Source organism: Flavobacterium sp. CS20 (assembly GCF_018080005.1).
Taxonomy (GTDB): domain Bacteria; phylum Bacteroidota; class Bacteroidia; order Flavobacteriales; family Flavobacteriaceae; genus Psychroflexus.
In genome coordinates, this window is the sequence record NZ_CP073015.1 from 2,416,199 (window position 1) to 2,531,541 (window position 115,343).

Here is a 115,343-nt window from a genome sequence, read left to right on the forward strand (position 1 = left end):
CCAGCGTGAAAATGGTTAGACCGCAACTCACCAAAGGTACCTGATAAAACTAAAGGAATATCTATAGGTTTTTGAAAATAATCTTGTGGCAACTCATTTTGAGCCCAAAATATTTGAGTAAATAAAATCAACAGCCCAAAATAAATTTTCATACCTCTTCTTTTAAAATAAAATTAAAACAATTTCTAAGATTTCAAAGCTAATCAATCAAAAGCTTTAGCATACGCTCATTGCCTCTAAAATCTTTACGAAACTCAATTTTATTAATGTCGTAAGGCTGTATCAATTTTTTCAAATCCTCTTTTAAATATTGATTAATTTCAAAATAAACAGTTTTACATTTCGAAGAAGTTATGGCTAACTCAATGATTTTTCTATAAAACACTAAAGCATCATTATTTTTGACAAACAAGGCTTGATGCGGTTCAAATTTTAAGACATTATCGCACATCTGTTCTTTTTCAAGAACTCTGACATAAGGTGGATTTGAAACCATAATATCAACATCCTCTGGAAGTGAGTCAAGCTTTAAAATGTCTTGTTGTACAAAGTTGATTTTTACCTCATTTTGTTTTGCGTTTTCTGAAGCCATTTGAAGAGCAGTTTCTGAAATATCAAAGGCTGAAATTTCACATTTTGGCAATTCTTTTTTTAAAGCAATGGCAATGCGACCACTTCCTGTGCCAATATCTAATAAGTGTTTTTTCGGTTGATGTTTTAAATCAGAAACTATCCAGTTAACTAAATCTTCAGTTTCAGGTCGTGGAATCAAAACATTAGGATTAACCTGAAAGTGCATTCCGTAAAATTCAGTATGTCCTAAGATATATTGAATCGGTTCATTTTGTTGTAAACGATTCATTTGACTTTTAATCGTTTTTAAATCCTTTTCATTGATTTCAAAATCAGGATTTAAACTCACATCAATACGTTTGAGTTGTAAAACATCTTCAACTATCCAATAAAAAAACGTGTCGATTTCAGATTTAGGATAAATTTCTGAAAGGGTTTTATGGAACTTTTTTTGGGTTTCTTTTAGATTCATATTTACAATTCTTTCAACATCCAAACCGTACAAGCGTGATGACCGGTTTGTCCCAATTTGTAATCAATATACTCAAACCCATTTCTAAGATAACGTTTTTGTGCAGCTTTCATACTCGGCAAAGTTTCTATATAACAAGATTTATAGCCTTGATTTTTTGCAAATCTCAAACACTGTTCTATCATTTGCTGTCCAAGTCCTCTACCACGGGCTTTGGGATGAAAATACATTTTTTGTAATTCGCAGATACTGTCATCATCATCCAAAGCCTGAATGCCAGCACCGCCAATGATTTCATCATTTTCAGTCAAAATATAGTAAACCGCACGTTCGTCTTTGTAAGTTTCATACAAATCATCAAGTGCTTTGTCTTCATAAGCCGTGCCTGTTTTTGGAGCGTTTTGCTCGATGAGAACATAACGAATCATCTCTGCAGTGGCTTGATTATCTTTTTTTTGAATCGGTCGAATTGCAATGCTTTGACTCATACGAAAAACCTTATTTTTGCGATGTGAATATACACGAAAAATATATGAAACGCTGTTTAGATTTGGCTAAAAATGGTTTAGGTCAAACCTATCCAAACCCAATGGTGGGTCGCGTAATTGTGCATAAAGACAAAATCATTGCCGAAGGTTGGCATCAACGCGCTGGTCAAGCCCACGCCGAAGTCAATGCCATCAACCAAATTAAAGACCAAAGCCTTATCAAGCACGCCACATTATACGTCAGTTTAGAGCCTTGCAGTCACTACGGTAAAACACCGCCTTGTGCAGATTTAATCATAGACAAAGGTTTTAAAAAAATAGTCATCGGCAGTATTGATCCCTTTGCAAAAGTGAAAGGCAAAGGCATTCAAAAATTAATGGCTAAGGGTTGCGAAGTTGTTCTCGGCGTTTTGGAAGATGAATGTTTAGACCTCAACAAACGCTTTATCATGTTTCACACACACAAACGCCCTTATATTATTCTCAAGTGGGTAGAGTCTCAAGATGGGTTTTTAAGTCCATTTGAGTTTTGCAGAGACCAAAATCAAGCCCCAGTTTGGTTAACCAACACCTATTCAAAACAGCGGGTTCATCAATGGCGTAGCCAAGAGCAAGCTATTTTAGTAGGTACGCATACCGCTTTGATGGACAACCCAGCCTTGACCACAAGACTGTGGAAAGGTCAAAATCCACTCCGAATTGTCATTGATAAAAATTTAAAAATTCCTAAAACTTCCAAAATATTTTCTAACGAAGCCCAAACATTAGTGTTTACAAGTCGTCAAGAATCAGACTTTAAGACCACAACATTTTGTCAGATAGATTTTAAACAACCGATATTACCTCAACTCTTAAACGAACTTCACAAAAGAAACATCCAGTCTCTGCTCGTAGAAGGCGGACGAGTTACGCTACAGGAATTTATAAACGCCGATTTATGGGACGAAGCTCGTGTTTTCAAAAGTCCAAAACAACTCAAACTCGGCACAAAATCACCGATTTTTAAAGGTCAACTGATCAAATCTGAACGAATAGTTGAAGATGAATTGAAATTTTTCAAGCCTATAAAATAAAAAATAGTTGTTTTGCCAGTTTCACTCTATCTTATCAATCTTAACCCAATTTTGTCAACCTAGACCAAAACTTGTCAATCTGAACCCAAACTTGTCAATCTGAACCCAAACTTGTCAATCTGAACCCAAACTTGTCAATCTGAACCCAAACTTGTCAATCTGAACCCAAACTTGTCAATCTGAACTTGTTTCAGATTCTATAGCTTTAACGCAATGGTTTTTGAGTTTGTCGTCTTTAATTTTATAATCAATTATTTGACCTCTAAAATCCCTTAAAATTAAATGAATGCTATCGGTGGTTTTGATAGGGTTTGTTTGTAAAAAAGCTAAATTATTTTGAGAATTGATACAGCACATGGGCTCGCTAAAAGGCATAAAACTAAGGGTAAAAGTCTCAAGGTCTTAAAATTGTCTTTTGATTGGTCCAATTTTTTCTTCAATATCTTCTTTTAAAGATTGTCCTTCTTTTTCAAGAGATTTGGCTTGCTGTTTGACTTCATTTTTTAAGTCAACTCCCGTATCTTTGACTTTATAAGATTCTTTTGTAATTTCATATTTTATATCATCAGTAGCCTCGCGTATTGATTTTATGGTTTTGCCTAAAGTTCTTGCAATTTCAGGAACTTTGTCAGCACCAAATATCAACAACACAATAAAAAAAACCACGGCAATCTCACTACCGCTAATAAAAAATACAATATTAGTCATAGCACAAATATAGAAAATTTTACAAGTTCAAACCCTATAAATCAAAACTCTATCAACAATAAATCTTAAAAAATTAGTTATTAATAACATATTTAAAAAGATATTCAGCAAATTGAATAACAAAACCATAATCAGCGATAAATCTTTACCTTTGCAACAGATTATAATCTATGCTTGAACCCAAAAAAACCGAATACGAAACAGCAGTTCTTATTGGTATCATCAACCAATACCAAGACGAAGACAAGTCAGACGAATATCTCGACGAACTCGAGTTTTTAACCTACACCGCAGGTGGCGAAGTCCTTAAACGCTTTCAGCAAAAGTTAGACAAACCCAATCCCAAAACCTTTATCGGTTCTGGAAAAATGGAAGAAGTCCGTGAATTTGTCAATGCCAACAACATTGGAGCCGCTATTTTTGACGACGAGCTTTCACCTGCTCAACAAAAAAACATCGAGAAAATACTCAAATGCAAAGTCGTTGACCGAACTTATCTCATCCTTGATATCTTCGCACAACGTGCCCAAACCAGCTATGCCAGAACACAAGTTGAACTGGCTCAATATGAATATTTGTTGCCAAGATTATCAGGTCTGTGGACACACCTTGAACGCCAACGCGGTGGTATCGGTATGCGTGGTCCTGGAGAAACCGAAATCGAAACCGACCGCCGTATCGTAAGAGACAAAATATCTTTACTCAAGAAAAAGCTCAAAACCATCGACAAACAAATGGCCGTTCAACGTGGCAATCGTGGTAGCCTTGTCCGTGTAGCACTTGTAGGTTACACCAACGTAGGCAAATCTACCTTGATGAATATCATCAGTAAAAGCGATATCTTTGCCGAAAACAAACTCTTTGCCACGCTCGACACCACGGTAAGAAAAGTCGTTATCCGCAACCTGCCTTTTTTGTTGTCAGACACTGTGGGTTTCATTCGCAAACTGCCAACTCAACTTGTAGAATCGTTCAAATCCACGCTTGACGAAGTGCGTGAAGCCGATTTATTGCTTCACGTGGTTGACATTTCGCACCCACAATTTCAAGACCACATCGAGTCTGTCAACCAAACACTTAGCGAAATTGACGCCAAGGACAAACCTTGCCTTATGGTTTTCAACAAAATAGACCAATACCAAGCCGAAAGCTTCGACGAAGATGACCTCATCAACGAAAAAACCGAAAAACACTTTAGCCTTAAAGATTGGAAAAATACTTGGATGAACAAAGTTGGCGACGATGCCATTTTCATCTCAGCCATCAAAAAACAAAACATTACATCCTTTAGACGAAAGGTATATAAAAAAGTGCGTTCCATTCACGTAACGCGATTTCCCTACAACAATTTTCTCTATCCCGAACTTAAAGATTTAGAAAACGAATCCTAGAATAAGGAGCAGAAACCTGCTTTCCGCTATATTTTTTGGGTTGAGCTCAAGCATCTGTTTGGCTTGGCAGGATTACCGCTTGTGGCGACACTCTGTTTAGCCAACATCTGCTAAGGCTCAGCCCAAAAAGATGCCACTCCAATCAGGGCTATTCACCCAATCGGTGTTTTAAAACCCTAACAACAAACCAATTCTTTTAAATAATCAACTCCAAATACGCAGTTTGAGTGACCTTTGTCATTTTAAACCAAAAACCTTATTCATAATTTTGACTACTTTTAAAACCAAACCTATGCAATATCTTATCCCTTTTGTAGATTGGACTAGTGGCGCTATTTTGATGACTGTTGTTTTTGGACTTGTTATCATCGGTCTAGTTGGTTTTGTGATTTATTTCATAAATTCTTCAGCAAAAAAAGAACGCGAAAAAAAGAATGCAAAGGATTAATTGAAGTTTCTTCTTTTAAATAATCAACTCCAAATACGCAGTTTGAGTGACCAAGGGTTTTTATCGTGCCTTTTGTATTTTTTTATTATAAAATTATTACGACTTAAATTTTGAAAGTAGATTTTTAAGGGCTTTAGGGTTTTTGCTATTATTCCAAAACAACAGTAAATCAATCTGCTTTTTGTCTTTTCTATAAACATAAAATAAGCTCGTTTGTTTTGAAATCATTAATTTATAAATCCCTGTTTTTACTGATAATCTTCCTTGTAAAACGTTATTTGACAATAATGAAAGTTGATGTTCAACCATATGCATAAACTTTTCAACTTCCTTAAGGTTCCATTTGTATTTTATGAAGTCTAATTCGTTTACGTATGATTGCTTAGCGATACTTGTCCAAAATATAGAATACCTGTCATTTGACATTATACTTTGCTCTTATTTCCTTTACAACTTCACTGTGAGGTGACGTCTGATGATCATCTGATTGTTTTTTACTTATTAAAAGTAAATTTTGAATGTCATCAGGAAGATTATCAAAAAAATCACTCGGCTTATGGTTCCTATAACTTTCATATATTTCATCTATTAGAATCAAAAAATCTTCATCAACTTCAGAAATTGACTTTTGCCATTTAGCTCTTAATTTTGTGTTATCCATAACTCATCATTTTCTATTTCAAATATAAAGAATTTTAAAATAAGTATCTTATAAGTACTAAAGCCTTATCACTCTGTTAATAAGACTGATATTTTTAAAAATTAATGTTATTTTTAAAAATTATGAATAGAATTATAACACATAAAGCACTGAATTTACTTTATTTGATAAGCATTTTGAGCTTGTTTTGGAGTTGTAAAACCAATCAAATTGCCAAAGCAGAAGCTAAGGCTAATGATTTAAAGATTTTGGATTCATTATATGCTAAAAAAGATTATCATATAAAAATAAATGTGGCTTATCCTTTTGCTTCAGTAGCAACCACAAAAGTAGCTAATGAATTGTTGAGAAACACAGGCAATTCTGCTAACAGAATAGATGTTAGTGGCGATGGCAATTTTATAAAAATACAAAACGATACCGTTTCAGGCTATTTGCCTTTTTTTGGAGAAAGTCGAACAAGTTCTGGCTCTTATGGTGGAACAGATCTCGCTATTCAATTTGAAGAACCTCTTAAGGATTTAAAAAAACAAATCAATACGGAAAAGCCTAAATTGAAATTAGAGTTTACAACAGAACAAAAAAGAAATAATAACGAAAAATATGACGTGTCAATAGATATTTACCCCAACAAAAATGTAAGGGTCAACATCAGACCTGTTCATAAAACTGTTATGCAGTATGATGGGCGATTGGATGAGTTTAGTAAAGATTAGTCTTTTTTTGAACGGTGTTTAAATGCAGAATGGTTATTTTACCGCAAGGGTCGCTATGATTTCGCAATGTTCGCAAGGGGTTTTTTGATTTGCAATTCAAGACTTACCAAAGGAATATGATTCCTTGAATTTTTTCATTCTCCAATGGGTTTAAACCCATTGAAGTGCATAAAATCTAGTCTGTCAACTCAAACCACCTCTCCGTTTTTTTATCAATATTTGTTTCTATCTCTTGAAGCTTAATGCTATTTTCTTTAATATCTTCTGCCGATAAGTCTTCTAGAAAAGCTTGTTGTAGTTTTTCTTTTTCCTTTTCTAAATTTTTGATTTGGGTTTCCAATTGTTTGAGTTCTTTTTGCTCGAGATAACTGAGTTTGTTTTCGGGTTTTTCTTTTTCTTGAGGTTTTGAAGTTGTTGGTTTGGGTTCGAGTTTCTCAGCTGGCTTTTGGGCTTCATATTGTCTATAATCTGAATAATTGCCAGGAAAATCTCTGATGTTTCCATTTTCAAATACAAACAAATGATCAACGATTTTATCCATAAAATAACGGTCGTGAGAGACAACAATCAAGCGACCTGGAAAATCCATCAAAAAATTCTCAAGCACATTAATCGTCACCACATCCAAATCGTTGGTGGGTTCATCGAGAATTAAAAAATTAGGATTTTGTATTAAAACCGTACATAAATACAAGCGTTTCAATTCGCCGCCACTCAATTTTTCAACATAGTCGTATTGCTTTTTACGGTCAAACAAAAAACGTTCTAATAATTGCGAAGCTGATATTTTTCGGCCTTTAGCCAGTGGAATGTATTCGCCAAAATCTTTGATGACTTCAATGAGTTTTTTGCCGGGTTTCACCTCTAAACCACCTTGACGGTAATAACCAAACTTTAAAGTTTCGCCTAAAACTACTTTGCCAGTATCGGGTTTAAGGTTTTCAGTTAAGATATTAAGGAATGTAGATTTTCCGCTTCCGTTTTTACCGATGATTCCAACGCGTTCGCCACGTTTAAAATTATAATCAAAATTTTCAAACAAAGTATTGTTGTCAAAAGATTTAGACACATTATGAAATTCAACAATCTTGGTACCGAGGCGTTCCATATTGATTTCAAGCTCTATTTCGTGGTCTTTTCGGCGTTGTTGAGCCCGTTTTTTAATGTCTTCAAAATCATCTATACGCGATTTTGATTTGCTGGTTCGGGCTTTGGGTTGACGACGCATCCAGCCCAGTTCTTTTTTGAAAAGCTGTTTGGCTTTTTCAGTTGAGGTTTCTTGCTGTTGTAGTCGTTCTTCTCGCTTTTCAAGATAATAGCTGTAATTGCCTTTATAAGTATAAAGTTCGCCTTGGTCGAGCTCCATAATTTGGTTGCACACCCGTTCTAAAAAATACCTATCGTGAGTCACCATAAAAAAACTCATTTTGGCTTGAGTAAAATAACCTTCAAGCCATTCAATCATATCAAGGTCTAAATGGTTTGTCGGTTCGTCAAGAATAAGTAAGTCAGGCGAATCTAATAACAAAATAGCTAAAGCCAGTCGCTTTTTCTGTCCGCCAGAAAGGCTTTTTACAGGTTTTTGTAAATCTTGTAGTTTTAATTTAGAAAGCACTTGCTGGTATTGGCTTTCAAAATCCCAAGCTTGATGAGCTTCCATAGCTTCAAAAGCCTTTTGATAGGCATCTGCATCACTGGGATTTTGAAGTGCTTTTTCGTATTGACTAATGACCTTGAGCATTTCGTTGTCTGATGCTAAAATGCTTTGTTCTACATTTAGATTGGGGTTGAGGTCAGGTTCTTGAGATAAGAAACCGATTTTTATGTCATTTCTAAAATTGATTTCGCCTCGATCGGGTACATCTTTTTGGGCTAAAATTTTGAGCAAACTGGTCTTTCCACTACCATTTTGAGCCACTAAACCAATTTTTTGACCGTGGTTAATGCCAAAAGATAAATCTTCAAAAAGCCTTAGCGTGCCATAAGATTTGGCGATGTGTTCAACAGAAATGAGGTTCATAGTTAAGAGGTCTTATCTTTTTTTGGGAAAGCTTTTTTGTGAAATACCAACAGAATTCCAAAACCTGTGCTTATAGCCGTATCAGCAATGTTGAAAACAGGTTCAAAAAACACAAAGCGTTCGCCACCCCAAATGGGAATCCAGCTCGGTAAAATATCATCGTAAATTGGAAAATAAAGCATGTCAACAACTTTGCCCTTGAGTATAGGTGCGTAACCACCACCTTCTGGAAACATAGTAGCTACTTGATCTAAACTGTCACTAAAAATAGTCCCATAAAACACAGAATCGATAATATTGCCCATCGCACCAGCAAATATCAAGCTGATGGCAATTAACAAGATTTTTGGTGCTTTTTTTCGAGTCGAATCCCATAACCACCAACCAATGCCAACAATAGCAAATAGGCGAAATACAGTGAGTATGATTTTGCCATAATCACCCGGAATTTTTGCTCCCCAAGCCATTCCTTCATTTTCTATAAAAAGAATCTGAAACCAGGAAAACACTTCAACGCTTTCATACAGTTTGAAATGGGTTTTGATATAAATTTTAGAAATCTGGTCTATAATTAAAATCACGATTATAAACCAGATTGATTTTTTTAAGTTCATCTATATAAAAGATTTGAAAGGCAAAAATAGGGTTTTTATTCCATTTGCCTAACAATGATATTGCCGTTTACGCTCTTGAGGTTGATTTGATTTTTTTTTTGAATAAAACGAATCATTGTTGTCCGATAAAAATCTAAATTACTAAAAAAATCTTTTGTATCGCCTAATTTCACTGTGTAGCTTTAGTATTTTAAAAATAGAACCTCCTTATGGGTCAAAAAGGCTTAATTGACCTATATTTTTTGTTGTAATATCTTCCCATTTTGCTTCTGGATTTTTAAGGAATTTGAACAAATCAATATAGGTCATTAAATGATATCGTATCACGGACATCATATTAGAATATGCCCATTTTCTTTCTGCTTTTCTCTGAATGACAAGCATTATTAGTTGTATGATTAAGCTGACCCATATCTGTATCTCGATGGCATTTTGATTATCTCCAAGAAAATACTTTAGCGGGAAGTTTTGTTTAAGGCGTTTGAACATAGTCTCGATTTGCCACCTGTTCTTGTAGATCTCGGCAATTTTATCTGCCTGAAGTTCATAATTGTTGGTAATGAACTCATAAACTTTTTGGTGTTTATCGTACCAAAAAGCTATTCTTCTAAGGTAAAATGGCTTACCGTCATTGTCTTTGAGTTCTATTTTTTCGTCCTTTAGGACAGCATCATCTACCGTGTCGGGAATATCAAACTCTTCAAGGCTTGTATAACGGGCATTGTCTTTTTGTCTGGTCACAAAGTAAATATTCTCTAAGGTCCATTTTTGGTATTGTTTATAATCCACATAACCTTTATCAAAGACGACATAAGAACCTTTCTTGAGTTCAAGATCCTTTAAAAAGGTATGGTCATGGGTTGCGGCATTTGAGAACTTTATCAGACAGGGCACATCTTCCATAGCATTTATCATAGTGTGCATCTTGATACCACCTTTCTTTTTGCCGTTGAGTGAGTTTCTACCTACACCTTTAAGAATGTCACTAAAGAGTGTTATAGTTGATGAATCAACAATTTTAAGGTCTTTTACAGCTGGTTCATAAGTTCTGCTGTCCGACAAAAATCGGTGGTAACGTTTATAGAGTAAATGGTAAATATCAGCAAATACTGATGAGCTTCTTCTCCTGTTGGCGTCAGATAATGTGCTTCGCTTTGGGAAATCTTTTAGCCCCAAATGGTTGATTTTTCCTTCACAAGCAAGCATAATACTCGATACTTCACGAAGCGAGCTACAACCACTAATGACAGTGAAAATCATAGTAACTAAATGCTCATAAGTAGTGAACTTTTTAGTGTATCTGTCGCTGTTATGCTTTTCGGCTGTCCGATAAACATCGTTGGGTAAAATAAAATTTAAAACCTGTTTGATAATGGGTTGACCGCTGAAATTTTTACTTTTGTTCATATCTCTTTTTTTTTGCGAAAGATGAAGATATAAAAAAGTGGGAAATCCTGTATTGGAAATCCCACTTTAAAATATTTTATCGGACACTAATGAAAACGAATCAATTTTTATCATTCCATTTTACGAAAACGCCTTGATATCAGCTCTTTTGGTGTTTATTTTTATATTCCCGTTAAACGTATTGATATCTGCATGACCAACAAAAGCTTTGAGGTTACAATGTCCAGATTTTGTATTGAGTTGAAAATATTCAAATTCACCCTGACCTTCAACTGAAGCTAAATCTGACTCTATGATAAGTTGAGACTGTTGAGGAAGATCAAATGTAACGCTTACGGAAAAACTCTGCATTGAAGTCATTTTATTATCGCCAAATTCTAAAGCTTTAGGATAAATACTTTTTATAATCAAACTGTCATTTTGAATGCGATAGTCAAAATACAACTCGGTTTTATAAGTGCTTTCTGCTGATGAATTGAATTTAAAATAAGCTGATTTATGCGTCTTGATTTCAATTTTTGAAACTTGATTGGCTTGAAACCACACGACTTTGATGCCATTGTTGTTGATTTCAAAAGCGGTTTTGAATTGCGGATAAGCTTTTTGAATGCTTAAAAATACTAATAGTAAAAACAAAAAGATTTGTTTGAAAATCATTTATGTAATTTAGATTGTAATTAAATACTTAGTACCAGGTCAGAAACTGGTATATCTGGAATTTAAAAATTGATCTTATCTATTGAAATCCTCAATTATACGGGCGTATTAGTCCGCTGAGACTTATATGAAGTCTTTAAAATTTAGAAGATAATAACCGATTCATGGTTTTCTATAAAAAGTTTTATGGTTGGACAGATCCAGGATTTTTTCCGCTTTTCCTGTGGTGATATACTTTTTCACATTCCTTATTCCCATCTTACTTGAATGCAACAGCACTCCTTCAACCATTGCTGAATTGTGCGGAGATCCCAGGACGTTTGGTAATTCTAAAAACGGAAAATTCAATTCAAATTTATTTACAAAAAAAGGTTCTATCCACCAGGCATCTATAGCCGCCTTGAAAGTAGGGGTCGCTTTAAGCTTTTGGAATAAAGGTTCTTCCTCAATGATTTGTCCCCGAGCCAGATTGACCAGGATAGCGTTATCTTTCATTTTACTGAGTTCTGCGTGACTAATAAGATTATTAGTCTTTTCTGTTAGCGGGATTGTAATGACCACAAAATCTGAATTAGAGAGCAGGAAATCCAATTCATCCAGTGTTCCAACCCAGTCGGTTTTTTCTTTACTCTTACCACTGGTATTTATGGCGAATATTTTACAATCAAAAGCAGACTTCATTATTTGTCCAATACGCTTTCCAATACCTCCAAAACCAATTATTCCACAAACTTTTTGATCAATCAACATTGATTTACTCTCAAATTGATTGAATTCTCCATGTTTCATTTCTTCATGCCTTAGTCTTAGATTTTTGACCAATGATAAAATCATACCCACTCCATGCTCTGCCATTGGCTTTGCATAGGCACCCATATTACCAGCTACAATGGTGTCCTGAGGAAACCTGCTAAAATCCAGATGGTCATAACCAGCCGAAAGGAGTTGGATAAACCGAATTCCTTTAAAGGCTCGATCCTCCACTTCGGGTAGTTCAACGGTGGGATTTCGAGCAATTAAAATGTCCGAGTCTTTGAGTTTTTTATTCTGAATTTCTGCTGATAAGCCATTAAGAAAATGAACTTCTGCTATTCCATCAAGTTCCTTTTTATAGTATTCAAACTCCTCATCACTTACTTTATTGCTGACTGAAATAATATGCCTTGAGTTTTTCATATCCTAAATTGGGAATTTAGACTCTCCACCATCAACAGTCCATATTGATCCAGTGACAAAGGAAGTCGCTGGAGAAAGCAAAAAAGTTGCTACTCTACCAATCTCTTCCGGTGTCGCAAAACGACCTAAAGGAATGTTTGCCGCCATTTGTTTTTCTGTCTCTTCTATGTTTTGACTTTTTTCATTTGCCACCATCTCTACGTATTTAGCCACAACTTCGGTATTGGTATATCCCGGGGCAATACCATTTACCCGAATACCCTTAGGCGCCAATTCTTCTGAAAAAGTTTTGACCATACCAGCCACAGCTAGTCGTAGATTGGAAGCCAGTGTGTAATCTACGGACGGTTGCCGTATATAACTTGAAGTATTGAGCACAATACTCCCTTTATCACTAAGAATTTTCAAGGCATGGTAACAGAGATGCCTCACAGATGCTATAATGGTCGTGTAACCATTTTCCCAATCTTCGGAAGAAAGGGAAGATAGATTTCCCGCAGAAGGGGCTCCTGAATTTGTGAAAAGCAAATCCAGTTTTCCTTGTTGTTCATGTATTATATCAAAAGCTTTAATTATGTCGCTTTCGTTAGTAACGTCGCATACTAAAGGAATGACTTTGTTTCCAGTTTGCCCTTGAATATTTTTTGTTTTTTCTTGAATACTTTCTTTTGTGCGTGCACATGCATAAACTATTGCTCCTTCCCTGGATAGCTCTTCAGCTACAGTCGCTCCCATACCCTGGCTGGCTCCAGCCACAAAGGCTATTTTATTCTTAAGTTGTAAATCCATTTTATATTAATTGGCTGTTATTAATCCTCCATCTACATGTATATTCTGTCCCGTTATGTACTGGTTTTCTTCCGATAGTAGATAAGCAATCAACCCAGCCACATCTTCTGGTTTTCCAAACATTTTCAACGGAATTTCTTTGATTGTTCTTTGATCGACCTCTTCTTTGCTGATGTTCTCTTGATCTGCGTAACGCTGATTAAAATCCAGGATCTGTTGAGTAGCGATGTAACCTGGAGCTACTGTATTGATTAATATCCCGTCACTGCCTAATTCCATAGCTACGGTCTTTAATGCGTTAACCAAGGTCGCCCTCAAACTATTAGATAAGACAATCCCAGCACGTGGGCTTTTAACCGTAAAAGAACTTATTGTCGCCACCCTACATTTCTGCTGTTTCTGCATGATGGGTGTCAATTCGCGCAAAAGCCTAAGCGGCCCATGCAACATGATTTTGGTATAAGTTTCCCATTCTGCATGTGATACTTCTAAAAAAGACTTAACAGGAGGTCCTCCATGGTTGAGGAGCAGAGCATCTATCTGACCTCTTTCTTCTACCTTAGCTATTAAAGCTGTGATTGTGGCATCATCGCCCAAACTTCCATCCACTCCCTCTACTATTGTGCCATATTCCTTGAGTTTTTTCACCGCATTAGATGTATTCCTGCTGTTAATGATCAATTCATATCCTTTTTTTGCCAATATTTGTGCAGTGGCATATCCAATGCCTTTAGAAGCTCCTGTAAGTAATGCAATTTTTCTTTCCATCATTTAAACATCTTTTAATTTTTGGATAAAATCTTCTCTCACAGGGGTGAAGATGTCAAGAAGAATAGTGTCTTCTGCGACTTCTAATTCGTGCTCTTCATTAGAAGGGAAGTGTATAATTCCGCCTTGAGATAAAATAAATTCTTCTCCTTTCATTCTTACTTTCACTCTACCTTTGACCACATAAGTCATTTGTTCATGAGGATGAGAATGTTTGGCGCCTATACTTCCTTTTGGTAGTTCTGCCTTCACTGTCATTAGCTTATCCCCGGCAAAAGGAAAAAGCTTTAACTTCTCCACCTGGAGATGGGGAAGTTCATTCATTTGTACATATTTACTTTTATTCATAAAATCATATTATTTTTAAAAAATTGAATATAACTAATTTTTAAATCCAAAGGTCTATTTAGGCCAAATTTTTGTGAATGTGAAATTCACAAAAGGTGCCTGAGACCATCTATTTTCAGTTGTCACATCAAATGTCGCTGTTAATCGAAACATAAAAGTTTTATATTGTTTAAAAAATGCTGGACTGACGGCAAATGCCATTTCTTTTGAATCTGGTATTGAGTTTCCCCCTATTTCATGGTCTGACAATTGCTGTAAAAAATAGCCTGCTACCCCGACTCTAAATTCTTTCCCCAAATTGTAAGAGGCCGCATAATTCACATAAAAAGCTTGACCTGGTTTGGTTTCTTCAACGCCAAGACCAACAAATGGATCTTTGTTCTTTGAATTCCACATATAGCGGAACCGCATTGAAGTTTCCCATGTATTGCTTTCGTCCCAATATATTGTAAAGGCATAATATGGCATAATGCTCCATACATTAGATCCCACATTCACTAAGTTTTCTTCATCATAAGTCCCCGTGGGCAGGATGGCATTCAATAAAAAACGGTGAAAGAATGTTTTGCCGAATAGTTTTTTATTTGGCCATTGAATACCTGCTCCTATAATAACATCGCCAAGTCCAAATTCGCTTTCATCTAAAGCAGGAGGCACCTCAATTCCTACATTAACTAGGGGAATTAAGATTTCAGCCACTGGAAAACCATTCAGCATTGGCTTCTTTGAGACTATAGCCAAATGATTGATAAAAAGAAAATTGTTCAAACTATTGTCCCCAGGAATTTCATCACCATTTGCATCGGTCAGCTTAGTTGAATTTTGGCTACCCAGGAAAGCCTCGTAAAGGATTCCTGGACCAGCAACTCCGTCATTAATACTTGTTAACCCTACATCATTTGGAGGTAAATTCACTTGCGCTTGAAGAAAGAGAGGCAGGCAAGAAAACAGAATTAACAATAATGACTTTCGTATTTCTCGAAGAATTTTACTTAAACGTTTCATTGCGTCGTGCTTTTATTTATCGGGGCCAATAGAGTTTGCTAAAAAATCAGGAGACAACTCTGGTCCCCACCAAATGATGCCCTCAGCCAATTCATTTTCTTTCCAAAGAACAGGTTTCCAGTCGGGATCATAAATATGGTAACCACCACTAAACAGTTCCAGCCGGTGTCCACTTCCCGGATCAATTGCATAAATGAACCCTGCTTGGGAGATGCCATGTTTTCCAGGAGCTAAACTAAGCTCTATGCCATTTTCCTTGAAAATATCTGCGGCTCTTGCCACGTCTTGGAAATTATCAAGATAAAAGACCGTATGGTGATATCTGTTTTTACGTCCAGCTTCGTCAAACATTATAGCCAAATCATGTACTAAAGTGGTTACAGATGTCCAAAAAGCCAATCCAAATCCATTGTCTAATTGGACGTATTCACGATTTTTAAATCCAAAAAGTTTTTCATGTAATTCCATAGATTCCTCGGGATTGCCAACATTGAAATTAACATGATCTATGCACCGAGGAGATATTCCATGGTCAAAAGATTTAAATACTTGATTTTTAAGTCTGGATCTTTTGCCTTCAGGAGCCAATGGTCTTTCCATATCATAATAGATTTCATAAGTCTGTCCCGTCGGTAAATTAAAACGAAACGCCTTTCCAAGACCAGCCTCTTTACCTTCAGGAACCCAAGAGGGATTTAAGCCAGCATTTTTTACCTTGTCATAAAAATAATCTACATCATCAGGCTCCTGGGTTTTCCAAGCAATATGATCTAACATAGCTACCTTTCCTTCAATTAAAATCAAAGAATGATGTTCAAAATCTGCCCATGCACGATAATAGATTTTATTTCCTTCGCGCTTTTGTTCATTTAATCCCACTATATCATGAAAAAACCAGTGTGATTTTTCAAGATTTGGAGTAACAAGGGCTACATGCCCCAACTTTGCAAGTCTTTTTTCCATAATTAAATTTGTTTTTATTAATAATTCTTTTCGAAAAATTCTTTCAATAAAAAATGAAAAGATTCTTTATATTCAATTTGGGTCCAATGGCTACAGTGACCAAAAATGTGCATCTGAGCATTTGGAAGATGTTTGATGAGATAATGGCTGGTTTCTACATTGACTAATAGATCCTCCTGACCATGAATGATCAAAATGGGATGATTCATGTTTCTCAAAGAACCATTGGGGATTATCAATTCATCAAGATGTTGTTGTCTAGGGGCTGGGAACATAGCCTCAAATGATCTACGGATATTTGGATCTGAAGAAGCCTCATGTCTCATTTTAGCAATTTCTCCCAATTGATCTCCTATAAAGCTATTATCGTATGAAAACCAGGAAATTATATTTGCCATAAGTTCAGGTGAAGGATCGTCATAATATCCCCATGTTCTATCTAATTCTGAAGTAATAGTGGTTGGTGCTCCGGCAGGACCCATGAGTACAACCCGATTAAACCGGTCGGGGAAATCCATTAAAAGCTGAAGACTGATAGCTCCTCCCATTGAGTTTCCGACCATATGCACCTTTTCTAGCTTTAGTTCGTCTAATAGAGAAATAATTTGATCAATCCATAGCCGCATCCAGTTACGCATTCCTTTAGGTGGGTTTTCTGGATGGTTGCTTTTTCCAAAACCAATTAAATCTGGTGCAATACAATGGAATTTTTCACCAAATTCGGGCATAATATATTGCCAGTTTGACCATGCACTAGCTCCTGGACCAGAACCGTGCAAAAACAAAATCGCTTCTTTATGACTTGCTCCACATTCATTAATATATGTATTATTCGCACTTTTTACGATACGGTTATTAACTTCTTCCATAAGTTTTAAGTTTTAATATTATTAAAGATTAACTAAACGTTTCGTCAAAGTTAAAAATATAAATTCTTACGATTTATACATTATATTGTCTTAAAAGTGCACAATTCGAATATTGTCTTTCGTCCTGGATGGGTAGTGATTTCGGAAATGGGAAGTTTGTTTATCTTTTACGATAGCTATTCCTGAAGTCTTTAGGTGTTTTACCTATATATTTCTTGAACATCCTAAAGAAATAGGTGGGATGATTAAAGTTTAGCTGATATGCAATTTCAGATATTGTTTTGTCCGAATAAATAAGTAATCTCTCTGCCTCATGGAGAATTCTCTCTCTTATAACTTTTCCAGCTGGATGCCCCGTTTCGTTTTTTACTACATGGTTAAGATATCCTTCTGAAAGGTTCAAATTACGTGCATATTCGGCCACACTCTTTTTGCTTACGAAATGTTCTTCAACAGCTTGAAAAAATTTATTCACAATCACTTGAGATGACGTGTAATGGGTGCTACTATCATGTAAATTATAATACTCAAAGAGTTTTAATAATGTAAGATGTAAATAGGATCTAATAATCTCATCCTTCAAAAATGACCCACTAACATAAGTGCTATTCATATATTGAATTAGACCATTCACTTCTTTTGAAGTGGAGCTATTCATCTTCACGATTAAGAACTTTTTTGAAATATTGTGCTTGATAATTCCTGCCAAGTGACTTTTATTTTCAGAATGGATTTCAAAAAAATCTGAGCTGAAATGCATGGAATATCCCTGTACTGTTTTAGTAAAATTTGTTGCGTGAATGGTGTTTGGATACAGGAGCAGAAAATGATTGTTTTGTATTTCATGTTCTTCTTCATCTATTGTGACAATATATTTACCATCCGATATCCAAACCAGCTGAAAAAGATGGCTATGGCGGTGGGGTTCTAGTATCCTTACTGTCTAAGCCAGACTTTCTATGGTATTTATTGAAAAATAATCTGATAGATGTTTTGGCGAATTTTCACCGTATTCTAAATAATTTGGGATAAATTTCATTCAGTAAGGAATATTTGATTTTTTAAGAATTATTTCTTAAATAAATTGTAACTAATCAATCCGCAAATTAGCAAAAATATTTAGTGTAGATAAAACTGGTTGCTGATTTTTTAAACAAGAACCTGTTACAGATCTAAGTTTGGCAAAGTTATCACAGCCTTGTTCTGATCTAAATTGTCCAGAGATTTTCTGTTTTACTTTTATATTTCTTATAGCTCTTTCAGAGGCGTTGTTATCTGGAGGGACATCCAGATGATAGAGGAATGTAAAGATATAGTTCCTGTATTTTATAAGTCTTTTTTTAAAGGTTATTAATTCTCTATGTTCTTTTGGCGGATCATGATTTAAGATGATATCCATTCTTTTTTCTATACTTTTCTTTATTGGACAATTCTCATTAAAGGCTATTTCTTTTATTTTTTTCTTAAAGCTGATGGCAATTAACAAGATTTTTGGTGCTTTTTTTCGAGTCGAATCCCATAACCACCAACCAATGCCAACAATAGCAAATAGGCGAAATACAGTGAGTATGATTTTGCCATAATCACCCGGAATTTTTGCTCCCCAAGCCATACCTTCATTTTCTATAAAAAGAATCTGAAACCAGGAAAACACTTCAATGCTTTCATACAGTTTGAAATGGGTTTTGATATAAATTTTAGAAATCTGATCTATAATTAAAATCACGATTATAAACCAGATTGATTTTTTTAAGTTCATCTATATAAAAGATGTGAAAGGCAAAAATAGGGTTTTTATTCCATTTGCCTAACAATGATATTGCCGTTTACGCTCTTGAGGTTGATTTGATTTTTTTTTGAATAAAACGAATCAATTTTTATCATTCCATTTTGTGAAAACGCCTTGATATCAGCTCTTTTGGTGTTTATTTTTATATTCCCGTTAAACGTATTGATATCTGCATGACCAACAAAAGCTTTGAGGTTACAATGTCCAGATTTTGTATTGAGTTGAAAATATTCAAATTCACCCTGACCTTCAACTGAAGCTAAATCTGACTCTATGATAAGTTGAGACTGTTGAGGAAGATCAAATGTAACGCTTACGGAAAAACTCTGCATTGAAGTCATTTTATTATCGCCAAATTCTAAAGCTTTAGGATAAATACTTTTTATAATCAAACTGTCATTTTGAATGCGATAGTAAAAATACAACTCGGTTTTATAAGTGCTTTCTGCTGATGAATTGAATTTAAAATAAGCTGATTTATGCGTCTTGATTTTAATTTTTGAAACTTGATTGGCTTGAAACCACACGACTTTGATGTCATTGTTGTTGATTTCAAAAGAGGTTTTGAATTGCGGATAAGCTTTTTGAATGCTTAAAAATACTAATAGTAAAAACAAAAAGATTTGTTTGAAAATCATTTATGTAATTTAGATTGTAATTAAATATTTATAACCCAAACCTATAACAATAGCTATGAGAAAGCTCAATAAAGTTCCGATTAAAATGTATTCTGTGAGTTTTCTGTCTTTTGCTCTTGAAAGATCACCAAACCTAAATACAGATTTTGCAGTGATTAAAAACCCAATTGCACTCCAATGACCTAATACAATAAATAAAAAGATAAACAAGCGTTCTAAAATACCAATAAAAGCACCAGCATTTTTTAAAGCACTTTTAGGTTGGTCTTCATCTAATTGCCATTTACTCATCAGCGTTTTTATAACAACTGAAGTTACTGATGTTAGCATCAAAATGGAGAGAAGTGTCAGTAAAAAATTACCTGAAAAGATGTTATCAAAACCAATTGAAAATGGAAAATTAAGATCAACCACAAGACCAATTACTGATAAATGTAGCCCTTGGTCTATAAAAAACAAACGTCTTTCATTTTTAGAATTTTGTAAATAGAGTTTTGCCAAATCAATAACAAAATGGCTTAATAAAATCATCAAAATATAAGGCCAAAGGCTAAAATCTAATTTTAAAAGAAGCAACAGTGCTATGGTATGCACCAAAATATGATAATATAAATATTTGGATTTATGTTTTTTGCGTTTTTTTTCGCTTATCCAAGTATTGGGTTGTAAGACAAAATCACCAATGATATGAGCAATCAATAATTTTAAAGTAAAAGCTAACATAATTCAGCAATTTGATTTTTATAATAATTATTCATCATCATCATTTCGTCAAATCCACCACGTTTTAAGGCTTCGCTGATACTGCTTTGAGATTTGTTGAGCTTGTCGGCGAGTTCTTTTTGTTTGAGATTTGGATTTTCAATCGAAAGTTTAATGATTTTAGCCACCGTTGGACTCCAACGATCTGCTGTCAGTAAAGATAAAGATAGCATTAGATTTATGGTATCGTCAAACTTTTTGTTTTCAGATTTTAAAATCATATTTTGTTTTTTTAACGCATCAAAACTTTCTCCCGACCTTATAAAAGCTGAACCATTAGATTCGGTGATATGAATTGATTCATAATTTTGTTTTCCCAAACCTATACCGATTCGCACATCCAAATCTTCAAATTGTTTAATGGCAGATTTAAGATGTATTGACGCTAATATCGCTTTTTCATTTGAAATAGCTAATTGAAAACTATCACCCCTAAAAACTTCCCAATCCTTTGGTGCTTTGCCATAAAATTCTAATGTCGATTTAAGCACTTGAAGCCATACTTCAGCATTTTCGCTTTTAGAATTTACAACATCTCCTGTTAATACCGCTATCATTTTTATTTGATATTTTTTACAAATATATCGGTTTTAGAACAGATATCCAAATAAATCGGCTATAAAGCCGATAATTAAGAATATCGGGTTTAAAGCCGATAATTGTTTAGAGGTTTTAATTTAAAAATTCTCTTTTGATTTTATCTACAATGGTTTGAGCCAATTTAGCCTTACTTTCAATGGTCCAACCAGCGATATGTGGAGATAAAATCACATTATCGAGTTGTATTAAAGTTTTAAAAGCTTCGGGCATTTGAGATTGATTTGTAAACAAATTTTCAAATGAATTTTTTTCATATTCTAAAACATCTAAACCTGCACCTTTCACTTTTTTATTTTCTATAGCTTTTACCAAATCATCAGTTTTTATAACCAGACCACGAGCGGTGTTGATTAACCAAATAGGGTGAGAAAATTGAGATAGAAATTTTTCATCAACGATATGTCGAGTTTTTTCAGTTAAAGGCAAATGAAGACTTAAAATTTGAGTTTCTTCAAAAAAGGTTTTTAAATCGACTTGTTTTGCAAATTTATCGCCAACCTTAGTTTTGATGTCATAGCAAATCACTTTGCAACCAAAACCTTGGAGGCGTTTTGCAAAAGCTTTTCCCATATAACCATAGCCTAAAATACCCATGGTTTTACCCATAATTTCTTCACCGCGATTCTCTTCTCGTTTCCAAACGCCATTTCTAACTTCTTGATGTGCGATGAATAACCGATTGGTCAAATTCAGCAAAAGTCCTAAGGCGTGTTCGGCAACGGCATCACGATTGCCTTCAGGTGCATTAAACAATTTTATGCCTTGTTGCTCTGCAAAGTCAACATCAATGTTTTCTAAACCAGCACCAACACGACCGATAAATTTTAAGTTTTTAGCTTTTTGTAAAAATGATTTATCAATAGGAAATCGGCTACGAATGATAATGCCATCATAGTTTTCAATATGCTTTTCAATTTTAGATTTTGATGATGAATAATCTTCTTCATTGGTCATACCAATAGCTTCAAGCTGATTGATGAGTAAAGGATGGTTTTGATCAAGATGAAGAATTTTCATAAGTTTTCAAAATAGGGTTTCAAAATATCTGAAGTAAGTCGAGTAGGTTTTAAGGTTTTTAAACTTATAAAACACCATTGTGCTTCAGAATCAAAGATAAGTTGTTTGGTTTTGGTGTTTGTAATGGTGGTTTTTCTCACAGAAGTTGCTGTTGAAAAATCATCTATCCAAGTTTTGATGATTAACTCATCGTTGAGTTTAGCTTGTTTTTTGTAATGAACCTCGTGTTTTAAAATCATCCAACCAAATTGATTTCTCACGCTTTCTAAGCTAAAACTTGTCCAATGTTTTTTTGAAATATCTAAAACCCATTGGATATACGCTAAATTATTGACGTGATTAAAATGGTCTATCACATCGTTTTCAACTTTAATTTTTTTTTCGAAAGGAATAGGGATTAGCATAGCAAATTATTTCAGAAACCTAACATATATTTAGCGATGGTAAAAAATATCAGCAAGCCAAAAATATCGTTGCTTGTCGTGATAAAAGGACCTGTTGCTAATGCTGGGTCTATCTTGTAGCGGTCTAACATAATTGGGACAAAAGTTCCGATGAGTGAAGCGATAATAATCACTGATATTAATGCAATAGATACCGTGAAAGCCACTAGATAATCACGTCCTAGGATAAAATGTGACCCAATAAAAAGAATGAGTGATAAAACAATGCCGTTTAAAACATTAAGCCCAACTTCTTTAGCGAGACGTTTCCAAATGGAGCCTGTCAGTGTGCCTTTGGCTATGCTCTGAACAATAATGGCAGAAGATTGAACCCCAACATTACCAGCCATAGCGACAATGAGTGGCATAAAGAAAAACAGAAATCCATAATTGACCATAGCACTTTCAAATTGACCAGCAACGGTAACAGCTATAAACCCGCCAAAAAGTGCTAAAATTAACCAAGGTAAACGAGCACGTGTAAGTTCCCAAATGCTATCATCGGCATCGACATCTTCAGAAATACCAGCGACCATTTGGTAATCTTTGTCGGCTTCATCTCTAATAAAATCGATAATATCATCAACGGTAATTCTACCGACCAATCGTCCGATTTCATCAACTACGGGTATGGCTTCAAGGTCGTATTTTTGCATTATACGAGCCACTTCTTCAGCAGAGGTATGTACATCGACATAATCTACATTTTCGATATAAACATCAGCGATATTGGCATTACTTGGAGCGGTAATTAAATCTTTAAGCGATAATCGTCCTTTTAATTTTCCTTTGTTATCAACAACGTAAATTGAATGCACTCTTGTGACATTTTCAGCTTGAGCACGCATTTCTTCCATACAGCCTGTAACACTCCAGTTTTCATTGACCTTAATGAGTTCTTTAGCCATCAAACCTCCTGCAGAATCTTCGTCATAACGCATAAGCTCAACTATATGTTGGGCGTGGTCGCGGTCTTTAAGGTTTTTAAATACTTCATCTTTGAGTTCTACAGATAAGTTTGAAATGATGTCGGTTGCATCATCGGTATCCATTTCTTCAATCTCGTCTGCTATTTCTTTTGGCGTCAGATTTTCGAGGAGTTTATCTCGATCATCTTCGTCGATTTCCATCAAAATTTCAGCCGTTTTTTCACTGTCTAAAAGTTTGATGATATAGGTGGCTTCATCAAGTGTGAGTTCGTCTAAAATTTCAGCTATATCTGCATGATGCATATCATCGAGATGCGACATAAGCTCCTGATTATTTTTTTCTTCAATCAGGTATTTTATTTTTTCAATAAATGCTTTTGAAATTTCAAACTGCATCTTTAGCTATTTTTTGGGTTAAATCAACAAAATCTTGATAACTTAATCTTTCGGGTCGTTGAGCAAAGATAAGGTCAGATTTTAAATTATCGCTCAAATTGAATGTTTTTAAACTGTTACGAAGGGTTTTTCGGCGTTGTTGAAAAGCGGTTTTAACCACTTTAAAAAATAATTTTTCGTCGCAATCTAATTTGTAGTTTTCTCTACGGGTCAATTTGATTACACCACTATCTACTTTTGGCGGTGGATTAAACACCTGAGGCTTTACAGTAAATAAATATTTAGTTTCGTAAAACGCTTGAGTTAGTACAGATAGAATACCATATGTTTTATTACCGCTTTCTGCACAAATGCGTTTGGCGACTTCTTTTTGAAACATACCCGCAAATTCAGGTACAACATTTCTTAATTCTATGGTTTTAAATAAAATTTGACTGGAAATATTGTAAGGAAAATTACCTATGATTCCAAAGCTATCGTCATCTAAAATAGTTTCTAAATCTGCTTTTAAAAAATCTTGGTCAATGATTTTAAAACGAGATTGGTTTTCAAGTGGGTTTAAAATATGTTCGTTGAGAAATGCTATAGAGTCTTTATCGATTTCAAAGGCAAAAAGTTCAACAGGTTTTTTGAGTAAAAATTTGGTAAGCATTCCTGTGCCAGGACCTATTTCTATGAGTTTATCAAAAGCTTCATAATTTAATGCATCAGCTATTTTTTGGGCAATGGTTTCATCTTTCAGAAAATGTTGTCCAAAAAACTTTTTTGGGCGAACAAGTTGAGATAATTTCTGAAAATGATTTTTGGTGTTCGCCATTGTAGAGGAGTTTAAATCTTAAAAATCGATATTGTAATCTGGTTGAGATGTTGCATTATTACCGTCTTTAGTTTCGTTATCACATTCCACTTGAATACTTAGGTTTTCAGGCTTTTCAAATTCTTCTGCAGAGACTTCAAATTCTTCATCTTGATAAAGATTTTTCATATACATTCCCCAAATGGGCAAAGCCATAGTTGCTCCTTGACCATATGTGAGGTTGGTAAATCTAATCGAACGGTCTTCGCCACCAACCCAAACGCCAGTAGCCAAATCAGGCACCATACCAATAAACCAACCATCGCTTTGATTTTGAGTGGTTCCGGTTTTTCCTGCAATAGGGTTTTTAAAATCATAGGGATAACCTGTTACAGCTTTTTTGTAGTGTGGTAAATTTTTAGCCCAAGTTCCTCTCAAGCGTTGACCTGAACCGTATTGGGTTACACCTTCTAAAAGTTTGACGGTAACATAAGCCGTTTCATAGCTTAAAACATCTTGCGTTTTGGACTTGTGTTGATACAAAACCGTTCCGTTTTTATCTTCAATTCTGCTGACGTAGTAAGGTTCAACATAAACGCCTTTGTTAGCAAATGTGCTGTAGGCTGAAACCATTTCATAAACACTCAAATCTGGTGTTCCTAAAGCTATTGAAGGATAAGGTTCAATGTTTTTGGTATCAATTCCTAATTTTTGAACCAGTTGCAATACGGGTTGAGGACCAGTTTTGTCGATTACTCTTGCGGTAATGGTATTGATAGATTCAGCAAGAGCTTGTTTTAAGGTTTTAATTTCTCCGTAATCATCACTAGAATTTACAGGTGTCCAGTCTTTAATTAAACCAAATTTTCCTTTAGGTATGGTAAACTTTGTATTAGGCAGTTTATAGCAAGGCGAAAGATGAAGCTGATCGATAGCGGTTGCATAAACAAAAGGTTTGAAAGTAGAGCCAACCTGTCGTTTAGCTTGTTGAACGTGTTCGTATTTAAAGTATTCAAAATCAATGCCACCAACCCAAGCTTTTATAGCACCAGTTTGTGGACGCATAGACATCATCCCAGCGTTTAAAAATGATTTATGGTAATAAATAGAATCTCTTGGAGTCATGATGGTGTCTTTTTTGCCTTCCCAGCTAAAGACTTTCATTTGGATTGGTTTATCAAACGAAGCCAGAATAGAATCTTCGGATACACCAGCCTTTTTCATTTGTTTATATCTCGAAGAGTTTTTGATAGATCTATCGATTATTCTGTCGATTTCTTTTTGGGAAAGACTTCTAAAAGGAGCTGTTTTATTGTTTTTATTTTTTTCAAAAAACACTTTTTGAAGATTTTTCATGTGGGCTTCAACAGCATTTTCTGCATAAGTTTGAGCTTTAGCATCAAGTGTTGTATAAATTTTTAGACCATCACTGTATAAGTTGTAGAGTTCGCCATCTTCTTTATGATTTTCTGCAATCCAATTATTCATAAATTTTTTTAATTCAGCTCTAAAATAAGTGGCTTGACCGTCATTTTGATATTCTGGCGTATAATTCAACTCAAGAGGTAATGCCTTTAGTGAATCTTTTTCTTCTTCTGTGATAAACTCGTTTCTTGCCATTTGCACTAACACTTGATTGCGTCTTTGAAGTGCGTTGTCTTTAAAAATATCGCGATAAGGATTGCACAGTACAGGGTTTTTGAACATCGCAACCAAAGTTGCAGATTCTTCAATATTTAAGTCCTGTGGTTCTTTTCCAAAATAAATACGTGTCGCTGAGCGTATGCCAACAGCTCCACGTGTAAAGTCAAAAATATTGAAATACATGGCAATGATTTCGTCTTTGGTATATTGCTTTTCCAGACGTGTGGCAATAACCCATTCTTTGATTTTTTGAGTTAATCTATTGGCTAAACCCGTTTGATTCATGTCTGTAAAAAGCTGTTTAGCGAGTTGCTGTGTGATGGTACTTGCACCACCTTTACTGCCGAGATAGGCAATAGCTCTTAAAGTACCTTTGGCGTCAATACCTGAATGCGAATAGTATCGTTCATCTTCGGTAGCGACTAAGGCATTGACCAAATGTTTAGGAAGTTGATCGTAATCAACCGGTGTTCGGTTTTGTTTAAAATATTTACCGAGGGTTTTTCCATCTTGTGAAATAATTTCTGTTGCCAGATCAGTTTGTGGATTTTCTAATTGTTCAAAGCTTGGCATTTTTCCGAAAACACCTACACTTGCCAGTAGAAATATTGATATTACAAATAGAAACAGCAATACATAAAGCATCCAAAATTTTTTGATGTATTTGCTCTGGTCTGTTTTTTTCTTTTTTGCCGTCATGATTTTTCAGGATTTGCTAATTCAAAACTAAAGCCAACTTCTTCAATACCTTTGAGTTTGGCCAATGTATTGGTTTCATTGGCTTTACGCATAGCCTGTTTTATTTTTAATTGATATTGTCCTTGCTCATTAAATTTAAGGTTTTCTTTATACCAAAGTTTATTGTGTTTTAAACTTCCAAAACCTTGTCCCATAAGTCTTCCATCTTTAAACGCCATTTTGTATTCTAAAGTATCTACAATAATCTTACCATGTGGAAATTGCATAGCTGTTATAAGAAACAAATTGCTGTATTGATAATCTGCTGTGTTTTTAATATGGATAAAAAAATTATAATTTTTGGTAGTATCAGGTGCTTTAAATTCAAATTTAGCTATACTATCTTTATGCCAAAATCCATCAAAAGACTTAGATTCATAATAAAAAGGCTTGTTTTGGCAAGCTCCAAAACAGAAGAGCAATAAACTTATGGCTAAAATTTGTTTAAGCATTTTAATTTGAATTCTTTTTATGTTGGTTTTGTCTTGGTTTTCTTTTTTTACGGCGTTTTTTGCGTTTGGGTTTGTCAAAACGTGTCAAACTATCTTGACCAACAACATTAGAATAATCTATGGTTTGAGTTGGTGTGTCGTCAACAAAATCTTCTAAGCAATCCACAGGTTTGTTTTGTTTTTCGGCTTGAATAATATCATTAACATCATCAACGTCTAATTCGTGCCAAGGATTGGGTTCATCAAAGTAAGCATACCATAGTTTTCGTTTAAAGATATCCATTTTTTGTAAACTGGCTTTTCCTTTTTTGGTGATTAGTTTATAATCTGATTTTGGAAAATCTTTAAGTGCTTCAACATACATATCCAATTCGTAATTGAGACAACATTTGAGTTTTCCGCACTGACCAGCCAATTTCAATGGATTTAAAGACAACTGTTGGTATCGTCTTGCAGAGGTTTTGACAGATCTAAAATCGGTAAGCCATGTTGAACAACAAAGTTCTCTGCCACATGAACCGATGCCACCAAGGCGAGATGCTTCTTGACGTAAGCCGATTTGTTTCATTTCAATACGGACTTTAAAAACATAAGCGTATTCTTTGATTAAGTCTCTAAAGTCAACACGTTGTTCAGCTGTGTAGTAAAATATAGCTTTAGAGCCATCGCCTTGAAACTCGACATCGCTGATTTTCATTTTCAGCTTTAGTCTAATAGCGATTTGTCTAGCTTTGATTTTTACCTCTTCTTCTTTTTGACGGTATTTTTGCCAAACATCAATATCTTTTTGGTTAGCTTTACGATAAATTTTCGGGAAATCATCTCCTTCAGGTTTGGCTTTTTTCTTCTTCATTTGAACTTTGACCAATTCACCAGTTAAGCTTACAATACCAATATCATGACCAGATTGTGCTTCTGTAGCCACAACATCGCCCATATAAATTTGTATGTTTTCTGGATTTCTAAAAAATTCTTTTCTTCCGTTTTTAAATCGGACTTCTACCATATCAAAGGCATCTTGACCTTTGGGCAATTGCATATTAGACAACCAATCAAAAACACTGAGTTTATTGCGCCTGTCTGTTCCACATGTACCGTTATTTTTACAGCCTTTTGGCGTGCCATCTTTTTGAGTCGAGCAACTTCCACATCCCATATTTCTATATATTGAAACTAAATACGATTATTTAGTTGATGAATAAATTAAAACGTAAAGATATTAAAAATTAAAGGTTAAGCGTGAAAATTGTTGGTTTGAAGTTTTAAATCAGTAGATATTAAACTTTAGATCGCCTTTGCCTAAGAGCTTCAAAAGTCAAAACAGCAGTAGAAACTGAAAGATTCATCGAGTCGATTTGGCCTAACATCGGAATATTTATGGCTTGGATGTCAGGTTGATTTCTCCAAAACTCTGTTAAACCATAGGCTTCTGAACCCATCACAAAAGCTGTGTTGTTTTTATAATCTTCATTTAAATAAGAATTTGAATTTTGCAAAGTTGCTGAATACATATAAAATGAATGTTCTTTTAAAAACGCATAAACTTCTTTTGAAGATCCAAGGGCAATTTGGTTTGAAAACACCGCACCCAAACTCGCCCTAATCGTATTGGGATTATACAAGTCTGTTTTGGGGTTGGCAATGATGATTGCATCGACCTGAGTCGCGTCTGCGGTGCGAAGAATAGCTCCGATATTTCCTGGTTTTTCTGGCGATTCTAAAACTAAAACTAAAGGATTTGAGGCTTTAAATTTCAAATGTTTTAAATTATGTTTAGGACTTTTGCACAAGGCCACAACACCTTCTGTGCTAGATCGATAAGCCAAATGTTGATAAACATCAGTTGAAATAGAAATCACTTCAGTTTTATCAGAAAAATTCAAATCAGATTGATAGAGATTTTCAGCAAAAAAAACTTTTTCGATTTGATAATTATAGGTCAACGCCATTTCAATTTCTCTAACGCCTTCAACGACAAAACGGGCATCGCCAACTCTAAGTTTTGATTTGGATTGGAGTTGTTTTAAATATTTAATTTGAGAGTTTTTGGTGCTACTGATTTTCATTTTATAGAATGATTACGTTAAAAATATATTAATTTCTGACACCTTAACCTCATTAAACATTTGTTTTTCAGTGATTTAATTTTTTAAGATTTATAATTTTAAATTTATGGCATCGAAATTGTTTAAATTAAATCATAACTTATCAAAATATTAACGAAACCTCATATTTCAAAACTAACTTTAATTTGTTATTTTACATCAAAAAGTTATGAAAACATTTCTATCATTTATTCTTATATTCAGCTTATATAGTTGTCAATCTTCAGCTCAAGACGAAAAAAGCAAAAAAAATAATTATGAAGTAACTAAAACGGATGCTGAATGGAAAGCCGAGCTCAGCGATATAGAATATCAAGTTTTACGTGAAGCAGGAACTGAAAGAGCATTTACAAGTGAATTACTTGAGGTAAAACAACCTGGTACATTTGTCTGTGCAGCCTGCGGTAACCCTTTATATAAAACCAAACACAAATTTGATAGCGGAACAAGTTGGCCGAGTTTTGACCGTGCTATTGAAGGAAGTGTAGTTTTATCTTCTGATAAAAAAATTGGATATAAAAGAACCGAATTGCTTTGTGCAAAATGCGGTAGCCATCTCGGTCATATGTTCAACGATGGTCCAAGTGAAACCACAGGCAAAAGACACTGCATTAATGGTGTGGCATTAAACTTTGTTTCAAAAAAAATAAAAAAAATAAAAGAATGAAAAATCTAAAAGATACCGATTGGAAATCAAAACTTTCTCCTGAAGCATATGAAGTTTTAAGAAAAAAAGCCACCGAGCCACCACATTCAGGAAAGTATAATATGCATTTTGAAAATGGCACTTATGTATGCAAAGGTTGCGGTGCTGAATTATTTGATAGTGACACCAAATTTGATAGTGGATGCGGTTGGCCAAGTTTTGATAAAGCCAAAGAAGGAGCTGTTCGCTACGAACCCGATCACTCTCTTGGAATGAAACGTGTAGAAATATTATGTAACAATTGCGACGGTCATCTCGGTCATGTTTTTGATGATGGTCCAACCGAAACAGGACAACGCTACTGTGTTAACTCCTTAAGTTTGAATTTTAATCCTAAAAATAAATAATGATGAAAAAATTAATTGTACTGCTTTTCAGTTTAGCTCTAATCAGTTGCGAAGGCGATACCGGATATCCAGGACCTCCAGGATTAGATGGTGTGAATATTTTGGGTAACGTTTTTGACGTTACTGTTGACTTTACACCCAATAATGCTTATGCAAATTTAATTGCTTTTCCTAACAATATTGAAGTTTTTGAAAGCGATGTAGTAATGGTTTATCTGCTTGAAGAACAAGTCAGTGACCCAACCGGTCCAATTGACGTGTGGACGCCCTTGCCCCAGTCTTTCTTTTTAGACGATGGTTCTCAAGTGGTTTATACCTTTAATCATACTTTTCTTGATGTTAACCTATTTTTAGATGGCAATGTCAACCTGGACAGTTTAGGACCAGCATTTACTAATAATCAAACATTTAGAATTGCGATTTTGCCTGCAGATTTTGCAGAAAACTTTGATGTTAATTTAGAAAGTTACAATGAAGTTATGCAAGTTTTAAAATCACAAGATGCGAATTTTAAGGTAAAATCTCTGAATTAGTATCAACAATAGGAGTTTTTTATAAGCTAAAATATTCTTGTTTTATATGAAAGTGATAAAATAATAATGTTTGAGATATCTTTTGAATAGATACATATAAACTTTAGAATACCCACATGCTAAATTTACAGATAAGCTTATAGAATTTTTATTAAAACTTATTGTTCGAAAGTTTTAATATAGAAAAAATTACTTTTGTAATACATTAAGTTTAATATGAAAGACTTTTTTTACAATTATATCTTAAATCTTCAAAACAGAATTACTTCTACTCTTGAAGAAATTGACAGCAAAGCCAAATTTCACGAAGACCAATGGCAAAGAAAAGAAGGTGGTGGCGGAAAAACACGAGTCATTCAAAATGGTGATGTTTTTGAAAAAGGCGGCGTCAATATCTCCGCAGTCCACGGTCCATTAGCACAATCTGTGCAAAAGTATTTTAATGTTGAAGATTGTGATTTTTATGCTTGTGGTTTGAGTTTGGTGCTTCATCCTAAAAATCCTTTTGTCCCAACAGTACACGCCAATTGGCGGTATTTTGAGATGTTTGATAAATCGGGGAAAATGATAGATCAATGGTTTGGTGGTGGATTGGATTTAACGCCGTATTATCTGTTTGAAGAAGACGCTAAACATTTTCATCAGGTTTGTAAAACGGCTTGTGATAAGCACAATTCACAATTTTATCACAAATATAAAAAACAATGTGATGACTATTTTTGGAATCATCATCGCCAAGAAGGTCGAGGTATTGGTGGTTTGTTTTTTGATTACCTAAAACCCACTGCTGACAGAGATATTGACCAATGGCATGATTTTGTTACCGAAGTTGGCGATAGTTTCCTTGAAGCTTATATTCCTATTGTAGAAAAACGAAAAGATATACCTTATGAGAAGCATCATAGAGACTGGCAAGAAATACGACGTGGTCGCTATGTTGAGTTTAATTTAGTGCATGATAAAGGCACTTTATTTGGTCTTAAAACCAACGGTCGCATAGAAAGTATTTTGATGAGTTTGCCACCACATGTGCAATGGCGATATGATTATCAACCTGAGAAAAACTCAAAAGAAGAACAATTAATTCAAGTTTTACAACATCCAAAAGATTGGATAAATTCATAAAATTATGTATCCATACCAACGCCCAAGACGATTAAGAAAAAGCCAAGCCATCAGAGATTTGGTTCAAGAAAACCGTTTGCATCCTGATGATTTTATTGTGCCTTTATTTATAGTTGAAGGTCAGAATATCAAAGAAGAAATTCCATCAATGCCTAATTATTATCGGATGAGTTTAGATTTGATTAAACAAGAAGTCAGAGACTTATGGGCTATGGGCTTAAAATCGGTCTTACTTTTTGTAAAAGTGGATGACAAATTCAAAGACAATACTGGTTTATCTGCTATTGATGATAATGGTTTAATGCAACAAGCTATCAAAAGCATTAAAGATACTGTTCCTGAAATGTACGTGATGACTGATGTGGCTTTAGATCCATTTTCATCTTTAGGCCACGACGGCATTGTTAAAAACGGAAAAATCATCAATGACGAAAGTGTGCAAATTCTTGCCAAAATGGCTTTAAGTCATACTCAAGCTGGTGCCGATATGGTTGCTCCAAGCGATATGATGGATGGCCGCATTGGAGCCATCAGAGAAATATTAGAAAAAAATGGGTTTGATGATACAGGTATTTTAAGTTATTCGGCTAAATATGCATCAGCCTTTTATGGTCCGTTTCGAGATGCTTTAGACTCTGCACCCGTTGATGAAGCTGATGTACCCAAAGACAAAAGTACTTACCAAATGAATTCTGCCAATCGCAAAGAAGCCATAACCGAAACGCTTTTAGACATTGAAGAAGGTGCAGACATCGTGATGGTCAAACCTGGCTTGTGTTATTTAGATATCGTCAGAGATTTAGCCAATACGATTGAGCAACCCATAGCGGTTTATCAAGTCAGCGGCGAATATGCCATGATAAAAGCCGCTTCACAACAAGGTTGGCTTGACCACGATGCGGTGATGATAGAACAACTCACCGCCTTCAAACGTGCTGGTGCATCTTTGATTGCGAGTTATTTTGCGAGGGATGTGGTAAGACTACTAAGTTAATTTATTTAAGAATATTATTTATAAATTATTATATGCCAAGCCTCAAACATCTCGGACTTATATTGTTGTCAGGTATTTTGCTGAGCTTGTCTTGACCAACTTATGGGTTTTCCCCTTTTATATTTTTGGGTTTTGTGCCGTTGTTGATTGTGTTTTATCAATTGCGGATGGAAAAACCTAAACGACTTTTACTTAAAAGTTTTATTTCAGCTTACATTACTTTTTTTATTTTTAATATCACGACTACTTTTTGGTTGTATTATTCTACTGCATTTGGGATGTGGTTTGCTGTTTTGGTCAATTCGGCTTTGATGGCTTTGGTGTTTACAATTTATCAATTTATTGCCAAACGCACTTCAAACCGTAATGCCTTGGTGTTTCTAATCGCTTTGTGGATTGGATTTGAAAAACTACATCTACACTGGGAATTTTCCTGACTTTGGCTCAACCTTGGTAATGTGTTTTCAGACAACATCAACTGGATTCAGTGGTATGAATACACAGGTACTTTTGGTGGTACGTTATGGATTTGGATTATTAATCTCTTGCTTTTCATTGCTTATCTCAAATGGCGACAAAACCGTTTGCATAAAACTAAATTTTTAGCTTCACTTATTTTACTTTTGGGCATACCAATCGCTTTATCTTATATCATAAAAACGCAATACACCAACTTTGAAAAAACTGCAGAAGTGGTAGTTTTACAGCCCAATATTGATCCTTATTCTGAAAAATACAACACCAAAGACCCACAAGTTGCTCAAAATTTATTTGAGCTCATTGAACAACAAAAACCTTTCCATAACACTGTTATATTAGCACCAGAAACGGTATTTGCTGATGGTACAAGATTACAGCAGTTTAATGCAAGTCCAGCATATCAATTTTCTCAACAAGTCACAAATCAATTTCCTCAATCGTCTTTAATTAGTGGAATTTCGATGTATGAAATCATCCGTGATTCATCTCAAATCAAAACCCAAACCAATTTCTTGAGAAAAGGCATTTGGTTTAATGACTACAACTCAGCGTTTTTTGCAAAAGCTGATCAACCTATAGAATTTTATCACAAATCAAAATTGGTAGTTGGTGTAGAAAACTTTCCTTATCAAGGACTTCTCAAGCCACTTTTGGGTGATATTATGTTAGATTTAGGTGGAACCGTGGCGATGAAAACTACCCAAAAAAATCGTTCTGTATTTAAAGCTGATGAGCAAATTAAAGTCGCTCCAATAATTTGTTATGAATCCGTTTATGGCGAATTTGTAACTGGATATATAAACAACGGAGCAACAATTTTAGGCATCATCACCAACGATGCTTGGTGGGGCGAAACCCAAGGTCACAAACAGCATTTTTCTTATGCTAAATTACGAGCTGTAGAAACACGTCGAAGCGTGGCAAGAAGTGCTAATACAGGAATCTCTGGCTTTATCAATCCCTTAGGTGAAGTGATGTCTCAGTCGGTTTATAACACAAGAATTAGCCTAAAAGCTGAAATTCCTTTGATGACTAAAAAGACGTTTTACGTTAAGCACGGTGATTATATTGCACGGATCGCTTATTTTTTTATCATCTTTATTGGTATTTTTGCGGTAATTAAGCATAAACGAAAAGGTTTAAAGCGTTGATGCTGAAACATCCTGAAATGTTGGGACAGCATAGACAAGGTGAAAAACATATTGATGCTGAAACGAATTCAGCATGACTTTTAAGAAATAAATCATTGAATCATGAAAACCGTAGCTATAATTATGGGAAGCACAAGCGATTTGCCAGTGATGCAAGGCGCCATAGATATTTTAAAATCTTTTGAAATTCCAGTAGAGGTCGATATTGTATCGGCTCATCGCACCCCAGAAAAATTGATGGAATATGGCAAATCTGCCGTAAACAGAAATATAGGTGTAATCATCGCTGGAGCCGGTGGTGCAGCCCATTTGCCAGGAATGATTGCTTCGGTTACGGCTTTGCCTGTGATAGGTGTTCCTGTCAAGTCCTCAAATTCAATTGACGGATGGGATTCGGTGTTGTCTATTTTGCAAATGCCCAGTGGTGTTCCTGTGGCTACAGTTGCTTTAGATGGAGCCAAAAATGCAGGCATTCTCGCCGCACAAATTCTCGGTGCAACGCAAGCGGATATCCGCAAAAAAGTTGAAGATTATAAAGAACAGCTGAAACAAAAAGTGATTGAAGGAGCAAAGTCTTTAAAATAGTTGTTTTGATTTACACCCTAGCCAGTATAAATTGGAATTTATTTTAAATTGGCTATACTTTGTCGGTTTTCCTGTAAGAAATTATAATCGAGTTGTTTTTTGAGATTTTCAATATAGTTGAAATATTTTGGTTTCAAGCTTTCAGGCATTGGTTTTGCGTCTGGCAAGTCTTGTTTGTAAGGATCAACTTGGCTACCGTAAACCCAAAATCTATAACAAACATGTGGTCCAGTGGCTAAACCTGTACTGCCAACATAGCCAATTATTTCACCTTGTTTAACGCGTTGACCCACTTTGACAGCACGTTTACTCATGTGTAAATACTGTGTAGTGTATTTGTTGGTGTGTTTTATTTTAACATAATTTCCATTACCTCTTGTATAGCTTGATTTAATGACAACACCGTCGGCTGTGGACCAAATAGGTGTTCCGCGAGAAGCAGCATAATCTGTTCCTTTATGGGCTTTCCAACGTTTTTGGACGGGATGAAATCGCCTTGGACTATATCGAGACGAAATGCGTGAATATTGAACGGGTGCTTTTAAGAAAAATCGTCTTAAAGTTTTAGCACTCTCATCAAAATACTCAGTTCTGCCTGTAATTGAATCAACTTCAAATTCAAAAGCATAATATGGCTTATCATCATGCACAAAAACCGCGGCATCAACACTTTCTATTCCAGCGTAAATACTGTCATTTATGTATTTTTCTTTATAAACAATTTTAAATCGATCGCCAGGTTGAATTCTAAAAAAGTCGATTGTCCATTGATAGATGTCAGCCAAACGATTAGTCAACATATAATCTAAACCGGCTTCATCAATTGTTAGAGACAAAGAAGAATTGATAACACCTGAAGCCGTTTTAGTTTTAATAGTCACAGGTTTTTTGGATTTTTCAGCATAAATGCTATCGCTTAGAAAAACTTTGGTATAGTCTATTTTGTTGTTTTCATAAATAAAAGCATAAGGTTTTGATAGACTATCTTTTGTTTTTAAAATCGTATAGGGTTTGCCGACATTGATGCGTTTAAAATTAAAAATAGTATCGGAAATACTATGTGTGATTTTATAAACTTCATTTGGAGTTATACCATGTTTATCCATAATAGAGCCAAAAAAATCACCTTTTGCTACGGTATCGTTTACAACTTCAAAATCATTAAGCGTAAACCCAAAGGCTTTTATTTTTTTTTCTACTGGAGTTTTTGCAATTTGGGATTCTTTAATAGGGTTTATTTCTGTTGTAGAGCTGTTATCTTGACAACTAAAAACCATTATAAAAGACAAAAAAGCAAGGTAAATTTTAAACATAAAGCACAATATTGTTTATAGTTTTTGCAAAGTTAATGAATTCACGATTAATGGCGGGCTAGTTTAATTGTTAGAATTGACTTTTTGTTTAATTTCTTCTAAATCTTTAACATCTAAAACCTCATAGTCTTTTTTCTTAAAAAGATTAGTCAACAAACCATTTTTAGCATTGTATTTCCTGCATCGCTCACAATATGAAATATGTATTTTAAGTTTTAATTTTTCCCAAAAACTGGCTTCGCCGTATTGCAGTTTGTCGCTGTAATGTGCTATTTGTTGACAAGATTTAGGGATGTTTTCTTCTTTTATATATTCTTGACTCATTTATTATTTTGTTTTTTAATTTTTAAACCAATTCCTATCCAAACAGTCTGCCAAAGACTTTCTAGCTCTATGAATAATTACCCATAGATTAGATGGCGTAATATCAAAGACATTACAAATGGCTTCAGTATCGTATTCTTGAACGGTTTTCATCCTAAAGATTTGGGCTTGTTTTTCATTGATATGTTCAAGGCAATTTTCTATGGCTAAACCTAACTCACTGTTTTCAAAATCATCTTCTGCAGTCATATCAGACTGATCAGGTACGCGTTCTTCTATCCAATTACTTTCTTGATCTTCAGAAACGTAATCCATCCTGACTTCAGCTTTACCTTTTTTAGAGTTTATTTTTCGATAGTGATCAATAATTTTATGTTTCAAAATAGACACCAACCAAGTGCGTTCGGTTGAGTCGCCTTTAAAATTGTCTTTAGATTTTAAGCCAGCAAGAAAAGTTTCAGAAATTAAATCTTTAGCAATATCTGAATCATTTACACGTGTAATCGCATAATTGAATAAATAATTTGCATAATTATCTATCCATAAATTTGGTGAAAGCTTTTTATTCGGCATACTTAAGATTTAAGTTTTAAAATTAGTAGTTTTAACCTACATATTCTTTAATTAATTCTTAAAATTTACTCGCCTTGAATATATTAATTATCAGCACACAAATTCCTGAACCTCTTTCTACTGTCGCCGGTGTTAGAATGCTTCAAATTATAGATCTCTTTAGGTCTTATGGCTACAATATTAATTTTGCATATTCCAGCCCTAAAAACAATTTGTCTTTTAAACTTGAGCAGTGGTCTATAGATTGTCATTTTATTAAACTAAACGATGAAAGTTTTGAGTTAATTTTAAAAAAAATTCAACCTGATATTGTCTTGTTTGATCGGTTTTTTACAGAAGAACAGTTTGGTTGGGTTGTCGATGAACAATGTCCAAAAGCTTTAAAAATTTTAGATACAGAAGATTTACATTTTTTAAGAGATATGCGTGAGCAGAGTTTAAAAAAGCCTGTCAGAACCCAATCTGATTTAGTTTTAAACGATAAAGCCAAACGAGAATTGGTCGCAATATACAGGTGTGATTTAACATTGATGATTTCAAAAGAAGAAATTCGAATTTTAGTTGAAAATTACAATATTCCTAAGCAATTGTTATTCTATTTACCATTTGTATATCAAACAAAAGAAGAAATTCAAAAACAAAGTCCAGGTTTTAAAGATCGGCAAAATTTTGTGAGTATTGGCAATTTTAGACACAAGCCTAATTTTGATATGGTTCATTTTTTACATCAGCAACTTTGACCAGAAATCAAACGTGTTTTACCCAATGCTGAATGGCATATCTACGGAGCATATTGCCCTAAGAGTGTAGAGCAAATTCACAATGAGAACAAAGGCATAATGGTAAAAGGTCGAACCTCAGAAGCTATAACCACTTTAAAAAAATATAAAGTTATGTTAGCTCCTTTGCGTTTTGGAGCTGGATTAAAAGGCAAATGTCTTGATAGCATGCAAGCTGGCACACCATCTGTAACGACTTATATTGGAGCAGAAGGCATTTGCAGTCATAAAGATTGGCCAGGATTCGTTGAAGATAACGACGAAGCTTTTATCAAAAGTTCAGTAAATTTATATACTGATGAAAAGCTTTGGAATATAAAGCAAAAACATGGTTTTCAAATATTAAAAGAAAATTTCAATCTATCTGATTTTAAAAATGATTTTAAAATGAAAATAGATGAAAGTCTTAAAAATTTAAGGCATTTAAGGCATCACAACATTGTAGGTCAGTTGCTTAAACATCATTATCACCAAAGCACAAAATTCATGTCTTTATGGATCCGAGCTAAAAACAGCTAAAAACAAATGTATTAATGTTAACCGCTTAACTTAAAACCACGCTTGCCAAGGAATTCTTGACAAAAGAAGTAGCAGTGCAATGGTATAAAAAATAGAAATCGTTTTAAATTTTTTATTTGATGAGAGTTTCTTTTTATGTTTAGAATAACCTATAGTGACAAAAACGATGACCAAAATCATCGTTATTGGGTGTTCGATGAGATATAAACGCAAGGTTTCATTTTTCATAATGCTACTCATACCTTCATCTGAAAATGCAGAAAAATAAGGAGAAACAAAATACAATACTAAGCCAATAAGAAGTTGCAAATGCATGACAATAAGAGCAAACAATGATATCCTAAAATCGTGGGCAACAAAAGGTTGTTTAGTAGTAAGTTTAACAATAGCGTTAAAAGTGGCTAATATTACGATAAGCAATACTAAGTAAGCCCAATAAGAATGAAGAATTTGAATAGCGGTGTACATAATAGTATTTTTTAAATAGGTTTAATCAAAAAGTGCTTTAAGCTCTGTGGCGTCGTGTGGTTTCATTTTTCTAGCTAATACCAAACTGAGTTGTTTTCGCCTCAAAGCACCTTCATAACGTTCTTTTTCAAGTTCTGTTTCTGGCTCTATTTTTGGAACAGTTACGGGATTGCCCATATCATCAACGGCTACAAAGGTATAAATAGCTTCGTTGGCTTTCAATCGGCGTCCACTTTCTCTGTCTTCGGTCCATACATCCAAATAGATTTCCATAGAGGTTTTAAAAGCTCTTGATACTTTTGCTTGCACCGTAACCACGCTACCAAGAGGAATGGCTTTGTTGAATGCAACGTGGTTTACTGAAGCTGTAACAACAATTCTTCGGGAGTGTCTTCTCATGACTATACTTGCGACTCTATCCATTCTTGCGAGAAGTTCTCCACCAAATAAATTATTAATGGGATTGGTTTCGCTTGGTAAAACCAAATCCGTAAGTTCTGTTTTTGAATCCTTAGGGTGTTTAATATCCATCAACTTTTTTTTTGCAAAGATAAGGTTTAGTGCATTAAACCAATCTTAAAGTTCTTTAACATAAAGCCAAGCATAAGGATTGTTTTGGGATTTGATTTGCCTAAGTTTTTTTAAGGCTTTAAGCTTATCATCAAAGCTGGCATAAACCACTTGATGTAAACCATATTTGTTGGCACCAATATACTTAGCATCAAAACCTTGCTTTTTGAGTTGTTTAATTTTTTTATCGGCATTGGCTCTTATCCTAAAAGCACCACCAACAATATGATATTTGCCTGTTTTTTTAGACTCGACTTCTACAGACAAAGCCTTTAATGGCTTTGAGACTAAAAAACTGCTTTCTTGAATTTTTTGATCTATCAAGTGTTTTGCTTTTTCTTGCTGAACAAGATTATATGCTTTGATTTCTTTTTGATAGATTTGTGAACCTACTAAGCCAGATATACCTATAGCCACAATTCCTATAGCAAGATATTTCCAATAGTTGGATCTTCTCGACTGAACTTCGTTAAGCGTTTTTACATCAGGTGATGAAATAGGTTCAACAGGTTTAGTTTTAGCAACTTTATTTTGTGCAATGGTTATCTCGTCAACTTTAAACTTAGGCAAGCCATAAGCTTCAATGAGCCAATCTAATTTAGTGTCTGGTTCAAATACCAATTTACGATCAGCATTCAATTTAAAATGTCCTAAATCTTTGAGATAAATATCTGCTTCGTCCTCTAAAGTCTCTAAAATTTTTTGGCTAAAAACTTTAATTTTTTGTTGGGCAATTTGAAATGACACCTTTTCTTCTTTCGCGATTTGATTGGCAAGCAAAGCATCACTACTTTCTTTAAGATTTTGATTAAATGTCAGCCTTTTTCTTGGTGGTAAAAAATAACCATCTTCAATTTTAGCCGTTTGCTTTTGGGTAACAAAACCACCTAAACCACCAACAATAACGCAGTCGTGGCGATATAAGAGATTTTTGATGTGAAATTGAATATTCATACGAAACAAAATTAACTAAATAATTGTTTCTAAAAAATTAATTAGACAATTTAAATTTTACATCTTTTTAACCAAATATTTAATTTTCAGGTTCTATTTTAGCAGTTTTAAACTTTATTTTTTTTGATGGAAAGCATAACAAAATACACAGAAGTTTTTAATGCTTATTTAACCCGAAAATGTAATAATCAAGCACCTTCAAGTCTTTTTGAGCCAGTTAATTATATTTTAAATCTCGGAGGCAAACGCATCAGACCAGCTTTAGTTTTGATGACAACAGATTTGTTTGAGGGTAATGTTGAGACTGCATATAGTGCGACTATGGCAGTAGAAGTTTTTCATAATTTCTCGCTCGTTCATGATGATATTATGGACGACGCCCCGTTGAGACGCCAACGCCCCACAGTTCACGAAAAATGGGATGTCAACACGGCTATACTATCTGGCGATGCTATGCTCATTTGGGCCTATCAATGTTTTGAAGATTATGACCAACACAGTTTTTATGCCTTAGTAAAACTTTTTTCCAAAACAGCTCAAGAAGTTTGCTCAGGTCAGCAATACGATATGGATTTTGAAAACTTGCAAGAAGTCAGCATAGAAAATTATCTTGAAATGATACGTCTAAAAACCGCTGTTTTGGTAGCTTGTGCTTTTAAAATGGGTGCTATCATTGCTGGTACAAATATTGAAAATCAAGATTATATCTATAATTTTGGTCTCAATTTAGGTATAGCTTTTCAAATTCAAGACGATTTACTCGATGTTTATGGCGACCCAAAAACTTTTGGTAAACAAATTGGTGGAGACATCATTGCAAACAAAAAAACTTTTCTCTATTTAAAAGCTCTTGAAATTTCTTCTGAAGATGATCATAATCAGTTGAAACATTTATTTAGCATAAGTCCAAAAAACACTAAAGCTAAAATAGAAACTGTTAAACAAATTTATGACCAATACGATGTTAAATCACTTTCAAACCAACAGATAGAAAAACACAAACACAAGGCACTGAAGTCTTTAGATCAATTGATTTTATCTGAAAACAAAAAGCAAAAACTTATAAATTTTGCACAAGAATTAATGCAACGTGAAGTCTAAACCTTGTATGACTTATAAAAAATGAATATTTAGCATAAGTGTTCGTTAAAAAACCTTACTGCATTAGAGTTAAATTCTTAAATTTGCGGTATAAATCCTAAACATATATGGATCCATTTTCCTTTTTAAACAGTATTCATCCACAACAACTTGATGAACTTTATCAAAAATATTTAAAATACCCCGACAGCATTGAGCCAAGTTGGAAAGCATTTTTTCAAGGCTTTGATTTTGGCAAAGATACCGTAGAAGAAGTGTCTGTATCCGATGAGCAACAACAAGAAATCAGCTTTAAAGAAAATGGTCACGTCAAAGGCTCTGAAAGTATTCATAAAGAATTTCAAGTTATCAGACTTATTGATGGCTACCGAACACGTGGACACTTGTTTACCAAAACCAACCCCGTTAGAGAGCGAAGAACTTATCGTCCAAAACTTGACATTGAAAACTTTGACCTTTCTGAAAGTGATTTAGATAAAGAGTTTAACGCAGGTGAAATTATCGGTATAGGCAAAGCAAGCTTAAGAAGAATTATTGAATTTTTAGAAAACGTATTCTGTGATGCTATAGGTATTGAATACGTTTATATTAGACAGCCAGAAATTGTTTCTTGGATTCAAGATAGAATATATAAAAACGAAAATCAACCGCAGTTTAGTAGTGACGAAAAGAAACAAATTCTCAAAAAACTCAATCAAGCAGTAACCTTTGAAAGTTTTTTACATAAAAATTTTATAGGTCAAAAACGCTTTTCCCTTGAAGGTAACGAAAGCCTGATTCCAGCTCTTGACACTTTAATTGAGAAAGCCGCTGACATAGGCGTAAAAGAATTTGTTATGGGTATGGCTCACCGTGGCCGTTTAAACACTTTGGCTAATATTTTTGGTAAAGATCCTAAAGCCATTTTCAACGAATTTGAAGGCAAAGACTACGAGCAAGAAGTCTTTGATGGCGATGTAAAATATCATCTCGGTTGGACGTGTAAGCGTAAAACCGATTCTGGTCAAGAAATCAACCTCAACATTGCACCAAATCCTTCGCATCTTGAAACTGTAGGTGCTGTAGTGCAAGGAATTGCCAGAGCCAAGCAAGACGATCACCATCTTGGCGAAGAACAAAATGTTTTACCTATTGTGGTGCATGGAGATGTCGCTATTGCTGGTCAAGGAATTGCTTATGAAGTAGTTCAGATGGCAAAACTAGAAGGTTACACAACTCAAGGCACAATTCATATTGTCGTTAATAATCAAATTGGGTTTACTACCAATTATCTTGACGGACGTTCATCTACATATTGCACTGATGTTGGCAAAGTAACTCTTTCTCCTGTTTTACACGTCAATGCCGATGATGTTGAAGCTGTAGTTCATGCTATGCATTTTGCTTTGGCGTTTAGAATGAAATTTAAAAGAGACGTTTTTATCGACTTATTGGGTTATAGAAAATATGGTCATAACGAAGGCGATGAACCCAGATTTACACAACCTAAGCTTTATAAAGCTATTTCAAAACACGATAATCCTAGAGATATTTACGCTAAAAAGCTTAAAGAAGAAAAGTTTATTGATGATGATTATGTTCAAAAATTAGAAGAAGAATATAAAAATGACTTAGAAGAAAAACTTGCTGATTCTAAAAAAGAAGATACTGCCTTTGTAACACCAATTATGCAAGAAGAATGGGAAGGTGCAGAATATGCCGACCAATCTAAAATGCTCGAGCCTGTTGATACTTCGTATGATTTAAAAAAACTTGACAAAGTTGCTGAAATCATCACCAAACTTCCTGAAGAGAAAAAGTTTCTTAGAAAAACAGCCAAGATTATTGACACACGTCACCAAATGTATTTTGAAAAAAACAGTTTAGATTGGGGCATGGCAGAAGTTTTAGCTTATGCTTCGGTTATAGAAGAAGGTCACGACGTCAGAATGAGCGGACAAGATGTAGAGCGTGGCACATTTTCTCACCGCCATGCGGTTATTAAAGTGGAAGACAGTGAAGAAGAAATTGTTTTGCACAATAACATCAACGATAAGTCTAAGTTTTATATCTACAACTCTTTACTTTCTGAATATGGCGTTGTCGGTTTTGATTATGGATATGCTATGGCAAGTCCACAAACGCTTACTATTTGGGAAGCTCAGTTTGGAGATTTCAGCAATGGTGCTCAAATTATGATTGACCAATACATTTCATCGGCTGAAGACAAGTGGAAAACCCAAAACGGATTGGTTATGCTTTTACCTCACGGTTATGAAGGTCAAGGCTCTGAGCACTCTTCAGCCCGTATGGAACGTTATCTTCAGCTTTGTGCTAAAAACAATATGTATGTGGCTAATTGTACAACACCTGCCAATTTATTCCATATTTTAAGACGACAACTCAAAACTAAATTCAGAAAACCGCTTATTGTCTTTACGCCAAAAAGCTTGTTGAGACATCCTAAAGTGGTTTCAACCAAAGAAGATTTGGCAAAAGGCGAATTTAAAACACTCATTGATGATGCCGATGCAAAACCAAAAACTACAAAATCAGTTGTCTTTTGTAGTGGTAAATTTTATTATGACCTACTAAAACGAAAAGAGGAAGATAACAGAAATGACGTTGCTTTAGTTCGTATTGAACAACTTTTTCCGCTTCCTATTAAAGCGATAGAAAAAGTCTTAAAACGATACAGCTCTGCTGAAGATATAGTTTGGGCACAAGAAGAACCAAGAAATATGGGAGCTTATTCCTATCTTGTCTTGCATTACGAAAAAGCAAGAACATTTAGAGTATGTAGCCGAAGATTTTACGGTTCGCCAGCAAGAGGTAGTGCCAAACGGTTTGAAAAAAGACACCAAGAAGTTATCAATTATGTATTTGATGCTTCAAAAGATAATTTTAATTTGTAATAAATATTAATAAGTCAAAGTTGTAAATTATAATTTTAAACTTGTCACTTACAACTTTTTAACTTGAAACTATTAACTTGAAACTAAAAAAATTATGGCTTTAGAAATGAAAGTTCCTTCACCAGGAGAATCCATCAGCGAAGTTGAAATCGCAGAATGGTTAGTCAAAGACGGCGATTACGTAGAAAAAGACCAAGCTGTAGCCGAAGTCGATAGCGATAAAGCAACCCTAGAACTACCAGCCGAAGCTAGCAGCATTATTACCCTTAAAGCCGAAGAAGGCGATGTTGTAGCTGTCGGCGAAGTGGTTTGCCTTATAGATACCGATGCCAAAAAGCCTGAAGCCTCCTCTGGCTCCTCCAAAGGAGAAGAACAGGCTTCTTCTAGTCCCTCTGAGGAAAAAGAACAAGAACCTTCTAAAGAAGAGTCAGAGCATAAAAGCTCCTCTCCTTCGGAGAGGTCGGGAGAGACCACCTATGCTAGCGGTTCACCATCGCCTGCGACCAAGAAAATTTTAGACGAAAAAGAAATTCCTGCAAATGATGTTAAAGGCACTGGACGTGATGGACGCATCACAAAAGATGACGCAGTGAAAGCACAGCCCAAACCAGCTATGGGCATGCCAGGTAAGGGCAAACGCGGTGAGAGTAGAAAAAACTTTCAATGTTGAGACGCAAAGTTGCCGAACGTCTTGTGAGTGCAAAAAATGAAACGGCAATGCTTACGACTTTTAACGAAGTTGATATGCAACCTATTTTTGATCTTAGAAAACAATACAAAGAGGAATTTAAGGAAAAACACGGCGTTAGTCTAGGCTTTATGTCGTTTTTTACTCTTGCAGTTGTTAGAGCTTTAGATGAATATCCAGCAGTCAACAGTATGATTGACGGTAAAGAAATGATTACTTACGATTATAAAGATATCAGTGTTGCTGTTTCTGGACCAAAAGGTTTAATGGTTCCTGTCATCAGAAATGCTGAAAACTTGAGTTTTAGAGGTGTTGAGCAAGAGGTAAAAAACCTTGCAACGCGAGCTCGAGATGGTAAAATCACAGTTGATGAAATGACTGGTGGCACGTTTACTATTTCTAATGGAGGCGTGTTTGGTTCAATGCTTTCAACGCCAATTATCAATCCACCGCAAAGTGGTATTTTAGGCATGCACAACATCGTAGAACGTCCCGTAGCTATTGATGGTGAAGTGAAAATACGCCCAATCATGTTTGTCGCCTTATCTTATGACCACAGAATTATTGATGGTAAAGAATCTGTTGGCTTTCTTGTTGAAGTGAAAAAAGCTTTAGAAAATCCAGAAGAATTGCTGATGGGCGGTGATGTGAAAAAGGCTTTAGAGCTTTAATTGTATGACTTCAAAGAGATATATTCTTTGATAAAAAGTAAGAATTATGTCTGGATTCAGCTGTTACCATTTTATGACTTCAGTATAGAAATTTAAAATTAATATTTTTTTAATTAACATTTTAAGTCAATACTTGATTATCACTTCCTACTATTTAAGTTTTTTGTAATATTCTTAAATAAGACGTATGTTTGTTTAAAATGAAAAACTTCCAGGCAGGTAATTACGTCAATCAAGGAACTTATAAAAGTTTTCAACCTCACAAAATAAATCAAGCATTTACGGTTGAAGATATGGAAGTTATAAGCCTTTTGAGCCAAGCAGACAGACAGCTTGGAAGGTTAGATATGTATTCAGAATATATTCCAAATATTGATTTGTTTATCAGTATGCACGTCTTAAAAGAGGCAACACAATCAAGCAAAATTGAAGGAACGAAAACAAACATAGAAGATGCTTTGTTAGACAAAAAAGACGTAGATGATGAAAAAAGAGATGATTGGGAAGAGGTTCAAAACTACATAGAAGCTTTAAATTCTGCTATTAAGCGTTTAGAGAAATTACCTTTTTCTTCAAGATTAATACGAGATACTCATAAAATTCTTTTTCAAGGTGTAAGAGGAAAGCATAAATTACCTGGAGAATTTAGAAAAAGTCAAAATTGGATAGGTGGAGCAAGTATTAATGACGTCGCCTTTGTTCCACCAATTCATACAAGTGTTAATGAATATATGAGTGATTTAGAAAAGTTTGCTCACAACACCGAATCGTTTTTTCCAGATTTACTTAAAATAGCTTTAATACATTATCAATTTGAAACAATCCATCCGTTTCTTGATGGTAATGGTAGGGTTGGTCGATTAATGATCACGTTGTATTTGGTTGAAAAAAACATATTAAAAAAACCTATTCTTTATCTTTCTGATTTTTTTGAAAGAAACAGAATGCTATATTATGACAACCTAACTAGAGTTAGAGAAAAAAATGATTTAAGGCAATGGTTTAAATTTTTTTTAGTTGGTATTATAGAAACAGCAAAAATTGGAATTAATACTTTTGATGGTATTTTAAAGTTACAAAAAGAAGTTGAATTTAAAATACAAACATTAGGTAATCGAACATACAATGCACAATTAATTTTAAATCATCTTTACCAAAAACCTGTTGTAGATGCACAAAAAGCTAAAGAATTGACGGGTCTGTCTTTACCTTCTGTCTATAAACTAATTAGGGATCTTGAAAAATTAGATATATTAACTGAAATTACAGGTGCAAAAAGAGGAAAAATTTTTTTATTTAAAGAATACACAAAACTGTTTAAATAAATGACGTGAGTTCGATATAAATTCAAATAAAATACAGATATTTAATCATTTGTCATGTCGATAGAGCGAAGCATGAGCGACGAGACATCTCAGTAGGATGAGATTTCTTATCATTCTTCGTTAGAAATGACAAAATTTGTTAACAAAAAGATATAATCATCTGATTTACAGATTTCAATAAATCGAACTCACGTTAAATAGTACCGACTTTTAGTAATTGACTAAGCCGTAAATAACAGAATATTTAGTCGCCTGAAAGGATATTTTGTTTATATTATCTAAATTAGTGATTCAAAAACATAACAATGCTTTAAAAACAACATTAAAAGATTTTAATTTTATGCTTTTCAAAGGCTTAATCGACTTACTATTCCCACAAATTTGTATGTCTTGTGAGTCCGCTTTGCATACTCGTGAAGATTTATTATGCACAAAATGTAGATTTGACATTCCAACTTGTGATTGGAAAGATGCTCAAGATAATTTAATTACCGACAGACTTAAAGGTAGGGTTCATCTGGCTTATGCCGATGCTTTATTGTATTTTGAAAAAGGAAACAAGACCCAGAAACTTATCCATCAGCTAAAATATAAACAACAGAAACAAATCAGCCGTTATTTAGGTTTATGGCATGGCGAAAATCTTAAACAAAAAGCTTGGTTTCAAAACTTTGATGTTATTATTCCCGTACCCATTCATGCCAGAAGAAGACGTCAACGCGGTTATAATCAAGTTGAAGATTATGCCAAGGCACTTAGTCAAGTTTTAAACTGTGAATACAATGATAACATACTTTACCGACACCACTACTCAAGAACACAAGTCTTTAAAAATCGTATATCTCGGACAGAAGTAATTGAACATAATTTCAAACTTAAAACAAATCAAAGCTTTGATGGTAAACATTTAGTTCTTGTAGATGACCTTATCACCACTGGTGCTACTGCAGAAGCGTGCTTTATTCAATTATCAAAATTGAAAAATGTTAAACTGAGCCTTTTAACCATGGCAGTTGCCGCTTAGTTTTAACTCAGGAAGAAATTTTATTGAATATTGTTTTATAAACTCATAAAAACATTTATTTTTGTATCTAAATAGATACAATTGTTGATGTTTTTTATTGAGAAAACAGCTGAATTTGATAAATGGATTAGAAAATTAAAAGATATTCGAGCAAAATCCAAAATACTTTTTCGGATTCAAAAGCTTGAAACAGATGAACATTTTGGAGATTGTAAGCCCGTAGGCGATGGTATTAGTGAAATGCGGATTAATTATGCTAAAGCCTATCGAGTATATTTCAAACAAAAGGAAGCAAAAATTATAATTCTTTTAATTGGAGGAGATAAGTCTTCTCAACAAAAAGATATTGAAAGAGCTAAAAACATTTGGAATAGTATTAAAAACAATTGAAATGAAAACCACAAAATTTGATATAGCAGAATATTTAGATAACCAAGATATGGTTGTTGAATATCTAAACACAGCTCTTGAAGAAGGAGGCAGTTCGGATTTGATTGTGGCAATTGGACACGTTGCAAAATCGATAGGCATGTCTAAAATTGCTGAAAAAACAGGAATGAGCAGACCTAGTCTATACAAAGCCTTATCAGAAGGTTCGAAACCACAATTTGAAACCATAATGAAAGTGCTAAAAGCTATTGGTGGACAAATCAAGATGAAACCAATATCTGCATAAAGTGGCAGTTGCCGCTTAGTTTAAAATCTGTTCTAATATTTTTTCAGTAATCAAATACGTTGGTTTTACACCGCTTGTGCCTAAACCGCCAGAAGCTAAAGTGCTTCCAGTTTCTAAGGGATTATCGCTGGCATAATAGGCGTAACGCACTTTGATGTCGGGTTTAATATTGCCCCGTAATTGTGATGCGACTTGGATGGCTTTTTGGTAATGTGCACCTTCCATTTCAAGACCGATGACATCCCAAGTTGAGTTGTGAAAAAACTTAAGTAAGTCGCGGTTTTGAAGCGATGTTCCCAAAACGGAAACCATCGTTCCACTAAATACTCGTAAACCGTTACCTTTAATGTCTTCTGATTTTAATTCATTGGTAAAAGGGTAGTTGTCTGCGGTGCCTTCAAATAAATGTGCTTTTGGTATCATAATATCGCCTTTTGCACCTTCCAAAATTCCTGCTTTTCCCATTATAGAAATAGAATCTACGTTTAAGTATTGTGGTTTTTTAGAGTTTGCTTTAAAAGGTTTGAGCAACTCATCCATAGTTTCATAAGCTTGCTCACCAAAAGCATAATCCATAACAATAATAACGGAATCATTTTTATATGGCTCCATTTTTGACATATCAAAAATCTGCACATCAATGTTTGCTCCACTTTGGTCATCGATATAAGTCATTCCGTTTTTTAAAGCGTAAGCCGTGACTTTGTCCCTGAGTTCTTGGTTTTCACTGTTACTTAAAGCTTCATAAATTTCTAAATCAGATTTAGATTTACAAAAGTCTTTTAAAGCCGATTTTGCAAATAAGGTATTCATCACCGAATGCATATTAGCACTGATAATGTGTAATTCGCGTTCTAATAAGCCTTTCTCTTTTAGTGTGTTTTTGATTGTGTTTGCCCATATTTCGCCATGGATATGATGTCCTAATCGTTCTCTCAATACTGGACTAAAAGTAATGACACGCTTTTCGTTTTCTATAAATTCTTCAAGAGCGAGTTTGCCTAAATAGTATATAATTTTTAAGAACCGATGCTCATCATCTAATGTAGCAAATTGTGAATAAACTTCATTGACTTCTAAAAATGTTCGTCCTAAAATATTGGCAGTATGTGTTATGGATATTTCTTTTTCTTTTTGTGACAGTTCAGATTTCTTAACTGCGGTTTTTAATTTATCCCAATCTCTTGTCAAATTATTACCTTCATCTATAATGACGTTTTCCATAATTTTATGTGATTCAATAACCAAGAAGGTCAAATGTGTCAGCACATCATAGATATCGCTTCGACCACGTGTAATTTCAATATTCATTTGCTCATCATCAATACGATAACAATTTCGACGTCTTTTATGGGGAATTATGGCTTTAAAATGAGAATTGGCATAACCTTCATCACTGGTTAAATTGATATATCGACATTGCTCGATGCCCAAAGGCAATCTTTCCATCACATAAAGTAAACCGTTTAATTCTACTTTAGGTTCGGCGATGCTACCGTATATTTCGGGTCTCAACGTGAGTAAAGATTCTCTTAAAGTTTTTCCTGAAACGCCCATAGGTTTGTAAAATCCACGGATAAACAAATGACGCATTGTGATGTAAATCCGTTCTATAGTCGCTGTGCTTTCTTGGGCACGATTTCTATGGTTATCGATATTTTTTTTCATTAGTTAAGATTTTAAAAGTTTTGATAGTTGGTCAGCAATTTTGCGATGGTCTGACAATCGTGGTATTTTATTTTGCCCGCCTAATTTTCCTATAGATTTCATATAAGCATTAAAACTTTCCGCTGGCAAGCTTCTTATAACAATAGATCTGAGCATTTTGCCTTTTCTCAAATCTTTGTAATAATTGTTTTGTTCTATCAAAGATTGATCTATAGTTTCAGCAAATTGATTGAGGTCTTTTGGCGGTTGATCAAATTCTATCCACCATTCGTGATAGGGCAAACCTTTATCAGGATTGACTTGTGGCGCCACTGTAAATTCGTTGATGCTACATTGATGTTGTTGACAAGCGGTTTTCATCGCGTTTTCTACTTCGCTACCAATGACGTGTTCACCAAAAGCTGAAATAAAATGTTTAATTCTACCTGATACTATAATTTTAAAAGGTTTTAGACTTGTGAACTGAATGGTATCTCCAATGTTGTAGCGCCATAAACCTGCATTTGTAGAAATAATTAAAACGTAATTTTGATTTAATTCAACTTCGTCTAAACTATAAATTTTGGGATTGTCTTCAAAAAACTCTTCTGATTTTATAAATTCATAAAACATCCCTGAGTTGAGTTGTAGCAACATTCCTTTATCATCCTGTTGATCTTGAAAAGCAAAAAAGCCTTCTGAAGCTGGATACAGCTCAATACTGTTAACTTTTCTTCCAATAAGCTTTTCAAACTTTGGGCGATAAGGCTCATAATTAAGACCACCATAGATAAAAAGTTCAAGGTTTTCAAATAATTCTCCTATAGGTTTACCCGAAGCGTCTTTCAGTTTTTCAAAATAAGTTTGCACCCAAGACGGTATGCCACTTATGATTGTCATATCTTGATGAATGGTTTCTTTTACAATAGCGTTGATTTTGGTTTCCCAATCTTCTATGCAATTGACTTCCCAACTGGGTAAACGGTTTTTCTGAAGATATGAAGGCACAAAGTGGGCTACAATTCCCGACAATCGACCAGTTTTTATACCATTGGTTTCAGTGAGTTCTGGGCTTCCTTGCAGAAAAATCATTTTGCCATCGACAAATGCGGTGTTGCCTGTTTCAGCAATATAACTCAATATTGCATTTCTTGCAACTTGAATATGCGTTGGCATAGACTCTTTGGTCAATGGAATATATTTTGCTCCGCTTGTGGTGCCAGAAGTTTTTGCAAAATACAAAGGTAAACCTGGCCATAATACGTTTTCTTCAGCTTCAACCACACGGTCAATGTAAGGTTTTAGTCGCTCATAATCTCTAATCGGTACTTGATTTGCAAAATCTTTAGGGGTTTGAATATTTTTAAAGTTGTGGTCTTTACCAAAGGCGGTATCTTTGGCTTTAGCCATCAAATTTTTAAACACTTTTTGTTGTGTTTCAATAGGATTGTTAGCCCAACGACTAATTTGTCGGTGCGTCCATTTGGCATAAATTCTTGCGGCAAAAGTTTTTAAAGACATCAATTAAAATTTATAAATTCTTCGGGGTTAATCGGGTTGCCATCACTCCACAATTCAAAATGTAGATGCGTACCAGTAGAAAGTTCTCCAGTATTACCTGTGAGAGCAACAACTTCGCCAGAGGTTACAAAATCACCTTGTTGTTTGAGCAGTGAAGCATTGTGCTTATAAACCGAAATCAGCGAAAACTTGTGCTCTATAATAATCACGTAACCCGTGTCAGCTGTCCATTCAGAAAAAATCACACGACCATCAGCAACTGATTTGACCGATTGGTTTTTGTCTGTTGCAATGTCAACTGCATAGTGTTTGCTCTTGGGATTAAAACCATCAGAAACGATACCTTGTACTGGAGGAAACAATGTGAAATCACCTTCAAATACCGCTTGCTGAAAAACATTAAATTTATCTTCTTGTTCTACTTCTGCTCTAAGTAAAGAGTCCTTTTTGCTCGGCAATAATTCTGACTTATCCACAGTTGCAGGTTGAGTTTCAACAACATCTTTTTCATTAAAAACGATAGTATCAGTTTCGCCTTTTAACACCATTCTTAAACTATTGAAATAAGCATTTTTGGTTTCTACCACTTGTTGTAAAGAGTCAATTTGTATATTCAGTTTTGTGGCTTCTGTTTTAAAATCTGTGGTTGTATATCCAGGAATATAAGATTTAAGCGGCGTATAAGCAATTAGTGCAGAGGTCAGAGCTATGATGACAATAGTTGACAAAATTAGCAAAGCAATGACATACAATCTATTGATTTTAAAAGAAACTCGCTCTTCGAATGTGTCTTCATTGAGAATAACCAAACGATAACGGTGCAAGAGCTTTTTTATGATTTTGGTTTTTTTCTTTGCCATACTTATTCCTATGTCTTACAAAGATAGAATAAACTTTGATGCGAAAAATATATGAGTTTTTGAATTTTAAAAATATGAAAGACACTTCTTATTTGGAAATCAGGAGTGAAGTTGAGGTTCAGAAAAAGGCGATAGAAATATTGTGATTTTCAAAAAAAGTAATATTTTTTAATCACTTGTAATTTCAAACACCTCTTCAACCGAAGTTTCAAATACTTGAGCAATTTTTAAAGCCAAAAGCGTAGAAGGTATATATTTTCCTTTTTCAATAGCATGCACTGCTTGGCGACTACTGCCAATTTTTTTGGCTAAATCGGCTTGCGTCATATCGTTTTTAGCTCGCCAAACTTTAATGTGATTTTTTAAATTACCTTCCATCTTTCACAGTTTTCAATTTAACTTGAAATATGATGATAAAAATCAACAACAAAGTAAACATATTATAAACCATAACCGTAAAAAAATCAAACCCGAGTACCAATAAAAAGGCTAAAAGCAAAATTCCATAATTCACATAAACCGCTAAAGCCAGAGAAGACAAACGCAGTTGCATAATAAACTCATCCTCTATTTTTTCTTTAGAAAAACCAAGCATAACACCGCCAATAATGATGAATATACCACAAATATCATCAAATATATTTTGTTCTATCCATTTGAAAAATCCATTGTTTTGACTAAAAAAATCATCTGTACTATAAAGGCTTAATACTTTAAGGTCAAATATTTCTGGTTCAAATTCAAACACAGTCACAGAAATCCCGCCTATAATACCAATACAAAGTAATAGCCAAGCCCAAAGCTTTACTGAATTTGGAAATAAATATGTTTTCATAAGTCAATTATTTTATGATAAAAGTAATATATAATTTATATATGTCAAATATAATTGACTAAAATGTTAATCCAAATTAACAATTCGTTAATTTGTTAATTATAAAAAGCAATTTTTAATAATGGTATTTGCATATAACAATTTGATTCATTTTGAATTTTATGATGAGTAAAGATATTGCTATATCAATACATTGTTGTCCGATAAAAATCTAAATTACTAAAAAAATCTTTTGTATCGCCTAATTTCACTGTGTAGCTTTAGTATTTTAAAAATAGAACCTCCTTATGGGTCAAAAAGGCTTAATTGACCTATATTTTTTGTTGTAATATCTTCCCATTTCGCTTCTGGATTTTTAAGGAATTTGAACAAATCAATATAGGTCATTAAATGATATCGTATCACGGACATCATATTAGAATATGCCCATTTTCTTTCTGCTTTTCTCTGAATGACAAGCATTATTAGTTGTATGATTAAGCTGACCCATATCTGTATCTCGATGGCATTTTGATTATCTCCAAGAAAATACTTTAGCGGGAAGTTTTGTTTAAGGCGTTTGAACATAGTCTCGATTTGCCACCTGTTCTTGTAGATCTCGGCAATTTTATCTGCCTGAAGTTCATAATTGTTGGTAATGAACTCATAAACTTTTTGGTGTTTATCGTACCAAAAAGCTATTCTTCTAAGGTAAAATGGTTTACCGTCATTGTCTTTGAGTTCTATTTTTTCGTCCTTTAGGACAGCATCATCTACCGTGTCGGGAATATCAAACTCTTCAAGGCTTGTATAACGGGCATTGTCTTTTTGTCTGGTCACAAAGTAAATATTCTCTAAGGTCCATTTTTGGTATTGTTTATAATCCACATAACCTTTATCAAAGACGACATAAGAACCTTTCTTGAGTTCAAGATCCTTTAAAAAGGTATGGTCATGGGTTGCAGCATTTGAGAACTTTATCAGACAGGGCACATCTTCCATAGCATTTATCATAGTGTGCATCTTGATACCACCTTTCTTTTTGCCGTTGAGTGAGTTTCTACCTACACCTTTAAGAATGTCACTAAAGAGTGTTATAGTTGATGAATCAACAATTTTAAGGTCTTTTACAGCTGGTTCATAAGTTCTGCTGTCCGACAAAAATCGGTGGTAACGTTTATAGAGTAAATGGTAAATATCAGCAAATACTGATGAGCTTCTTCTCCTGTTGGCGTCAGATAATGTGCTTCGCTTTGGGAAATCTTTTAGCCCCAAATGGTTGATTTTTCCTTCACAAGCAAGCATAATACTCGATACTTCACGAAGCGAGCTACAACCACTAATGACAGTGAAAATCATAGTAACTAAATGCTCATAAGTAGTGAACTTTTTAGTGTATCTGTCGCTGTTATGCTTTTCGGCTGTCCGATAAACATCGTTGGGTAAAATAAAATTTAAAACCTGTTTGATAATGGGTTGACCGCTGAAATTTTTACTTTTGTTCATATCTCTTTTTTTTTGCGAAAGATGAAGATATAAAAAAGTGGGAAATCCTGTATTGGAAATCCCACTTTAAAATATTTTATCGGACACTAATGATATCAATACAAAAATCATCTTCCTTATTTTTGCTATATGATAAAATCTTTATAACTTTGCACAATATCTCAAAGGGGTGTTTTGACCCGAAGTATCGGAATCAAGACTGAGATCATACCCAAAGAACCTGGGCAAGTAATGTTGCCAAGGGATAATTAAGATAGAATTTTATCTTAAACGTATGCAACTCCTTGACGACCATAATGGTGTCAAGGTTTTTTTTACCCTGATGAAAACAAAGTTTTTTAGGGCAAAAATCCCGACAAAACTTGCTTTTCGTCGGCTCGTAGGGCAAATTATAGCTTCAGCTATAATTTGGGTTTAATCAATTAATATTAACCAGAATAATCGCCCCTTTTATTCGTAAAATTTTTACGGATGAAAACTGTATTATTTCTATTTAGCCTTTTGGTGTTTGGCTTTAACATAAACGCCCAGAACTTTAAATTGAGTGGAACCGTCACTCAAAATCAACTCCAATTAGAAAATGCTTTGGTCTATGCCAAAGGCACGAGCTATTCTACACAAACTGACCAAACGGGTTATTATGAGCTTGAACTTCCGTCGGGAAAGTATCAAATCGTCTTTGCATTTGGTAACACTAAAACCATTGAAGTTAATTTAAACGAATCTAAAACGCTTGACGTCGATTTATCAAAAGCTGTAGAAAGCTTGGAAGAAGTCTCTGTGCAAGCCGTTCGTGTAGATGCAGATTCACCGATAACGCATTCTAATTTTTCAAAAACTGAAATTGCCAAACGAAATCTCGGTCAGGATATTCCGATTTTAATGAAGTTTTTACCTTCGGTTGTTTCAACTTCAGATGCAGGAAATGGTGTGGGTTATACCTCTATTCGTGTTCGCGGAAGTGACAATTCTCGGGTCAATGTTACAATTAATGGTATTCCGTATAACGATCAAGAAAGTCAAGGCACGTTTTGGGTCAATTTACAAGACTTTGCATCTTCAACTGAAAATATTCAGTTGCAACGCGGTGTCGGCACATCTACCAACGGTTCAGGTGCTTTTGGTGCAAGCTTGAATATTTTGACCGATAAATATTCTAAAGAAGCTTATGCGGAATACAACACCAGTTACGGCTCGTTTAACACCTGGCGAAACAATGTGAAGTTTAGCACGGGCTTGCTCAACGACCACTTTGAAGTGTCTGGTCGATTGTCTAAAATTGAATCTGACGGTTATGTAGATCGTGCTACATCTGATTTGAAATCTTATTTCTTACAAGCCAACTACATAGACGAAAACACTTTAATTAAAGCCTTGGTGTTTGGCGGAACAGAAGTGACCTATCAATCTTGGTTTGGCGTTGATAGAGAAACGCTTGAAACCGACCGAACTTTTAATCCAGCGGGTCAATTCACTGACGAGAATGGCAATACCCAATTTTATGACAATGAAGTTGATGATTATGCTCAAGACCATTACCAATTGCATTGGAACCAAAGTTTTGATCAAAATTGGTCTTCTAACTTGAGTTTAAATTATACCTATGGTCGGGGATTTTTTGAACAATTTGTGGAAGACGCCGATTTGGCTTTTCACGAAATTGGCTCAGTTGAAGTTGGCAACGAAAGCATTGAAACTTCAGACTTGATCCGTCGCCTTTGGTTAGATAATGATTACTTCGTTGTGAATGCCAACGTAAACTATACAGATGACGAGTGGGATTTTACTTCTGGTGCTTTTTATAGCTATTACGACGGTGACCATTTTGGTGAAGTCATTTGGTCAAGATTTGCAGGCAATAGCCTGATTCGAGACCGTTATTACAATGGCAATGGCACTAAACAAGAATTCACCACTTTTGCCAAAGCTACTTGGCGAATTGATGACCAGTGGCAAGTTTATGGAGATTTGCAAGGTCGGTTTATCAATTACGAAACGTCTGGTTTAACTTCAGATAAGGTCAATTTGCTGGTAGATGAAAGTTATGAATTTTTTAACCCTAAAGCAGGTTTGACCTATCGCGTAAACACCAATCATCAACTCTATTTTTCCTATGGTAGATCTCATCGCGAACCACGCCGACAGGATTTTGAAAACGGCATTGATACTGCTGAACGCTTAGATGATTTTGAATTGGGTTGGCGCTTTCAAACCGCAAATTCCAATATTAATACCAATATTTATTATATGAAATTTGATGATCAGTTGGTGCTTTCTGGAGCTTTAGATGATGTGGGAAATCCCATTCGAGAAACCAGCGGAAAATCTTATCGTTTAGGACTTGAAGTTGAAGGTCAATTTAAGCTTAGCAAGCAATGGTCACTACAGCCTAATATCGCTTTAAGCACAAATAAAAACCAAGATTTTGTGGCACCATTAAATGGTGAATTGATTAACTTAGGTGATACTAACATTTCATTTTCGCCAGAAATTGTGGCTGGAAATCAATTGAGTTTTCAACCTATTCCAGAGTTTCAAATTAACTTTTTAAGCAAATATGTCGGTGAGCAGTATATGGGTAATATTGATAGTGAAGCTTCAAAATTGGATGACTTTTTTGTCAATGATTTAAATTTGGTTTACCGTTTTAAAAACATTTCAGTTTTTGATGAAATTGTCTTAACAGGTCTCATCAATAATGTGTTTGATGCTGAATACGAGTCTAATGGTTTCTTCTTTTTCTTTGAAAGCGCTGATGAAAACGGCAATCCTACAACCGTTGAAGGTGCAGGTTTTTATCCACAAGCGGGAATTAATGTGTTGTTTGGTGCGAGTTTTAGGTTTTAATCTAATTGATTAAGCCTTTTGCACACAAAATCAACTTAATTTCCAAGACCCCACAGGTTTTTGAAACCTGTGGGGTCTAAAGGTTAAAAGGTGAATGAGCGTAGCCGAAGCTATCCTTAGTTTTAAGTATTGGATTAAAAACATCAAAGTTAATTTGCTTATGTGGAAAAATTCCTTAATTTTATGGAATATTTCCTTAAACTAATATTATGAAAACTGATTTACCTCTTGAAATTCAACGTTTTAAACAAATACGTGATACGGAAGGCTTGACTCAAACTGAGTTTGCTGAGGTTTTAGGGATCAAAAACTCTACGGCAGATATTGAACGTGGGCGCACAAAACTTTCAGGCCAAGTGGTGATGCAATTGCTTAAAAATTTCAATATCAATCCACTTTGGTTATATGGCGAAAGCCGTCAAAAAGAAATTGATTTATACAAAGCTGACACAATGCCTAAAGTTGTCACTGTCAATCCTGATGGTCAAGATAACATTTCAATGGTCAATCAAAAAGTCGCAAGAGGTTACCCACATAATGTGCAAGATACTGAGTGGTACCAAAAACTGCCTGCTTTTGATATGCCACTGCCTGAATACAGACACGCTACCTATCGTGGTTTTCAAGTAGAAGGCGACAGTATGTTGCCTGATTTTAGACCAGACGATTGGGTTTTGACCAAAGCCGTTGAAAACTTGAGTTTAGCCACCAACAACAAAGTTTATATCATCGTTTTATACGATTCTGTTTTGCTGAAAAAAATTGAAAAACAAAGCGATGGTAGAACCTTAAAATTAATTTCTACTAACGAAATTTACCCGCCTTATACTATCGAAACTAAAGATATTCAAGAGTTGTGGGAAGTTACCAGTAAATTGACTTTTAGTGTCAATGAACATTCAGAAAACAGTATGCTGAAAAAACTCGAAGCCTCAATGGAAGAACTTAAAGCCCAACTAAGTCAGGTTAAAATTAATTAATGGATTTTAATAATTTATTTAATTTTTTAGAAGAGCTTCAAAACAACAATCATAAGGATTGGATGGATGCTAATCGCCAACGCTACCATAACATACGAGATGAATATTTAAAATGGTTGATGCAGTTGGACGTTGAACTTTCTGAGATTGATTCAGATTATTATCCTACGCCAAAGAAAAAAATTCTCAATCGCATCAATAACAATTTGCTTTATCACCCTAACAAACCTACTTACAAAGACCATTTTGGCGCAGGTCTGGATAAACGCCCTAACACCAGTGATTTTTATATTCATATTGGTGTCAATGAAAGCTTTTTGGCAGGTGGCTTTTATAAACCCAAATCATCAAATTTAAAAAGTATTCGAGAAGCCATAGATTATAACGGAGAAGTTCTTAAAGCTATTCTAAAAAAGACTTCTTTTAAAAACACTTTTGGCGAAATGATGAACGACGATAAATTAAAAACCTCTCCAAAAGGCTATGCAAAAGATCACGAACATATTGATTTGCTTCGCTATAAAAGTTTTGCAGTGATGCATAATTTATCTAAGAAAGAAATTTTAGATAAAGACTTTAAAATTAAAATCAAAAAAGTGTATTTAGAGATGTTAGCGTTTAGACGATACCTCAATAAAGCGGTGAGTGTTTAGTCTTTATTGTCTTCTAATTCTGACAACTTTTTTTCCTGAGCCGCTTTTATTTGACGGATTATGGTCATTGAAGTGACCAACAAAATCAAGGCCAATACCAAATAAGGATTAATCTCATTAATGATAAAATCGTAGATGGTATAAATCAGAATAACCACCCAAAAAAGCATAACTACATACAAGATGGCTTTTAATGTTTTGATGCGGGATTTAAGTGTTTTTTTGGTTTTCATCTGAAATATTTTTTGTGCAAAGCTTATAATTTTAAAAGAAACTACCAATGGTAATAATTGCACAAATAGTTAATGCTAAAACACTAAGGGTAAATAATAAATTCTTTTTGCTTTTCATTAAATAGATTTTTCCAAGGACTAAAAATACAATTTGTGCCATAAGAAACGGTATCGTTAGTAGTTCCCTAAAAACGCCAACCAAAACAAAATCAATTTGATAAACATTAACTAACCAAATCAGAATAAAATAAAATACAATTGCAAAATTTACAATGGTTAACTTTCTATGGATAGATAATTGATTCAAAATGCTATAAAATTTTATGTTATTTTGGCCTCTTTGAGTATGTTTTACATTTGCAATAAACTATCAACTTCTTTTTTAAGTCTTGGCAAATCCTTAGATAAAATACCCCATATAATAATATCATCTACACTATCATAAGCGTGAATAACCATATTTCTCAAATTTACAATTCTTCTTGCTTCTGAAATTTTAATTTGATCATCAATATTAAGTATGCGATTTGTAGCCTCGCCAATAATTTCGAGTTCACGCTCTACTGCTCTTTTAAGTAACTTGTTAGTTCTAAATTTTTCGAAATTTTTTTCTTCACCTAAATAGTCATCTATCGATGATATAGACTCTTTGATGTCATACAGATATTTTTTAATGTTATGCTACATATAGCAGTTTTTTTGTTTTTTCTATACTTTCAATAAAAAAAGGATTTGAAAGAGAATTTTCTGTAATTAAATCAACTTTTCGGTTGAACAGTTGTTCAAGATGTGCGTGTAAATCAAAGTAGTTATCAGTATATTTTTCTATAGAAATAGCCTTGAAAGAAACTAAAATATCAATATCACTGTGTTTTGAAAAGTTTTCCGTGATAGCAGAGCCGAAAATATGCATAGTTTTAACATCATACTCTAAACAAAGCTTATTGAGCTTTTCTTTTTTATTTGTAATTAAATCTTGCATTTTATTCTATAATTAATTATTCAAATTTAGCATAATATTTTTTAATGCTTTGTTCAGCTTGTTTATGTCGAATACTAAAGCGATTAGCGTGTCTTTCTGAAGCTTGTCGAGAGCAATATAACTATACTTTGTAATAAAAATACAACTGTTATTGTTTTTTGTTGAACCTTTGCAGATTAATATATTCACATTTTAAACTACTTGGTTTTTTCAACGGCTGGAAACCTTAAAACCAAAAATTTAACATTTAAAACTTGTATTTTATTAAAATTTAGTTAATATTTGATATCAAATCATTTATTATGAAACGCAACAACGCAACAACGCAACAACGCAACAACGCAACAACGCAACAACGCAACAACGCAACTTTAGATACCATAAAGTCATCTTGTTCTTTGGCTTAATGTTTTTTTTTCATTTTTATCTTATAGCCAAAATATGGACTGCATGACAGAAGCGTTTGAAAGTCCGTCAACTCTTACCACTAGTAGCTGTAGCCCTAATACAAATTATAGCTATTCAACTGACCCAAATTTTTTAGCTTCATTTCCAGAAAACCTGAATTTGATAAAAGACAATGTTATTGTAGATACTAAAACAATAATCAAAAACTAAAATTATGAAACTTAAACTTTTATTGATTAACGCATTATTTTTGTGTATTATAACTAATGCACAAGTTACCTTAATACCAGACCAAAACTTTGAACAAACTTTAATCGATCAAAATATTGATTCGGATGGCATCATCAATGGACAAGTTTTTACCAGTGATATTGATAATATAAATGACTTGAACTTTGGATTTAATTTTATTACCGATTTAACAGGTCTAGAAGATTTTGCCCAGCTTCAGAACCTTACTTTAGATAATTTGGATTTATCAAATAGTAGTAGCAATCTAACATTAGACCTTACGGCTAATACGATGTTGGAAACATTGACTATGAATGGTGGAGATGATGCTTTTACACATTTCGTAGAACAAATAGACTTAAGCGAAAATCCCAACATCAACCTAATTCAGACGCCTGGAATTTGGCTTTTAAAACAAATAGACTTAAAAACAGGCACAACCGATGTGAGTAATTTAAGCATAGATATATCTATTTCCCCTTTAGCACTAATGGAACAATCAGCTGATAGCAATAATGATGATTTGTTTTGCATAAAAGTTACAGATGCCACCGCAGCCACAGCAGGAACAGGTGTTTACAGCACATGGACTATCAGTGCCAACAACAATCCCTACTTTTTTTCTGAAACTTGCACCTTAAACACAGAAAGTTTTAAGCTTGAATCGGTAAGTATATATCCCAATCCTACTAGTGATATTATAAATATTAAAGCTAATAATATACAATTCAAATCCGTCAAAATATTTAGCCTTCAAGGTCAACTCGTCAAATTTTTTAACAACTTAGAGACTCAAAATTTGGATGTTAGTGATTTAGCAAATGGTTTGTATGTTATGAGTTTAACAAGCGATAACAGTATTATTAGGAGAAAATTTGTGAAACAGTGAATTGTATTCTGTTAGTTAATAAACCAATGCCAAGAAACCTATTTCAATATTTATATTTTTTTTAATTTTAAGTTCAAGTCAAGCACAAGTTACACCATTTGAAGACCACACTTGGCGTTTAGAAAAAATCGTAACTGCAGATTCAAATCCTGCTCAAAATCAAGTGACAATTAAGTATTTAATTGATGATCAAGATAACGCCATTATAAAACTCACTCACATAACAAATGGCTCATTTTATAATTATATCTTAGATAATTCTATAGATAGTGTAGATTTAGACCTTACAAACTTAAGCTCCGGACAATATATCGTCAATTTGATTTCAGGAGGACAAGTTTTAGATACACAAAACTTAATTAAAAATTAAAGACCATGAAAACGTTAATAAATTTTATATCACTTTTGGTAGTTTGCTGTTCTTATGCTCAAGATCCCCAGCTGTTTCAATATAATTGGCGTTTAGAATCTATAATTACAGATACAAATTCTTTTATACCTGATTCAAATCCAGACCCAAATACTGGCACATTTAATCATATTGTCTTTCATAATCAAAATGATGGTGTTCCTTATTATTTTCAATTTGGTGTTTATGGTAGTGTTTTAGGCGATAATTTAATTTTTTCTAATAACCAAAGTTTTGTGATTTCAAGTATAACTTTAACCTTAGGTGAGAGTTCTTCAGCATCAGGATTTTTAGTTGATTACTTTTTGTTTGAGGATCAATTAAATGATGTAATTTACAACCCCTTTTATTACACATTTACAACCCAAAACAACACAATTTATCTTGATATCACTAACAGTGAAGGTAGTGTTGCAACGTTTTATGATAATGTGTTAAGTCAAGAGGAGTTTTTAAGACAAAAGGTAAAAGTTTACCCTAATCCTGTTGTAGATAAACTGTTTATTGAAAGTAATCAAACAAATATTCAAGAGCTTCTTATTTATGATTTAAGCGGAAGAATTGTTTTAAAACAAGACAGTTTAGAAAATTACCAATTTGATGTAAGCAAATTAAGACAAGGGATTTATATTTTAAAAATTTATACTTCACATGGCGAGGTTCAGAAAAAATTAATCAAAAAATAAAATGTTTCCACACTAAAAAATGGGAACTATAACTGATTGTATTTCCCCAATGGATGTGATTTTTATTCAAATTTAGCATAATATTTTTTAATGCTTTGTTCAGCATGTTTATGTCGAATACTAAAGCGATTAGCGTGTCTTTCTGAAGCTTGATCGTGATTGTGAAACCATTTCCAAAGAAAACCACCCGCAAACCAAGGTTGATCCCAAACACTATCCATTAAACCTTTTAATAAAACATCTTGTGTTACTTCATTGGTTTGACCATCTATTCTGATTGAATGCCAAGGCTCTTTACCCGCGAAGTCTATACTACGATAACCATATTCTGTAAATAAAATTGGTTTATCGTGTTTTTCACTTAAAGTTTTCAGGTTTTGCGAAATGGGTTGCCAAGCCATTTTTACTGAATCTAAACTCGGAGTTTTTTCTTTGGAAATAGGAAAATACGCATCAACACCGATATAATCTAATTCAGACCAAAAAGGCACATTTTCAATTTTATCCCAATTTTCAGCATAAGTCAACTCTCCAGAATACACGTTTTTAACAGAAGAAATTAATGAGGTCCAAAATTGAGGTCGTTCAGACACAAAGTTGTTTAATTCAGTGCCAATACAAAACATTTCTACATTGCTTTCCTCAGCAACTTTGGCATATAACATAAGCATATCCAAATAATTTTGCTCAAAGGTTTTCCAATCGCTTTCTGTTTTCATTGAAATATAACCTGTAAAATCGCCACCACCAATCCATATTTGTGGCTTAAGCATCACTTTAATACCATTGCTGTGCATCAGTTTAATGTATTGTTTCACACCTGTAACACGTTCGCCATACCATTGTCTTTCATTATTGTAAAAGAGTTGTGTTGAATCTGCTTTTCTCATAAATGCAAATGGCATAATTGACACCCAATTCGCGTGAATATCTAAAATAGGATTAATGTGTTTTTGCTGAATTGTATCTCTCGAAGCAACAAAACTCAATCCGTTAATTTTTGATATTTTTTGGGTCTGTGGTTGACAATTACTAAACAAGAGAAAAATCAAGACTGTTAGGCTAAAACCTAAAAAAGCTTTGTGCATATTTTATTTTAAATGGATTTAAATAGAAAAATTAAAGTGATGAAAATAAAACATTTATGTATATTTCATTAGCTTTAAACGGTTAAAGTTTTAAAAATTAATTAAGGGTAAAGCTTTATATTCGACCTTAATTTCGCAAAGTTTTATTTATGGAGCATATCGCAATTATTGGTAATGGCATAGCTGGCGTTACTGCTGCAAGACACATTAGAAAACAAACGGATTATAAAATTACATTGATTTCTGCCGAAGCTAAACACTTCTTTTCTCGAACGGCATTAATGTATGTCTATATGGGTCATATGAAATGGCAACACATCAAACCTTACGAAGATTGGTTTTGGGATAAAAACCGTATTGAACTTAAACAAGGTTATGTAAAAACGGTGGATACAGATAACAAACAATTGCTTTTTGAAGATCAATCTCAATTGAAATACGACAAGCTTATCATTGCCTGTGGTTCCAAACCCAACAAATTCGGTTGGCCAGGTCAAGACCTTGATGGGGTTAGCGGAATGTATTCTAAACAAGATTTAGAAACCATAGAAGAATATGCGCCAAATCCTGAACAGTGCAAAAGAGGCGTAATTGTTGGCGGTGGTTTAATAGGGATCGAGTTGGCTGAAATGTCGCGTTCAAGAGATATACCGGTTACGATGTTAGTCCGCGAAAAAAGCTTTTGGAATGGCGTTTTGCCCGATGGCGAGTCGCAAATGATCAACGAACACATTTTAGAACATCATATTGATTTAAGACTTGGTGTCAACTTAGAGCGTATTAAGGCCGATGAAAACGGCAAAGCCAAATCCATTATCGTTAAGGAAACTCGTGAAGAAATTGAATGTGATTACGTCGGTTTGACCGCTGGAGTTTCACCAAATATTGACTTTTTAAAAGACAGTGGTATTGAAACTGGAAAAGGTGTAAAAGTGAATAAATATTTAGAAACCAATATTGAAGATGTTTATGCCATTGGCGATTGTGTGGAACAACAAGAGCCAACAGGGAAACGACCACCTGTAGAAGCAGTTTGGTACACAGGACGAATGATGGGCGAAGTCGTCGCACAAACGATTTGTGGGAGAAAAACCGCCTATAAGCCAGGACATTGGTTTAATTCGGCTAAATTTCTCGACATTGAATATCAAACCTATGGATGGGTTTTCCCCAAACGTCATTGCGAAGAATACGAAAAGCATTTTCATTGGCGTCACCCTGAAAATAAAGTATGTGTGACTTTATCTTATCATAAAGACACACGAAAGTTTTTGGGAATCAATACTTTTGGTATCCGTATGCGACATGAGGTTTTTGATCAATGGTTGACTGAAGAACGCGATATTGATGATGTGGTTGAGCATTTAAAAGAGGCTAATTTTGATCCTGAATTTTTTAAACGGTATGAAAAAGACATATATGAAACTTATAGAAAGCAATTTGTAGAAGTTTGATATAGAACCTAAATTCAGACCTCAAAGGTCTCAAAGACCTGTGAGGTCAAAAAAACATAAAAATATGAGTACATCACAAAATATGTCTATGACTGGACGTGCAAGAGATAGTTTAAATGCACAGCAAAAAATAGCGACTGTTATTGGTATGGTTGGTCTATTAATTTTGGGTATTTCAGCTTTTAATGTGCAATTACAACCACAAGCACTTTGGTTGACGGTGTCACTAATTATGATTGCTGGTGGAATTATTTGGTATGCCAAAGCTTCTTATGCAGGAACAGAACCAGGTATTAAAAATGATGGCGTATTTTTCAAGTCCATTTCATCACGCGGACTTTGGGCTTATCTCACAGGTATTGGTTTAACGGGTTTTTATATTTTACTTTATTTTTATCCTGAATTTTTAGGCTTAGTAAAAGATGGCGATAACACTGGTGTCATTGCTTTATTTGATCCTTTAAGCAAAGCTTTAAGCGGCAATCCGGCCAGCCAGTGGTTTGTGTATGGAACACTTTATACTTTAGTGATTTTAGCCTTTGGGATTAAATTTATTTGGAAATATAGGCATAGCAAATATCAACTCATTAGAACTATTTCTGTGATGTTTTTTCAGACGTCTTTTGCGTTTCTGATTCCAGAATTTATGGCAAGGTTAAATGGTGATAAATTGAATTTACCTTACTATGATTTAAAAAATATTTGTACTTTAAATTATTATAACTTCGACCAATACAGAGTTGACGCTATGATTAGCTCTGGCGATATTGGCATTGCTTTGTTGATTTTTGGTTTGGCTTCTATTTTTATCATCACCCCGATTTTAACTTACTTTTACGGCAAACGCTGGTATTGTTCATGGGTTTGTGGTTGTGGTGGTTTGGCTGAAACTTCTGGCGATAGTTTTAGGCAAAACAGTGATAAAACCCTTTTTGCTTGGCGTGTAGAGCGTTGGGTCATTCACAGTGTCTTGGTGTTTGTTACCTTAATGACAACGGCTGTGGTATATTCTTATCTTAAAACCGATCAATATTGGCTACATGGCGATACGTTTTTATGGGCAGTTGGAATTTTGCTCACACTTATTTTTGCGGGTGTGATGATTTTTAAACGTGAGCAATTCAAAAAAGATGCTAAAATTGGTGCTATAGCCTATATGGTAGTGATTTTAGTGCTTCTAGGCTTACATGCCTTTCAAGATGTACAATTGTTTTTATTTGATAGCTACAAGTCGCGAAGCACTTATGGATTTTTAATTGGCAGTATTTTCTCAGGAGTGATTGGCACTGGCTTTTATCCCATTTTTGGCAATCGGGTTTGGTGTAGATTTGGTTGTCCTATGGTCGCGATTTTAGGTTTTCAACAGCGGTTATTTTCAAAATTCAGAATTACAACTAACGGCGGTCAGTGTATTTCTTGTGGCAACTGTTCTACTTATTGCGAAATGGGTATTGATGTTAGAGCTTACGCTCAAAAAGGTGAAAACATTGTGCGTTCATCTTGCGTTGGTTGTGGGATTTGCTCAGCTGTTTGCCCACGTGGTGTGCTCAATCTTGAAAACGATAGCCTGAATGGACGCATTAACTCAAAAGACGTATTATTAGGAAATGATGTAGATTTGATGGATTATGTCAACAGCTCTAAAATTTAATTTTTTTAAAATAAACCTTTAATATTTCCATTAGCATCTACATCAATTTGTTCTGCTAAGAGGATGAGCAGGAAGTACTGGCATACGCATCATATTCCCTAAAATAGGAATGATAAATCCTGCACCTGATGCTATTTCTATTTCTCGTATTGAAAGGGCTAAATTTTCTGGTCTGCCAATAAGTTTGTCATCATCTGATAGTGATTTTTGGGTTTTAGCCATACAAATCGGCAACTGATTTAAACCTAGATTTTGAATGCGTTTCAAATCCAATTTAGCTTGAGCAGAATATTCGATATTTGAAGCTCCGTAAATGTTTTTTGCAATGATATTTATTTTATCTTCAACAGGTTGTTCCCATTTATACAAAGCTGAAAAATCATTTTTTGAAGTTGTTTCTAAAGTGTCTATAGTTTTTTTTGCCAATTCTAAAGCTCCATTTCCACCGTCAGCCCAAACATTGGCGAGAGCAACTTTTACGCCACACTGCTTTCCAAAATCTTTAATCATTTGAATTTCTTCTTGTGTGTCGGCTGTAAATTGATTAATTGCAATGATAGGTGTGATATTGAATTTCATCACGTTTTCTATATGCTTTTCTAAGTTTGGCAACCCTTTTTTAACAGCATCTGCATCAGGTATGCTGAGTTCTTTTAGACTTTTTCCACCGTGGTATTTTAAGGCTCTAATTGTAGCGGTCAACACAACAACTTCGGGTTTTAAATCAGCACTTTGGCATTTGATATTTAAAAATTTTTCTCCGCCTAAATCAAATCCAAAACCAGCTTCGGCGATGGTATAATCGGCTAGACTCATGCCCATTTTGGTGGCAATAACGGAATTGGTACCTTGAGCAATATTAGCAAAAGGACCACCGTGAATAAGAGCTGGATTGCTTTCAATAGTCTGGACTAAATTTGGCTTAATCGCATCTTTAAGCAATGCTGCCATTGCACCATTGGCTTTTAAGTCTTTAGCGTAAATCGGTGTTTTGTCGTAAGTGAAACCTATAAAAATACGTCCTAATCTTTGTTTTAAATCAGATAAATTGTTGCTTAAGCATAATATCGCCATAATTTCAGAAGTCGCTGTGATGTCAAATCCAGTTTCTCGTGGAACACTCATCGTTGTTCCTCCTAAGCCTACAATAATTTGGCGTAAAGCTCTGTCATTGACATCTAAAACCCGTTTCCATTTTACGGTTCGTGCGTCGATATTAAGATTGTTGGTTTTGCTTTGTATATTGTTGTCAATCATTGCAAGAAGCAAGTTGTTTGCTTTTTCTATTGCAGAAAAGTCACCTGTAAAATGAAGATTGATATCTTCCATTGGTAACACCTGCGATTTGCCACCGCCAGTAGCACCACCTTTTAACCCAAAAACCGGTCCTAATGAAGGTTCGCGTAAAACGACAATACTCGATTTATCGAGTTTTCTTAAACCTTCGTTTAAGCCAATTGAGATGGTGGTTTTGCCTTCACCTGCTGGAGTTGGCGAAATAGCACTGACCAAAATCAATTTACTTTTTGATACCTTTTCGTCATTGATTAAATCAAGCGGGAGTTTTGCCTTATGCTTTCCGTAATGCTCAAGCTGTTCAGGATTGATATCGAGCTTTTTAGCAATATCATCAATGTGTTGAAGTTGAACGGCGTTGGCGATATCTAAATCAGTCATATCTCAAATAATTTTGATTTAAAATTACGCTAAATAAAAAGTTTTGGTAATGATTTTTATCAGTTTGACCTATAAAACAATAAAAATAAAGGCATCATACTAAAATTATGATGCCTGTTAAGATTATTTGTAAGACTTCTCTTATTCTGTTGTGTTAACTGAACTCTATTTACCTTGATTTTGAAACTGTTTTTGGTTATTTTGTCCTTTTTTCATCCTTTTTTCACGTCTCTTTTTTAAGCGTTCTTGGTTTTCATTTTTCAAGGCTATGTATTGTTGATATTGCTCTTCTGATAAAATAGCTTTGACTTCTTGGTTTTGTTTTTGTTTTAAAGTTTGCACTTCTTCATAAGAGTGTTCAGATTTATCTTTTTCGCGATATGCTTCAAGTTCCTTAGCATATTTTAAGTTGATGCTTTTGAGTTGTTTTGTTTGATTATCAGATAAATCGAGACGTTTGCTTTGGTATTTTGTTTGTTTTGTAGCAATATCTTCAGGAGAAGCATTTCTTATCTTTGAGCGTTGAGCTGTTGATTGGCAAGACCAAAGTAAAATTGAAAATAAAGATAAAATTTGAAGTGTTGATTTTAATGTTTTCATGGGATTTATTTTTTTTACAAATTTCAATAAATTATTTCTTTTAACACATTATAAATCTTTCAAATATCAAAATATGTTGCTGAAACATCCATTTATGTTATTGAAGCTGTTTATGAAATTTCTGAAAATGATTTTTTTATAATTTAATAATTCAACTCACTTCATGTCCTCTTGCCGCTTCATATAACACAAACCAATCTTGATGCTTTAATGTAATATCGAGACTGCCTAAAGCCGCTTTGACCCGTTTTGGGTTTGTTGTTCCAATAACAGGATATATTTGGGCTGGATGGTGTAGCAACCAAGCCAAAACCAATTGTGATATTGAACAATTATACTGTTTTGAAAGTTTATTAAGGTTTTGCTTTAAAACAGAATTTTCTCCAAGTTTTAAACTTTCACCTAATGGTGACCACGCCATTGTTGTGATGTTGTTTTGCTGATGATAAAGCAATGTGTCATCATCAATAGGTTGTGTGTGTGTTAGCGAACATTCAATTTGATTCGCTGACACTTCTATGTTTTGACTTATATAATCGATTTGTTGTGGTGTAAAATTAGACACGCCAAAGGCTTTGATTTTGCCTTGTTTTTTGAGTTGAGTGACTGCTTCTAAAATTTCGTTGTTTTGCATCAACGGACTTGACTGATGAAGCAAAAACAAATCGAGATAATCTGTTTTTAAATTTTTAAGCGATTGTTCAGCTTGTTTTATGATGTATGAAGAATCATAATTATAATGCTTTACATAGCTGTCTCGTTCCTCATTAATGAGTTGAATGCCACATTTGCTAATCAGTTGAATTTTATTACGCTGAAGCTCACTTTGCTGAAAGGCTTGTCCAAAGGCTTTTTCTGTAGTATAGTTGCCATAAATATCAGCGTGGTCAAACGTGGTAACGCCTATATCGACATTTTCTGAAATACGCTTTGCCATCTCTGAAGTGTTGAAGTTTTTACCCCAAACACCCCAAGTCATACAACCTTGAATGATTCTTGAAAAATTTAGTTTCATGGTTTAAAAATAAAAAAACCGCCCTGAATAGGACGGCTTATTAAATATATAAATATGTTTTTTTTAGTTACCTGTAATAGTTACATCATCTATATGATAACGAGTTGTTGCATTAGGATCAGAGCTAATGTATCGGAAACCAATCCAAACATTTTCACCTGCACAGCTTATGTTTGTTGGACTGACAGGTTGAAATACTCCAAAACCATTACTAGGGCCACTTGGAATTTCAAGGTCAAGCTGTGTCCATTCAGTAGTTGTTGGATCTCCTGTATAATTGTCTGTAATAAATATTGTTAAGATTTTTCCATTATCATAGTTGGTTTGAATTTGTAGGCTCAAATCTTCTTCAACAGTAGCCGATAGGTCAATTTGTGGCGTGATTAACCAAGCTTCTGAATCAGTCTCACCTGAGTTAAATCCTGAAATTTGTGCATATGAATCACCACTAAATGAACTAATGATATAATCTAAATTACCTCCAGAAACATTTACGTTAGTCCAACCAGTTAGGTTACTGATATTACTTACTTCAAAATCTTCTTCAAAAATGGTTGTACTGCCGCCACTTGGACCATCACAGAATAATAAATCAGGATCACAACGCTCTTGATCAAAATTGATGGTTTCTGGAGTGTTTAAAACAAAAATAAACTTTTCATCAAAAAAGTCTCTAGACAACACACCTGCCATACTTCCAGCTTGAGTCGGTAACGTTAAGTATCTAAAATCTGCAAAAGTGCTTGTACTTACTATAGTTGTATTTCCTGAATCACAACTTTCAAGAACACGCTCACCGTCAAATTCATCTGCAGGCTCAGCAAGAAACGTAAGCGGTTCATCAACTAAGACACTACTTCTAGGGAATTGTACATTATTCAATTGAACATACAAATTTTCTAAATTATCTGAAAAATCAGAGATTGATACTGGTAATGGTACAATTTCAGCGGTTTCAGCGGTTCTTAAAATCACATCTTCAGATTGACTTTCCTGAATTTGTCCAACTCTGTTGCCATCTACTGTTCCTATTGCAGCTACACCATTTGTTATGCCTACCGTTAGACCTTGTAATTTGACATAAATTTTACGTCCAAAGTTGTATTTGGTAAACAAAGGATTGACATTAACTGAAATTCTTATCCCAGCTGTTGGGTTTTCTGGTTTGTCTTGAATGATAAGTTCTTCAAAAAAATTACCAGCTTCATCAGAAGATATGACATATCCTTCTACGTAAATGTTGCTTTCTATAGTAAAATTTTCACCTTGATTTTGTTGGATTGTGCCAAGGATAGATCCGATAGTGACCAATTCGCCATCTATTTCAGGATCTGTTACGGTTACATCAGGTATATCAAAATCATCATCTTCAACACATGAGGTTGTCATCAACCCAAGGGCTAAGATAAATAAAAACGTAAGTTTAAAAGAAATTGTTTTCATCGTTGTATTATTAATTTGTTCTTTATATAAAATTTAAAATCTAACATATACATTTAAATAGTAAGTTGTGCCTCTTCCAAAAAAATAGCGGTTGCCAAATAATGGTTTATCTCGATTAAGGTCTTCGGTACGGTTTTGGTAATTGGCTTTGCGCGATTGTTCAAAACCACCTGTGATGTAATTTTCGCCAAAAATATTGTTAATCACAGCAAAAAAGCCAATATAGTAATCACCAACTTTCCATGATTTTCCACCGATGGCGTTGAATAAGAAATAATCGTCAAATTTTTCTTGTTTCAAAGTTTGTCTGGCAATGTCAGGGTCAAAATTTGCAAACTCTTGATTATCTAAGTCTAATCTAAAGTTTTCTGAATCTACTAAACCACTCGGACTAACATAAGCATTTGAATAGTAGTTTGAAGTAATTCCGATGTTCCAGAAATTAGGATCGCGATATTCAAAACCAAGTTGATAGGCTTGTTGTGATTCACCTGATACTTTAAGGTCTTTCAAAGCAGTTTTACCACTTCCGAATCTGATTTTTTGAGTGCCAAAATCTTGGCTTGTTAAGTATAAATTAGGGTTGCTATCATAGGTATGTTGACCCCAAGCACCAGCAGCTTTAAGCTTTATGGTTGGTGTGACTTGAGCTTCAATTCCTAATTCAGCACCAATGTGTTGGCGATCTATACCTGTCATCACTTCTTGTACAAAAGCACTGGCGTTGTCTGAATTAAAGCCTGTAAGGTCTTCGGTAAAGTAAAAACCGACATTGGTTTCATCTTCTATTTTGGTATAATAACCTGTTAATCTTGCTTGAATTATAGGCGAGCGGTAGATGTAACTCAAATCTGCCGAGGTAGAAATTACTTCTTTAAGGTCTTCAACAACCATATTGTTTTGTCTCGGGTTGCTATAAGAGTTTCTTATCGTTGGTGCTTTTTGAATGTAAGTCGCATTAACATCTAAATAATGACCGCCTTTAACTTTAAAAACACCACCAATTTTAGTCATGAGGTTATCAAAACTAAGTTCTTCACCTTCACCAAAGGATTGTTCACCAGGATAATATCCGTTTTCATATAAACCAGTTCGTTGATAAGTGGTTTGTCCAAATTTACCAGCTACGTAAAAATCCACCCAATCATATTGAAATTGAGCTTGTGCAAAGGCGTTGTATTCTTCAACGTCTATTTCGTAATTATATTTATAACGGTCGCCTTCAACCACTAATCGGTTTGGGTTTCTTAAGTCGGATTGAGCAACATCAACAGCAGAGCCAATAGCTTGCGTGTTTTCATCAGCAAAGAAATCTATATCTAAAAATTGTTGCCCACCGAGTAAATCCGCAACTTCTGCATAGTTTTCACTGTTCAATGAACGGTAATCAACACTGGCGTTTAAAGTTATTCTATCATTAAGTTTAGCGTTCAATACAGAGTTAAACTGTATCAAATCATCGTCAACCAAATCTTCTTTTAAGATGTAGGTGGAGTTGCCACCAAGAATGGCGTTGTTTAAGTTGGCTTCGTAAACGGCATTCCAGTCAAATTGACCATCTTCTAAGAAAGCTTGTTGAGCTGTATATGCGTTTGCGAGGTCTGTTGTTGTAGGATTTGGGTCTTGCAAAAAGTAACTCGGTAGCTTTTGCCAATATACTCGTGAAGGATTTCTGGCACCACCGATGTAGGTATCTTCACCATTTGGTCCTTGAATTCTTCGGGTTCCACCATTATCAATACGGGTTGTTCCCAGAGTTCCAAATTGGTAGCCAACATTGGTGTTTAAGGAAATATTTTCATTGATATCCCAATAGTGGTTTAACATAAATACTGGTTGTTCGATGGTTCTGATTCTTACATTTCGTTTATCTCCATTTTGGTAACCCCATTCTGGGTTGTATCGACGACCTTTCAGGTCTTCAACTTCTTGGGTTATAGCATTAGATAAACCTCTTCGATTTGGAGTATAAAAGCCAGTAAAGTTTAAACTGTGTTTGTCATTGATTTGTTTTTCTACCGAAGCAGAAAATGAATTGGCATCGTAAAGCGTAGCATCTTGAAAACCTTCCTCGCCAAAACGTCTAGACATTAATACGGAGTAAGACCAGCCGTTAGACAATATGCCAGAGTTATAGCTTCCCATAACTCTGCCTTGATAAGAACGGTTTGAAGACGCAAAAGACACACGTCCGCCTTTGCGTTGACCAGAAGCTCTCATATCAATATTGGTTGTTCCAGCAAGATCACCAAATTGAAATTCATTAGCATGAGTATTCATACTTAGTGTTCGATTTCTTTGGATATCATTTAAGCCACCCCATTGCGTCCATTGTGGTCTTCCGGTTGAAAATTTATTCATTTCCATTCCATTAATCAGGACTTTACCACGGGCGTTGTCATAACCACGCGGATTAAAAAATGTCGCACTAAAATCATAGGCCACGCTGCTCTTAAAAACACATCACGTGTAGATTGGAGTAAACCAGAGACATTGAATAAAACATTGTCATCGCTAGCCAATTCGTTGTCTGATAAACTGATTATGCCTGTTTGCTCTGACTCTTCACTAATATCTACTTTTATGTATAAAGTGCCTAAGTCTAAAGTTTCGCCTTCGTTAATAATGATAGGATATCGTTTAGACACATAGCCTTCTTTATCGACTAACAGCATTTGTTCGCCAAGTGGTAATTCTGAACCTTGTAAGTTAAAAACACCTTTGTTGTTGGTTTTGACACTCAGTAATGTCCCTTCTATGCTTAATTCTACATCAGGAATAGGTTGCTCATCAACGTCTTGAACAATAATACCAGTTACACTTGTTTGCTGGCTAAAAACTAAACTAGAAAAAAGTAGAAATAAAGAGAGAAAAATTGATTTATTCATTGGTTGAAAAATTATATGAGTCTAACCTCTTTAAGAAATTATTATGTTTTGACTGCAAATGTATTTAATATTTATTTATTCCCTATTTTTGAACCATAAAAATTAAAAAATTTACAATTAAATAATATTACATGAAAACAATTTTAGATTTAAGACTGCTTACATTAGCATTGCTCATAGCCTTTAGTGCAAGATCTCAAGATAAAAAATACAGGATATTAACTGTGGCATTTTATAATCAAGAAAACTTATTTGACATAGAAGATGATCCAAATAAACTAGATGAGCGTTCACCAATTATGGAAATGGATTCGACGGCTCGACCTGATGTTTATAAAAAGAAAATTGCCAATATGGCAAAAGTTATTTCTAAAATTGGAACGGATTTTGCTGGAGTGCCACCAGCTATAATTGGGGTTTGTGAGGTTGAAAATGATGATGTGCTTCTCGACTTGGTCAATCATCCGCGATTACGTCCATTTAATTATGGTGTGATTCATTATGATCTGCCTGATGAAAGAAGTATCGATACAGGTTTACTCTACCAAAAATCACAGTTTATTCCTACAAATTCTGTGGCTCATGAAGTCAAAATATTTTATGGAATAGATAAAAGTAAGCGTAACTATACCCGCGATGTGCTTGTTGTATCTGGAAAATTAAGAGGAGAAGATTTTCATTTTATTGTCAACCACTGGCCATCTAGAAGTGGCGGGCAAAAGCGTTCTGAGCCAGGAAGACTTACTGTCGCCAAAGTTACTAAAAAAGCCATTGACTCTTTACAAGCTATAGATCCTTACGCTAAAATTATGGTCATGGGTGATTTTAATGATGGACCATATAACAAAAGTATTGCTGAAGTTATCGGTGCTAAATTTAACAAAGAAGAAGTTGGCTTTAAAGAATTTTATAATCCTTATGAAGAAATTCGTAAAAAAGGTGGTGGCACAATCGCCTATCGTGGCAGTTGGGATATTTTTGATCAAATTTTCTTTAGCGAGCCTTTGCTCAATAGTGAAGATTATTCTGAATTTAGATATTATAAATCTGGTGTTTTTGCACCAACATTTTTGCAAACTCCTAAAGGTCGATGGAAAGGTTATCCTTATAGAAGTTTTGCTGGTGGGTTTACTGGAGGCTACAGTGACCACTTTCCAGTATTTGTGTATTTGATTAGAGAGATTGAGGAAGATAAGTAATAAGCATTAATTTATTTCGCTTTCAATTTCACCCAAATACAAGCCCATCTTAATTTTCCAATACGGCATTTTTTCTTCAAAATACTCGTAATAGGGTTTGAGTGCTTCTTCTTCTAAGTTTAATTCTGTTTTGGCTTTCAAAATGCTTTCAACTTCTGTTTTGTCGATATATTGCCACAGGTCAATCGGTTTTTCTGCTTGGTGCAAACGGGTCAAATGGTTGTAAATGGTTTCTTCTTTGAGCTCTCTTTTTTTAGCAATGTCTTTTACAGAATGTTCCTTTTCAAGTAAATTAAAAGTTTCGATATGAGTTGAATTCAAACCTTTAGTCTGTTTAGATTTTGATTTTTTTTGCTTTTGGTATTTTTTGATTACTGCTAAAAACCGTTGTCCGTATTTTTTGTTTTTAGCTTCACCAACACCACTGACTTGTAAAAAATCTTTTCCGTCTTGAGGTAATTGCTTTTCCATATCTTTTAGACTGGCATCGCTAAACACCACATAAGCTGGCACTTGCTCTTCTTGGGCAATTTGTTTTCGCAACTGTCGCAATTCATCAAATAAACCTGATGAATGTTGTTGAGGTAAATCGGTAACTTCTTGTGGTTTGGGTTGAGTTTGTAATCTTGCCAGTTTCACTTTTTGACCTTCAAACAGTATTTTTTTAGCCAGAGGTGTCAATAGCAATCGTCCTTTTTCGTGAAAGCGAATTTCAAGAATTCCTTGATTTATCATTTGGATGATGTATTGTTGAAGGTCTAACCAAGGCACATCTCTGGCTACGCCATAAGTTTTGATGTTTTGATAAGCTTTGTCATAAACCTGAGCATTTCTTGAGCCTCGCAACACATCAATTAACATAGTTATGGGCTCTTTTTGTTTGAGTCGATATACTGCTGAACAAACTTTTTGAGCTAAAATAGTGCCGTCAAAAAATTGGGGTGGCGTTTTGCAATTATCACAATTTCCACAATCTTCAGAGGTATGCTCGCCAAAATAATTCAATAATGTAATTCGCCGACAATTCAAAGCCTCAGCAAATTGTCGCATGCGTTCAAGTTTTGCCAACTGAACTTCTTGATTTGCAGACTCATCAACAAATTTTCTGAGTTTTACAACGTCGGAATAACTGTAAAAAAGCAACGTATGAGCTGGCAAACCATCGCGACCACTTCGACCAATTTCTTGGTAATAACTTTCTATATTTTTGGGCATATTGTAGTGAATCACCCAACGCACATTGCTTTTATCAATGCCCATTCCAAAGGCGATGGTAGCCACGATAATCGGTGTGCGGTCGTTGACAAAATCATCCTGAATTTGACTGCGTTCATCAGAGTCTAAACCTGCGTGATAGGCTTGTGCATCATAACCGTAATTGACCAAATTATCAGCTAAACTTTCTGTGCCTTTTCGGCTTAAACAATAAATAATACCACTTTCATCAGGTTTGTTTTTTAAAAACTCTAAAATTTGTGGTAAACGTTTGGTGCCTGGTCTGACTTCTAAATACAGGTTTGCTCTATCAAAAGATGCTAAGTGTTTTTGGGCTGTTGTGATGTTCAGCTGATTTAAAATATCATCTTGTGTTGCCGTATCGGCAGTAGCCGTAAAAGCAAAGCAATTGGAATGTTTGGATATTTCTCTTTTAGCTGACTTAATTCTTGATAAGCTGGTCTAAAATCGTGACCCCAAGCCGAAATGCAATGGGCTTCGTCTATGGCGAAAAGGCTAATTTGGGTTTCCTTGAGATGTGGTATTAATAGTTTTAAACTTTCGGGTGCGACATATAATAGTTTGATTTTTTGTTGATGTAAATCATTTAACACCTGATTTTGAACCTCAATAGGTCATGAGCTGTTGTAGTAATTTGCAGAAATTCCGTTGGCTCGCAAGGCATCTACTTGGTCTTTCATCAAGGCGATAAGTGGCGAAACCACAATTGCAGTGCCATCAAGCATCAAAGCTGGCAATTGAAAACACAAAGATTTACCACCACCTGTTGGCATAATAGCAAGAACATCTTTACGCTCTATTAAATCTTGAATAATAGCTTCTTGATTGGGGCGAAAACTATCATAACCGAAATATTTTTTGAGTAAATTTAAAGATGTTGTTCTTGTTTGCATTTTGTAAAAATAAAATTTTTTTTGCAAATCTATTGTGCAATTTCCAAAGCTAAGGCAAAAATGTCGCTAACTTGTCGGTTTAAAACTGTAAGAGTTATGAGCAAATAAATGCTAATTTTGGATAAATAAAAACATCCTACAATTTATGAAAAATATAGGACAAAAAATCAAAAGCATTCGTAACCAAAAAGGACTTTCACAAGAAGAACCTGCCGACCGAGCAAAAGTTAATTTAAGAACCATTCAACGCATAGAAAATGCCGAGAGCGAACCACGCGGTAAAACCCTGCAATTAATCTGTAATGTTCTGGAGGTCAATATTGAAGATATTTTAGATTATGGGAAACAAACCAATCATAATTTCTTAGTCGTTTTTCATTTGTCTGTTTTGAGTTTTCTTGTTATTCCTATGGGGAATATTATTCTTCCTCTCATACTGTGGATGAATAAAAAAGATAAAATTATCGGACTTCACACTATAGGAGCCAATCTATTAAACTTTCAGATGGTTTGGACTGTTGTTTCTTTTTTATCAATCATAACATTTGCTCTATTCAAAATTTTGCATTACGGAAATTATGAGTATTTCTTTTACGTATTTGCAGGGCTTTATGTTTTGAACATAGTTTTACCTATAATTTTTGCAGTCAAAGCCAATAAAGGGCAAACCCAAATATATTATCCTAAATTGATAAAGTTTGTGAAGTAGATTGATTTATAATAAGTAATTGCCACGAATGCACTAATGAATTCAAAACTGATTAGTTACATGCTTCAAAAATAAATAATAGACTTTTAAACCAAAATAATAATGTAACACTAAAAAACCTCACAGGTCTCGAAGACCTGTGAGGTTTAAATTTGATTTTTCTTACTTGTTGTTTTATAAACTTTTAATACCTATAATACTCAGGCTTAAATGGTCCATCAACATCAACGCCAATATAATCGGCTAATTGGGACAATATGTTCGTTAAAAAAAGTTCTTAAGTAAGGTATTGAACCGTATTTAGTGCAAACTAACAAACAGATTTGACTAAACTAAAAACTTGAGCCCCCGAACTATTAAGTGCATAGAAAATGAAAATATCTATAAATAAGTGAGAAATGTTGGATCGCATTTTCTTAAAGTCACATGAACAAAATTCCAATATACTTAATTTAGCCACAATTTTATCTTACATTACAAAAAAGATGGTTTAATTTTAGTAATTTTAGTACAATTGGTAGAATTAAAATCATTTGATTCCAATTTAGAGATTTGTTCGGATGTTGCGTTTTCAACATGAATGAGCTTTGTTAATTTTTTTTCATTTTTATCGTAAACTTTCGATACACCATAAGGGAACATTTGTTTTGCAAAGAGAGCAGGTTGAATTTTCCAATCCAAAGTGCTATCGATAACTACAATAAAATTACCATCCTCGTGAACGTATGCACTTTCTGTAGGTTTGAGCTTGAACATATCGGGTTTTTGCATTTTTTTGAAGTTGACAGGTTCAAATTCGTAACATTCATCAGATGACACATCTTTCTTGAAATTTCCTTGTCGATAAGAGATCACGAAATTTTGATCCTCAATATTCACTGATATACCGGGATTGAGATTGGGAAAAGTATAACCATCTAAGAGAAGAACATTAGAGTTTGCTATAAAATCTCTTTGAATATTATCAAATGCAGATTTAGCGATTTTTTCTTCTAAAGAAATATCTGTTCCCAAATCATTTGTAATAATTGTCTTGTATGAAAAGAATGAAGGCACAAACTTTTTTGAATCATGCTTGGAATTTTGTAGAGAAGAATCTTGGGGAAATAAAGAAAGTTGATTAAGTAATAAAAACACAATTACTAAACCACTATTAAAATTTAATTTTTTAGTTTTCATAATATTCATCTTAAAATTATCTAACTTAAGAAAAACAGAGCCATTCTAAACGTAGAGTGGCTTTTAAAATAGCAATACTATCTTCAATTATTGATTATAGCTTGATTGATTTCTTTAACAAGAAACTGTTCAAAATCACGTTTATTATTAACATCCACATCATAGATGACCGGCAATTCATTAATTGTACCATCACTATTAGACCTCAATTCTATATCAAAATCAACCGAGCCCGAGCAAGAACCACTGAAAGTTAAATTTCCACGTACTCTAGTGACCTTATTATCAAAAATGCTATAACTAACTGTAATATCATAAGTCATAGTGCAATCACTAATAGTTACTGACCCATTTAATTTGATGTCAATAAAATATAGCATGTCTGTGGCTAATAGTTTTTCTCCAAACGAACAGTCGTTTACCACATAGCCGTCTGTACTTTCTGCAACTGAATTCAGCTCGCTAACAGCATGATTGGATGTCTATACTCCAAAAAATAATACTACAATAATTTTTGAAAAATTTTTCATGATAATTAAATTTTAAAGTTGAACATAACCAAAATTACAACTTGTATTTTTTTGTTTTGTTAAATATAAGTTAATCATTGTTGTTCGATAAACATCGTTGGGTAAAATAAGACTTAAAACCTTTTTGATAATGGGTTGACCGCTAAAATTTTTACTTTTGTTCACATGTAAGTTTTGTGGAAAAACTAAGATAAAAATAAGTGGAAAATCCTATATAGGAAATCCCGCTTTTAAAAAATGTTTATCGGACACTACTGATTATGAATATTTCTTTTTTATTTTTATAGGTCTTTATGTACTAAATATGGCTTTACCAGTAATTTTTGCAGTCAAAACAAATAAAGGCAAAACGAACTTAAATTATCCTAAGTTGATAAAGCTGGTGAAGTAAATTGAAATGATTTACAACTGAGAATGTAAAAAATCGGCAGTATTTTTTAGATTTCTTTTTCTCAATATGTCTAATACTTCATATTCATCAAGATTAGGGTTCTTTTTGTTAAAGACCATTTCTCTAAAAGCCTCGACAGATTGTTTTATATTAAGATCGATTAAATCTGTGCAAAAATCGTCTGCAGATTTAGCCTTTAAACCAAAGGATGCTAAATATGAATTCGGAAAGTGCTTTAGGTTATTTGTAACAATTACATTTGCATTAGTTTTAATGGCGTGCAGCTAAAACATGGCAATCATCTTTGTCAGGAAGTGATAAGGCATTTATCAAGCCTGAATAGTTTTTAACAAATGCATACGGAAAAGCTAAATTTGCTTTTCTAATTCTTTTATTAGCCTCTTTCTCTGAAATATTTTTTCTAAACATAACACTTTTCCATTCGTCAAAAATGTGTTTACTCCATTTGGGTGTGAACAAATCATAATAAGCGAACCAAAAAAGCAAATCTCTCACTTCTAAGGGATAAACAACATTTGTGTCTAATACGGCAATAAATTTCACACTATGAATCATACAATTCTGATTCTTCATCAGACTGCATAATATCGATGATGTGTTGTTTTTGGTTTGCTTTCATTTGTATCTTATAGTCCATTACATCTTCAAATTTTAGCCTACGATGTTTGCCGACTTTTGTATAGTTGAGTTCTCCTTTCTCTAATAGTTTCACTAAATGGGGTCTTGAACAACCCAAAACTTCCGCCGCTTTTTGTGTAGAGACTTCTGTGGCTGAAGGCACTAAAGAGAATGCTTTACCTTCGCTCATAGTCTTCAAAATGTTCCCTAATAATTTTAAAGCATTTAAGGGCAACTTAATTTTTTCTTCAGTCTCTTCTATTTCAATGATAGGATGTTCTGTTTTAATTTTATTAATAACAGAAATTAAAGTATCATAAGAAGAGAAAGCAATTTTTTGTTCGTCTTTGCTTGGTTTATTTATAGTCTTAAACAGTTCCATTTCGGATTTGATTTAAATCAAAAATAAACGAAATAAACGAAACAAGCAAAACAAAATAGGAATTTATTTTAAATTTACCACGAATGCACTAATGAATTCAAAATTGATTAGTTAGATTCTTAAAAAAATGAATAATAGACTTTTAAACTAAAATAATAATGTAACACTAAAAAACCTCACAGGTCTCGAAGACTTGTGAGGTTTAAATTTGATTTTCCTTACTTGTTGTTTTATAAACTTTTAATACCTATAATACTCAGGCTTAAATGGTCCATCAACATCAACGCCAATATAATCGGCTTGGTCTTTTTTGAGTTTTGTAAGCTCTGCACCAACACGACTTAAGTGCAATTCTGCAACTTTTTCGTCGAGATGTTTGGGAAGCATATAGACTTCATTTTTGTATTTATCTTCGTTCTCCCATAACTCTATTTGAGCCAAAGTTTGATTGGTAAACGAGTTACTCATCACAAAACTTGGATGACCTGTAGCACAACCTAAATTGACTAATCGACCTTCAGCCAATAGAATAATGTCTTTGCCATCAATAGTATATTTATCAACCTGTGGTTTGATTTCTACCTTAGGACCATCGCTATTTTGTTTTAACCAAGCCACATCAATTTCGTTATCAAAATGCCCAATGTTGCAGACGATAGCTTTGTCTTTCATGGCTTTAAAATGTTCGCCACGCACAATATCTTTGTTTCCTGTTGTGGTAATCACAATGTCAGCTTTGTGCAATACGTTTTCTAAACGCTTGACTTCAAAGCCATCCATAGCGGCTTGTAAAGCACAAATTGGGTCGATTTCAGTAATGGTTACAATTGAACCTGCACCTTTAAAAGAGGTCGCTGTGCCTTTACCAACATCGCCATAACCACAAACCACAACTTGTTTTCCAGCCAACATAAGGTCAGTTGCACGACGAATAGCATCAACTGCAGATTCACGACAACCGTATTTATTGTCAAATTTAGATTTTGTTACACTATCATTGACGTTGATGGCAGGCATTGGTAAAGTGCCATTTTTCATACGTTCGTACAAACGGTGAACGCCTGTGGTAGTTTCTTCAGAAAGACCTTTGATGCCTTCGGCTAGTTCGGGAAATTGATCTAAAACCATATTGGTTAAATCGCCACCATCGTCTAAAATTAGATTTAACGGTTGGCGCTCTTCGCCAAAAAATAAAGTTTGTTCGATACACCAGTTAAATTCTTCTTCGGTCATACCTTTCCAGGCATAAACTGCTATTCCAGCATCGGCAATGGCTGCTGCAGCGTGATCTTGTGTAGAGAAAATATTACAAGAGCTCCAAGTGACTTCAGCACCGAGTTCCACTAATGTTTCAATCAATACTGCCGTTTGAATGGTCATATGAAGACAACCAGCAATTCTTGCACCTTTCAAAGGTTTTTTAGCACCGCACTCTTCTCTTAGTGACATTAAGCCTGGCATTTCTGCTTCGGCTAATTCAATTTCTCGGCGACCCCATTCGGCCAGTGAAATATCTTTTACTTTATAAGGAATGTAATTCGTTGTTTTTGAACTCATCTTGTATATTTGTTTAAAATTTTGGCAAAATTAAACATAATCTTTATAAAACTATGCCCGTTTACAAAACAATAACAATAGATGAAACTTCAAAACTTCAAATCTGGAAAGTTGAAGAAACTTTAGAAGAACTCTCAAAAGGTATTGAACTTTCAGCCTATTGTCAGCGACGTTTTGATGCCATGAAATCTGATATACACAGACGGGCATTTATTAGCATCAGGCATTTGCTCAAAAATTTTGGATATACTGATTTTGATCTGGACTATGACGACAATGGCAAACCTCATCTCAAAGATGGCAAACATATTTCAATTTCTCATTCATACCAATTTACGACGGTCATCGTGAGTGATAGGAAAGTTGGCGTTGATATAGAAAAGCAACGCGAAAAAATAAAACGTATAGCTCCAAAATTCACACCAATAGAAGAATACCGTTCATTAGGTCAGCGAGATTTAATAAAAAAACTAACCATAGTTTGGGGTGCAAAAGAAGCTTTGTATAAATTGTTTGGAAAGCAAGGATTGTTGTTTCTGCACGATATTTATGTAGTCGATTTTGATTTTAAAACGTCAACAACTGATGCTGAAGTGACATATCACGGTTTAAAAAAACATTACCACTTAAATTTTTTTGAAATTGAAGATTTTATATGCGTTTATGCTATTGAGCCTAAGACAAAAAACATTTAATTGTTATGACCAACCTATCAGTTAACTAAAACACAGGGTTTTAAAAATTAATAATTTTCTTTAAAACCAAATCCACATCAATAAGTAAAATGCTAAAAACACCAACAACTATGACCAGTTTAAGCAAATTGTGGATAAGGGTAAATTGAAGTTTTTGGTTAGAGTTCCAAATTAATAGAAATAAAATTACAAAACCGATTAAACTGACATAAAAATAGTAGTCCATATAGCCCAAATCAAAGTATTTTATGAGCAATAGATTACTTATCAGGGCTAAACCAATGAGAATACTCAATATTATTTTTGTAGTTTTTTCTCCATATTTTACGGGTAAAGTTTTGTAATCCAGAGCAAAATCGCCACTTAAGTTTTCTAAATCTTTTACTATTTCTCTGATTAAAATGAGTAAAAACAAAAATATAGCATGAAAAAAAATCACTTTCTCAAAATTTTTAAAATACACAAAAACCGCAAAAAAAGGGGTTATAGCTAACAGAGTCGCAATGATATTTCCTAAAAAAGTAATTTTTTTTAGTTTGTGAGAATATATCCAAATCCCAAAAATATAAGCTGAAAAAAAAATTACTGCCCTAAAAGAGACATAACTGGCCAGAATAACGCTTAAAAAATTTAAAATAAAATAAACCGAAAGCTTAGTTTGTGGGCTAACGGTATTGTCTATATAGGTTTTTAAAGGTTTGTTTATAATATCTTTTTCTGAGTCATAAAAGCTATTTATGATGTAACCTGAAGCTATGACTAAACTTGTACAAAACACAATTAAAAATAAGTTTAAGTCAAATAAAACATCTCTTAAAGAGAGATAGTCTGGAGAAATAATAAATATTGAAGCTAAATATTGTGCCAAGACAATGACTAAGATATTATAACCTCTAACATTAACAAACAAGCCTACAAGTTTATAAACTATGGACTTATTTGAACTGCTCATACCATATGATTGTGTGTATTAAAAGTTGTAAACTACCTCAACTTTATAATCTTTTAAAGTTTTTTTAGCTTTTTCAATATCTTCAGTGAAACCAAGCATATAGCCACCGCCACCAGAACCGCAAAGTTTGAGATAGTAAGCATTGGTCTCTATGCCTTTTTCCCATAAGCTATGAAAATGTTTAGGGATCATAGGTTTAAAATTTTCTAAAACAATTTTTGAAAGTGATTTTACGTTAGAAAACAATGCATTGATATCGCCTTTCAGAAAACTATCTACAGAAGCATCAGTGTGCTTTATAAATTTATCTTTCAACATTTTCCTGAAGCCTTCTTGCTTCATGTTTTCCATAAAAATATTAACCATCGGTGCAGTTTGACCTACTTTGCCCGTATCAAGTAGAAATACGGCACCTTTGCCAACTTTGGTTTGAGATGGAATGCCAGCAGGTTCAATATTATTTTTAGATTTGATAAGAATAGGTAAACTCAAGTAACTATTTAAAGGATCTAAGCCAGAAGATTTACCATGAAAAAAGGCTTCCATTTCAGCAAAAATCTTTTTGAGTTTTTGAAGTTTAGTTTGGTTAAGGTTTTCTAAAATGGTTATTTTTTCTAAAGCGTATTTATCATAAATAGTCGCGACTAAAGCGCCACTACTCCCAACGCCATAACCCTGTGGAATACTACTGTCAAAATACATGCCTTGTCCGATATCGTCTTTCAAACTTTCTAAATCAAATTTTACAGGCGTATCTTTTTTATGATGAATACTTTCTAAATGATTGACATAAGATGATAATTCTCGGTTAGATTTTGTTTTAAGATCAGAATCTAAATCATCGATTTTTAAAGCACCTTTGTAAAAATTGTATGGAATGGATAAGCCTCTAGAGTCTTTAATGATTCCATATTCACCAAATAATAAAATTTTTGAATAAAATAAAGGACCTTTCATAATATATTGGTTTATGATAAAGGTATTACACCTTGACCGATATTATCGCAAATATACTGTTCATTTTGACAATAGCCAATTAAACTTGTATTAATAAATTCTAAAACTCTCTCTTTGTGTGATTTAGGAAATAGCAGATGCACGTTAGCACCCGCATCAAGTGTAAAGCTCAACGGAATTTTGGTGGATTTTCTAAACTCCCAAACCTGTTCAATGATGTTTAAAGTCTTGGGTTTTATTAAAATATAATAAGGTTGGCTACTCATCATCATAGCATGTAAAGATAAAGCTTCATTTTCTGTAATGCTAATAAATTTATCTAAATCACCATTGTTTAGAATTTCTATCAAAGCGGACATGTTTTTATAGGCTTGCTCAAAGCGTGATTTTGCAAAAGGATGGTTTTGCATTAGCTCATGACCTATACTACTGCTGACTTGCTTTTGACCCTTATCTACCAAAAGTATAACATCTTGATAGGTCTTAAAAACATCTGCAATATCAGTATGTGGAATGGCAAATTCATCTTGACTGTTTTCAATGTTTTTATGCTTGCCCCACAACATCATTGGCCCTGAAAGACTTCTTGTAGCACTTCCTGAACCTAACCTAGCAACAAAAGATGTTTTTTGAACATCTAAATTTTCGGTTTCATTTTCAGAAAGCAATTGTTCAAGCCTAACCAAACACGAAGCCAAAGTTGCAAAACCACTTGCAGAAGAAGCAATACCGCTACTGTGCGGGAATGTATTATGAGTTTTTATTTTAAAAAAGTAGGTTTTAAGAAATGAAAAATAAGGCTCAACACGTTCAAAAAACTTTAAAATTTTAGGTTTAAAGTCTTCCCGTATTTTGCCATCAACCAAAACTTCTATATCGAAAGTATTTGTAGGCTTTGTTTTTTTTTTAGCCTCTATAAATGTTTCTGTTTTACAATTTTGAAGCGTAAAACTGATAGATGGATTAGCTGGAATTTGTATTGGATATTTTCCCCAATATTTAATTAAAGCAATATTGCTTGGTGCAGAATAGCCTATGCTAATGTTGTCAATAACTTTTGTAATTTCTTTAGGTTTAAACACTTTCTTAAATTATAACTGCAAAAGTAATTATTTGTAAAAATTAAAGTGGATGGTTTGAGTTTTAAATTTTTTTAAGTATTTTAAAATTAGAAAAAAGCAAAACGATAACAAAAGTAAGCTTAAAATCACTCTATATTATTTACATTTGGGTTGATTTTTCCATTTATTATACTATGCTCAAAAACACGCTTTCTCAATCTTCAAATCCTTATTTGCTTCAACACAAAGATAATCCTGTACATTGGCAAGAATGGAATGAGCAAACACTTCAATTGGCTAAAGATCAAAACAAATGTTTGTTGATAAGCATAGGTTACTCAGCTTGTCATTGGTGTCATGTGATGGCTCATGAGTGTTTTGAAAGTGAAGAAGTGGCAACTTTGATGAACACCTATTTTATCAACGTAAAAATAGACCGAGAAGAGCGACCTGACATTGATCAAATTTATATGGATGCTGCACAAATCCTAACGGGTCGTGGTGGTTGGCCACTTAATGTTTTTGCACTACCTGATGGCAGACCTTTTTATGCAGGAACTTATTTTCCTAAGGACAGCTGGATAAAAATTTTAAGAAATATTGCTGAAGCCTATAAAAAGCAACCCGAAACCTTGATTAAAACCGCCAAAAGATTAACTGATAGCATTGATAGTATAGATATTTTTGACACCCAAGTTTCAACTGAAAATCATTCGGAAGATGAATTGTTAAAATCTTATAAATCTTGGTATCAACATATTGATTTTGAAAAAGGTGGAATCAATAAGTCCCCAAAATTTCCCATGCCTGTCGTTTGGGATAGTTTACTAGAATATTTTGTAACCTACAAAGATGAACAAGCTTTAAAGGTTATTGATTTAACTTTAAATCAAATGTTGGAAGGTGGCATCTATGATTGGGTTGGTGGTGGTTTTTCACGTTATAGTGTAGATGAAAATTGGTTTGCACCACATTTTGAAAAAATGCTTTACGACAATGCCCAATTGATTAGCCTCTATGCTGATGTTTATAAAGTTTCACACAATCAAGACTACAAAAAATGTATAGAAGAAACTATCTGGTTTTTGAATGCAGATTTAAAAAGTAATCATCTCGGTTATTATTCCGCTCTTGATGCTGATTCAGATGATGAAGAAGGCTTATTTTACACTTGGACGTTTCAGGAATTAAAGCAAATTTTAAACGGAGATGAATTTAAACTCGCCGAAAGCTTTTTTGGGCTTGAGCCTAACGGAAATTGGGAAAACCAAAGAAATATTTTAGCCCAAAAATTACCTTTACAAAAATTGGCTGATACATTTAAAATTTCATCTGAGCAAGCCACCAAGCAGTTATCAGATATTAAAACCAAACTTAAAATTGAAAGAAGTAGGCGTAAAAAACCTGGTTTAGACAACAAGTTAATAACAGCTCATAACGCCTTGATGGTTAAGGGTTTAATTAAATCTTACCAAGCCTTGTCAGACGAAACGTATAAAGAATTAGCTTTTGACCTTATGCAGAATCTTATTAAAAAAAGTATTACTAATTCCTCTTCTGTAAATCGTTTGATGGATAACGCTACACCAATAGGATTTTTAGACGACTATGCTTTTTTTATAGAAGCCTTATTGTATAGCTATGAGATCAGTTTTGAAATACGATATTTAAAAATTGCAGAAAACTTAGTAGAATTTTGCTACAACAATTTTTTTGACCAAGACCAACATCTTTTTTATTACACCGAAAAATCAACACAACTCATCGCTCGAAAAATAGAATCTATCGACAACGTTATACCATCTTCAAATGCTGTGATGGCCGAAAATCTATGGCGACTTGGGCATATGCTATACAATGAAAAGTATATTGAAACTGCCAAGCAAATGCTTCAAAAAGTCAAACCATTGAATAAAAAATACAAGCTTTATTTTGCTCGTTGGCACAAGCTCAATATTGCTATTCATAAAGGTCAAATTGATGTTGCTATAACTGGTCCTGATGCTTTAGAAAACCTTAGTAAAATACAACAACACTATTGGCCATTTTGTAATTTTTGTGGTGGCTTAACTGAAAATTTACCTCTGCTTCAACACAAAGTTAAATCACATCTAAATCAAATTTTTATTTGTCAAAACAAAACTTGCTCCAATGCTTTTAATAATGCTGAGAAAAGTATAGAAGCTTTAAGAAAATGCTATCGATAGATAAAAAATAATGTTCATTTGATAAATACTTGTAATCCATAGTAAAAGCTGATAGATGAAAGCTTTAAATTATTAAATTAGCAAGCTTAGTTATATATATGAAATCAAGACTTTTATACAGTTTAATCTTATTTTCAATTGTTTACTCGAATAGTTGGTCACAAATAAGTTTTTGCCAAGGCAATACAGGTGAAGCTATTTTTGAAGAAGATTTTGGTCAAGGTACTACTAATGGTCCGCCACTTGGTGCCAGTGTAACAACTTATACATTTGTTGACCAAGAAGCACAAGATGGGCAATACACCATTTCATCAAATTTGATGCAGTTGGGTAGTTTTCATAACATTCCTGATAACACTCTTGGTGACGTTAACGGCAAAGCTCTAATTGTGAATGCATCTTTTGATGCGGGTTTGTTTTTTCAAATTCCCATTAGTGGTTTGTGTGAAAACAATCCCTATGAATTTTCAGCATTTCTTGTAAACATTTATGATGCTTCGTCAGCGGCATGTCCTGGCACAGGTATTCCAGTAAACGTAAGATTTCAAATTTGGGACGAAACCGATACCACACTTCTATCCGAAGGGAGTACTGGTGATATTCCTGGCACAACAAACCCTAGTTGGGAGCAATTTGCTGTTACATTTGAAACTTTGCCAGGGCAAACATCAATAATTCTAAAAATGCTCAACAACGGTGAAGGCGGATGTGGAAATGATTTAGCCATAGACGACATTGCCTTTAAGTCTTGTGGAGATTTAACTGAAATTTTTGATGAAGACAATACTAATAGCCTTGAAGTCTGTGAAAACGAAAATATTGACAGTCTCTCGCTGACAGCTGTACCTGATTTTTCAGTTTATGACAACCATTTTTATCAGTGGCAACAAAGTGATGATAACAACAATTGGAATGATATTCCTGGTGAAACTTCTCAAACTTTAGAGCTTAATAACATTAATTCTACTCAATTTTTTAGAGTCAAAGTTTCAGAAGATTTAATTAATGTGAACAACAATTTGTGTAATAGCATTTCTAATGTATTTGAAATTAATGTCCAAAGTTTTATTCCAGCTGTAAGTTTAGGTGATGTTGAAATTTGTGATGGTGAAAGTGTTGTTTTAGAAGTTCAGAACAATTCTAATATTAGTATAGATTGGTATGATTCTCCAAATGGTGGGAATTTGTTACTTGAAAATAGCTTTAGTTTTGAACCTGATAATGAAGGTACTTTTTATGCCGAAAGCACAACAATTGTTGGTAATTGCATTTCCCCAACCCGTACTCCAATTAGTTTAACTATAAACAGCACTCCTGAGAATGAAACCGAAAACATAGCCATTTGCCCAGGTGATTCCGTTATTTTGGATGCTGAAAGTTCAAATTTAACCTATCTTTGGTCAACCGATGAAACCACACCACAAATTGAAGTTGATGAAGCAGGCAGTTTTAGTGTTGAACGTACAACACCAAACGGTCGCACTTCTACAAAAATCTTTGAAGTAGCTTTCTTAGATGAAGCTGTCGTTAGTGATATTGTGAGTGATGGTCGAGATATTATTATCTCATTAGAAAACCAAGGCGATTTTTCTTTTTCAATAGACGGTCAAAATTTTCAGACTTCTCCAATTTTTGAAAACGTAGCTGGCGGTTTATACAATATAAGTATTCAAAGTAATGATTGTGGAATTCAAGTTATAGAATTTCCGCATTTAGAGATTCCTCAATTTTTTACCCCAAATGCCGATGGCTTTAATGACTTTTTTAGAATTCCAGCAGACAGGTTTTTTAATGAATTTAGCATCTATATTTTTGACCGATACGGAAAGTTAATTGCATCTGGAGTAAAGGCTCCTTTTGTTTGGGATGGGACGTATCAAGGCAAAGCTCTACCGTCACAAGACTATTGGTATAAATTAGATGTTGATGGTCAGACTTTTACAGGAAATTTTACATTGAAGCGATAAAGATGAAAAACGGCACTAACATTTTAAACAAGATTTTCGTTTTATTTATGCTATTAGCTCTCATTTCTTGTGGCGACAAAAAACGTTTAGCTCAAAACAGTAAAGCCCGACAAATCAGCACTTATGCTCAAAGTTTTTTAGGCACTTCATATCGTTATGGTGGCACTAACTCATCAGGTATGGACTGTTCAGGTTTAGTTTATCGTGTGTTTTACAGACATGGTATTGTATTACCCAGAACATCAAAAGCCATGTCTAAACTTGGTAACAAAACAAAGCTCAAAAAAGCTAAAGTTGGCGATTTAGTGTTTTTTAAAACACCTGGAAAAGGACGCGGGATTAATCATGTTGGTCTGGTTGTTAGTGCTAATGGTCGTGATATCAGTTTCATTCACTCAACTACAAGTCAAGGTGTTGTTGTAACAAACTTAAATCAAAAATACTGGAAAAAAAGTTTTAAGTTTGTGAAGCGGATTTTATGATTTAAATTATGCACTTTCTCAATTTCACCTTAATTAAACTGTGTTTGGGTTTTATCGGTGGAATTTACTTGGGATTTTTTATTGATTTACAATTCAAAGTACTAGTAACACTTGTATTAAGCTTGGTTGCTTTATTGGTTATTTTTAGATGGATTTGGAATCAAAAATCACTTTTTTTATGGTCGAGTGTTGTGCTTTTTGCTGTTTTAGGAAGTCTGTCAACCCATATCCATTTACCAAAAAATCAACCCCATCATCTTATTCATTTAGATTTTAAAAGCCAAGAATACTTTGGGATTGAAGCTGATGTTAGTGAAGTTTTAAGAGAAAATGCTTACAACCAAAAATATATTTTAGATCATTTAAAGATTGACCACCAACTTTATCAAGGCAAAATATTACTCAATGTTTCAAAGGATTCTGTAACCGAAGAGTTGAAACCTGGTGATAAGGTTATAATGTCAACTTCATTACATCCGTTTTATAAAGCCAAAAACCCTCAAACATTTGATTATGCTTCATTTATGCAAAATCGGGACGTGTTTGCGGTGGTTTATGAAGATAAATTTGAAGTCGTTCCACAAACTCATTTTAGTATAAATGCTTACGCAGGGCAATGGCGAATGAAAATGGTTTCTGCTCTACAAAAATCAGGATTTGACAACGAACATTTAGAGCTCATTCAAGCTTTGATTTTAGGTCAAAAACAATCGATAAATCGAGAGGTTTATGCCGAGTTTGCAGAAGTCGGTGTTGTACATATTTTGGCGGTTTCGGGATTGCATGTAGGTATTGTTTTTCTTATTCTTAATTTTATATTTTCACCCTTGTTAAGTCTCAAATACGGGAGGCAGTTTAAGGTTTTGTTTACAATTCTTTCACTTTGGATTTTTGCGGCTATAGCGGGATTTTCACCTTCGGTAATGCGTGCAGTAACAATGTTTTCTTTTTTGGCTTTTGGTCAATTGTTTAGACGAAAAACCAACAGCATTAATATGTTATGCTTGTCGGCTGTGGCTCTTTTAATTTACAGACCACAATTGCTATTTGAAGTTGGTTTTCAGTTGTCTTATTCGGCGGTGTTTGCTATTGTGATGTTGTATCCTGTATTTTCAAAACTCTATCAGCCACGATATAAAATCCCCAAAATATTTTGGGATACGGCTTATGTGAGTTTAGCTGCACAAATTGGGGTGTTGCCGTTTCAACTGTTTTATTTTCATCAGTTTCCAGGTTTGTTTTTATTAGGAAATCTTGTCATTATACCATTTTTAGGAATTTTAATTGGTGGTGGTTTAATCTGTATTGTTTTGGCTTTGGTTGGAGGTTTAATTTCGCCTTTGGTTGAGGTTTATGCTTATTTATTAGATTTATTAGTGGCTTATGTCAACTGGCTTGGTCAATTCAAGGATTTTATATTTCAGGACATTTTCTTTACTAGAAATATGTTTTTAGCCATTTTACTTATGGTTCTGAGCTTTATGTTTATGATGCGAGAATTTAAAAAATCTTATATCACTGTGTTTTTGCTTTCGCTTTTAGCTTTTATAGTGGTTAGTATTTCAGAGATTTCTGAAGTTGATAAACATTCAGAATTAATTGTTTTTCATCAAAATAGACAAAGTCTTATTGGCATCAAGCAAGGTCGGCAACTTGAGATTTATTCAGATAAAACTGAGGGGTTTTCAGACTCTTATTTGTTGAGTAATTATCAATTGATACATCGCATTGATAGTACTGAATTTAGACCTTTGAAAAATAGTTTTAAACTCAATAAAAATAGTTTAACCGTAATAGATAGCTCAGGGGTTTATTTAAAAGAATCTAAATCTGAAATTATTGTGTTATGCCAGTCGCCTGATATACATTTAGGGAAGCTAATTGAAACTTTACATCCTAAACATATTATTGCGGATGGTAATAATTATAGAAGTTATGTAGAACGTTGGCAACAAACGGCAAAAAAATACAATGTTCCGTTTCATTGGACATATAAAGCTGGTTATTTGAGCTTTAGTTTGCCTTAATATTTTAGGTTGATAAAATTATAGAATATTTGGTTTTTTATAATTTGGTGAATATTTTGTCATGCGTTTAATGCCTGTATAAGCTTAATACATTCAACGGCTTCTTTTACGTCGTGAGTGCGTAAAATATTGGCTCCTTTGTATAACGCAATAGCGTGCAGTGCTGTAGAGCCGTTTAAGGCATGCATGGGTTGTGTTTTCAAAGTTTTGTAAATCATAGATTTTCTTGATAAGCCACAAAGTAGGGGCAAGTCAAAACTTTTAAATAATTCAAAATGGTTGAGTAACTCAAAGTTATGTTGGATGCTTTTGGAAAATCCAAAACCTGGATCAATAATGATATCATTAATCCCTTTTTGATAAGCTATAGATAGTCGTTCAGAAAAATAAGTTTTAATTTCAACAAGTAAGTTGTCGTATTGGGCTAAAGTTTTCATATTCTGAGGATTCCCTTTCATATGCATCATAACATAAGGTGCTTGGTGCTTTGCAACAACTTGGAGCATATTAGTATCTAATTGACCCGCAGAGATATCGTTAATGATACTTGCACCAATTTGAAGTGTCAAATCTGCCACTTCACTTCTAAACGTATCAATTGACAATAAGATCTCGTTTTTAAATTCTTTAACCAAGAGCTCAACAACTGGGATAAGCCTTTTTTTTTCATCTTCTACATCAATATGTGTTGCACCTGGTCTTGAGCTATACGAACCTAAATCTATAAAGGTAGCACCTTCAGTGAGCATTTTTTCTGCTTGTTTCAATATTGCATTTTGGGTTTGGTATTTACCACCATCGTAAAAAGAGTCAGGTGTTAAATTAAGAATACCCATAACCTTGGGACAATCAAAATCTATCAGTTGTCCCTTACAATTTATTGTCATAACTGCATTAAAACTAGTCGTTTAAAATAGATCGTGAGATTACAATTTTTTGAATTTCTGAGGTGCCTTCATAAATTTGGGTAATTTTGGCATCTCTCATCATGCGTTCTACATGATATTCCTTAACATAACCGTTTCCTCCGTGTATTTGAACGGCTTCAGTTGACACATCCATAGCGACTTGTGAGGCATAGAGTTTTGCCATAGCACCTGATAAATCGTAGTTTTGACCTTGGTCTTTATCCCAGGCGGCTTTCATAACGAGGTGTCGAGCGACCTCAATTTGAGTGTGCATATCGGCTAATTTAAAGGCAATAGCTTGGTGATTTTTAATCTCTGTACCAAAGGCTTTTCTGGTTTTTGAATATTCTTTAGCCAACTCGTATGCTCCTGATGCAATGCCCAAGGCTTGTGCGACAATACCAATACGACCGCCAGAAAGGGTTTTCATAGCAAATTTGAATCCAAATCCGTCTTCGGCTATTCTGTTTTCTTTTGGAATCTTAACATCGTTAAAATTTAAAGAATGAGTGTCGCTACCGCGGATACCCATTTTGTCTTCTTTTGGGCTAACTTCAAAACCATCCCATCCTTTTTCAACAATAAATGCATTGATGCCACGGTGTTTTTTCTCTCTATTGGTTTGGGCAATAACAAGGTAATAATCTGCATTGCCTCCGTTGGTTATCCAGTTTTTTGTGCCATTTAAAAGATAGTAATCGCCTTTATCTATGGCTGTTGTTTTTTGAGAAGTGGCATCGCTACCTGCTTCAGGCTCACTTAAGCAAAATGCACCAAGTGCTTCTCCAGTAGTGAGTTTTGTTAGATATTTTTCTTTTTGGGCTTGACTGCCATAAGCATCTATTCCCCAACAGACCAATGAATTATTAACTGAAACAACAACTGATGCAGAAGCGTCTATTTTTGATAATTCTTCCATGGCTAATACGTAAGATATCGTATCCATTCCGCCACCGCCAAATTCTGGAGAAGTCATCATACCTAAAAACCCAAGCTCGCCGAGTTTTTTGATTTGTTCTTTTGGAAACTCTTGTTTGTTATCTCTTTCTATAACGCCAGGAAGTAATTCTGATTTAGCAAAATCTTTAGCGACTTGACGAATCATTTCGTGTTCTTCGGTTAATTTGAAATCCATAAATTTAGTTTTGTAAAATCATCAAAAAATAGGCACAAATATAACTTTTCTTTAAATCTTTGACAATTTATTATTGCTTTTTTGAGTCTTGGCTTATTGCTTTTTAAAATTGTTTATCTCTTCTTTATGTTTTGTTGACTTATGCTTAAAACACTTAGAAGTTAATTGAATTATTTTTGATGATTAATTAATCTTTTTAATCATGTCCAATTTACGCATTTTAGGGTTTTGTTTTTTGACACTTTTCATGGTTTCTTGTAAAAATGAAAAACAACCTGATAAAAAACAACCTGATACACAAACAGGAAATAATGTAGAAACTCTTGAAAATAATTCATTTGATTTTGTCGTGGCATTTGGTAGCTGTAACAGACAAGACTTAGAACAACCGCTCTGGAATGCCATGGCTAAACAAAAGCCTGATATTTTTATTTGGGGTGGCGATAATATTTATGCTGATACTAAAGATATGGCTAAAATGGCAAAAGATTACCAAACTCAACTCAACAACCCTGATTACAAAAATTTTATAGAAACGATAAATAATCAAGTTTATGGCGTTTGGGATGATCATGATTATGGCAAAAATGATGCTGGTATAGAATGGCAATACAAAACGGAAAGCCAAGACCTTTTTTTAGACTTTATAGGAGTTGCTTCAACCGACAAGAGGCGAAGCCAAAAAGGCATTTATTATGCTGAAAATATTCAAGTTAATGACAAGACTGTAAAGTTAATTTTATTAGACACACGTTATTTTAGAAGTCCTTTGCAAAAAAATAAAAACAGTGATAAACGCTATAAACCTTGGCAAAATGGCGAAGGAACTTTGCTCAGTGAAACACAATGGAATTGGTTAGAAAATGAACTAAAAAATTCAAAAGCTGATTACCACATCATTATGAGTAGTATTCAAATTTGGTCTGATGAACACGGCTTTGAAACTTGGGGCAATTTTCCACATGAAGTAGAAAAATTGAAAACTTTATTGAATACATATCAACCTCAGAATTTGGTGATGTTGTCAGGAGATAGACATATCTCTGAATTTTCTAGTCAAAATCTTGATGCTTATGATTACCCAATATTTGATTTCACCTCAAGCAGTTTGACCCATTCTTTTTCTAGCTTCACATCAGAACCCAATGCCGATAGAGTAGGTAAAGTTGTAGTTGAAAATTCATACGGCATCTTGAACTACAACTTTGAACAAAATAAAGTTATTATGCAAATGCATAATCAGAATGAAATATTACAAGAATATGAATTAGAGTTTTAAGACCCCAAAGCCTGATTTAAATCTTGAATCAAATCTTCTTTATCTTCAATACCAACACTCAATCTGATTAAAGAATCTACAACTCCAGTTTTTTCACGCTCTTCTTTTGGGATCTTGGCATGCGTCATACTTGCGGGATGTCCTGCAAGAGATTCAACGCCACCAAGCGATTCTGCAAGGGTAAAAACTTTAAGGTTTTCAACAAATTTAATAGCATCTTCAAAAGAGTTGCCTTTCGTAGTAAAAGACACCATCCCACCAAAATCTTTCATTTGTTGCTTAGCAATTTCGTGATTAGGATGTGTTGTTAGTCCAAGCTAAAATACTTGTTCAACTTTTGGATGTTGCTGTAAAAATTCAGCAACAGCACGACCATTTTCCGAATGTCTTTGCATACGCAAATGAAGTGTTTTAATGCCTCTCAATACTAAAAAACTGTCCATCGGTCCAGCAATTGCACCGCTGGCATTTTGGATAAAATAGAGTTTTTCTGCTAAGGCTTCATCATTAACCACCAACGAACCCATAACAACATCAGAATGCCCACCGAGATATTTTGTGGCACTGTGCATTACTAAATCAGCACCCAAGTCTAAAGGTCGCTGTAAGTATGCCGTAGCAAAAGTATTGTCAACACACAATAACAAATTATGTTTTTTAGAAACCTTAGAAAGAGCTTTAATATCAACAACATTCATCATAGGATTTGTTGGCGTTTCTGCCCAAATCATTTTTGTGTTGTCGTTGATATGAGCTTCAATACTATTGACATCACCTAAACCGATGAAATGAAATTTGATGCCAAAATCTTTGAAAATACTGGTAAACAAACGATAACTTCCGCCGTATAAATCGTTGGTAGAAATCACTTCGTCACCTGGTTTTAAGGTTTTTATGACAGCATCAATAGTCGCAAGACCAGAGCCAAAAGCTAAACCAAATTTTCCGTTTTCAATAGAAGCCAAAGATTTTTCTAAAGCCGTTCGTGTTGGGTTAGCACTTCTTGAATATTCATAGCCTTTATGGCTTCCAGGTGTGGTTTGAGAATAGGTAGATGTTTGATAAATAGGAGGCATTACCGAGCCGTATGCTGGATCGACATTATCTTGCCCACCGTGTATGGTTTTGGTATTAAATTTCATGTTTTTTGTTTTTGAGCAAATTTAGCAGAGCTTGGCACATCAACAAGTTCTAAACTCAGGTTTAGTTAATGTTTAACACATTCATATAAAATCAATCATATGAATTTCGCAGATTCAATTATTTGTAACTCTAATATCTCTAAACTATTTGCCAATTTCCTTGTGAATAGGGGTTTAAAAGTATAGCTATTTCTTTGCTAATGCCTTCTGTGATGAGTGTGCTAAAGATATTTCAGAGTATTTTTTGAGAGATGTGAGATGACTTTTATATAACAGGCTTTTTTAAAACCATCGTTTATGTACTGCATTTTTTTAAAATAACGTGAGTTCGATTTATTGTAAGCTGTAAATCAGATGATTATATGTTTTTGTTAGCAAATTTTGTCATTGGTAACGAAGAATGAGGAGAAATCTCATCCTACTGAGATGTCTCGTCGCTCATGCTTCGCTCTATCGACATGACAAATGATTAAATATCTGTATTTTATTATATCGAACTCACGTTAAAATAATAAAAGATCTATAAACTTTTGCCATATCGCTACTTTTGCTTTCGGTTTTTTCTAAAACGAATATTCAGCATTTCTATAATCAATGAAAAGAATACGGCAAAATAGATATAGCCTTTAGGCACATGATAATGCAGTGATTCAACAAAAAGCATAAAGCCTATCAAAATCAGAAATGAAAGAGCTAAAATCTGAATAGTTGGATATTTGTTGACAAAATTGCTGACTTTTTTGGCGAAAATCATCATAATGATAATGGATATAATCACGGCGATAATCATCAAAATAATTTCTTCGGTTAGCCCGACAGCAGTGAGGATAGAATCAAAAGAAAACACTATATCTAAACCTACAATTTGTATAATGGCATTGCTAAATGAACTGACTTTTTTGACTGTAGTTTCTTTTTCGTCTCCTTCTATTTTGTGATGAATTTCAAAAATACTTTTTATAATCAAAAATATACCACCAATTGCCAATATGATATCTCGCCAACTCAAATCAAACTCGTAAATGCTTAAAACAGGTTCTGTTAAACCAATTATCCAAGTAATGCTAAACAATAAAGCAATACGCATGAGCAAGGCTAAAGTCAAGCCGACATATATGCTTTTTTGCTGTTGGTTTTTTGGTAATTTTCCTGAAACAATAGAGATAAAAATGATGTTATCAATCCCTAAAACGATTTCCATAAAAATTAAGGTAAGTAAGGATATCCAAATTTCGGGGTGAAGAAAAATTTCCATAAGATTCTTTAGTGTATTATACTGATATAGGTTGACTCTTTTTTGGTTATTGATTAGATTATCGATCAAAAGTTATTTCCAATTTTTTTTCTGGCTTTTGAATGACCCAAAAAAAATTAGAATAACTTTTTACTTTGTGCTCATATTTTAATTTCCTGTAAATTTAAGTTATTTTTTCTATACGATTTGTATTTGATGTTCGGATTTAAATGAACCTCTGCTGGTTTTCTAAAGTCTAGACTAAAATGCGTTCTTAGGTTATTTAAATATATACAGCTTGATGAGTCATATCTCTAGCTATTTCAGTGTTTTTGATGGTTTGCTTTAAACCATATTCATATTTAAGAGTTCTGTTAATTCTTTCAGCTACAGCATTTTCATAAGGGTCGTATTGTTCGGTCATGCTCATTGTAATACCATTGTTTTCAGCAAAGTTTGTGTATTTAGGATTACAATACTGGAAGCCTCTATCGGAATGATGAATGAGTTCTTGGTTAGGGTACTTTTATTGTTTTTTTTATTTCGTCTATTTTCCAACATAGAATATCGCTTTTACTACTTATCAATCATTTCCACTTCAATTTTTGTAACCACACAAACCACTTGGAATATTATATTCCCTTAATTCATTAATGCTTATGAATATTCCCTTTTAGCACAAAATAGTATAATAGGAACGCGGTTATTACCACAAAGATTATTGCAAGAATCCCATTGAACTTATCTTTTTTTGTGATTTTGTTATTCGATGATTTACTAACTCTCTTATTTGTTTTTTTTCTCTGTTTTTGATACATTACTTTTGGTTATTTCCATTTCATCTTCTGCAATCGCACAGCATTTAAAATCGCCAACAATGCCACTCCAACATCTGCAAAAACAGCCTCCCACATCGTTGCCAGACCACCTGCGCCCAAAACCAATACGACTGCTTTCACACCAAAAGCTAAACCTATATTTTGCCAAACGATACGACGTGTTGAACGACCAATTTTAATAGCTTTTGCAATTTTGCTCGGTTGGTCTGTCTGAATGATTACATCCGCCGTTTCTATTGCCGCATCGTCGCCCAAACCGCCCATTGCTATCCCAACATCGCTCGTCGCCAATACTGGCGCATCATTGATGCCATCGCCTATAAAGGCAACTTTGTTGTCGGTTTCAGCTATCAGTTTTTCCACTTCGGCTAATTTGTCTTCTGGCAACAATCCGCCTTTTGCCCAATCCACACCCATTTCTTTTGCCACTTGTTGGGTTATGGGATCCTTGTCGCCAGAAAGCATTATGATTTTGGAAATTCCAGATTCTCTAATTTGCTTGATGGCTTCGTGGGCATCTTCTTTCAATTCGTCTGCAATGATGACATAGCCAGCGAATTTACCATCAATGGAAACCATCACGATAGATTCTACAATGTTATCAGTTTCAGATGGAACTTCGATATTGTTTGAAATCATCAATGGTTTATTCCCAATCAATACGGTTTTGCCGTTTACTGTTCCTTTTAATCCTTTTCCTGCAACTTCGGTTACTGTGGATGCCTGAAAATCTTCGCCATCAGCTTTATATTCCATAATAGCTTTTGCAATGGGATGGGTGGATTGTTCTTCCATCGCCATCAGGTATTTCATAAATTCAGGTTCTTTCCAATCAATGGCTTTTATTTCCTTTATCTTGAAAACACCTTTTGTCATGGTTCCTGTTTTATCCATTACAATGGTGTTTACCTTTGTCATTTCATCTAAAAATGATGCACCTTTAAATAGAATACCATTTTTTGAAGTCGCTCCCAATCCACCAAAATAGCCCAACGGAATTGAGATAACCAAAGCACACGGACAGGAAATAACCAAGAAAATCAAGGCTCTATACAACCAATCGCTAAAGACATAATCGTCCACAAAAATGTAGGGTATAAACGTCAATCCAATCGCAAGAAAGACAACGATTGGTGTATAGATTCTTGCGAACTTTCTAATGAACAATTCGGTTTTTGATTTCCGTGCGGTGGCGTTTTGCACCATATCGAGAATACGTGCAATGGAACTATCCTTAAATTCTTTGGTCGTTTCAATTTCAATAACGCCATCCAGATTGATGCTTCCTGCAAATACTTTTTCTCCTTTTGCAATGGTGTCAGGTTTGCTTTCGCCTGTTAGAGCTGCTGTATTGAATGAGCCTTTTTCGGACAATAAAACACCATCCAAAGGGATTTTTTCGCCCACACGGACTTGAACTTTTTCACCAATAGCAACGATTTCGGGATTTACAGAAACATAATTGTTGTTCCTATAGACCAAGGCTTCATTAGGTCGTACATCCAGTAATGCCTTGATGCTTCCCTTGGCTTTTTTAACCGCGGCACTTTGGAACAATTCGCCTACCGCATAAAACAACATTACTGCCACACCTTCGGGATATTCGCCAATGGCGAATGCACCTATGGTTGCGATGGACATCAATAAAAACTCGGTAAAAAAATCGCCATTTTTGATGCTGTTCCAACCTTCCATTATCACAGGAAAACCTACTGGAAGATATGCGACTGCATACCAAACAATACGTACCCAACCTGTGAAATAAGGGAACGCATCAAAATAGTCTATGGCAATACCCATAATCAGCATCGCAAAACTGAAAATTGCTGGTACATAAATTTTAAATTTCCCTATACTTTCCGGACTGCTATGGTTGTGGCTATCATTGCGCTTGTGATTATCGGATGAAGTTTTATTTAAATCTCTTAAATTCAATTTCTTTTTTTTCATAATTTCGATTATAATTTCATTTAAATTTGTAGTTATTCCAATCTCAATACCAATTGCGCAAACTGCACCTCTATGGTTTCATCGATTCCCTCTATTAAGGAATCCAAACCAGTATTTGGAACCAAAACCTGCCCTCTGGCACTTATCAAACAAGAAGTGGTTGTTCCTTGGTCAAAATGGTTAAGAGTCGTTTTAAAGACTGATTTATAGGTTTTGTCTTTGTACGTAACCGTTACCAACCAATTAAAATTAATTGGGTCGTGCCGTTTTGATAAAAAATCCTGTGATGGAATAGTGCCAGTAAACCGAAGTATTAAAGGGTCTTCCCGCTGTTCTAAAAGGGCATTGATTTTAGGACTATCTGTTGATAAAGTCTTAAGGTCGAGTACACCATTGACCACTTTGGAATCATAATCAAGATATAGTGCCAATTTATGGCTTTCTGCCTTGATGGGTTTATCATCAACCAAAGTCATCATCATAATATGCCCTTCTTCAGTTGTATAAATTTTTTGGGCGTTTACTTTATAATAACTAACCAACAAGATTATTAAAATACAATGTTTAAAATTCATAATATCCATTTTTAATTGTATAATTAAAAAAAAGCGACTTCTACTTGTGCTTTTAATGCTATTAATCATTTTGCTTTAAGAAGCATCATAAAAGTCGCCTGCTATTAATTAAGTTTTCACTTAATTTATTTTAAATAAAAAATTTCACTCTTTCACACAACTATTTACCCCCTACTTATTATCTATATCCTTTTCTCTTTTACCGAAATAATACATCAGCGCAACAGTGGCACCTAATAATCCGAAAAGAATATTCTCAAAAATTTGATTCCCATTGATATTCAAAATTTCAATGAAATTATTTATTAAATATTGCCACCAATTAATTTCATAATTCTGTCTGATAAACGTGAAAATTGTTATCCCAAAAGGTTGAAGGATAAAAACACCTATGGCAAACCCAATTAAAATGGTAATAAGAATGCTTTTTTTATTCATCGTCTGTCTTTTACGGAAGTATGCTTACTGGCTGGCTCTCAATCCAATTTTTGGCATCGTCCTTTTGGTCTATATTGAAATACTTAATTTCGGCGTTCGTAAAAGGCTTCATAAATTGGGTTATCCATTCCTGCCATTTTTTATCTCCTACCATTGCTATTTTTTCATAGTCCGTGGCGTGGGCTGTGTCCATTTTTAGGTCTTCCCATAAACCAGGTAAATCCCAACCCGTAAAGTTGACCATCTCAAAATACCACCGGACTTTCATTCCTTTGTCCAGTATGGCGTGGATAAGTGGATGGATTTTTTCTATATCTTCTTTTCTCAATTTGCCCGAAGCTTTTGTTGCAACAATTTTTTTTTCTTTTAACTCTATTATCTGTAACATTTTATATAATTTTTAATTAATTATTATCCTTCTAAATCGTAAAACCATTCTTCTGCCCTTATGATGCCTTGGGTTAAAGCTTCTTTGGCTGAAATATCTTTTTTTTCAATTAGTTCTTTAGCTATGGACAGAGCTTTTTCTCGGACTATAGGATTTAAGGTATCTAGGTCGGTTTTAAAATCTTCAAACATCCAGTCCATAGCTTCATTTTAATGGTTAAAAAGTTCCTTTTCTTTTTCAGGGTCTATTTCATCTTTTGACTTTTTGTCCAAAAAATAATCAAGCACAATTCCCACGATAACAGCACCTACGAACGCTGCATAAACCTGCCAATTAAATTGGATTATCAATGATAGACTTATAAGTATCGCCAAAATGGGTAAAATCGGCACTCGTCCTATAGCCAAAGGAACTTTAAATGGTCGTTCTTGCTCTGGTGCTTTAAACCGAAGCACGATAAGTGCGACATTTACGGCAACAAAAACAAGTAAAGCGCCTAAAGAAGACATACCCGCTACAATCTTAATATCGCCCAACAATAAAAATCCCGCAACTCTGCCATAACTACAATGGTAGTAACCCACGGTACTTTCTGTGCATTGGTTTTGGTCATAAACTTTGGAAGTTCTCCCACACTGGCCATTCCAAAAAGCAACCTACTTATGGATATGATACCACTAAAAGCGACATTAGCCGTAGCAAAAAGTGCAGCGATAGCCAATACCACGAGGCAACCAATTGTTGAGATTGGAAGTCGCAAGAGAAAGTGGCAGATCCACGTTTGCCAAGGCGGAAGGGTCTGCAATATTCAAAACCGTAAAAGCAATAAATAAATAAATTATGGTAGTTATTACCATTGTCAATAAAAAGGCTCGAGGAATTGTTTTCCCTGGGTTTTTAACTTCCGAACCCAAAGCTGCCATATGTTCAAAACCAGTATAGATAAAGAACAGTGTGGCTGTGGTAGCCAAAGTTCCAGAAATCGATTCAACTTTAAAAAATTCTGCTTTGGGTGGACCAGTTTCCAAAAGTCCGAATACTATCAATAATAACAATCCCAAAAGTTGAATGCTGACCATAATAATATTTGCTGTCGACGATTTTGTGATGCCTGTAATACTAATTAATGACAACACCAATAAAATGCCATAACTTATTAGAAGAGAGGGCATATTAAAAAACGTATTGAAATACCCCGAAAAGGCAAGTAACACGGCTGCAATGGTGGCCGAACTATGAAACGCAATCGTCCAACCCGTGAGAAAAGACGGAATATCAATTTTTGGAAATGCCTTGCGTACAAAAATAAATTCCGCACCTGCATTGGGATAGGTAGAGGACAACTCTGCATAGGACATTGCAGATACACTGGACGCAATGGTCGCAAAAATGAAACTCAACCAAAGGTCTGTGCCCGCTTGTCCAGTCTGCTGCTCCGATTACTGTATAGATTCCTGCACCAACAATTGTCCCAACGCCATAAAAAGTGAGTCGAAGTGTTCCCAATGATTTTTTTAATTCTGCCATATTTTTTAGTTAAAGAGGGTGGAAGAAACCTGAACTGGACCATTGGGCGCAAGGGTTCAAGGTTCAAATACTCCAGCTGTTATTTTTTCCTGCATTTTTCACATATTCCTTTCAAAACCAAGTTCACATCGTTCACTTCATAATCTTCTGGCAGGCTTTCTTCCGATATTTTATTTGGTAAACAGATTGTTTTTCTGCATTCGGTACAATGAAAGTGCATATGTAAATCTGTACCGTATTTATTTCTGGCATTTTTATCAGAAATCGCATATTTTGACACCCCGACACCATCATTTATCTGATGAATCAACCCTTTATTCTCAAAAATCTTTAGGTTGCGATAAAAGGTCGTTCTGTTTGCTGTTTTATTGGTTTCGCTCTTTTGAACAAAGGCCTTTTTCAAATCGGAAAAGGACACAGCACTTTGTTTCCTTTTCAGGAACTTGTATATCTTCTTCCTCATTTGAGTAGGTCGAATACCGTGATATGATAATATTTTTTCCGTTTTGGTCATTTTAACCTTGATTCAAAAGCAACCCTTTTTATTAAATTTATTTTTTATAGGCTAAAAGTCTTAACGCATTAAAAACCACCAGTAACGTTGAGCCTTCGTGGATGACCACTGCAATACCGATATTGGCCCAACCCATAATGGTCGATGGGATAAGCAATGCCACAATACCGAGGCTGACCCAAAGGTTTTGCTTGATAATGGTCTTTGCCTTCCTGCTCAAACCTATGGCAAAGGGCAGGGTTTCCAGTTTATCGGCCATTAGGGCAATGTCAGCTGTTTCCAATGCCACATCACTGCCCGCGACACCCATTGCGATTCCTACGGTGCTGTTTGCCATTGCAGGGGCATCGTTCACACCGTCGCCTACCATTGCGACTTTGGATTCCTGTTCTTTTAATTTTTTAATGGCATCAACTTTTTCCTCCGGCAACAGGCTTCCCCAGGCATCGGTCAACCCAATTTCTTTAGCAACGGCATCGGCAACCTTTTGATTATCCCCGGTTAGCATTATCATCCGTTTGATGCCGATTTCCTTTAATTTTTTAAGTGTTTCCTTGGCTACTTCCCGTGGGGTATCCATCAGGGCGATGATACCTATATATTCTTTGTTCCTTCTTATGAGCATTGTGGTATTTCCACCACCTTCAAGTTCTTTTACTTTATTAGATATATCTTCGGATGGTTTTGCTTCATCGAGGTCTTCGTACAAGTCAAGGTTTCCAATATAGATTTTATCCTTGCCCAAAGAAGCTTTGATACCTTTTCCGAGAACCGCTTCCAAATCGGTTGCATTGGGTACTGAAGTGCCTTCCAGACGCTCTTTCCCATCCCTTACAACGGCTTTGGCTAAAGGGTGGTCGCTCAAGTTTTCAACAGCAACAGCTATCTTTAACAGTTCATTTTCTTCAATATCCCCTAATGGTACTACTTCGGTAAGTTTGGGCTTGCCTTCGGTAAGCGTACCTGTTTTGTCAAATGCAAGGGCGGTCAATTCGCCCAAGTCTTCCAGAGGTCGCCCACCTTTAATAAGTACCCCGCCACGAGTCGCTCTTGCGACACCGCTCAATATGGCACTTGGTGTTGAAATGGCCAGTGCACAGGGACTTCTTGCGACCAATACCGCCATCGCCCTATAAAAGCTGGCACTAAATGGCTCGTCGATGACCAAAAAAGCCAACAGTAGAAGACCTACCAATACAAGTACAGAAGGCACAAAATATTTTTCGAATTTATCGGTTAGCAATTGCGTTGGCGACTTTTGGGTCTGTGCCTCGTTAACGAGTTTGACCAGTCGGGACAGCGTAGAGTCTTTGGCTTCTTTGATTACCTTAATTTCCAAAGTATTATTACCATTGATAGTTCCGGCAAAAACGCGGTTTTCGTCCTTGATATCATCGTCTGCTGAATAGTCCCTGCTGGTATCTTCCACGGGAATTTTGTCCACAGGTATACTTTCCCCGGTAATAGGTGCCTGGTTTACACTGCTTTTTCCATTGACCACGACGCCATCTGCGGATATTTTACTGTTGGGCTTGACCACAATGATGTCGCCTATACTTAATTTTTCAATCCCGACTTCTTCTGTCTTGCCATCTTTTTTCAGCAAGGCTGTTTTTGGTGCCAAATCTGCCAGTCTTGCGATAGATTTTCGGGCTTTCTCCATAGCATAATGTTCAAGAGCGTGTCCCAAACTAAACAGGAACAATAACAATGCACCTTCTGCCCATTCTCCCAGAATGGTCGCACCAATGGTCGCAACAAGCATTAAGAAGTCAATTTCAAAACCGCCTTTGGCGACAGTCTGTACTGCTTCCTTGGCCGTAAAGAAACCACCGAAAAAGTAAGCACCAATGTATAAAGTAAGACTGACCCAATCTGGGATGGATTCTACATAGGAAAGGCTGAAACCTATCCCGAGAAGTGCCCCACAGATAATGGAAAAAATAAGCTCCGTATTTTTACCGAAAATACCACCGTGGGCGTGCTCTTCTCCTTCCTCGTGGGTCTCGCCCTCTTTGTGCTCGTGCCCCTCTGTGGAAGTTTGTTCTTTAGTATCTTCCTTCTTTGAACGCTCCTGTTTTTTGGATGCTTTGGTGTAATCATTTTCGTTTGAAGAACTCCGCTGAATCTGAAGGTATTCTTTTTCAATTTGTTTACTTATTTCATCAAAATTCGTTTGCTTTTTATCAAATTCAAGTCGTACCATTCCAGAGCCTGAAACGGAAACTTCCAAAACTCCATTGATTGCCAAAAGGCTTTTCTCGATGGAACGAGCGTGCCTTGTATGTCTAATCCCCTCAACCTCTAAAAGAAGATGACCATATTTTTCTGTAATTTCTGCCCCGGCATTTTCCGCCAAAGATTGAATTCGGTCAATAGAGATAATGTCCGGATCATAATGAAAGCACAGTTGCGGCACCGTATCTTCCTGATCATCTACTATATGTACTTTTTCAAGACCCTCTTTGGACTCTAATTCAGCAATGAGCCTTTGCACACAAGTGTCTTTTTCATTTGGCACCTGAGGTAGCAATACCGGAATTTTTAGTTGTAGCTTTTTCATATCCCTATTGGTTTAATATCCATCTTTTAGCTTCTTCCTTTTCGGTAAAGTCGAAATATTTAACTTCCGAGCTTGTAAAAAAATCAGTGGCTTTAGCGACCCATTCCTGCCATTCTTTTTACTCCACAAAGGCTATCTTTCCATAATCTGAAATATGGGCGGTATCAACTTTTAAATCTTCCCATAAGCCTTTGAGATCGTAGCCCTTAAAGTTAACTAGTTCAAAAAAGAAATTCACCTTATTTCCATTTTTGACAATATTATGTATCAAAGGATGGATTTTCTCTATATCCTCTTTAGTAATCTTACCGCTTATTGAAGCGGATATCAAATTGCTTTTTTCGACATTTTTGATTCGTATCATTGTTTTAAGTTTTTATGAGCAGATTGGTCTATGTTATATTTTAGCTTCTTTGCTTTTTGGCATTTTACACATGCCCCCTTCAAAACTAAATTTACTTCGGTTATTTCGTATTTGTCAGGTAAATTTTCCTGTGGAACTTTATTGGGCAAACAGAAGGTTTCTTTGCAATTCATACAGTGAAGGTGTAAGTGTAGATCCAGCGAATTCTTATCAGAATATGCATATTTTGCGGTAGCCGTACCGTCATCAATTTGATGTATAATCCCTTTCTTTTGAAATAATTTTATACTCCGATAAATTGTTGTTCTATCTCGTGTATGTTTACTTTTTTTAACGAAAGCCGTTTCTATTTCCCTTAATGTTACAGCATAAAACTTTCTTTTGAGATATTTATAAATAAATAATCTCATTTTGGTAGGTCTAATCCCGTTGTTTCTAAGTGTTTCTTCGGCTTTGGTCATCTCATAAAATTAAACGCCACTACATTTCTCACATATTCCCTTTACTACCAGATTGATATCCTCTGCCACATAGCCTTCGGGCAGGTTTATCTGAGGGATTTTGTGCTCTGTAAGGCACACGGTTTCCCCGCAACTATTGCAATGAAAATGTAAGTGAAGGTCGTTGCCAACCTCGCATTCACAATTGTCTTCGCACAGGGCATATTTAATGATGCCGGTGCCATCCTCAATTTGATGCACGATTCCTTTTTCTTCAAATGTCTTCATAGTACGGAAAAGCGTACTCCTTTCCGAGCTTTCGAAATCCTTTCCAAGGTCGCCTAAGCTAACTGCCACATTCAGTTGTGCCAGCCGTCTATAGGTCATCAGGCGCATTGCCGTAGGGCGGATGCCTTTGCTTTCCAACTTTTTTACTATTTTTTCCATTTGCTATAAAAGTATTTAGGGGTCGTAACGCTTTATGGATTCCCCGGTTTTTATCTGGAAGGCATCTTCAATATCGGAAAGATAAATTATTCCGTCACCGGGTTCAGTTGTTTTTGCATTCTCAAGGATAATATCTATTGCTGATTGTGCTTCTTCGTTTTGACATACCAGTTCTAACTTTACAACCGGACTGTCTGTTACACGGAAATCTAAAGAAGGTGATGCGCCTTTTGCTTTAAAAGCCCCCGTTCCTTCTCCCTGGGAAAGGGTCATACTTTTAAATCCGCTTTCACTAAGAGCTTCAATTACATTTTGAACTCGTTTCGGTTTTATAAATGCTTTTATTTCTTTCATTGCTGTAATATTAATTTTAGTATTAAGGATGAACCCTCTGGAATTTTAATTAAGATAAACATTTAACAGAGAGTCCATCCATCTAATTTTTTTAATTTAATGACCATGGGAAGTCTGGCTTTTCTGCATTTCAGAAACCAGATAATAGGCATTATTATAGGCAACCAACGTACCTTCAGGCAGAGGCTCCAGCAGTTTAATTTCAACCCAACCATCTTCATTTATTCCCGTTCTAACCTGCACTGGTTTCAATTCCCATTCGGTTTCACCATCTTCCTGGTGTTTTTGGGTAGTAAAGATGTAGGGATTTCCTTCTTCTTCAATTATTGCTTCTTCCGGTAAGGCAGGAACAGCTTCTTCACCGATCCTGATTTTTCCGTTTATATACATCCCCGGAATTAGAAAATCTTCTTTATTATCGATTTCTGCATGCACATGTACCGCTTTGGGGTTTTGTTCAAATTGTTTCCCCACTGAATAAATTTCCCCGGTTAAATTACTGCCTGGAACCGATTCCGGTGTAAACGCAATCTTTTGGCCTTCTTTCACCTTATAAATATCTTTTTCAAAAACCATTAGATCGGCATGAACATGTTCATTATCAACTACCATAAACATACTGGTCTGAGGGTCTACATATTGTCCTACCTGTACCAGCATTTTTCAATATAACCTCCAATTGGGCTTACTACCGGAATATATTCATATAATTCACCGTCTCTAACCTGGGAAGCATTTAGGTTTAACTGGCGCAATTGCGATTCGTACCCCCGCACTTCACCTTGTACAGACTGGTAATCTGATTGGGTTTGTTGAAAAGATTTTCCAGATCCTACCTCTGCTTCATATAAACGTTTCTGTCTTTCAAATTCCTTTTCCAAAAATTGCATCCTACTATATGCATTAATATAATCAGACTGCATTCTGGTTAAATTTGGGTGAGAAAGATAAGCCAACACCTGACCTTTATTTACCTTATCCCCCTCAATAACCTTTATAGAAGTTATATTACCGCCTAAAATTGCCGTAACGGTAGCTTCATATTGTGGCGGCACTTCTAACTGGTCATTGGCTTCCACAATACCCGACAAAGCTTTTTTAGGCAAGGTATCTACTTTAATCCCCAGACTATTGAATTTCATTTCTGAAAGATGTACCGAACGCATCCCACCTTCTTCTTCACCGTGTTCTTCATCTCCTTCCTCACCGTGATTTTCACCTTCTTCGGTATTAGTAGTTGCAGTTTCACTGGAAGCATCTTCCCCTGCCGCAGGATTTTCTTTACATCCAAAGAATATGCTGAGCGTTAAGGCAAGCATTAGAATATTTATTGATCTTGTATTCATATCGATTTTCTTATTTTAATTTTTAATTTTTAATTTGAATTCTTAAGGTAATATTCCAGTTGGTAGCGGCTGTCGAGATAATCGTTAAAAGCACTCCAGGCATTTACCTCGATTCTAATGGCATCTCTTATATTTTGGAGAAATGTCACATAATCGATAGCGCCTTCCTTAAAGGTAAGCACTGATCCACCTTGTTGCTCTTTGGCCAGCGGAAGTGCTTCATCCCTATAATAATTCCATGAGTTTCTCCATTTGATGTAGTCTTCACGCATATTTTTATAGGCGGTTTCCAGTTCGATTTTATCCTGATAAAAGTTTTGCTCTGCAATCTGTCTATTTACTTGTGCTTCCTGTATGTATAATTCCATTTAAAAAACAGCGGAATTTGAATTCCTATTTGATATTGGAAGAAACCCGATTGCCCGGCTATTTCCTGCCTACCGTACTGACCCTGAAATTTGGGCAAAAATTCAGATTTTCGTTCTCTGGTAACCGCTTTGGCAACATCTATCCTTTGTTCCGAAACCTGCAGCAACGGATGATTTTCAAGCGACTCTACCAGAAAGTTTAAAGGTTCGTCTAAAGTTTCAACAGGCAAATCTGGTACATCATAGATTGTGTCACTAACGAACCATAGGTTTAAACGCTGTATTGATTTCAGGTAATCTCGGTACGATTGTTCCAGCTGTATTTTAACCTCATTCCCCTGATTTGAAGTAGCAAGATACTCCAGTTTAGAGGTAGCTTCTGTTTCATACCTGATTCGTTTTGCTCTTTCAATGTCTTCAAAAATTGAATCCATTTTCTTATATACCCGATACCTCTTTTTACTTGTATAAACTGAAGCCCAGGCCCTGCTTACTTCACGTTCCACTTCTAAGGTATTTAGTTCTAAAGCATTTTCAGCAAGGGCTACCCTTTCTTTCTGTAATTTCAAACGGGGAGCTATTCCAAAAACATCTATGCCTTGTTGTTGAACACCAATTTGGGTATAGATCCCATCAGAGCCATTTCCTACCTCTTCTTTTCCTGTAAAGATTTGGGTATTCCCAAAATCATAGGCGGTTTTACGCAATACTTCCTCACTTTCAATTTCAAGTTGGGCGACTTTTAATTGTGGAAAGTTTTGGATTGCCATTTCTTTAGCCTCTTCCAAACTAATAGTTTGTAAAGAATCCTGTATTGGATTTTCCGATGACATTTCATCAGATTGTGCATTTACGGAAAAGGTTCCGCCTAACATCAAGCCAATTATCAAAATTGTGGCTAAAGATCGTGAATTGGAAGAACCAAGCTTGTTCTGTTCCTTTTTCTCTCGTCTCTTCTCTACAAATGTATAAAGGACAGGAAGAACAACCAGCGTAAGTAAGGTAGCTGTAAGCATGCCACCAATAACAACCGTAGCAAGGGGTCGTTATATTTCAGCTCCTGCTGACGATGAAAAAGCCATCGGCAGAAATCCAAAAATATCTGTTGTTGCTGTTAACATAATGGGACGTATTCGTTCTTTGGTTCCTGTAAAAATTCTATCTTTTATCTTGGTTACCCCTTCTTCTTTTAAGGAATTAAACCTGTTAATAAGCACCAGCCCGTTTAAAACGGCAACCCCAAACAATACAATGAAGCCTACACCAGCTGAAATACTAAACGGCATATCTCTTAACCAAAGAGCAAATATTCCTCCAATAGCCGCCAGTGGAATGGCTATATAGATCATAATTGATTGGGAAAAAGATTGGAGTGCAAAGTACAGAAGCACGAATATCAGAAATAGAGCGATGGGCACTACTATTTGTAAACGCCCTTTTGCTCTTTGAAGGTTTTCAAACTCCCCACCATAAGTAATGTAATATCCTGGAGGTAAATCTAACTCTTCATCCAATTTTTGCTGGATGTCATTTACCACAGATTCCACATCCCTCCCGCGGGCATTAACTCCCACATAGGTTCTTCTAAAGGTGTTATCCCTGGAAATTTGCATAGGGCCCGGGATATAACTAATATCAGCTACTTCCTTAATCGGAACCTGGGTTCCATCCGGCAGATCTATATAGAGGGTACGTAAATCATCAATGCTTTGGCGGTGCGCCTCATCAAAACGTATTACCATATCAAACCGCTTTTCCCCTTCAAAGATCACTCCGGCCGTTCCTCCGGCAAAAGTCGCACTTATATAATCGTTAATCTTTTCAATGTCCAATCCATATTGCGCAATTTTTTTACGATTAAACCGCACCGTCATTTGTGGAAGACCAGATGTTCGTTCAGGGTTCACATCTCCTACGCCCGGTATAGTCTGTATTATTTCAGCCATTTTATCAGCTTTTTCAGCAAGAAGGTCTAAATCTTCGCCATATAATTTTACCGCAACATCTTCCCTGACCCCGGTAAGCAGTTCATTAAAACGAAGCTCTACAGGCTGGCTAAAAACCAGGTTGACTCCCGTAAGTTCTTCATTAAGTTTCTCTTTGATCTTTTCTATCAATTCCTCTTTAGAACTTGCCGAAGTCCAATTATCCATATCCTTCTCTAATACAATAAACATATCGGCAATATCCATAGGCATTGGATCAGTAGGGATATCGGCAACCCCAATCCTCGCTACGGCGGTTTCTACTTCCGGGAAATTCTCAAGAAGGATATCTTCTATTTTTGTGGAAACATCGATTGTTTCACTCAACCCACTTCCAGGTCTTATTAAAGCCTGCATGGCGATATCCCCTTCATCAAGTTGAGGGACAAATTCCCCTCCCATTCTGGAAAAGATAAAACCGGCTACTATAAGTAAGACAACCGCAGACCCCAATACTATAAACTTCAATCTTAAAGCTCCTTTTAATAAAGGCATGTATCCTTTTTGAATCCCTCCAATAATTTTATCACTAACTTTTTCCAGCCAGCGTTCAAACTTTCCAAACCAGTTCTTTTTATTCTGAATTGGTTTCATAAATAAAGCAGACATCATAGGGACATAGGTAAGGCATAAGAAAATAGCACCTATCATAGCAAAACCAAAAGTAAATGCCATTGGCCGAAACATTTTCCCTTCTACCCCCGTAAGAAAAAGAATGGGCGCAAATACGATAAGAATGATAATTTG

At 34.7% G+C, this 115,343-nt stretch carries 115 protein-coding genes and 10 pseudogenes (2 of these 125 running past the window's edge); 38 read left to right on the forward strand and 87 right to left on the reverse strand.

The features are described from left to right. The 3 genes in view from IGB25_RS11440 to IGB25_RS11450 are tightly spaced (at most 47 nt apart) and all read right to left on the reverse strand, a layout consistent with a single transcriptional unit that may run on beyond the window. On the reverse strand, nt 1–152 hold the 5' portion of the coding sequence (locus tag IGB25_RS11440) for a M23 family metallopeptidase (RefSeq protein ID WP_211065112.1). 1,540 nt of this gene lie to the left of the window's left edge; only the first 152 of its 1,692 coding nucleotides appear in the window; it begins with the start codon at nt 150–152; its stop codon lies beyond the left edge, outside the window. Nucleotides 153–199: 47 nt separating this feature from the next. Beyond that, nucleotides 200–1,045, reverse strand: coding sequence for a peptide chain release factor N(5)-glutamine methyltransferase (prmC, locus tag IGB25_RS11445; protein WP_211065113.1), 846 nt, complete (start codon nt 1,043–1,045; stop codon nt 200–202). Nucleotides 1,046–1,047: 2 nt separating this feature from the next. Further along, nucleotides 1,048–1,533, reverse strand: coding sequence for a GNAT family N-acetyltransferase (locus IGB25_RS11450; RefSeq protein ID WP_211065114.1), 486 nt, complete (start codon nt 1,531–1,533; stop codon nt 1,048–1,050). A 23-nt stretch (nt 1,534–1,556) separates the two neighbouring features. Between IGB25_RS11450 and ribD the strand changes: the two genes are divergently transcribed. Beyond that, on the forward strand, nt 1,557–2,606 hold the full coding sequence (ribD, locus tag IGB25_RS11455; protein WP_211065115.1) for a bifunctional diaminohydroxyphosphoribosylaminopyrimidine deaminase/5-amino-6-(5-phosphoribosylamino)uracil reductase RibD: 1,050 nt from the start codon (nt 1,557–1,559) through the stop codon (nt 2,604–2,606). A 174-nt stretch (nt 2,607–2,780) separates the two neighbouring features. Here ribD and IGB25_RS11460 read toward each other — a convergent pair whose 3' ends face one another. Together IGB25_RS11460 and IGB25_RS11465 are read right to left on the reverse strand one after the other, a co-directional pair. Continuing rightward, nucleotides 2,781–2,981, reverse strand: a complete 201-nt coding sequence (locus IGB25_RS11460; protein ID WP_211065116.1) for a hypothetical protein — start codon at nt 2,979–2,981, stop codon at nt 2,781–2,783. Between the two features lie 27 nt (nt 2,982–3,008). Further along, a complete protein-coding gene (locus tag IGB25_RS11465) occupies nt 3,009–3,314 on the reverse strand; it encodes a twin-arginine translocase TatA/TatE family subunit (RefSeq protein WP_211065117.1) in 306 nt (101 codons plus the stop codon). Between the two features lie 170 nt (nt 3,315–3,484). Here IGB25_RS11465 and hflX point away from each other — a divergent pair, with 170 nt between their 5' ends. Together hflX and IGB25_RS11475 are read left to right on the forward strand one after the other, a co-directional pair. Next, nucleotides 3,485–4,705 (forward strand): GTPase HflX, encoded by a 1,221-nt coding sequence (gene hflX, locus IGB25_RS11470; RefSeq protein ID WP_211065118.1) that lies wholly within the window; start codon nt 3,485–3,487, stop codon nt 4,703–4,705. Nucleotides 4,706–4,997: 292 nt separating this feature from the next. Next, nucleotides 4,998–5,153, forward strand: a complete 156-nt coding sequence (locus IGB25_RS11475) for a hypothetical protein (protein ID WP_211065119.1) — start codon at nt 4,998–5,000, stop codon at nt 5,151–5,153. 96 nt (nt 5,154–5,249) lie between these two features. Here the strand turns inward: IGB25_RS11475 and IGB25_RS11480 are convergent, their stop codons facing one another. Both IGB25_RS11480 and IGB25_RS11485 read right to left on the reverse strand, forming a co-directional pair. Then, nucleotides 5,250–5,579, reverse strand: coding sequence for a hypothetical protein (locus IGB25_RS11480; protein WP_211065120.1), 330 nt, complete (start codon nt 5,577–5,579; stop codon nt 5,250–5,252). After that, nucleotides 5,569–5,814 carry a hypothetical protein gene (locus IGB25_RS11485; RefSeq protein ID WP_211065121.1) on the reverse strand — a complete coding sequence of 82 codons (246 nt, stop codon included), beginning with the start codon at nt 5,812–5,814 and terminating at the stop codon, nt 5,569–5,571. The genes IGB25_RS11480 and IGB25_RS11485 overlap by 11 nt, the downstream gene beginning before the upstream one ends. A gap of 122 nt (nt 5,815–5,936) precedes the next feature. Here IGB25_RS11485 and IGB25_RS11490 point away from each other — a divergent pair, with 122 nt between their 5' ends. Further along, nucleotides 5,937–6,530, forward strand: a complete 594-nt coding sequence (locus IGB25_RS11490; RefSeq protein ID WP_211065122.1) for a DUF4251 domain-containing protein — start codon at nt 5,937–5,939, stop codon at nt 6,528–6,530. Between the two features lie 175 nt (nt 6,531–6,705). Here IGB25_RS11490 and IGB25_RS11495 read toward each other — a convergent pair whose 3' ends face one another. The 25 genes and pseudogenes from IGB25_RS11495 to IGB25_RS11610 form a co-directional block, all read right to left on the reverse strand. Further along, nucleotides 6,706–8,550, reverse strand: coding sequence for an ABC-F family ATP-binding cassette domain-containing protein (locus IGB25_RS11495; protein WP_211065123.1), 1,845 nt, complete (start codon nt 8,548–8,550; stop codon nt 6,706–6,708). 2 nt (nt 8,551–8,552) lie between these two features. Then, a complete protein-coding gene (locus IGB25_RS11500) occupies nt 8,553–9,164 on the reverse strand; it encodes a lipoprotein signal peptidase (protein ID WP_211065124.1) in 612 nt (203 codons plus the stop codon). A 207-nt stretch (nt 9,165–9,371) separates the two neighbouring features. Continuing rightward, complete coding sequence (locus IGB25_RS11505) at nt 9,372–10,571, reverse strand: IS4 family transposase (protein WP_211064494.1); 1,200 nt, start codon at nt 10,569–10,571, stop codon at nt 9,372–9,374. Between the two features lie 120 nt (nt 10,572–10,691). Further along, nucleotides 10,692–11,228, reverse strand: a complete 537-nt coding sequence (locus IGB25_RS11510) for a hypothetical protein (RefSeq protein ID WP_211065125.1) — start codon at nt 11,226–11,228, stop codon at nt 10,692–10,694. A 162-nt stretch (nt 11,229–11,390) separates the two neighbouring features. Continuing rightward, nucleotides 11,391–12,404 (reverse strand): NAD(P)-dependent oxidoreductase, encoded by a 1,014-nt coding sequence (locus IGB25_RS11515; RefSeq protein ID WP_211065126.1) that lies wholly within the window; start codon nt 12,402–12,404, stop codon nt 11,391–11,393. A gap of 3 nt (nt 12,405–12,407) precedes the next feature. Next, nucleotides 12,408–13,193, reverse strand: coding sequence for an SDR family oxidoreductase (locus IGB25_RS11520; protein ID WP_211065127.1), 786 nt, complete (start codon nt 13,191–13,193; stop codon nt 12,408–12,410). Between the two features lie 6 nt (nt 13,194–13,199). Beyond that, on the reverse strand, nt 13,200–13,961 hold the full coding sequence (locus IGB25_RS11525; RefSeq protein WP_211065128.1) for an SDR family oxidoreductase: 762 nt from the start codon (nt 13,959–13,961) through the stop codon (nt 13,200–13,202). Nucleotides 13,962–13,964: 3 nt separating this feature from the next. Further along, nucleotides 13,965–14,309: a cupin domain-containing protein gene (locus IGB25_RS11530; RefSeq protein ID WP_211065129.1), complete on the reverse strand. Its 345-nt coding sequence runs from the start codon at nt 14,307–14,309 to the stop codon at nt 13,965–13,967. Nucleotides 14,310–14,363: 54 nt separating this feature from the next. Beyond that, nucleotides 14,364–15,314, reverse strand: a complete 951-nt coding sequence (locus tag IGB25_RS11535) for a transporter (protein ID WP_211065130.1) — start codon at nt 15,312–15,314, stop codon at nt 14,364–14,366. A gap of 12 nt (nt 15,315–15,326) precedes the next feature. Continuing rightward, nucleotides 15,327–16,277: a VOC family protein gene (locus IGB25_RS11540; protein WP_211065131.1), complete on the reverse strand. Its 951-nt coding sequence runs from the start codon at nt 16,275–16,277 to the stop codon at nt 15,327–15,329. A 17-nt stretch (nt 16,278–16,294) separates the two neighbouring features. Beyond that, on the reverse strand, nt 16,295–17,146 hold the full coding sequence (locus IGB25_RS11545; protein WP_211065132.1) for an alpha/beta fold hydrolase: 852 nt from the start codon (nt 17,144–17,146) through the stop codon (nt 16,295–16,297). Nucleotides 17,147–17,306: 160 nt separating this feature from the next. Then, the gene (locus tag IGB25_RS11550) at nt 17,307–17,855 is read right to left on the reverse strand and encodes an AraC family transcriptional regulator (protein WP_211065133.1); all 549 of its coding nucleotides are present in this window, start codon (nt 17,853–17,855) and stop codon (nt 17,307–17,309) included. Between the two features lie 12 nt (nt 17,856–17,867). Continuing rightward, nucleotides 17,868–18,080, reverse strand: a pseudogene (locus tag IGB25_RS15675) (AraC family ligand binding domain-containing protein); the annotation flags it as partial. Nucleotides 18,081–18,236: 156 nt separating this feature from the next. Next, nucleotides 18,237–18,905, reverse strand: coding sequence for a signal peptidase II (locus IGB25_RS11555; RefSeq protein ID WP_211065134.1), 669 nt, complete (start codon nt 18,903–18,905; stop codon nt 18,237–18,239). A gap of 35 nt (nt 18,906–18,940) precedes the next feature. Beyond that, nucleotides 18,941–19,573: a DUF4097 family beta strand repeat-containing protein gene (locus IGB25_RS11560; RefSeq protein ID WP_211065135.1), complete on the reverse strand. Its 633-nt coding sequence runs from the start codon at nt 19,571–19,573 to the stop codon at nt 18,941–18,943. A 9-nt stretch (nt 19,574–19,582) separates the two neighbouring features. Then, on the reverse strand, nt 19,583–20,296 hold the full coding sequence (locus IGB25_RS11565) for a DUF3307 domain-containing protein (protein ID WP_211065136.1): 714 nt from the start codon (nt 20,294–20,296) through the stop codon (nt 19,583–19,585). Continuing rightward, a complete protein-coding gene (locus IGB25_RS11570) occupies nt 20,290–20,892 on the reverse strand; it encodes a SatD family protein (RefSeq protein WP_211065137.1) in 603 nt (200 codons plus the stop codon). The genes IGB25_RS11565 and IGB25_RS11570 overlap by 7 nt, the downstream gene beginning before the upstream one ends. 115 nt (nt 20,893–21,007) lie before the next feature. Then, entirely contained in the window at nt 21,008–21,952 is a 945-nt protein-coding gene (locus tag IGB25_RS11575; RefSeq protein WP_211065138.1) for a 2-hydroxyacid dehydrogenase, read from the reverse strand. Then, entirely contained in the window at nt 21,949–22,356 is a 408-nt protein-coding gene (locus IGB25_RS11580) for a thioesterase family protein (protein ID WP_211066908.1), read from the reverse strand. Before IGB25_RS11580 ends, IGB25_RS11575 begins: the two co-directional genes overlap by 4 nt. A gap of 11 nt (nt 22,357–22,367) precedes the next feature. Further along, the gene (gene mgtE, locus IGB25_RS11585; protein WP_211065139.1) at nt 22,368–23,720 is read right to left on the reverse strand and encodes a magnesium transporter; all 1,353 of its coding nucleotides are present in this window, start codon (nt 23,718–23,720) and stop codon (nt 22,368–22,370) included. Next, nucleotides 23,710–24,537 carry a 16S rRNA (adenine(1518)-N(6)/adenine(1519)-N(6))-dimethyltransferase RsmA gene (gene rsmA, locus IGB25_RS11590; protein ID WP_211065140.1) on the reverse strand — a complete coding sequence of 276 codons (828 nt, stop codon included), beginning with the start codon at nt 24,535–24,537 and terminating at the stop codon, nt 23,710–23,712. Before rsmA ends, mgtE begins: the two co-directional genes overlap by 11 nt. An 18-nt stretch (nt 24,538–24,555) precedes the next feature. After that, entirely contained in the window at nt 24,556–26,859 is a 2,304-nt protein-coding gene (locus IGB25_RS11595; protein ID WP_211065141.1) for a penicillin-binding protein 1A, read from the reverse strand. Next, complete coding sequence (locus IGB25_RS11600; protein WP_211065142.1) at nt 26,856–27,350, reverse strand: gliding motility lipoprotein GldH; 495 nt, start codon at nt 27,348–27,350, stop codon at nt 26,856–26,858. The genes IGB25_RS11595 and IGB25_RS11600 overlap by 4 nt, the downstream gene beginning before the upstream one ends. A 1-nt stretch (nt 27,351) precedes the next feature. Beyond that, nucleotides 27,352–28,506 carry a regulatory iron-sulfur-containing complex subunit RicT gene (locus IGB25_RS11605; protein ID WP_211065143.1) on the reverse strand — a complete coding sequence of 385 codons (1,155 nt, stop codon included), beginning with the start codon at nt 28,504–28,506 and terminating at the stop codon, nt 27,352–27,354. Between the two features lie 121 nt (nt 28,507–28,627). Then, nucleotides 28,628–29,416: an RNA methyltransferase gene (locus IGB25_RS11610; RefSeq protein WP_211065144.1), complete on the reverse strand. Its 789-nt coding sequence runs from the start codon at nt 29,414–29,416 to the stop codon at nt 28,628–28,630. A 208-nt stretch (nt 29,417–29,624) separates the two neighbouring features. Here IGB25_RS11610 and msrB (IGB25_RS11615) point away from each other — a divergent pair, with 208 nt between their 5' ends. The 8 genes and pseudogenes from msrB (IGB25_RS11615) (at nt 29,625) to purE (ending at nt 35,376) form a co-directional block, all read left to right on the forward strand. Next, nucleotides 29,625–30,122, forward strand: a complete 498-nt coding sequence (gene msrB / locus IGB25_RS11615) for a peptide-methionine (R)-S-oxide reductase MsrB (protein ID WP_211065145.1) — start codon at nt 29,625–29,627, stop codon at nt 30,120–30,122. Beyond that, the gene (gene msrB / locus IGB25_RS11620; RefSeq protein ID WP_211065146.1) at nt 30,119–30,508 is read left to right on the forward strand and encodes a peptide-methionine (R)-S-oxide reductase MsrB; all 390 of its coding nucleotides are present in this window, start codon (nt 30,119–30,121) and stop codon (nt 30,506–30,508) included. Before msrB (IGB25_RS11615) ends, msrB (IGB25_RS11620) begins: the two co-directional genes overlap by 4 nt. Nucleotides 30,509–30,510: 2 nt before the next feature. Continuing rightward, nucleotides 30,511–31,041, forward strand: a complete 531-nt coding sequence (locus IGB25_RS11625; RefSeq protein ID WP_211065147.1) for a hypothetical protein — start codon at nt 30,511–30,513, stop codon at nt 31,039–31,041. Between the two features lie 216 nt (nt 31,042–31,257). Beyond that, a complete protein-coding gene (hemF, locus tag IGB25_RS11630; protein WP_211065148.1) occupies nt 31,258–32,166 on the forward strand; it encodes an oxygen-dependent coproporphyrinogen oxidase in 909 nt (302 codons plus the stop codon). Between the two features lie 4 nt (nt 32,167–32,170). Next, complete coding sequence (gene hemB / locus IGB25_RS11635; protein WP_211065149.1) at nt 32,171–33,160, forward strand: porphobilinogen synthase; 990 nt, start codon at nt 32,171–32,173, stop codon at nt 33,158–33,160. Between the two features lie 107 nt (nt 33,161–33,267). Continuing rightward, a pseudogene (locus IGB25_RS15680) lies at nt 33,268–33,597 on the forward strand (apolipoprotein N-acyltransferase); the annotation flags it as partial. Between the two features lie 15 nt (nt 33,598–33,612). Further along, nucleotides 33,613–34,791, forward strand: a pseudogene (gene lnt / locus IGB25_RS11640) (apolipoprotein N-acyltransferase); the annotation flags it as partial. 102 nt (nt 34,792–34,893) lie between these two features. Further along, nucleotides 34,894–35,376 (forward strand): 5-(carboxyamino)imidazole ribonucleotide mutase, encoded by a 483-nt coding sequence (gene purE / locus IGB25_RS11645; protein WP_211065150.1) that lies wholly within the window; start codon nt 34,894–34,896, stop codon nt 35,374–35,376. Nucleotides 35,377–35,414: 38 nt separating this feature from the next. On the opposite strand, the gene IGB25_RS11650 is transcribed toward purE, so the two are convergent. The 3 genes from IGB25_RS11650 to IGB25_RS11660 form a co-directional block, all read right to left on the reverse strand. Continuing rightward, nucleotides 35,415–36,689 (reverse strand): peptidoglycan DD-metalloendopeptidase family protein, encoded by a 1,275-nt coding sequence (locus tag IGB25_RS11650; protein WP_211065151.1) that lies wholly within the window; start codon nt 36,687–36,689, stop codon nt 35,415–35,417. Between the two features lie 63 nt (nt 36,690–36,752). Beyond that, a complete protein-coding gene (locus IGB25_RS11655) occupies nt 36,753–37,013 on the reverse strand; it encodes a hypothetical protein (RefSeq protein WP_211065152.1) in 261 nt (86 codons plus the stop codon). Nucleotides 37,014–37,028: 15 nt separating this feature from the next. After that, nucleotides 37,029–37,586 (reverse strand): sigma-70 family RNA polymerase sigma factor, encoded by a 558-nt coding sequence (locus IGB25_RS11660; protein ID WP_211065153.1) that lies wholly within the window; start codon nt 37,584–37,586, stop codon nt 37,029–37,031. 74 nt (nt 37,587–37,660) lie between these two features. Between IGB25_RS11660 and IGB25_RS11665 the strand changes: the two genes are divergently transcribed. Together IGB25_RS11665 and IGB25_RS11670 are read left to right on the forward strand one after the other, a co-directional pair. Next, the gene (locus tag IGB25_RS11665) at nt 37,661–38,326 is read left to right on the forward strand and encodes a hypothetical protein (RefSeq protein ID WP_211065154.1); all 666 of its coding nucleotides are present in this window, start codon (nt 37,661–37,663) and stop codon (nt 38,324–38,326) included. Between the two features lie 6 nt (nt 38,327–38,332). Then, nucleotides 38,333–38,884 carry a glycosyltransferase family 4 protein gene (locus IGB25_RS11670; RefSeq protein WP_211066909.1) on the forward strand — a complete coding sequence of 184 codons (552 nt, stop codon included), beginning with the start codon at nt 38,333–38,335 and terminating at the stop codon, nt 38,882–38,884. Nucleotides 38,885–38,914: 30 nt separating this feature from the next. Here the strand turns inward: IGB25_RS11670 and IGB25_RS11675 are convergent, their stop codons facing one another. The 3 genes from IGB25_RS11675 to IGB25_RS11685 are packed head-to-tail and all read right to left on the reverse strand — an operon-like array spanning nt 38,915 to nt 40,876. After that, on the reverse strand, nt 38,915–39,352 hold the full coding sequence (locus IGB25_RS11675) for a hypothetical protein (protein WP_211065155.1): 438 nt from the start codon (nt 39,350–39,352) through the stop codon (nt 38,915–38,917). Between the two features lie 21 nt (nt 39,353–39,373). Further along, a complete protein-coding gene (locus IGB25_RS11680; protein WP_211065156.1) occupies nt 39,374–39,883 on the reverse strand; it encodes an acyl-CoA thioesterase in 510 nt (169 codons plus the stop codon). A 45-nt stretch (nt 39,884–39,928) separates the two neighbouring features. After that, complete coding sequence (locus tag IGB25_RS11685; RefSeq protein WP_211065157.1) at nt 39,929–40,876, reverse strand: HU family DNA-binding protein; 948 nt, start codon at nt 40,874–40,876, stop codon at nt 39,929–39,931. Between the two features lie 126 nt (nt 40,877–41,002). Here IGB25_RS11685 and IGB25_RS11690 point away from each other — a divergent pair, with 126 nt between their 5' ends. The 7 genes and pseudogenes from IGB25_RS11690 (at nt 41,003) to IGB25_RS11720 (ending at nt 49,255) form a co-directional block, all read left to right on the forward strand. After that, nucleotides 41,003–41,977, forward strand: coding sequence for a polyprenyl synthetase family protein (locus IGB25_RS11690; protein WP_211065158.1), 975 nt, complete (start codon nt 41,003–41,005; stop codon nt 41,975–41,977). 107 nt (nt 41,978–42,084) lie between these two features. After that, the gene (locus IGB25_RS11695; RefSeq protein WP_211065159.1) at nt 42,085–44,871 is read left to right on the forward strand and encodes a 2-oxoglutarate dehydrogenase E1 component; all 2,787 of its coding nucleotides are present in this window, start codon (nt 42,085–42,087) and stop codon (nt 44,869–44,871) included. A 94-nt stretch (nt 44,872–44,965) separates the two neighbouring features. Beyond that, a pseudogene (gene odhB / locus IGB25_RS11700) lies at nt 44,966–46,230 on the forward strand (2-oxoglutarate dehydrogenase complex dihydrolipoyllysine-residue succinyltransferase). A gap of 200 nt (nt 46,231–46,430) precedes the next feature. After that, nucleotides 46,431–47,555 (forward strand): Fic family protein, encoded by a 1,125-nt coding sequence (locus IGB25_RS11705; RefSeq protein WP_211065160.1) that lies wholly within the window; start codon nt 46,431–46,433, stop codon nt 47,553–47,555. A gap of 286 nt (nt 47,556–47,841) precedes the next feature. Then, nucleotides 47,842–48,579: a ComF family protein gene (locus IGB25_RS11710; protein ID WP_211065161.1), complete on the forward strand. Its 738-nt coding sequence runs from the start codon at nt 47,842–47,844 to the stop codon at nt 48,577–48,579. Nucleotides 48,580–48,666: 87 nt separating this feature from the next. Next, nucleotides 48,667–48,969 carry a type II toxin-antitoxin system RelE/ParE family toxin gene (locus IGB25_RS11715; protein ID WP_211065162.1) on the forward strand — a complete coding sequence of 101 codons (303 nt, stop codon included), beginning with the start codon at nt 48,667–48,669 and terminating at the stop codon, nt 48,967–48,969. Between the two features lies 1 nt (nt 48,970). Next, nucleotides 48,971–49,255 (forward strand): addiction module antidote protein, encoded by a 285-nt coding sequence (locus IGB25_RS11720; protein ID WP_211065163.1) that lies wholly within the window; start codon nt 48,971–48,973, stop codon nt 49,253–49,255. Nucleotides 49,256–49,270: 15 nt separating this feature from the next. Here IGB25_RS11720 and IGB25_RS11725 read toward each other — a convergent pair whose 3' ends face one another. The 6 genes from IGB25_RS11725 to IGB25_RS11750 all read right to left on the reverse strand — a co-directional run bounded on the left by IGB25_RS11725 (nt 49,271) and on the right by IGB25_RS11750 (nt 55,603). After that, complete coding sequence (locus tag IGB25_RS11725; RefSeq protein WP_211065164.1) at nt 49,271–50,923, reverse strand: hypothetical protein; 1,653 nt, start codon at nt 50,921–50,923, stop codon at nt 49,271–49,273. A 3-nt stretch (nt 50,924–50,926) separates the two neighbouring features. Continuing rightward, nucleotides 50,927–52,423 carry a GH3 auxin-responsive promoter family protein gene (locus IGB25_RS11730; RefSeq protein WP_211065165.1) on the reverse strand — a complete coding sequence of 499 codons (1,497 nt, stop codon included), beginning with the start codon at nt 52,421–52,423 and terminating at the stop codon, nt 50,927–50,929. Then, a complete protein-coding gene (locus tag IGB25_RS11735; RefSeq protein ID WP_211065166.1) occupies nt 52,423–53,283 on the reverse strand; it encodes a M23 family metallopeptidase in 861 nt (286 codons plus the stop codon). Before IGB25_RS11735 ends, IGB25_RS11730 begins: the two co-directional genes overlap by 1 nt. 168 nt (nt 53,284–53,451) lie before the next feature. Then, nucleotides 53,452–53,661, reverse strand: coding sequence for a helix-turn-helix transcriptional regulator (locus tag IGB25_RS11740; protein WP_211065167.1), 210 nt, complete (start codon nt 53,659–53,661; stop codon nt 53,452–53,454). Beyond that, entirely contained in the window at nt 53,651–54,118 is a 468-nt protein-coding gene (locus IGB25_RS11745; RefSeq protein WP_211065168.1) for a hypothetical protein, read from the reverse strand. The genes IGB25_RS11740 and IGB25_RS11745 overlap by 11 nt, the downstream gene beginning before the upstream one ends. 285 nt (nt 54,119–54,403) lie before the next feature. Further along, the gene (locus IGB25_RS11750; RefSeq protein WP_211064494.1) at nt 54,404–55,603 is read right to left on the reverse strand and encodes an IS4 family transposase; all 1,200 of its coding nucleotides are present in this window, start codon (nt 55,601–55,603) and stop codon (nt 54,404–54,406) included. A gap of 471 nt (nt 55,604–56,074) precedes the next feature. Between IGB25_RS11750 and IGB25_RS11755 the strand changes: the two genes are divergently transcribed. The 3 genes from IGB25_RS11755 (at nt 56,075) to IGB25_RS11765 (ending at nt 60,083) form a co-directional block, all read left to right on the forward strand. Then, on the forward strand, nt 56,075–58,450 hold the full coding sequence (locus IGB25_RS11755; RefSeq protein ID WP_211065169.1) for a TonB-dependent receptor domain-containing protein: 2,376 nt from the start codon (nt 56,075–56,077) through the stop codon (nt 58,448–58,450). Between the two features lie 209 nt (nt 58,451–58,659). Next, complete coding sequence (locus IGB25_RS11760; RefSeq protein WP_211065170.1) at nt 58,660–59,430, forward strand: LexA family transcriptional regulator; 771 nt, start codon at nt 58,660–58,662, stop codon at nt 59,428–59,430. Continuing rightward, nucleotides 59,430–60,083 (forward strand): DUF2461 domain-containing protein, encoded by a 654-nt coding sequence (locus IGB25_RS11765; protein ID WP_211065171.1) that lies wholly within the window; start codon nt 59,430–59,432, stop codon nt 60,081–60,083. The genes IGB25_RS11760 and IGB25_RS11765 overlap by 1 nt, the downstream gene beginning before the upstream one ends. On the opposite strand, the gene IGB25_RS11770 is transcribed toward IGB25_RS11765, so the two are convergent. The 4 genes from IGB25_RS11770 to IGB25_RS11785 are packed head-to-tail and all read right to left on the reverse strand — an operon-like array spanning nt 60,080 to nt 61,298. Further along, nucleotides 60,080–60,316 (reverse strand): hypothetical protein, encoded by a 237-nt coding sequence (locus tag IGB25_RS11770; protein WP_211065172.1) that lies wholly within the window; start codon nt 60,314–60,316, stop codon nt 60,080–60,082. The genes IGB25_RS11765 and IGB25_RS11770 overlap by 4 nt on opposite strands. Nucleotides 60,317–60,347: 31 nt before the next feature. Further along, entirely contained in the window at nt 60,348–60,623 is a 276-nt protein-coding gene (locus tag IGB25_RS11775) for a hypothetical protein (protein ID WP_211065173.1), read from the reverse strand. A 44-nt stretch (nt 60,624–60,667) separates the two neighbouring features. Then, a complete protein-coding gene (locus IGB25_RS11780; protein WP_247653755.1) occupies nt 60,668–60,991 on the reverse strand; it encodes a DUF86 domain-containing protein in 324 nt (107 codons plus the stop codon). Between the two features lies 1 nt (nt 60,992). Next, the gene (locus tag IGB25_RS11785) at nt 60,993–61,298 is read right to left on the reverse strand and encodes a nucleotidyltransferase family protein (RefSeq protein ID WP_247653504.1); all 306 of its coding nucleotides are present in this window, start codon (nt 61,296–61,298) and stop codon (nt 60,993–60,995) included. Between the two features lie 450 nt (nt 61,299–61,748). On the opposite strand from IGB25_RS11785, the gene IGB25_RS11790 reads away from it, so the two are divergent. The 4 genes from IGB25_RS11790 to IGB25_RS11805 all read left to right on the forward strand — a co-directional run bounded on the left by IGB25_RS11790 (nt 61,749) and on the right by IGB25_RS11805 (nt 63,921). Continuing rightward, complete coding sequence (locus IGB25_RS11790; protein ID WP_211065174.1) at nt 61,749–61,916, forward strand: hypothetical protein; 168 nt, start codon at nt 61,749–61,751, stop codon at nt 61,914–61,916. Between the two features lie 4 nt (nt 61,917–61,920). Beyond that, on the forward strand, nt 61,921–62,826 hold the full coding sequence (locus tag IGB25_RS11795; RefSeq protein ID WP_211065175.1) for a T9SS type A sorting domain-containing protein: 906 nt from the start codon (nt 61,921–61,923) through the stop codon (nt 62,824–62,826). Nucleotides 62,827–62,989: 163 nt separating this feature from the next. Then, nucleotides 62,990–63,196, forward strand: coding sequence for a hypothetical protein (locus tag IGB25_RS11800; RefSeq protein WP_211065176.1), 207 nt, complete (start codon nt 62,990–62,992; stop codon nt 63,194–63,196). A gap of 5 nt (nt 63,197–63,201) precedes the next feature. Further along, a complete protein-coding gene (locus IGB25_RS11805; protein WP_211065177.1) occupies nt 63,202–63,921 on the forward strand; it encodes a T9SS type A sorting domain-containing protein in 720 nt (239 codons plus the stop codon). Nucleotides 63,922–63,983: 62 nt separating this feature from the next. On the opposite strand, the gene IGB25_RS11810 is transcribed toward IGB25_RS11805, so the two are convergent. Beyond that, entirely contained in the window at nt 63,984–65,009 is a 1,026-nt protein-coding gene (locus tag IGB25_RS11810; RefSeq protein WP_211065178.1) for a glycoside hydrolase, read from the reverse strand. A gap of 149 nt (nt 65,010–65,158) precedes the next feature. Here IGB25_RS11810 and IGB25_RS11815 point away from each other — a divergent pair, with 149 nt between their 5' ends. Continuing rightward, a complete protein-coding gene (locus IGB25_RS11815) occupies nt 65,159–66,463 on the forward strand; it encodes an NAD(P)/FAD-dependent oxidoreductase (RefSeq protein ID WP_211065179.1) in 1,305 nt (434 codons plus the stop codon). A gap of 64 nt (nt 66,464–66,527) precedes the next feature. Continuing rightward, nucleotides 66,528–68,114 carry a 4Fe-4S dicluster domain-containing protein gene (locus tag IGB25_RS11820; RefSeq protein WP_211065180.1) on the forward strand — a complete coding sequence of 529 codons (1,587 nt, stop codon included), beginning with the start codon at nt 66,528–66,530 and terminating at the stop codon, nt 68,112–68,114. Nucleotides 68,115–68,119: 5 nt separating this feature from the next. On the opposite strand, the pseudogene IGB25_RS11825 reads toward IGB25_RS11820, so the two are convergent. From IGB25_RS11825 to IGB25_RS15685, 6 genes and pseudogenes are all read right to left on the reverse strand, one after another. Continuing rightward, nucleotides 68,120–69,791 (reverse strand): annotated as a pseudogene (locus IGB25_RS11825) (formate--tetrahydrofolate ligase). 165 nt (nt 69,792–69,956) lie between these two features. Further along, nucleotides 69,957–70,391, reverse strand: coding sequence for a hypothetical protein (locus tag IGB25_RS11830; protein WP_211065181.1), 435 nt, complete (start codon nt 70,389–70,391; stop codon nt 69,957–69,959). A 151-nt stretch (nt 70,392–70,542) separates the two neighbouring features. Continuing rightward, a complete protein-coding gene (locus tag IGB25_RS11835; protein WP_211065182.1) occupies nt 70,543–71,406 on the reverse strand; it encodes an aldo/keto reductase family oxidoreductase in 864 nt (287 codons plus the stop codon). A 63-nt stretch (nt 71,407–71,469) separates the two neighbouring features. Further along, nucleotides 71,470–72,849 (reverse strand): DUF5689 domain-containing protein, encoded by a 1,380-nt coding sequence (locus tag IGB25_RS11840; protein WP_211065183.1) that lies wholly within the window; start codon nt 72,847–72,849, stop codon nt 71,470–71,472. Nucleotides 72,850–72,882: 33 nt separating this feature from the next. Next, nucleotides 72,883–75,210 carry a TonB-dependent receptor gene (locus IGB25_RS11845; protein WP_371815904.1) on the reverse strand — a complete coding sequence of 776 codons (2,328 nt, stop codon included), beginning with the start codon at nt 75,208–75,210 and terminating at the stop codon, nt 72,883–72,885. Between the two features lie 14 nt (nt 75,211–75,224). Further along, the gene (locus IGB25_RS15685) at nt 75,225–75,737 is read right to left on the reverse strand and encodes a hypothetical protein (RefSeq protein WP_371815905.1); all 513 of its coding nucleotides are present in this window, start codon (nt 75,735–75,737) and stop codon (nt 75,225–75,227) included. A gap of 131 nt (nt 75,738–75,868) precedes the next feature. On the opposite strand from IGB25_RS15685, the gene IGB25_RS11850 reads away from it, so the two are divergent. Further along, on the forward strand, nt 75,869–76,936 hold the full coding sequence (locus IGB25_RS11850; protein ID WP_211065184.1) for an endonuclease/exonuclease/phosphatase family protein: 1,068 nt from the start codon (nt 75,869–75,871) through the stop codon (nt 76,934–76,936). A 6-nt stretch (nt 76,937–76,942) separates the two neighbouring features. Here the strand turns inward: IGB25_RS11850 and IGB25_RS11855 are convergent, their stop codons facing one another. Together IGB25_RS11855 and IGB25_RS15690 are read right to left on the reverse strand one after the other, a co-directional pair. Next, nucleotides 76,943–78,598 (reverse strand): RecQ family ATP-dependent DNA helicase, encoded by a 1,656-nt coding sequence (locus IGB25_RS11855; protein WP_371815987.1) that lies wholly within the window; start codon nt 78,596–78,598, stop codon nt 76,943–76,945. Next, nucleotides 78,508–79,065, reverse strand: a pseudogene (locus IGB25_RS15690) (DEAD/DEAH box helicase). The gene IGB25_RS11855 and the pseudogene IGB25_RS15690 overlap by 91 nt, the downstream one beginning before the upstream one ends. Before the next feature lie 145 nt (nt 79,066–79,210). Between IGB25_RS15690 and IGB25_RS11860 the strand changes: the two are divergent. Continuing rightward, on the forward strand, nt 79,211–79,774 hold the full coding sequence (locus tag IGB25_RS11860; RefSeq protein ID WP_211065185.1) for a helix-turn-helix domain-containing protein: 564 nt from the start codon (nt 79,211–79,213) through the stop codon (nt 79,772–79,774). 184 nt (nt 79,775–79,958) lie between these two features. On the opposite strand, the gene IGB25_RS15695 is transcribed toward IGB25_RS11860, so the two are convergent. From IGB25_RS15695 to ahcY, 6 genes are all read right to left on the reverse strand, one after another. Continuing rightward, nucleotides 79,959–80,030, reverse strand: coding sequence for a hypothetical protein (locus tag IGB25_RS15695; RefSeq protein ID WP_371815988.1), 72 nt, complete (start codon nt 80,028–80,030; stop codon nt 79,959–79,961). A 218-nt stretch (nt 80,031–80,248) separates the two neighbouring features. Further along, the gene (locus tag IGB25_RS11870; RefSeq protein WP_211065186.1) at nt 80,249–80,953 is read right to left on the reverse strand and encodes a hypothetical protein; all 705 of its coding nucleotides are present in this window, start codon (nt 80,951–80,953) and stop codon (nt 80,249–80,251) included. Between the two features lie 83 nt (nt 80,954–81,036). Beyond that, nucleotides 81,037–81,378: a hypothetical protein gene (locus IGB25_RS11875; protein WP_211065187.1), complete on the reverse strand. Its 342-nt coding sequence runs from the start codon at nt 81,376–81,378 to the stop codon at nt 81,037–81,039. 766 nt (nt 81,379–82,144) lie between these two features. Further along, entirely contained in the window at nt 82,145–82,450 is a 306-nt protein-coding gene (locus IGB25_RS11880; RefSeq protein WP_211065188.1) for a PIN domain-containing protein, read from the reverse strand. Continuing rightward, nucleotides 82,440–82,895 (reverse strand): helix-turn-helix domain-containing protein, encoded by a 456-nt coding sequence (locus tag IGB25_RS11885; protein ID WP_211065189.1) that lies wholly within the window; start codon nt 82,893–82,895, stop codon nt 82,440–82,442. The genes IGB25_RS11880 and IGB25_RS11885 overlap by 11 nt, the downstream gene beginning before the upstream one ends. Before the next feature lie 240 nt (nt 82,896–83,135). Continuing rightward, a complete protein-coding gene (gene ahcY, locus IGB25_RS11890) occupies nt 83,136–84,452 on the reverse strand; it encodes an adenosylhomocysteinase (protein ID WP_211065190.1) in 1,317 nt (438 codons plus the stop codon). 53 nt (nt 84,453–84,505) lie between these two features. Between ahcY and IGB25_RS11895 the strand changes: the two genes are divergently transcribed. Next, nucleotides 84,506–85,147, forward strand: coding sequence for a 4'-phosphopantetheinyl transferase superfamily protein (locus IGB25_RS11895; RefSeq protein ID WP_211065191.1), 642 nt, complete (start codon nt 84,506–84,508; stop codon nt 85,145–85,147). 40 nt (nt 85,148–85,187) lie between these two features. On the opposite strand, the gene IGB25_RS11900 is transcribed toward IGB25_RS11895, so the two are convergent. From IGB25_RS11900 to IGB25_RS11910, 3 genes are read right to left on the reverse strand one after another with little or no spacing between them, the layout of a single operon-like run. Further along, nucleotides 85,188–86,099, reverse strand: a complete 912-nt coding sequence (locus IGB25_RS11900) for a geranylgeranylglycerol-phosphate geranylgeranyltransferase (RefSeq protein WP_211065192.1) — start codon at nt 86,097–86,099, stop codon at nt 85,188–85,190. 18 nt (nt 86,100–86,117) lie between these two features. Next, a complete protein-coding gene (locus IGB25_RS11905) occupies nt 86,118–87,056 on the reverse strand; it encodes a mevalonate kinase (protein ID WP_211065193.1) in 939 nt (312 codons plus the stop codon). Nucleotides 87,057–87,067: 11 nt separating this feature from the next. Further along, a complete protein-coding gene (locus IGB25_RS11910; protein WP_211065194.1) occupies nt 87,068–88,138 on the reverse strand; it encodes a diphosphomevalonate/mevalonate 3,5-bisphosphate decarboxylase family protein in 1,071 nt (356 codons plus the stop codon). Nucleotides 88,139–88,311: 173 nt separating this feature from the next. Here IGB25_RS11910 and IGB25_RS11915 point away from each other — a divergent pair, with 173 nt between their 5' ends. The 4 genes from IGB25_RS11915 to IGB25_RS11930 all read left to right on the forward strand — a co-directional run bounded on the left by IGB25_RS11915 (nt 88,312) and on the right by IGB25_RS11930 (nt 94,800). After that, on the forward strand, nt 88,312–90,324 hold the full coding sequence (locus IGB25_RS11915; protein ID WP_211065195.1) for a thioredoxin domain-containing protein: 2,013 nt from the start codon (nt 88,312–88,314) through the stop codon (nt 90,322–90,324). A 98-nt stretch (nt 90,325–90,422) separates the two neighbouring features. Then, nucleotides 90,423–92,291: a T9SS type B sorting domain-containing protein gene (locus IGB25_RS11920; RefSeq protein WP_211065196.1), complete on the forward strand. Its 1,869-nt coding sequence runs from the start codon at nt 90,423–90,425 to the stop codon at nt 92,289–92,291. A gap of 47 nt (nt 92,292–92,338) precedes the next feature. Continuing rightward, complete coding sequence (locus IGB25_RS11925) at nt 92,339–92,773, forward strand: C40 family peptidase (protein ID WP_247653505.1); 435 nt, start codon at nt 92,339–92,341, stop codon at nt 92,771–92,773. A gap of 8 nt (nt 92,774–92,781) precedes the next feature. Beyond that, entirely contained in the window at nt 92,782–94,800 is a 2,019-nt protein-coding gene (locus tag IGB25_RS11930; RefSeq protein ID WP_211065197.1) for a ComEC/Rec2 family competence protein, read from the forward strand. Nucleotides 94,801–94,859: 59 nt separating this feature from the next. Here the strand turns inward: IGB25_RS11930 and folP are convergent, their stop codons facing one another. Together folP and IGB25_RS11940 are read right to left on the reverse strand one after the other, a co-directional pair. Beyond that, on the reverse strand, nt 94,860–95,687 hold the full coding sequence (gene folP, locus IGB25_RS11935; protein WP_211065198.1) for a dihydropteroate synthase: 828 nt from the start codon (nt 95,685–95,687) through the stop codon (nt 94,860–94,862). Between the two features lie 13 nt (nt 95,688–95,700). Further along, complete coding sequence (locus IGB25_RS11940; protein ID WP_211065199.1) at nt 95,701–96,843, reverse strand: acyl-CoA dehydrogenase family protein; 1,143 nt, start codon at nt 96,841–96,843, stop codon at nt 95,701–95,703. Between the two features lie 247 nt (nt 96,844–97,090). On the opposite strand from IGB25_RS11940, the gene IGB25_RS11945 reads away from it, so the two are divergent. Next, the gene (locus IGB25_RS11945) at nt 97,091–98,122 is read left to right on the forward strand and encodes an alkaline phosphatase D family protein (protein WP_211065200.1); all 1,032 of its coding nucleotides are present in this window, start codon (nt 97,091–97,093) and stop codon (nt 98,120–98,122) included. On the opposite strand, the pseudogene IGB25_RS11950 reads toward IGB25_RS11945, so the two are convergent. The 19 genes and pseudogenes from IGB25_RS11950 to IGB25_RS12030 form a co-directional block, all read right to left on the reverse strand. Further along, a pseudogene (locus IGB25_RS11950) lies at nt 98,119–99,264 on the reverse strand (cystathionine gamma-synthase). The gene IGB25_RS11945 and the pseudogene IGB25_RS11950 sit on opposite strands and share 4 nt — an antisense overlap. 541 nt (nt 99,265–99,805) lie before the next feature. Then, nucleotides 99,806–100,519: a TerC family protein gene (locus IGB25_RS11955; RefSeq protein ID WP_211065201.1), complete on the reverse strand. Its 714-nt coding sequence runs from the start codon at nt 100,517–100,519 to the stop codon at nt 99,806–99,808. Between the two features lie 262 nt (nt 100,520–100,781). Continuing rightward, on the reverse strand, nt 100,782–100,928 hold the full coding sequence (locus tag IGB25_RS11960) for an integrase core domain-containing protein (RefSeq protein WP_247653506.1): 147 nt from the start codon (nt 100,926–100,928) through the stop codon (nt 100,782–100,784). A gap of 397 nt (nt 100,929–101,325) precedes the next feature. Continuing rightward, nucleotides 101,326–103,287, reverse strand: a complete 1,962-nt coding sequence (locus IGB25_RS11965; RefSeq protein ID WP_211065202.1) for a heavy metal translocating P-type ATPase — start codon at nt 103,285–103,287, stop codon at nt 101,326–101,328. A 32-nt stretch (nt 103,288–103,319) separates the two neighbouring features. Beyond that, the gene (locus tag IGB25_RS11970; protein ID WP_211065203.1) at nt 103,320–103,862 is read right to left on the reverse strand and encodes a hypothetical protein; all 543 of its coding nucleotides are present in this window, start codon (nt 103,860–103,862) and stop codon (nt 103,320–103,322) included. Nucleotides 103,863–104,033: 171 nt separating this feature from the next. Further along, nucleotides 104,034–104,300, reverse strand: coding sequence for a hypothetical protein (locus IGB25_RS11975; protein WP_211065204.1), 267 nt, complete (start codon nt 104,298–104,300; stop codon nt 104,034–104,036). A gap of 10 nt (nt 104,301–104,310) precedes the next feature. Next, nucleotides 104,311–104,688 carry an STAS/SEC14 domain-containing protein gene (locus tag IGB25_RS11980; RefSeq protein ID WP_211065205.1) on the reverse strand — a complete coding sequence of 126 codons (378 nt, stop codon included), beginning with the start codon at nt 104,686–104,688 and terminating at the stop codon, nt 104,311–104,313. Between the two features lie 23 nt (nt 104,689–104,711). Further along, nucleotides 104,712–104,888 (reverse strand): hypothetical protein, encoded by a 177-nt coding sequence (locus IGB25_RS11985; RefSeq protein WP_211065206.1) that lies wholly within the window; start codon nt 104,886–104,888, stop codon nt 104,712–104,714. A gap of 9 nt (nt 104,889–104,897) precedes the next feature. Continuing rightward, nucleotides 104,898–105,272 (reverse strand): hypothetical protein, encoded by a 375-nt coding sequence (locus IGB25_RS15020; RefSeq protein WP_247653778.1) that lies wholly within the window; start codon nt 105,270–105,272, stop codon nt 104,898–104,900. Beyond that, nucleotides 105,203–105,415, reverse strand: a complete 213-nt coding sequence (locus IGB25_RS15210; protein WP_256437222.1) for a hypothetical protein — start codon at nt 105,413–105,415, stop codon at nt 105,203–105,205. The genes IGB25_RS15020 and IGB25_RS15210 overlap by 70 nt, the downstream gene beginning before the upstream one ends. Beyond that, nucleotides 105,378–106,088: an APC family permease gene (locus IGB25_RS11990; RefSeq protein ID WP_256437223.1), complete on the reverse strand. Its 711-nt coding sequence runs from the start codon at nt 106,086–106,088 to the stop codon at nt 105,378–105,380. Before IGB25_RS11990 ends, IGB25_RS15210 begins: the two co-directional genes overlap by 38 nt. A gap of 206 nt (nt 106,089–106,294) precedes the next feature. Continuing rightward, a complete protein-coding gene (locus IGB25_RS11995; protein ID WP_211065207.1) occupies nt 106,295–106,729 on the reverse strand; it encodes a Fur family transcriptional regulator in 435 nt (144 codons plus the stop codon). Nucleotides 106,730–106,766: 37 nt separating this feature from the next. Further along, nucleotides 106,767–109,292, reverse strand: a complete 2,526-nt coding sequence (locus IGB25_RS12000) for a heavy metal translocating P-type ATPase (RefSeq protein WP_211065208.1) — start codon at nt 109,290–109,292, stop codon at nt 106,767–106,769. 4 nt (nt 109,293–109,296) lie between these two features. After that, nucleotides 109,297–109,656, reverse strand: a pseudogene (locus tag IGB25_RS12005) (STAS/SEC14 domain-containing protein). Continuing rightward, a complete protein-coding gene (locus IGB25_RS12010; protein ID WP_211065209.1) occupies nt 109,653–110,117 on the reverse strand; it encodes a Fur family transcriptional regulator in 465 nt (154 codons plus the stop codon). Before IGB25_RS12010 ends, IGB25_RS12005 begins: the two are co-directional and overlap by 4 nt. A 9-nt stretch (nt 110,118–110,126) precedes the next feature. Further along, on the reverse strand, nt 110,127–110,543 hold the full coding sequence (locus IGB25_RS12015; protein WP_027885450.1) for a Fur family transcriptional regulator: 417 nt from the start codon (nt 110,541–110,543) through the stop codon (nt 110,127–110,129). Between the two features lie 15 nt (nt 110,544–110,558). Then, nucleotides 110,559–110,897: a P-II family nitrogen regulator gene (locus tag IGB25_RS12020; RefSeq protein ID WP_009778856.1), complete on the reverse strand. Its 339-nt coding sequence runs from the start codon at nt 110,895–110,897 to the stop codon at nt 110,559–110,561. Nucleotides 110,898–110,993: 96 nt separating this feature from the next. Beyond that, nucleotides 110,994–112,216, reverse strand: a pseudogene (locus tag IGB25_RS12025) (efflux RND transporter periplasmic adaptor subunit). A 56-nt stretch (nt 112,217–112,272) separates the two neighbouring features. Then, a pseudogene (locus tag IGB25_RS12030) lies at nt 112,273–115,343 on the reverse strand (CusA/CzcA family heavy metal efflux RND transporter); it runs 1,359 nt beyond the window's last position.

Excerpts from the sequence above, each read along its gene's own strand:
- prmC (WP_211065113.1), bottom strand. The coding sequence starts at position 1,045 with ATGAATCTAAAAGAAACCCAAAAAAAGTTCCATAAAACCCTTTCAGAA.
- IGB25_RS11450 (WP_211065114.1), bottom strand. The coding sequence starts at position 1,533 with ATGAGTCAAAGCATTGCAATTCGACCGATTCAAAAAAAAGATAATCAA.
- IGB25_RS11460 (WP_211065116.1), bottom strand. The coding sequence starts at position 2,981 with ATGCCTTTTAGCGAGCCCATGTGCTGTATCAATTCTCAAAATAATTTA.
- IGB25_RS11465 (WP_211065117.1), bottom strand. The coding sequence starts at position 3,314 with ATGACTAATATTGTATTTTTTATTAGCGGTAGTGAGATTGCCGTGGTT.
- hflX (WP_211065118.1), top strand. The coding sequence starts at position 3,485 with ATGCTTGAACCCAAAAAAACCGAATACGAAACAGCAGTTCTTATTGGT.
- IGB25_RS11475 (WP_211065119.1), top strand. The coding sequence starts at position 4,998 with ATGCAATATCTTATCCCTTTTGTAGATTGGACTAGTGGCGCTATTTTG.
- IGB25_RS11480 (WP_211065120.1), bottom strand. The coding sequence starts at position 5,579 with ATGTCAAATGACAGGTATTCTATATTTTGGACAAGTATCGCTAAGCAA.
- IGB25_RS11485 (WP_211065121.1), bottom strand. The coding sequence starts at position 5,814 with ATGGATAACACAAAATTAAGAGCTAAATGGCAAAAGTCAATTTCTGAA.
- IGB25_RS11490 (WP_211065122.1), top strand. The coding sequence starts at position 5,937 with ATGAATAGAATTATAACACATAAAGCACTGAATTTACTTTATTTGATA.
- IGB25_RS11495 (WP_211065123.1), bottom strand. The coding sequence starts at position 8,550 with ATGAACCTCATTTCTGTTGAACACATCGCCAAATCTTATGGCACGCTA.
- IGB25_RS11500 (WP_211065124.1), bottom strand. The coding sequence starts at position 9,164 with ATGAACTTAAAAAAATCAATCTGGTTTATAATCGTGATTTTAATTATA.
- IGB25_RS11505 (WP_211064494.1), bottom strand. The coding sequence starts at position 10,571 with ATGAACAAAAGTAAAAATTTCAGCGGTCAACCCATTATCAAACAGGTT.
- IGB25_RS11510 (WP_211065125.1), bottom strand. The coding sequence starts at position 11,228 with ATGATTTTCAAACAAATCTTTTTGTTTTTACTATTAGTATTTTTAAGC.
- IGB25_RS11515 (WP_211065126.1), bottom strand. The coding sequence starts at position 12,404 with ATGAAAAACTCAAGGCATATTATTTCAGTCAGCAATAAAGTAAGTGAT.
- IGB25_RS11520 (WP_211065127.1), bottom strand. The coding sequence starts at position 13,193 with ATGGATTTACAACTTAAGAATAAAATAGCCTTTGTGGCTGGAGCCAGC.
- IGB25_RS11525 (WP_211065128.1), bottom strand. The coding sequence starts at position 13,961 with ATGGAAAGAAAAATTGCATTACTTACAGGAGCTTCTAAAGGCATTGGA.
- IGB25_RS11530 (WP_211065129.1), bottom strand. The coding sequence starts at position 14,309 with ATGAATAAAAGTAAATATGTACAAATGAATGAACTTCCCCATCTCCAG.
- IGB25_RS11535 (WP_211065130.1), bottom strand. The coding sequence starts at position 15,314 with ATGAAACGTTTAAGTAAAATTCTTCGAGAAATACGAAAGTCATTATTG.
- IGB25_RS11540 (WP_211065131.1), bottom strand. The coding sequence starts at position 16,277 with ATGGAAAAAAGACTTGCAAAGTTGGGGCATGTAGCCCTTGTTACTCCA.
- IGB25_RS11545 (WP_211065132.1), bottom strand. The coding sequence starts at position 17,146 with ATGGAAGAAGTTAATAACCGTATCGTAAAAAGTGCGAATAATACATAT.
- IGB25_RS11555 (WP_211065134.1), bottom strand. The coding sequence starts at position 18,905 with ATGAACTTAAAAAAATCAATCTGGTTTATAATCGTGATTTTAATTATA.
- IGB25_RS11560 (WP_211065135.1), bottom strand. The coding sequence starts at position 19,573 with ATGATTTTCAAACAAATCTTTTTGTTTTTACTATTAGTATTTTTAAGC.
- IGB25_RS11565 (WP_211065136.1), bottom strand. The coding sequence starts at position 20,296 with ATGTTAGCTTTTACTTTAAAATTATTGATTGCTCATATCATTGGTGAT.
- IGB25_RS11570 (WP_211065137.1), bottom strand. The coding sequence starts at position 20,892 with ATGATAGCGGTATTAACAGGAGATGTTGTAAATTCTAAAAGCGAAAAT.
- IGB25_RS11575 (WP_211065138.1), bottom strand. The coding sequence starts at position 21,952 with ATGAAAATTCTTCATCTTGATCAAAACCATCCTTTACTCATCAATCAG.
- IGB25_RS11580 (WP_211066908.1), bottom strand. The coding sequence starts at position 22,356 with ATGCTAATCCCTATTCCTTTCGAAAAAAAAATTAAAGTTGAAAACGAT.
- mgtE (WP_211065139.1), bottom strand. The coding sequence starts at position 23,720 with ATGCAGTTTGAAATTTCAAAAGCATTTATTGAAAAAATAAAATACCTG.
- rsmA (WP_211065140.1), bottom strand. The coding sequence starts at position 24,537 with ATGGCGAACACCAAAAATCATTTTCAGAAATTATCTCAACTTGTTCGC.
- IGB25_RS11595 (WP_211065141.1), bottom strand. The coding sequence starts at position 26,859 with ATGACGGCAAAAAAGAAAAAAACAGACCAGAGCAAATACATCAAAAAA.
- IGB25_RS11600 (WP_211065142.1), bottom strand. The coding sequence starts at position 27,350 with ATGCTTAAACAAATTTTAGCCATAAGTTTATTGCTCTTCTGTTTTGGA.
- IGB25_RS11605 (WP_211065143.1), bottom strand. The coding sequence starts at position 28,506 with ATGGGATGTGGAAGTTGCTCGACTCAAAAAGATGGCACGCCAAAAGGC.
- IGB25_RS11610 (WP_211065144.1), bottom strand. The coding sequence starts at position 29,416 with ATGAAAATCAGTAGCACCAAAAACTCTCAAATTAAATATTTAAAACAA.
- msrB (WP_211065145.1), top strand. The coding sequence starts at position 29,625 with ATGAAAACATTTCTATCATTTATTCTTATATTCAGCTTATATAGTTGT.
- msrB (WP_211065146.1), top strand. The coding sequence starts at position 30,119 with ATGAAAAATCTAAAAGATACCGATTGGAAATCAAAACTTTCTCCTGAA.
- IGB25_RS11625 (WP_211065147.1), top strand. The coding sequence starts at position 30,511 with ATGAAAAAATTAATTGTACTGCTTTTCAGTTTAGCTCTAATCAGTTGC.
- hemF (WP_211065148.1), top strand. The coding sequence starts at position 31,258 with ATGAAAGACTTTTTTTACAATTATATCTTAAATCTTCAAAACAGAATT.
- hemB (WP_211065149.1), top strand. The coding sequence starts at position 32,171 with ATGTATCCATACCAACGCCCAAGACGATTAAGAAAAAGCCAAGCCATC.
- purE (WP_211065150.1), top strand. The coding sequence starts at position 34,894 with ATGAAAACCGTAGCTATAATTATGGGAAGCACAAGCGATTTGCCAGTG.
- IGB25_RS11650 (WP_211065151.1), bottom strand. The coding sequence starts at position 36,689 with ATGTTTAAAATTTACCTTGCTTTTTTGTCTTTTATAATGGTTTTTAGT.
- IGB25_RS11655 (WP_211065152.1), bottom strand. The coding sequence starts at position 37,013 with ATGAGTCAAGAATATATAAAAGAAGAAAACATCCCTAAATCTTGTCAA.
- IGB25_RS11660 (WP_211065153.1), bottom strand. The coding sequence starts at position 37,586 with ATGCCGAATAAAAAGCTTTCACCAAATTTATGGATAGATAATTATGCA.
- IGB25_RS11675 (WP_211065155.1), bottom strand. The coding sequence starts at position 39,352 with ATGTACACCGCTATTCAAATTCTTCATTCTTATTGGGCTTACTTAGTA.
- IGB25_RS11680 (WP_211065156.1), bottom strand. The coding sequence starts at position 39,883 with ATGGATATTAAACACCCTAAGGATTCAAAAACAGAACTTACGGATTTG.
- IGB25_RS11685 (WP_211065157.1), bottom strand. The coding sequence starts at position 40,876 with ATGAATATTCAATTTCACATCAAAAATCTCTTATATCGCCACGACTGC.
- IGB25_RS11690 (WP_211065158.1), top strand. The coding sequence starts at position 41,003 with ATGGAAAGCATAACAAAATACACAGAAGTTTTTAATGCTTATTTAACC.
- IGB25_RS11695 (WP_211065159.1), top strand. The coding sequence starts at position 42,085 with ATGGATCCATTTTCCTTTTTAAACAGTATTCATCCACAACAACTTGAT.
- IGB25_RS11705 (WP_211065160.1), top strand. The coding sequence starts at position 46,431 with ATGAAAAACTTCCAGGCAGGTAATTACGTCAATCAAGGAACTTATAAA.
- IGB25_RS11715 (WP_211065162.1), top strand. The coding sequence starts at position 48,667 with ATGTTTTTTATTGAGAAAACAGCTGAATTTGATAAATGGATTAGAAAA.
- IGB25_RS11720 (WP_211065163.1), top strand. The coding sequence starts at position 48,971 with ATGAAAACCACAAAATTTGATATAGCAGAATATTTAGATAACCAAGAT.
- IGB25_RS11725 (WP_211065164.1), bottom strand. The coding sequence starts at position 50,923 with ATGAAAAAAAATATCGATAACCATAGAAATCGTGCCCAAGAAAGCACA.
- IGB25_RS11730 (WP_211065165.1), bottom strand. The coding sequence starts at position 52,423 with ATGTCTTTAAAAACTTTTGCCGCAAGAATTTATGCCAAATGGACGCAC.
- IGB25_RS11735 (WP_211065166.1), bottom strand. The coding sequence starts at position 53,283 with ATGGCAAAGAAAAAAACCAAAATCATAAAAAAGCTCTTGCACCGTTAT.
- IGB25_RS11740 (WP_211065167.1), bottom strand. The coding sequence starts at position 53,661 with ATGGAAGGTAATTTAAAAAATCACATTAAAGTTTGGCGAGCTAAAAAC.
- IGB25_RS11745 (WP_211065168.1), bottom strand. The coding sequence starts at position 54,118 with ATGAAAACATATTTATTTCCAAATTCAGTAAAGCTTTGGGCTTGGCTA.
- IGB25_RS11750 (WP_211064494.1), bottom strand. The coding sequence starts at position 55,603 with ATGAACAAAAGTAAAAATTTCAGCGGTCAACCCATTATCAAACAGGTT.
- IGB25_RS11755 (WP_211065169.1), top strand. The coding sequence starts at position 56,075 with ATGAAAACTGTATTATTTCTATTTAGCCTTTTGGTGTTTGGCTTTAAC.
- IGB25_RS11760 (WP_211065170.1), top strand. The coding sequence starts at position 58,660 with ATGAAAACTGATTTACCTCTTGAAATTCAACGTTTTAAACAAATACGT.
- IGB25_RS11765 (WP_211065171.1), top strand. The coding sequence starts at position 59,430 with ATGGATTTTAATAATTTATTTAATTTTTTAGAAGAGCTTCAAAACAAC.
- IGB25_RS11770 (WP_211065172.1), bottom strand. The coding sequence starts at position 60,316 with ATGAAAACCAAAAAAACACTTAAATCCCGCATCAAAACATTAAAAGCC.
- IGB25_RS11785 (WP_247653504.1), bottom strand. The coding sequence starts at position 61,298 with ATGCAAGATTTAATTACAAATAAAAAAGAAAAGCTCAATAAGCTTTGT.
- IGB25_RS11790 (WP_211065174.1), top strand. The coding sequence starts at position 61,749 with ATGACAGAAGCGTTTGAAAGTCCGTCAACTCTTACCACTAGTAGCTGT.
- IGB25_RS11795 (WP_211065175.1), top strand. The coding sequence starts at position 61,921 with ATGAAACTTAAACTTTTATTGATTAACGCATTATTTTTGTGTATTATA.
- IGB25_RS11805 (WP_211065177.1), top strand. The coding sequence starts at position 63,202 with ATGAAAACGTTAATAAATTTTATATCACTTTTGGTAGTTTGCTGTTCT.
- IGB25_RS11810 (WP_211065178.1), bottom strand. The coding sequence starts at position 65,009 with ATGCACAAAGCTTTTTTAGGTTTTAGCCTAACAGTCTTGATTTTTCTC.
- IGB25_RS11815 (WP_211065179.1), top strand. The coding sequence starts at position 65,159 with ATGGAGCATATCGCAATTATTGGTAATGGCATAGCTGGCGTTACTGCT.
- IGB25_RS11820 (WP_211065180.1), top strand. The coding sequence starts at position 66,528 with ATGAGTACATCACAAAATATGTCTATGACTGGACGTGCAAGAGATAGT.
- IGB25_RS11830 (WP_211065181.1), bottom strand. The coding sequence starts at position 70,391 with ATGAAAACATTAAAATCAACACTTCAAATTTTATCTTTATTTTCAATT.
- IGB25_RS11835 (WP_211065182.1), bottom strand. The coding sequence starts at position 71,406 with ATGAAACTAAATTTTTCAAGAATCATTCAAGGTTGTATGACTTGGGGT.
- IGB25_RS11840 (WP_211065183.1), bottom strand. The coding sequence starts at position 72,849 with ATGAAAACAATTTCTTTTAAACTTACGTTTTTATTTATCTTAGCCCTT.
- IGB25_RS11845 (WP_371815904.1), bottom strand. The coding sequence starts at position 75,210 with ATGAATAAATTTTCAACCGGAAGACCACAATGGACGCAATGGGGTGGC.
- IGB25_RS15685 (WP_371815905.1), bottom strand. The coding sequence starts at position 75,737 with ATGAATAAATCAATTTTTCTCTCTTTATTTCTACTTTTTTCTAGTTTA.
- IGB25_RS11850 (WP_211065184.1), top strand. The coding sequence starts at position 75,869 with ATGAAAACAATTTTAGATTTAAGACTGCTTACATTAGCATTGCTCATA.
- IGB25_RS11860 (WP_211065185.1), top strand. The coding sequence starts at position 79,211 with ATGAAAAATATAGGACAAAAAATCAAAAGCATTCGTAACCAAAAAGGA.
- IGB25_RS11870 (WP_211065186.1), bottom strand. The coding sequence starts at position 80,953 with ATGAAAACTAAAAAATTAAATTTTAATAGTGGTTTAGTAATTGTGTTT.
- IGB25_RS11880 (WP_211065188.1), bottom strand. The coding sequence starts at position 82,450 with ATGATTCATAGTGTGAAATTTATTGCCGTATTAGACACAAATGTTGTT.
- IGB25_RS11885 (WP_211065189.1), bottom strand. The coding sequence starts at position 82,895 with ATGGAACTGTTTAAGACTATAAATAAACCAAGCAAAGACGAACAAAAA.
- ahcY (WP_211065190.1), bottom strand. The coding sequence starts at position 84,452 with ATGAGTTCAAAAACAACGAATTACATTCCTTATAAAGTAAAAGATATT.
- IGB25_RS11895 (WP_211065191.1), top strand. The coding sequence starts at position 84,506 with ATGCCCGTTTACAAAACAATAACAATAGATGAAACTTCAAAACTTCAA.
- IGB25_RS11900 (WP_211065192.1), bottom strand. The coding sequence starts at position 86,099 with ATGAGCAGTTCAAATAAGTCCATAGTTTATAAACTTGTAGGCTTGTTT.
- IGB25_RS11905 (WP_211065193.1), bottom strand. The coding sequence starts at position 87,056 with ATGAAAGGTCCTTTATTTTATTCAAAAATTTTATTATTTGGTGAATAT.
- IGB25_RS11915 (WP_211065195.1), top strand. The coding sequence starts at position 88,312 with ATGCTCAAAAACACGCTTTCTCAATCTTCAAATCCTTATTTGCTTCAA.
- IGB25_RS11920 (WP_211065196.1), top strand. The coding sequence starts at position 90,423 with ATGAAATCAAGACTTTTATACAGTTTAATCTTATTTTCAATTGTTTAC.
- IGB25_RS11925 (WP_247653505.1), top strand. The coding sequence starts at position 92,339 with ATGCTATTAGCTCTCATTTCTTGTGGCGACAAAAAACGTTTAGCTCAA.
- IGB25_RS11930 (WP_211065197.1), top strand. The coding sequence starts at position 92,782 with ATGCACTTTCTCAATTTCACCTTAATTAAACTGTGTTTGGGTTTTATC.
- folP (WP_211065198.1), bottom strand. The coding sequence starts at position 95,687 with ATGACAATAAATTGTAAGGGACAACTGATAGATTTTGATTGTCCCAAG.
- IGB25_RS11940 (WP_211065199.1), bottom strand. The coding sequence starts at position 96,843 with ATGGATTTCAAATTAACCGAAGAACACGAAATGATTCGTCAAGTCGCT.
- IGB25_RS11945 (WP_211065200.1), top strand. The coding sequence starts at position 97,091 with ATGGTTTCTTGTAAAAATGAAAAACAACCTGATAAAAAACAACCTGAT.
- IGB25_RS11955 (WP_211065201.1), bottom strand. The coding sequence starts at position 100,519 with ATGGAAATTTTTCTTCACCCCGAAATTTGGATATCCTTACTTACCTTA.
- IGB25_RS11960 (WP_247653506.1), bottom strand. The coding sequence starts at position 100,928 with ATGAGCATGACCGAACAATACGACCCTTATGAAAATGCTGTAGCTGAA.
- IGB25_RS11965 (WP_211065202.1), bottom strand. The coding sequence starts at position 103,287 with ATGAAAAAAAAGAAATTGAATTTAAGAGATTTAAATAAAACTTCATCC.
- IGB25_RS11970 (WP_211065203.1), bottom strand. The coding sequence starts at position 103,862 with ATGAATTTTAAACATTGTATTTTAATAATCTTGTTGGTTAGTTATTAT.
- IGB25_RS11975 (WP_211065204.1), bottom strand. The coding sequence starts at position 104,300 with ATGAATAAAAAAAGCATTCTTATTACCATTTTAATTGGGTTTGCCATA.
- IGB25_RS11980 (WP_211065205.1), bottom strand. The coding sequence starts at position 104,688 with ATGTTACAGATAATAGAGTTAAAAGAAAAAAAAATTGTTGCAACAAAA.
- IGB25_RS11985 (WP_211065206.1), bottom strand. The coding sequence starts at position 104,888 with ATGGACTGGATGTTTGAAGATTTTAAAACCGACCTAGATACCTTAAAT.
- IGB25_RS11995 (WP_211065207.1), bottom strand. The coding sequence starts at position 106,729 with ATGACCAAAACGGAAAAAATATTATCATATCACGGTATTCGACCTACT.
- IGB25_RS12000 (WP_211065208.1), bottom strand. The coding sequence starts at position 109,292 with ATGAAAAAGCTACAACTAAAAATTCCGGTATTGCTACCTCAGGTGCCA.
- IGB25_RS12010 (WP_211065209.1), bottom strand. The coding sequence starts at position 110,117 with ATGACCAAAGCCGAAGAAACACTTAGAAACAACGGGATTAGACCTACC.
- IGB25_RS12015 (WP_027885450.1), bottom strand. The coding sequence starts at position 110,543 with ATGGAAAAAATAGTAAAAAAGTTGGAAAGCAAAGGCATCCGCCCTACG.
- IGB25_RS12020 (WP_009778856.1), bottom strand. The coding sequence starts at position 110,897 with ATGAAAGAAATAAAAGCATTTATAAAACCGAAACGAGTTCAAAATGTA.